The sequence below is a fragment of the Curtobacterium sp. Csp1 genome (assembly GCF_013347185.1).
Genome location: NZ_CP054594.1, coordinates 4105313 through 4190904, shown reverse-complemented (window position 1 = coordinate 4190904; position 85592 = coordinate 4105313). Strand labels below are relative to the sequence as shown.

At 71.8% G+C, this 85592-nt stretch carries 76 protein-coding genes and 8 pseudogenes; 51 read left to right on the top strand and 33 right to left on the bottom strand.

Annotated elements, in window-relative coordinates; translation table 11 throughout:
- Positions 1–5 precede the first annotated feature (5 nt).
- Positions 6–887: a magnesium and cobalt transport protein CorA gene (locus tag HUN58_RS20175; protein WP_254631711.1), complete on the bottom strand. Its 882-nt coding sequence runs from the start codon at positions 885–887 to the stop codon at positions 6–8.
- Between the two features lie 354 nt (positions 888–1241).
- The gene (locus HUN58_RS20170; protein WP_302694684.1) at positions 1242–1730 is read right to left on the bottom strand and encodes a glycerol-3-phosphate responsive antiterminator; all 489 of its coding nucleotides are present in this window, start codon (positions 1728–1730) and stop codon (positions 1242–1244) included.
- Positions 1731–1986: 256 nt separating this feature from the next.
- On the opposite strand from HUN58_RS20170, the gene HUN58_RS20165 reads away from it, so the two are divergent.
- The gene (locus tag HUN58_RS20165) at positions 1987–2382 is read left to right on the top strand and encodes a hypothetical protein (RefSeq protein WP_180225746.1); all 396 of its coding nucleotides are present in this window, start codon (positions 1987–1989) and stop codon (positions 2380–2382) included.
- A gap of 74 nt (positions 2383–2456) precedes the next feature.
- Here HUN58_RS20165 and HUN58_RS21240 read toward each other — a convergent pair whose 3' ends face one another.
- Positions 2457–2594, bottom strand: a complete 138-nt coding sequence (locus HUN58_RS21240) for a hypothetical protein (RefSeq protein WP_368075789.1) — start codon at positions 2592–2594, stop codon at positions 2457–2459.
- A complete protein-coding gene (gene idi / locus HUN58_RS20160; protein ID WP_368075788.1) occupies positions 2591–2920 on the bottom strand; it encodes an isopentenyl-diphosphate Delta-isomerase in 330 nt (109 codons plus the stop codon). The genes HUN58_RS21240 and idi overlap by 4 nt, the downstream gene beginning before the upstream one ends.
- Before the next feature lie 21 nt (positions 2921–2941).
- On the opposite strand from idi, the gene HUN58_RS20155 reads away from it, so the two are divergent.
- The 10 genes and pseudogenes from HUN58_RS20155 to HUN58_RS20110 all read left to right on the top strand — a co-directional run bounded on the left by HUN58_RS20155 (position 2942) and on the right by HUN58_RS20110 (position 11685).
- Positions 2942–4000 carry a polyprenyl synthetase family protein gene (locus tag HUN58_RS20155; RefSeq protein WP_141860120.1) on the top strand — a complete coding sequence of 353 codons (1059 nt, stop codon included), beginning with the start codon at positions 2942–2944 and terminating at the stop codon, positions 3998–4000.
- Complete coding sequence (locus tag HUN58_RS20150) at positions 3997–4914, top strand: phytoene/squalene synthase family protein (RefSeq protein WP_114850333.1); 918 nt, start codon at positions 3997–3999, stop codon at positions 4912–4914. The genes HUN58_RS20155 and HUN58_RS20150 overlap by 4 nt, the downstream gene beginning before the upstream one ends.
- A gap of 53 nt (positions 4915–4967) precedes the next feature.
- Positions 4968–6317, top strand: a pseudogene (crtI, locus tag HUN58_RS20145) (phytoene desaturase family protein); the annotation flags it as partial.
- A 30-nt stretch (positions 6318–6347) separates the two neighbouring features.
- Positions 6348–6689, top strand: a complete 342-nt coding sequence (locus HUN58_RS20140; protein ID WP_180225745.1) for a lycopene cyclase domain-containing protein — start codon at positions 6348–6350, stop codon at positions 6687–6689.
- Positions 6686–7048 carry a lycopene cyclase domain-containing protein gene (locus HUN58_RS20135; RefSeq protein ID WP_114850330.1) on the top strand — a complete coding sequence of 121 codons (363 nt, stop codon included), beginning with the start codon at positions 6686–6688 and terminating at the stop codon, positions 7046–7048. The genes HUN58_RS20140 and HUN58_RS20135 overlap by 4 nt, the downstream gene beginning before the upstream one ends.
- Positions 7045–7929, top strand: coding sequence for a prenyltransferase (locus HUN58_RS20130; protein WP_208745710.1), 885 nt, complete (start codon positions 7045–7047; stop codon positions 7927–7929). Before HUN58_RS20135 ends, HUN58_RS20130 begins: the two co-directional genes overlap by 4 nt.
- Before the next feature lie 220 nt (positions 7930–8149).
- Positions 8150–9193, top strand: coding sequence for a Gfo/Idh/MocA family protein (locus HUN58_RS20125; RefSeq protein WP_114850328.1), 1044 nt, complete (start codon positions 8150–8152; stop codon positions 9191–9193).
- A gap of 142 nt (positions 9194–9335) precedes the next feature.
- The gene (locus HUN58_RS20120) at positions 9336–9857 is read left to right on the top strand and encodes a hypothetical protein (RefSeq protein ID WP_114850327.1); all 522 of its coding nucleotides are present in this window, start codon (positions 9336–9338) and stop codon (positions 9855–9857) included.
- A gap of 4 nt (positions 9858–9861) precedes the next feature.
- A complete protein-coding gene (locus HUN58_RS20115) occupies positions 9862–10920 on the top strand; it encodes a YihY/virulence factor BrkB family protein (protein ID WP_254631580.1) in 1059 nt (352 codons plus the stop codon).
- Between the two features lie 66 nt (positions 10921–10986).
- The gene (locus HUN58_RS20110; protein WP_180225744.1) at positions 10987–11685 is read left to right on the top strand and encodes an SDR family oxidoreductase; all 699 of its coding nucleotides are present in this window, start codon (positions 10987–10989) and stop codon (positions 11683–11685) included.
- A gap of 10 nt (positions 11686–11695) precedes the next feature.
- On the opposite strand, the gene HUN58_RS20105 is transcribed toward HUN58_RS20110, so the two are convergent.
- Positions 11696–13282, bottom strand: coding sequence for an ABC-F family ATP-binding cassette domain-containing protein (locus tag HUN58_RS20105; RefSeq protein ID WP_180225743.1), 1587 nt, complete (start codon positions 13280–13282; stop codon positions 11696–11698).
- A gap of 301 nt (positions 13283–13583) precedes the next feature.
- On the opposite strand from HUN58_RS20105, the gene HUN58_RS20100 reads away from it, so the two are divergent.
- A complete protein-coding gene (locus HUN58_RS20100) occupies positions 13584–14009 on the top strand; it encodes a DUF3151 domain-containing protein (RefSeq protein ID WP_114850325.1) in 426 nt (141 codons plus the stop codon).
- Positions 14010–14206: 197 nt separating this feature from the next.
- On the opposite strand, the pseudogene HUN58_RS20095 reads toward HUN58_RS20100, so the two are convergent.
- The 5 genes and pseudogenes from HUN58_RS20095 to HUN58_RS20865 all read right to left on the bottom strand — a co-directional run bounded on the left by HUN58_RS20095 (position 14207) and on the right by HUN58_RS20865 (position 21302).
- A pseudogene (locus HUN58_RS20095) lies at positions 14207–17080 on the bottom strand (glycoside hydrolase family 2 TIM barrel-domain containing protein).
- Between the two features lie 119 nt (positions 17081–17199).
- Positions 17200–18154, bottom strand: a pseudogene (locus tag HUN58_RS20090) (carbohydrate ABC transporter permease).
- Positions 18151–19254 carry a carbohydrate ABC transporter permease gene (locus HUN58_RS20085; protein ID WP_254631579.1) on the bottom strand — a complete coding sequence of 368 codons (1104 nt, stop codon included), beginning with the start codon at positions 19252–19254 and terminating at the stop codon, positions 18151–18153. The pseudogene HUN58_RS20090 and the gene HUN58_RS20085 overlap by 4 nt, the downstream one beginning before the upstream one ends.
- The gene (locus tag HUN58_RS20080; RefSeq protein ID WP_141860127.1) at positions 19251–20612 is read right to left on the bottom strand and encodes an extracellular solute-binding protein; all 1362 of its coding nucleotides are present in this window, start codon (positions 20610–20612) and stop codon (positions 19251–19253) included. Before HUN58_RS20080 ends, HUN58_RS20085 begins: the two co-directional genes overlap by 4 nt.
- A gap of 333 nt (positions 20613–20945) precedes the next feature.
- Positions 20946–21302 (bottom strand): hypothetical protein, encoded by a 357-nt coding sequence (locus HUN58_RS20865; protein WP_254631578.1) that lies wholly within the window; start codon positions 21300–21302, stop codon positions 20946–20948.
- Between HUN58_RS20865 and HUN58_RS21235 the strand changes: the two are divergent.
- Together HUN58_RS21235 and HUN58_RS20860 are read left to right on the top strand one after the other, a co-directional pair.
- Positions 21198–21407, top strand: a pseudogene (locus tag HUN58_RS21235) (hypothetical protein); the annotation flags it as partial. The gene HUN58_RS20865 and the pseudogene HUN58_RS21235 sit on opposite strands and share 105 nt — an antisense overlap.
- A gap of 286 nt (positions 21408–21693) precedes the next feature.
- Positions 21694–21846: a hypothetical protein gene (locus tag HUN58_RS20860; protein ID WP_254631577.1), complete on the top strand. Its 153-nt coding sequence runs from the start codon at positions 21694–21696 to the stop codon at positions 21844–21846.
- Between the two features lie 128 nt (positions 21847–21974).
- Here the strand turns inward: HUN58_RS20860 and HUN58_RS20855 are convergent, their stop codons facing one another.
- Positions 21975–22727, bottom strand: coding sequence for a hypothetical protein (locus HUN58_RS20855; protein ID WP_141860130.1), 753 nt, complete (start codon positions 22725–22727; stop codon positions 21975–21977).
- A 345-nt stretch (positions 22728–23072) separates the two neighbouring features.
- On the opposite strand from HUN58_RS20855, the gene HUN58_RS20070 reads away from it, so the two are divergent.
- Positions 23073–24236 carry a hypothetical protein gene (locus HUN58_RS20070; protein WP_208745480.1) on the top strand — a complete coding sequence of 388 codons (1164 nt, stop codon included), beginning with the start codon at positions 23073–23075 and terminating at the stop codon, positions 24234–24236.
- Between the two features lie 60 nt (positions 24237–24296).
- Here HUN58_RS20070 and HUN58_RS20065 read toward each other — a convergent pair whose 3' ends face one another.
- Positions 24297–25322 carry an acyltransferase gene (locus HUN58_RS20065; protein ID WP_114850319.1) on the bottom strand — a complete coding sequence of 342 codons (1026 nt, stop codon included), beginning with the start codon at positions 25320–25322 and terminating at the stop codon, positions 24297–24299.
- A gap of 57 nt (positions 25323–25379) precedes the next feature.
- A complete protein-coding gene (locus HUN58_RS20060; protein WP_217488566.1) occupies positions 25380–26564 on the bottom strand; it encodes an MFS transporter in 1185 nt (394 codons plus the stop codon).
- Between the two features lie 88 nt (positions 26565–26652).
- On the opposite strand from HUN58_RS20060, the gene HUN58_RS20055 reads away from it, so the two are divergent.
- Entirely contained in the window at positions 26653–27420 is a 768-nt protein-coding gene (locus tag HUN58_RS20055) for a GntR family transcriptional regulator (RefSeq protein WP_141860138.1), read from the top strand.
- A 156-nt stretch (positions 27421–27576) separates the two neighbouring features.
- Here HUN58_RS20055 and HUN58_RS20050 read toward each other — a convergent pair whose 3' ends face one another.
- Complete coding sequence (locus tag HUN58_RS20050; protein WP_167509982.1) at positions 27577–27729, bottom strand: hypothetical protein; 153 nt, start codon at positions 27727–27729, stop codon at positions 27577–27579.
- Between the two features lie 185 nt (positions 27730–27914).
- Here HUN58_RS20050 and HUN58_RS20045 point away from each other — a divergent pair, with 185 nt between their 5' ends.
- The 8 genes and pseudogenes from HUN58_RS20045 to HUN58_RS20845 all read left to right on the top strand — a co-directional run.
- A complete protein-coding gene (locus HUN58_RS20045; RefSeq protein ID WP_254631576.1) occupies positions 27915–29018 on the top strand; it encodes a LacI family DNA-binding transcriptional regulator in 1104 nt (367 codons plus the stop codon).
- Between the two features lie 538 nt (positions 29019–29556).
- Positions 29557–31238, top strand: a pseudogene (locus HUN58_RS20040) (ABC transporter substrate-binding protein).
- A complete protein-coding gene (locus tag HUN58_RS20035) occupies positions 31235–32215 on the top strand; it encodes an ABC transporter permease (RefSeq protein ID WP_114850316.1) in 981 nt (326 codons plus the stop codon). The pseudogene HUN58_RS20040 and the gene HUN58_RS20035 overlap by 4 nt, the downstream one beginning before the upstream one ends.
- A 58-nt stretch (positions 32216–32273) precedes the next feature.
- Positions 32274–33230, top strand: coding sequence for an ABC transporter permease (locus HUN58_RS20030; RefSeq protein WP_114850315.1), 957 nt, complete (start codon positions 32274–32276; stop codon positions 33228–33230).
- Positions 33227–34966: an ABC transporter ATP-binding protein gene (locus HUN58_RS20025; RefSeq protein ID WP_208745708.1), complete on the top strand. Its 1740-nt coding sequence runs from the start codon at positions 33227–33229 to the stop codon at positions 34964–34966. Before HUN58_RS20030 ends, HUN58_RS20025 begins: the two co-directional genes overlap by 4 nt.
- Positions 34963–35835, top strand: coding sequence for an alpha/beta fold hydrolase (locus tag HUN58_RS20020; protein WP_180225740.1), 873 nt, complete (start codon positions 34963–34965; stop codon positions 35833–35835). Before HUN58_RS20025 ends, HUN58_RS20020 begins: the two co-directional genes overlap by 4 nt.
- Positions 35836–35845: 10 nt before the next feature.
- Positions 35846–36298 (top strand): annotated as a pseudogene (locus tag HUN58_RS20850) (family 1 glycosylhydrolase); the annotation flags it as partial.
- Positions 36299–36560: 262 nt separating this feature from the next.
- Positions 36561–36872: pseudogene (locus tag HUN58_RS20845) on the top strand (family 1 glycosylhydrolase); the annotation flags it as partial.
- A 140-nt stretch (positions 36873–37012) separates the two neighbouring features.
- On the opposite strand, the gene HUN58_RS20010 reads toward HUN58_RS20845, so the two are convergent.
- From HUN58_RS20010 to HUN58_RS19970, 9 genes are all read right to left on the bottom strand, one after another.
- Positions 37013–37741 (bottom strand): ankyrin repeat domain-containing protein, encoded by a 729-nt coding sequence (locus HUN58_RS20010; RefSeq protein WP_208745296.1) that lies wholly within the window; start codon positions 37739–37741, stop codon positions 37013–37015.
- Positions 37738–39645, bottom strand: a complete 1908-nt coding sequence (locus HUN58_RS20005) for a glycosyltransferase (RefSeq protein ID WP_208745707.1) — start codon at positions 39643–39645, stop codon at positions 37738–37740. The genes HUN58_RS20010 and HUN58_RS20005 overlap by 4 nt, the downstream gene beginning before the upstream one ends.
- Positions 39635–39907, bottom strand: a complete 273-nt coding sequence (locus tag HUN58_RS20000; RefSeq protein ID WP_208745706.1) for a hypothetical protein — start codon at positions 39905–39907, stop codon at positions 39635–39637. Before HUN58_RS20000 ends, HUN58_RS20005 begins: the two co-directional genes overlap by 11 nt.
- A complete protein-coding gene (locus HUN58_RS19995) occupies positions 39832–40893 on the bottom strand; it encodes a hypothetical protein (protein ID WP_208745705.1) in 1062 nt (353 codons plus the stop codon). The genes HUN58_RS20000 and HUN58_RS19995 overlap by 76 nt, the downstream gene beginning before the upstream one ends.
- Positions 40890–41357: a hypothetical protein gene (locus HUN58_RS19990; protein WP_208745704.1), complete on the bottom strand. Its 468-nt coding sequence runs from the start codon at positions 41355–41357 to the stop codon at positions 40890–40892. Before HUN58_RS19990 ends, HUN58_RS19995 begins: the two co-directional genes overlap by 4 nt.
- A gap of 733 nt (positions 41358–42090) precedes the next feature.
- Entirely contained in the window at positions 42091–43170 is a 1080-nt protein-coding gene (locus HUN58_RS19985; RefSeq protein WP_180225737.1) for a glycosyltransferase, read from the bottom strand.
- On the bottom strand, positions 43167–44615 hold the full coding sequence (locus tag HUN58_RS19980) for a polysaccharide biosynthesis tyrosine autokinase (RefSeq protein ID WP_180225736.1): 1449 nt from the start codon (positions 44613–44615) through the stop codon (positions 43167–43169). The genes HUN58_RS19985 and HUN58_RS19980 overlap by 4 nt, the downstream gene beginning before the upstream one ends.
- 53 nt (positions 44616–44668) lie before the next feature.
- Entirely contained in the window at positions 44669–45115 is a 447-nt protein-coding gene (locus HUN58_RS19975; protein WP_114850305.1) for a hypothetical protein, read from the bottom strand.
- Positions 45116–45222: 107 nt separating this feature from the next.
- Positions 45223–48042 carry a hypothetical protein gene (locus tag HUN58_RS19970; protein WP_180225735.1) on the bottom strand — a complete coding sequence of 940 codons (2820 nt, stop codon included), beginning with the start codon at positions 48040–48042 and terminating at the stop codon, positions 45223–45225.
- Positions 48043–48393: 351 nt separating this feature from the next.
- Between HUN58_RS19970 and dnaK the strand changes: the two genes are divergently transcribed.
- The 6 genes from dnaK to HUN58_RS19940 all read left to right on the top strand — a co-directional run bounded on the left by dnaK (position 48394) and on the right by HUN58_RS19940 (position 54785).
- Positions 48394–50262 carry a molecular chaperone DnaK gene (gene dnaK, locus HUN58_RS19965; RefSeq protein ID WP_114850303.1) on the top strand — a complete coding sequence of 623 codons (1869 nt, stop codon included), beginning with the start codon at positions 48394–48396 and terminating at the stop codon, positions 50260–50262.
- 2 nt (positions 50263–50264) lie between these two features.
- Positions 50265–50912, top strand: coding sequence for a nucleotide exchange factor GrpE (locus HUN58_RS19960; RefSeq protein WP_114850302.1), 648 nt, complete (start codon positions 50265–50267; stop codon positions 50910–50912).
- 38 nt (positions 50913–50950) lie between these two features.
- On the top strand, positions 50951–51961 hold the full coding sequence (locus HUN58_RS19955) for a DnaJ C-terminal domain-containing protein (protein ID WP_114850301.1): 1011 nt from the start codon (positions 50951–50953) through the stop codon (positions 51959–51961).
- A 183-nt stretch (positions 51962–52144) separates the two neighbouring features.
- Complete coding sequence (locus HUN58_RS19950) at positions 52145–52555, top strand: MerR family transcriptional regulator (RefSeq protein WP_114850433.1); 411 nt, start codon at positions 52145–52147, stop codon at positions 52553–52555.
- Between the two features lie 196 nt (positions 52556–52751).
- Entirely contained in the window at positions 52752–53123 is a 372-nt protein-coding gene (locus tag HUN58_RS19945) for a hypothetical protein (protein ID WP_208745703.1), read from the top strand.
- 513 nt (positions 53124–53636) lie between these two features.
- Positions 53637–54785, top strand: a complete 1149-nt coding sequence (locus tag HUN58_RS19940; protein WP_180225733.1) for a class I SAM-dependent methyltransferase — start codon at positions 53637–53639, stop codon at positions 54783–54785.
- 79 nt (positions 54786–54864) lie between these two features.
- Here HUN58_RS19940 and HUN58_RS19935 read toward each other — a convergent pair whose 3' ends face one another.
- On the bottom strand, positions 54865–55695 hold the full coding sequence (locus tag HUN58_RS19935) for an aldo/keto reductase (protein ID WP_114850297.1): 831 nt from the start codon (positions 55693–55695) through the stop codon (positions 54865–54867).
- 108 nt (positions 55696–55803) lie between these two features.
- Positions 55804–56202, bottom strand: coding sequence for a pilus assembly protein CpaE (locus HUN58_RS19930; protein WP_114850296.1), 399 nt, complete (start codon positions 56200–56202; stop codon positions 55804–55806).
- A 292-nt stretch (positions 56203–56494) separates the two neighbouring features.
- Between HUN58_RS19930 and HUN58_RS19925 the strand changes: the two genes are divergently transcribed.
- From HUN58_RS19925 to HUN58_RS19840, 18 genes are all read left to right on the top strand, one after another.
- On the top strand, positions 56495–59173 hold the full coding sequence (locus tag HUN58_RS19925; RefSeq protein ID WP_208745702.1) for a hypothetical protein: 2679 nt from the start codon (positions 56495–56497) through the stop codon (positions 59171–59173).
- A 101-nt stretch (positions 59174–59274) separates the two neighbouring features.
- Positions 59275–60741: a sugar transferase gene (locus tag HUN58_RS19920; protein WP_217488565.1), complete on the top strand. Its 1467-nt coding sequence runs from the start codon at positions 59275–59277 to the stop codon at positions 60739–60741.
- 237 nt (positions 60742–60978) lie between these two features.
- Positions 60979–61257, top strand: coding sequence for a twin-arginine translocase TatA/TatE family subunit (gene tatA, locus HUN58_RS19915; protein ID WP_058740778.1), 279 nt, complete (start codon positions 60979–60981; stop codon positions 61255–61257).
- Positions 61258–61439: 182 nt separating this feature from the next.
- On the top strand, positions 61440–62834 hold the full coding sequence (locus HUN58_RS19910; protein ID WP_114850294.1) for an MFS transporter: 1395 nt from the start codon (positions 61440–61442) through the stop codon (positions 62832–62834).
- Between the two features lie 53 nt (positions 62835–62887).
- A complete protein-coding gene (locus HUN58_RS19905) occupies positions 62888–65056 on the top strand; it encodes an ATP-dependent Clp protease ATP-binding subunit (RefSeq protein ID WP_114850293.1) in 2169 nt (722 codons plus the stop codon).
- Positions 65057–65141: 85 nt separating this feature from the next.
- Positions 65142–65696, top strand: coding sequence for a DUF2231 domain-containing protein (locus tag HUN58_RS19900; protein ID WP_208745479.1), 555 nt, complete (start codon positions 65142–65144; stop codon positions 65694–65696).
- A 41-nt stretch (positions 65697–65737) separates the two neighbouring features.
- Complete coding sequence (locus HUN58_RS19895; RefSeq protein ID WP_208745701.1) at positions 65738–66334, top strand: response regulator transcription factor; 597 nt, start codon at positions 65738–65740, stop codon at positions 66332–66334.
- A gap of 122 nt (positions 66335–66456) precedes the next feature.
- Entirely contained in the window at positions 66457–67782 is a 1326-nt protein-coding gene (locus HUN58_RS21230) for a histidine kinase dimerization/phospho-acceptor domain-containing protein (RefSeq protein ID WP_368075785.1), read from the top strand.
- Complete coding sequence (locus tag HUN58_RS19885; RefSeq protein WP_208745477.1) at positions 67700–68050, top strand: hypothetical protein; 351 nt, start codon at positions 67700–67702, stop codon at positions 68048–68050. The genes HUN58_RS21230 and HUN58_RS19885 overlap by 83 nt, the downstream gene beginning before the upstream one ends.
- Positions 68051–68100: 50 nt before the next feature.
- Entirely contained in the window at positions 68101–68589 is a 489-nt protein-coding gene (locus HUN58_RS19880) for a hypothetical protein (protein ID WP_208745476.1), read from the top strand.
- On the top strand, positions 68589–69260 hold the full coding sequence (locus tag HUN58_RS19875; protein WP_208745699.1) for a hypothetical protein: 672 nt from the start codon (positions 68589–68591) through the stop codon (positions 69258–69260). Before HUN58_RS19880 ends, HUN58_RS19875 begins: the two co-directional genes overlap by 1 nt.
- A gap of 64 nt (positions 69261–69324) precedes the next feature.
- A complete protein-coding gene (locus HUN58_RS19870) occupies positions 69325–69540 on the top strand; it encodes a hypothetical protein (protein WP_208745698.1) in 216 nt (71 codons plus the stop codon).
- The gene (locus tag HUN58_RS19865) at positions 69537–70304 is read left to right on the top strand and encodes an ABC transporter ATP-binding protein (RefSeq protein WP_141860184.1); all 768 of its coding nucleotides are present in this window, start codon (positions 69537–69539) and stop codon (positions 70302–70304) included. Before HUN58_RS19870 ends, HUN58_RS19865 begins: the two co-directional genes overlap by 4 nt.
- Positions 70301–71488, top strand: a complete 1188-nt coding sequence (locus tag HUN58_RS19860) for an ABC transporter permease (protein WP_180225731.1) — start codon at positions 70301–70303, stop codon at positions 71486–71488. Before HUN58_RS19865 ends, HUN58_RS19860 begins: the two co-directional genes overlap by 4 nt.
- Before the next feature lie 209 nt (positions 71489–71697).
- Positions 71698–72486 carry a DeoR/GlpR family DNA-binding transcription regulator gene (locus HUN58_RS19855; RefSeq protein ID WP_114850284.1) on the top strand — a complete coding sequence of 263 codons (789 nt, stop codon included), beginning with the start codon at positions 71698–71700 and terminating at the stop codon, positions 72484–72486.
- Entirely contained in the window at positions 72483–73493 is a 1011-nt protein-coding gene (locus HUN58_RS19850; RefSeq protein WP_114850283.1) for a 1-phosphofructokinase family hexose kinase, read from the top strand. Before HUN58_RS19855 ends, HUN58_RS19850 begins: the two co-directional genes overlap by 4 nt.
- 85 nt (positions 73494–73578) lie before the next feature.
- Positions 73579–75675, top strand: a complete 2097-nt coding sequence (locus tag HUN58_RS19845) for a fructose-specific PTS transporter subunit EIIC (RefSeq protein WP_180225730.1) — start codon at positions 73579–73581, stop codon at positions 75673–75675.
- A 280-nt stretch (positions 75676–75955) separates the two neighbouring features.
- A complete protein-coding gene (locus HUN58_RS19840; RefSeq protein ID WP_231050024.1) occupies positions 75956–76684 on the top strand; it encodes a DedA family protein in 729 nt (242 codons plus the stop codon).
- Between the two features lie 4 nt (positions 76685–76688).
- Here HUN58_RS19840 and HUN58_RS19835 read toward each other — a convergent pair whose 3' ends face one another.
- Entirely contained in the window at positions 76689–76892 is a 204-nt protein-coding gene (locus tag HUN58_RS19835; RefSeq protein ID WP_180225729.1) for a DUF2945 domain-containing protein, read from the bottom strand.
- A 174-nt stretch (positions 76893–77066) separates the two neighbouring features.
- On the opposite strand from HUN58_RS19835, the gene HUN58_RS19830 reads away from it, so the two are divergent.
- Positions 77067–78146, top strand: coding sequence for a serine/threonine-protein kinase (locus HUN58_RS19830; RefSeq protein WP_180225728.1), 1080 nt, complete (start codon positions 77067–77069; stop codon positions 78144–78146).
- Positions 78147–78186: 40 nt separating this feature from the next.
- On the top strand, positions 78187–78810 hold the full coding sequence (locus HUN58_RS19825) for a phosphoribosylanthranilate isomerase (RefSeq protein ID WP_180225727.1): 624 nt from the start codon (positions 78187–78189) through the stop codon (positions 78808–78810).
- Between the two features lie 126 nt (positions 78811–78936).
- On the opposite strand, the gene HUN58_RS19820 is transcribed toward HUN58_RS19825, so the two are convergent.
- From HUN58_RS19820 to HUN58_RS19810, 3 genes are all read right to left on the bottom strand, one after another.
- Positions 78937–79695 carry an HAD-IIB family hydrolase gene (locus tag HUN58_RS19820; protein WP_180225726.1) on the bottom strand — a complete coding sequence of 253 codons (759 nt, stop codon included), beginning with the start codon at positions 79693–79695 and terminating at the stop codon, positions 78937–78939.
- 48 nt (positions 79696–79743) lie between these two features.
- A complete protein-coding gene (locus HUN58_RS19815; protein WP_175325143.1) occupies positions 79744–80145 on the bottom strand; it encodes an acyl-CoA thioesterase in 402 nt (133 codons plus the stop codon).
- Between the two features lie 222 nt (positions 80146–80367).
- Positions 80368–80961 carry a nitroreductase family protein gene (locus HUN58_RS19810; RefSeq protein ID WP_180225725.1) on the bottom strand — a complete coding sequence of 198 codons (594 nt, stop codon included), beginning with the start codon at positions 80959–80961 and terminating at the stop codon, positions 80368–80370.
- Positions 80962–81064: 103 nt separating this feature from the next.
- Here HUN58_RS19810 and HUN58_RS19805 point away from each other — a divergent pair, with 103 nt between their 5' ends.
- Entirely contained in the window at positions 81065–81988 is a 924-nt protein-coding gene (locus HUN58_RS19805) for an AEC family transporter (RefSeq protein ID WP_180225724.1), read from the top strand.
- Between the two features lie 307 nt (positions 81989–82295).
- Here HUN58_RS19805 and HUN58_RS19800 read toward each other — a convergent pair.
- The 4 genes and pseudogenes from HUN58_RS19800 to HUN58_RS19790 all read right to left on the bottom strand — a co-directional run bounded on the left by HUN58_RS19800 (position 82296) and on the right by HUN58_RS19790 (position 84848).
- Positions 82296–83080, bottom strand: a pseudogene (locus HUN58_RS19800) (exodeoxyribonuclease III).
- Between the two features lie 71 nt (positions 83081–83151).
- Complete coding sequence (locus HUN58_RS20835) at positions 83152–83349, bottom strand: M23 family metallopeptidase (protein WP_254631573.1); 198 nt, start codon at positions 83347–83349, stop codon at positions 83152–83154.
- Positions 83346–84434 (bottom strand): M23 family peptidase, encoded by a 1089-nt coding sequence (locus HUN58_RS20830; protein ID WP_254631572.1) that lies wholly within the window; start codon positions 84432–84434, stop codon positions 83346–83348. The genes HUN58_RS20835 and HUN58_RS20830 overlap by 4 nt, the downstream gene beginning before the upstream one ends.
- Positions 84435–84578: 144 nt before the next feature.
- Positions 84579–84848: a hypothetical protein gene (locus HUN58_RS19790; RefSeq protein WP_208745696.1), complete on the bottom strand. Its 270-nt coding sequence runs from the start codon at positions 84846–84848 to the stop codon at positions 84579–84581.
- Between the last annotated feature and the right edge of the window lie 744 nt (positions 84849–85592).

The window sequence follows — 85592 nt, the reverse complement described above, 5'->3', positions numbered from 1 at the left end:
GCGGGTCAGAGCCAGTTCCGCTTCCGGAACACCACCCACAGGATGCCGGCGAGCGCGAGCATCGCGACGATGGCGGCGGGGTAGCCGTAGCGCCAGTGCAGCTCGGGCATGTGGTCGAAGTTCATGCCGTAGACGCCGGCGATCAGCCCGGGGGCGAACAGGATGGCCGCCCACGACGAGATCTTCTTGACCTCCTCGCCCTGCTTGTGCGCGGCGCGGGCGAGCTGCCGGCTCTCCTCGCCCTGCGCCAGGCTCGCGCTCGTCATCCGGCGCATGGCCTCGTTCTGCTCCTGGCTGACGAGGGTCGCGTGCAGCGTCAGTGCGTTCTCGAGGAGGGCCCGGAACGAGTCCACGCGCTCCGTGACGCGCAGCGCGTGGTCGAGCACGTTCCGCAGGCGGTGCTGCACCTCGTCGTCGACGCCGTACTTGTCAGCGCCGCGCAGGAGCCCCTGGACCATCGCGGGCACCGGGGTCGTGGCGCGCTGGAAGGCGAGGACCTCGCTGAGCAGCTGGTAGATCCGCTTCGAGACACCCGGGTCGACCTGGCCGGCGAACAGCTGGTCCTCGATGGCGTCGACCTGGTCCTGCAGGACCTCGACGACCGGCGCGTAGCCGTCGACGACCAGCCCTTCGCCAGGAACTCCGGGTCGGCCTCGACGCGGCAGCGCAGGGCCGCCAGGTCGGGCGATCACGAAGCGGTCGCCGACGAACAGATGCACCTCCCCGAACTCGACCTCGTTCGTGTCGGTGCGGTGCCAGGCCGGTCGGAGCACCAGGAAGAGCGTGTCGCCGTACCGCTCGAGCTTGGCGCGCTGGTGGCCCTTCCGGTCGTGCAGGTCGAACTCACTCGCGACGGCGGCGAGCTCGGCATCGTCCGGACGGAGCAGTCCGATCCAGGCGAGGTCGCGACGCGACGTCCAGCGACGTAGACGGCGTTGTCGATGAGTGCCATGTCGTGCTCCTCGAGTGTCGGGAGCAGGCCGGCGCGAGACCCGGGCGGGCCGGGACGGGTGTGCACGCGCCCGGGCGTCCCGGGGGAGCGGGGGCGTACGTCAGCGAACGGGCAGGGCGACGACCGCGGCGGTCGTCCGGCCCGATCGAGGATGGTCACCCGACATCGCGCCTCACCTGCCCTTCCGGTTCGTCGTGCTGGTCCGTCCGTGCTGGACGGACCGAGGCCACCCGTCGTGACCGAGGGGCAACGCTACCCCGGTCCGGGCGGGACCACCAGCGCGGGGTGGTCACATGCCCCAGACGTCCCGGTTCGATGAGGCGACCGCGACGGCACCGGCACCGAGGGCCGCGACCACGTCGGCCTTGTCGCACACGAGACCGCCGGCGACGATCGGCACGTCGACGTCGTCGCGCAACCAGGTGAGCACGCGGGGCACGCACCCCGGCAGGATCTCCACCGCGTCCGGCTGCGACTGCGCCACGACCCGGGCGAGCTGGTGGTACGAGAACGAGTCGACGAGGAAGAACCGGTGCACGGCGACCAGCCCGGCCCGCTTCGCCGCCCGCACCAGGTTCGCCTTCGTCGACAGCACCCCGTCGGCGCGGGTGTTCGCCGCGAGCCAGGTGACCACGACCTCCCTGGCGGCGAACCCGTCGAGCAGGTCCACGTCGACGAGCACGGTCTTGCCGGTGGCCTTGCAGCGCTCCGTAGAGCAGGAAGACGACGCCGCGGTCCGACGCGAGCACGGCGTCGAGCGAGCCCGGGTCCTTGACACTCAGCACCGCGGCGCTCGTCGGCGTGTGGGCGGTCGTCATGCGCCCATTGTGCGCACATGCTCCTCGACGTCTTCGGGGAGCAGGTCGCAGCAGCCCGTTGCTGGCATCGTCCCGGACCCGGACCCGGACCCGGACCCGGACCCGGACCCGGACTCGGACCCGGACCCGGGCCTCCGTGCCGCGGTCCGCGCTCTCGGCGGACTGTGCAGCAGCGCAGGCGTTCCGGTTCGGTTCGGTTCGGCGACGGTCGTCTCCGTGCCGCTCGTCGGGACGGACGTGCCGGAGATGACGAAGGTCGCGTTCACGACGTCCGCCGGGCAGACGACCGTCACGGAGATGGTCGCGGCGATGACGTCGATCACGTCGGTGCACTTCGCGCAGTGGCAGGACGGTGCGCTCGTGCAGAACGTTGAACTGCACCGGGGAGAGCAGGGTGCGTCCGCTTCGCCGACCGGGACGCGAGGGCTCGACTGGAACCGGCTGAACACCTGTCTCAAAAGCATCGGGGTGAGTTGGGCGGTGATCGCGGTCCTCGGCCTCGCGTGCGGCGCCGCGTGCGCCACCGCCGTGCTGTGTACGCGGTGCCTGGCCGCCGCAGCGGGCTTCACCACCGGGACCATCGCGAAGTGCGTGTCCGTCGCCTGGGCGTAGCGCGTTCCGCTGCGGGCGCTGTCCCGCTGCGGGCGCCGGGCTCCGGGCACAGGGGGTGCCGGGCGCGCGCCGGGTCAGCGCGTGAACTGCCAGCCGAGCCACGGGCTCCACGCGAAGGGTGCTCCGGCGACGGACTCCCGGAGCGCGTCCTCGGAGACCCATGCCCACTCGGCGACCTCGTCGTCCGCGGGCGCCGGGACGTCGTCGGTCACGGCGCGGAGTACCGGAAGTCGGGCAGCACGAGCTCGACGTCGCGGACGGTGATGCCCAGCTCGCGCGACGCTCGACGGGCGACGGCGTCCTCGAACGCCTCGTCCGGGCCGGGGTGGCCGCAGAACGTGTTGGTCCACACCCCGGGCCAGGTCTTCTTCGAGAGCGCACGACGGGTGACGAGGACGTCGCCGTCGGTGTTCCGCACGTGGCACGAGAACGCCAGGTGGAGGGGAGTGTCGGTCGTGTGCACCGCGAACTTGTCCGCCGTGCCGACCGGGGTACGGTCCTCGGCCAGCAGGACGACGGTTTCCGGGAAAGTGTTCATCTGCCCCGATAGGTTAGGCCAATGAGCGAGGAAGCGGCCACCGTGGCGCAGATCGACCTGGGGTTGGTCGACGACTGCATCGAACGCTTCTTCACCGTGTCCTCGGCCCGGGCCCGTCGCTTCGGCCGCCCGTCGGAGGAACTCTGGCGCGTGCTCCGCAAGGCGAGCATGGGCGGCAAGCGCTTCCGTCCCCGCATGGTCCTCACCGCCTACGGCTTCCTCGGCGGCACCGACCACCACGCGGCCGCGAACGTCGCCGCCGCCTACGAGCTCCTGCACACCGCCCTGGTCGTGCACGACGACGTCATCGATCGCGACTGGTCCCGCCGCGGTGAGCCGAACGTCGCCGGGTCGTTCCGCGACACCGGCACGACGGGCGGCCTCGCACTGCCGACCGCCGAGCACCGTGGCGTGAGCGCGGCCGTCATCGCCGGTGACCTGGCGCTGGTCGCCGCGGCCCGGTTCATCGAGGCCTCGGGCGTCACCGGCGAGCGACGCTCCCGGCTGCTCGAGATCCTCGACGACGCGGTCTTCGCGAGCGCGGCCGGCGAGATGACCGACGTCGACCTGGCGCACGGCGTGATGCCCTCGGTGGACGAGGTCCTCGCGATGGAACGGGCGAAGACGAGCGTCTACTCGTTCGAGGCGCCGCTGCAGTCCGGCGCGGTCCTGGCCGGCGCTCCGGAGTTCGTGGTCGAGGCGCTCGGGGCCTTCGGCCGCGAGATCGGGATCGCCTACCAGATCGTGGACGACCTGCTCGGGGTGTACGGCGACGAGGCCGCGACCGGCAAGTCCGTCCTCGGCGACCTCCGCGAGGGCAAGCGCACCATGCTCGTCGCCTACGCGGCCACCACGGACTGCTGGGACGACATCGCGCCGTACCTCGGCGACCCCGACCTGACCGAGGAGCGTGCCGCCGAACTCCGTGCGACCCTGGAGACCTGCGGCGCCCGCTCGGCTGCCGAGTCCCGGATCGCCGAGCACGCCGCACTCGCCCGAGCCGAGCTCGCGGCGCTGCCGTACGACCTCGCCGACCGACTGGAGGGCCTCGTGACCGAACTGCTGGAGCGCGTGCGGTGACCCAGACCGCACCCCCCCGTCTGCCCCTGTACGACGCGACGGCCGAGGCTGCGTCCGGGGTGGTCATCGAGCGCTACTCGACGTCCTTCGGACTCGCCAGCCGGCTGCTCACGAAGGACACCCGCGAGCACATCCGGAACGTCTACGCCCTGGTCCGCGTCGCCGACGAGGTCGTCGACGGTCCCGCGACCGAGGCCGGGCTCGACCACGACCTCGCCCGCACGGTCCTCGACGAGCTCGAGGCGGACACCGAGCGGGCGATGGCGCTCGGCTTCTCGGTGAACCCCGTCGTGCACGCCTTCGCCCGCACCGCCCGCGTCACCGGGTTCGGCCCGGAGCTCACGAAGCCGTTCTTCGCGTCGATGCGCATGGACCTCGAGCAGACCGAGCACGACCAGGAGTCCTTCGACCGCTACGTGTACGGCTCCGCCGAGGTCGTCGGGCTCATGTGCCTGCGTGCCTTCGTGCACCGCGCGGGCCGGCCGACGTTCGACGACACCGTGCTCGTGGACGGCGCGCGGGCCCTGGGCGCCGCGTTCCAGAAGGTCAACTTCCTCCGCGACCTGCACGCCGACTTCGAGGTCCTCGGCCGCTCGTACTTCCCGGGCGTCGACATCCGCTCGTTCGACGAGACGACGAAGCGCCGCCTGGTCGCCGACGTGCAGGCCGACCTCGACCGTGCCGCGCTGACGGTGCCGCTGCTCCCCGCCGACGCGCGCAAGGCCGTCGGACTCGCGCACGCGCTGTTCCAGGAGCTCAACGACCGCATCGCGGCGACTCCGGCGGACCGGCTGGTCACCAGCCGGGTGCGCGTCCCGAACCCGGTCAAGGCCCGGCTCGCCGCGCAGGTGCTCGCCGGACGCGCGCCGCTCGCGTCCCGGGCCGCGCACCACCGGACGGGAGGCTCGCGGTGACCCCGCCACGCGCCTCCGGTCAGAAGGCGGTCCCGACCACCCCGGGACGCACGGTGCCCGCCCGTCGTGTCGTCGTCGTCGGCGGTGGCATCAGCGGACTCGCGTCCGCCGCACTGCTCGCGCGGGAGGGCTACGCCGTCACGGTGCTCGAGCAGCGCGACCAGCTCGGTGGCCGCGCCGGTTCGTGGGAGCGCGACGGCTTCCGGTTCGACACCGGGCCGTCGTGGTACCTCATGCCCGAGGTGTTCGACCACTTCTTCCAGCTGCTCGGTACCTCCGCGGACGCCGAGATGGAGCTGATCAAGCTCGACCCGGGCTACCGCGTGTACTCCGAGGGGCACGACGAACCGATCGACCTGCTCGCCGACAGAGAGGCCAACATCGCGCTCTTCGAGTCGATCGAGCCCGGTGCCGGCGACCGCATGCGGAAGTACCTCGACTCGGCGGCCGACACGTACGCGATGGCCGTCCGCCGGTTCCTGTACACGACCTTCGAGGACCTCACGAAGCTCGCGGCGCCCGACGTGCTCCGTCGTCTGCCGAAGCTCGCGCGCCTGCTGCTCCAGCCGCTGTCGACCTTCGCGTCGAAGGCCGTCCGGGACCGCCGGCTGTGGCAGGTCCTCGGCTACCCGGCGGTGTTCCTCGGCACGAGCCCGTACGCGGCGCCGAGCATGTACCACCTGATGAGCCACCTCGACCTGGCCGACGGAGTGCTCTACCCGAAGGGCGGCATCACCGAGGTCATCGCCGCCGTCGAGCCGCCGGTCGAGCAGATCCTCGTCGAGGACGGCCACGTCACGGGTGTCGTCCACCGCGACGCGACCGGTGCCCGGCACACCCTGCCGGCCGACCTCGTCGTGAGCGCGTCGGACCTGCACCACACCGAGCTGCACCTGCTGGGCCCCGAGCACCGCACCTACCCCGAGGCGCACTGGCGGAAGCGCGATCCGGGTCCGAGCGCCGTGCTCGCGTACCTCGGCGTCGACGGCCCCGTCCTTCGGCGCGATCTTCGGCAAGGACCGGCACGTGCCGGACCCCGCGTCGATCTACGTGTGCGCGCCCTCGCTCACCGACGACTCCGTCGCGCCCGAGGGCACGAGCAACCTGTTCGTCCTCGTACCGCTGCCGGCCGACCTGTCCATCGGCAAGGGCGGCATCGACGGTGCCGGCGACGCCGAGGTCGAGCGGAGCGCGCCGGTGTCCCCGACCTGCGGGACCGGATCCGGGTGCGCCGGACGATCGGCCCGCAGGACCTCGGGCCGGCGCACACGCTGGCGCAGAGCGCGTTCTTCCGCGAGAAGAACGTCTCGGGCAGGGTCCAGGGGCTCTACTACGCGGGCGCCTCGACGACCCCGGGCATCGGGTTGCCGATGTGCCTGATCAGCGCCGAGGTCCTGCTCGAACCGCTGCCGACCCCGCTGCCCCGCTGGCTGATGCCGGGGCTGTACCTCGCCGGACTGCTCGTGTCGATCACCGGCGTCGCGGTGCTCGACGCCCGCTACCGCCTGTTCTTCTGGCGGGCACCGTGGCGGGCGGCGACCGTGATGGCCGTCGGCATCGTGTTCTTCATGGTGTGGGACGTCGCCGGGGTCGCCCTCGGCATCTTCTTCATCGGTCCGCAGGACCTGCTGACGGGCATCCTGCTCGCACCGGACGTCCCGCTCGAGGAGCTCTTCTTCCTGGTGCTGCTCTGCTGGACGACGATGGACCTGGTCGGGTTCGTCCGACCCGTGCTCGAACGCCGGGCATCGGCCGCGGGACGGTCACGGTCGTGAACGCCACCTACGCGCTCCTCGCGCTGCCGTTCTTCGCCGTGGTCGCCGTCGTCGCGGTCGTGGCGGGGGTCGTCGCGCGGCGTCGGGGACGCGGCGGTGCCGCCGCTCGGGGTTCCCGCCGGGTCGCTGTCGCCACCTCGGTCGTCGCGGGCATCGCCCTGCTCGTCATGACGATCGTGTTCGACAACGTGATCGTCGGCACGGGCGTCGTCGCGTACGACGCATCGCTGATCAGCGGGCTGAAGATCGGTGTGATCCCGGTCGAGGACCTGGCGTACTCGATCGCGGCCGTCGTGCTGCTGCCCAGCCTGTGGGTCCTGTTCGACCGCTCCACCCCCGTACCGGAGGAGACCCCGTGAACGCCACCACTGCCTCCAGGCCGTCGACCCTGCGCGCGCTGTTCGTGTCGTCGCGGCCGATCAGCTGGGTGAACACCGCCTACCCGTTCGGGGCGGCCTACCTGCTCGGCAGCGGGGTCGGCGGCGTCGTGTACTTCCTCGTGCCCTACAACCTGGCGATGTACGGGATCAACGACGTCTTCGACTACGAGTCCGACCTGCGGAACCCGCGGAAGGGCGGCGTCGAGGGCGCCCTGCTCGACAAGAGCGTGCACCGCACGACGCTCTGGGCCGTGGTCGTGACGAACGTCCCGTTCCTCGTGGCGCTCGTCGTGCTCGGGGCGCTGTCCGGCAACGGCCCGTGGTCGTGGCTGGTGCTCGCCATCAGCGTGTTCGCGGTGATCGCGTACTCGGCGCCGGGACTGCGCTTCAAGGAGAAGCCGTTCCTCGACTCGCTCACGTCGTCGACGCACTTCGTGTCGCCGGCGGTCTACGGCCTGGCGCTCGCGGGGCCCGTGTGGACCGGGCAGCTCGTCGCGGTGTGCGTGGCGTTCTTCCTGTGGGGCGTGGCCTCGCACGCGTTCGGAGCGGTGCAGGACGTGCTCGCGGACCGGGCGGGCGGGATCGGCTCCGTGGCGACGGTGATCGGCGCGCGGGCGACTGTGCGCCTGGCGTTCGTGGCGTACCTCGTCGCGGGCGTCGCGCTGCTGTTCTCGGACTTCCCGGGGCCGATCGCGGCGATCGTCGTCGTGCCGTACGCGCTCAACGTCCTGCCGTGGTGGAACGTCACGGACGCCGGGGCCGAGTCGGCGAACGCGGGGTGGAAGCGGTTCCTCTGGATCAACTACCTCGCCGGTTTCATCGTCACGATGGCGCTCATCGCCTACGCGTTCACGCACTGACCGGACCGGCCCGCCCGCCGTTCCGCCGCCGGGCGGTCCGTCGTTCCGACCGTCGATGGAGCAGCAGACGTCGAGTCGGCCCGCGGACACCCGACGTCTTCTGCTCCACCGACGAGACGCAGACGATCCCGCCCGCCTGCGCGCCCCCGCCGCAGCCCCTGACAGACTGGACGCACGCGCCGCGGGAGTCGTGGGGCGCCGGTCACGAAGGAGTGCACGCATGACGGTCCGAATCATCCACGTCGGTCTCGGAGGGTGGGGCGGCAACTGGGCCCGCACCGCCATCCCGCAGGTCACCGAAGTGGAGGTGGTCGGGCTCGTCGACCCGAGTGCGGCCACGCTCGAGGCCGTCCGCACCGACCTCGGCATGCCGGAGAGCAGCGCGTTCGCGTCCCTCACCGAGGCCCTCGCCGCGGTCGAGGCCGACGCCGTCGTCATCACCGCTCCGGCCGTCACCCACGTGCCGCTCGCGCTCGAGGCGCTCGAGGCCGGTAAGCACGTGCTCGTCGAGAAGCCGTTCGCGAACTCCACGGACGAGGCGCTGCAGGCCGTCCGCCGGGCCGAGGAGCTCGGCCTCGTGCTGCAGGTCAGCCAGAACTACCGCTGGTACCCGGCGCCCCGCGTCGTGCAGGAGCTGCTCGAGGCGGACGCCGTCGGGGAGCTCTCGGCGATCGACATCGACTTCCGGCAGTGGGACAACGACGAGCCCGTCGAGACCTACCCGCACTACCGGTTCCCGCACCCGATGATCAACGACATGGCGATCCACCACTTCGACCTGCTCCGGATGGTCACCGGTCGCGAGGCCGTCCGGGTGTACGCCCGCGCCTCGTACCCGTCGTACAGCAAGTACCAGGACGAGGCGATCACCTCGATGGTCATCGAGCTCGAGGGCGGCCTCGTCGTGAGCTACCGCGGCAGCTGGCTGAGCCGGGCGCCGCGCACCGCCTGGGCCGGCGAGTGGAGCATCCAGGGCGAGGACGGCGAGCTCTGGTTCACGAGCCGCGACGGCTCGCCGAGCGAGGTCGCCGGTGACCGCGTCACGCTCCGGAAGGACCAGGACGCGGCGGCAGAACCCGTCGAGCTGCCCTCGATGCAGCACGCCGACCGGCAGGGCGGGCTGCAGGCCTTCGCCCGGTCGGTCGAGGGCGGTCCGGCTCCCGAGACGAGCGGCCGCGACAACCTACGGAGCCTCGCGGTCATGGAGGCGGCGGGGCGCTCGGCGGTCTCCGGCGTCCCCGAGGACGTCGTCCTCCCGGACTGACCCGCGCCGCTCGGCGCAGCAGCGCGCGCCGCACCGGACGGGAGGCACGTGGCGGGCCCGCCACGTGCCTCCCGTCCGCTGTCCGGCTGCGCCGGGCGGCTCCGCTGAGACCACGCCGGTCCCGCACTGGTAGGCACGATGCATGGCCAAGGACAGTCTCCCCGAGCTGGAGCTCGCGAACGTACGCACGCGTGAGCGGCTCACCGACAGCGTCGCCGAGATCCGGCGGCGCTCGGACGTGCCTGCGCGCACCCGGCTCGCCGTCGCGAAGGCGCGCCAGCGCTGGCACCGCGACCCCACCCCGCTCGTGGCGATGGGCATCACGGCCGTCACCGGCATCGCGGCGATCGTCCTCGGGGCGCGCATCGGCCGGACCGACGCCGGGCACCTCGACCGACCGCCGGCGTCGACGGCGTTCACCGCCCTGCTGCCGTTCGGCGCCCGCGGCGAGCCGGACCCGGACCAGGCGAAGGGCGGACGCAAGGGGCGGAAGGCCCGTCGGAAGGCGGCCGAGGATTCGCTCGAACGCGACCCGGTGCACCGGAACCGCGTGAAGCAGCGGGCCGGCATCTCGGCCGTGCAGCGTCGGGCGACGGCGAACCGGAAGCAGGCCGCGAAGCGGTCGAAGGCGGCGGCGAAGGCCCTCGCGAAGACGAAGGGCTGAGCCGATGGCGCGCAAGCAGCACGACCTGGACGACCTGCAGCACAAGCCCGCGCCGGACGACCCCCGGAAGCCGGACAGCCCGGCGGACCTCACGAAGCCGTCCTTCACCTACACGCTCAAGAAGACCCTCCGGGAGTTCTCGAGCGACCAGTGCACGGACCTCGCCGCGAGCCTGACCTACTACACGGTGCTCGCGCTCTTCCCGGGCCTGCTGGCCATCGTGTCGATCCTCGGCCTGGTGTCGAACCCGAAGGACACGATCGAGACCCTGCTCGACGTCGTGCGGAACGTCGGCGGCGGACAGGTCGCCGACCTGCTGCAGAGCCCGATCGAGGGGCTCGTCCGTTCGCCCGCGGCCCCGATCACGTTCATCGTCGGTGTGCTCGGCGCGCTCTGGTCGGCGTCCGGCTTCGTCGGGGCGTTCGGCCGCGCGATGAACCGGATCTACAACGTCCGCGAGGGCCGCCCGATCTGGAAGCTCCGCCCGACCATGCTCGGGGTGACGCTCTTCACGGTCGTGCTGCTCGTCGTCGGCCTGCTCGTGCTCGTCTCCGGGCCCTTGGCGCGAACGTTCGGGGACGTCGTCGGCCTCGGCGACGCGGCCGCGCTCGTGGTCTCGATCGTGCAGTGGCCGATCCTGCTCGCGATCATGATCGTGATCGTCGCAGTCCTGTACTACTGGGCGCCGAACATCCGCCAGTCGAAGTTCAAGTGGGTCAGCGGCGGGGCCATGCTCGCCATCACCATCTGGATCGTGGCGAGCGTCGGGTTCGGCTTCTACGTCGGCAACTTCTCGAACTACAACGCGACGTACGGGTCCCTCGGTGGCGTGATCATCTTCCTGCTGTGGATCTGGATCACGAACAACGCGCTGCTGTTCGGTGCGGAGTTCGACGCCGAGCTCGAGCGCGGGCGGCAGCTGCAGGCGGGCATCCGCGCGGAGGAGGACATCCAGCTCCCGGAGCGGGACACCCGGCAGATCGAGAAGCAGGACGAGCAGCACGCGAAGGACGTGCTCGAGGGCATCCGAATCCGCGAGAGCGCGGGACGCACCAAGGACTGACCGCCTCCGGTCCACGGCCTGGAGGCACGGTGCGGGTCCGCCGCGCACCGTCCGTAGGGTGGTGGGATGACCGACACCGCACCTGCCGCCACCCGTCCCGTCGCCCTCGTCACGGGCGCGACCCGGGGGATCGGCCGCGCGATCGCGCTCGACCTCGGGCGGACGCACCACGTCCTCGTCGGTGGCCGCACCGCCGCCGCGGTCGACGCCCTGGTCGCGGAGCTGCCGAGCGCGGCGCCCTTCGTCGGGGACCTCGGCGCCGGTGACCTGCCCCCGCTGCCCGACCGGCTCGACGTGCTCGTGCACTCCGCCGGGGTCGAGCAGGGCACCCGGATCGCGGACACCCCGCGCGACGTGTGGGAGTCCGTGTTCGCCACGAACGTCTTCGCGGTCGCCGAGCTGACCCGGGTGGCGCTCCCGGCACTCCGGGCGGCGCGGGGCATCGTCGTGCCGGTGAACAGCGGCTCCGGGTTCGTCGCCGGACCGGGCGGGGGCGTGTACGCGGCGTCGAAGTTCGCCCTGCGCGCGTTCGCTGACGCCCTGCGCGACGAGGAACGGGCGAACGGCGTGCGAGTGTCGAGCGTGCACCCCGGTCGGACGGACTCCGACATGCAGCGGGCGCTGACCGAGAAGCTCGGCGAAGACTACGACACCGCGTACTACCTCGCCCCGGAGGACGTCGCCGCCGCGGTCCGCACCGTGGTCGACCTGCCGGAGCGCGGGACGATCGAGTCGCTCGCGATCCGGCCGACCCGGCGGCGCTGACCAGCCCGGGCTACCGCAGCTCGATCCTCGTCGTCAGGTGGAGTCGCTCGAGGAACGTCTCGTCGTGGCTCACCACCACGAGCGCACCGCGGTAGGCCCGCAGGGCGTCCACGAGCTGGTCGACGCTCGTCAGGTCGAGGTCGTTCGTCGGCTCGTCGAGCACGAGCACCTGCGGCGGCGGGTCCGCGAGCACGAGCGCGGCGAGCGCCACCCGGAAGCGCTCCCCGCCGGACAGGGCCCCGGCCGGGCGGTCGACGGTGTCGCCGCGGACCAGGAACCGGGCCAGGCGGTTCCGGACCTCGGCGACCGGGACGTGCGGGGCGTCCCGCCGGACGTTGTCGAGCACCGAAGCGGTGTCGTCGAGCGTGTCCTTCCGCTGCGGCAGGTACGCCACCCGGTCGACGTGCGGGACGGCCGAGGTCTCCGGCAGCGGGTGCTCCCGCGCGTCCGGCACCCCGACGAGCTGGTCGAGGAGCGTGCTCTTGCCGACCCCGTTGTCCCCGACCACGGCGACCCGCTCGGGCCCCTGCACGATCGTCTCCCGGCCCCGCACCGTCACGGTCGCGATGCGCCGCGACGCCGGGACGTCCGGGTCGGGCAGGGTCACGTGCAGGGACTCGTCGTCGCGCAGGCGGGACTCGGCCTCGTGCTTCGCCGACAGGGCCGCGGCCTCGTCCTCGGCGTACCCGGTGCGGAGCTTCCCCGCGGTCTGCTCACCGCGCTTCCGCATCTCGTTCGCGAAGATCTTCGGCATGCCCTCGGCGGCCTTCCGGCCCGAACGGGCGCGGCGGGCGATCTTCGTCTCGGCCTCGATGCGCTGTCGCTGTTCGGCGCGGTGCCGCTGCTCGGCGACCCGGACCTCGCGCTCGACCGCCGCCTGCTGCACGGCGACGTGCGCCTCGTACTGCGCGTAGGTCCCGCCGTACACGGTCGCCGAGCCCTGCCGCAGCTCGACGGTCTCGTCGACGTGCTCCAGGAGCTCGCGGTCGTGGCTGACGACCACGAGGGTCCCGCGCCAGTCGTCGACCAGGTCGAGCAGCAGGCCACGGGCACGGCGGTCGAGGTTGTTCGTCGGCTCGTCGAGGAACGCGATCGGCCGGCCGCGCAGTCGGATGCCGGCGACCGCGGCCAGGACGGCCTGCCCGCCGGACAGCGTCGCGATCGGCCGGTCCAGGACGGCGGCACCCGTCCGGATCGCGGCGAGTCCGATGGCGTCGAGGGCGGCGACGGCCCGCTCCTCGAGGTCCCAGTCGTCCCCGACGGCGTCGAAGTGCTCCGGGGCGGCGTCCCCGTCGAGGATCGCGCGGAGCGCCGTCAGCGCCGGGCGGATGCCGAGCAGGTCCGCGACCGTGTCCTCGGGACGCGTGGCGAGCCGCTGCGGCAGCAGGTCCACGGGACCCGACGTGCGGACGGTGCCCGACGTGGGGTGGAGCTGCCCCGTGACGAGCCGGACCAGCGTGGACTTGCCGGCCCCGTTCCTCCCGACCAGGCCGGTGCGGCCGGACCCGAAGGCGGTGGACAGGTGGTCGAGCGCGACGGTGCCGTCGGGCCAGGTGAAGGTGACGTCGTGCAGGACGACGGAGGGTGTTGCGGGCATGGGGGTGCCTCCCGGATCGTGAGCTGGGCGCACGACACCGGACCCGCGGCGACCCGGAGGGGTCGACGGCGCGGACACGCCCGACGGGGCGCGACGATCACGGTGTCAGCGCGAGGACTGCGCGGTACCGGTGATCGACTGCAAGGCGGCTCTTCCGTCGGGGACCCCCGTGTCCGCCACCCGTGCCGCCGGTCGGTCTCCCGCCCCGGCAGCCCCGCGGTGACGACGAGGTGTCACCCACCGTACGGCTGGACCCGGCCCCAGGCAAGAGATGACAGGCAAGAGGTGACAGGCTGGACGCATGCCGGAGAACCTGCTGCCGAACCCGACCGCGAACCCCGCGACCCTGCTGCCCGAGGAGCCGGAGGTGACCGCCGCGCTCGCCGCCGACGCTCCCGTGTCGAGCGTCGTCGTGTCGCACCCGTCCTCGAGCCTGGCGTGGGCGCTCCTCGCCGACGAGGCCTGGGAGCGCGGCGCGACCCTGGAGTCCTACGCCTACGCCCGCGTCGGGTACCACCGCGGCCTCGACGCCCTGCGGAAGGCGGGCTGGCGTGGCGCCGGACCCGTGCCGTGGTCGCACGAGCCGAACCGCGGGGTGCTCCGGGCGCTGTTCGCCCTGCGGCGCGCGGCCGAGGCGATCGAGGAGCCCGGCGAGCCCGAGCGGCTGACGGACTTCCTCGACCAGAGCGACCCGGAGGCGCTCCGCGCGCTCACCGCGGGCCAGTAGCGCCGGGCTTCGCGCCGGGACGCTGCGCGCCGCTGGAGGCCCGCGTCGCGTCCCGCACAACGGAAAGCACTCCGCACCACGCAATCGCGTGGCACGGAGTGCTTTCCCTTGTGCGCAGGTGCACCGCACCACGCAGGTGCACCGCACCACGCAGGTGCACCGCACCACGCAGGTGCCGCCATCGGCGGCCCGGCGCCCTACCCGAGCACCACGCTCCACGAGAACGCCTGCGGCCACAGCTGGTGCTCCGGCAGCACGTCGAGCCCGCACGCCCGCGACCCCAGCCCGTGCTGCGCCGCGTCGAGGTACAGGTACGTGTGGTCCGGCGTCGGCAGCTCGTACGGGTGCATCGCCTTCCCGATCTGCTGCGCGGTCCACGGCGACAGCGTGAAGCCCGCCCGGTGCGCCCCCACCGTCGTCACCGTGAACGGACCCACCGACAGTGCACGCAGCTCCGGCCGGTGCCCCGTCTCCTGCGGCATCGAGTACTCGACACCGAGCGAGCGCACCGGAGCGCTGAACCGTCCGACGCGTGCGGCGTGCGACGAGTCCGCGTAGGACTCCAGCGGCCCCGTCCCGAACCAGTCGGCGGACCCGTCGAGCAGTCCGGCGGGCAGGTCGAACCGGACGCCGATCCGGGGCCACGTGACGTCCCAGGCGCCGAAGGGCACCGCGTCCGTCTGCAGCAGCAGTCCCGCGTCGGTCAGGGTCCAGCGGTGTGTCACGTCGACGCCCCATCCGCTGTTCGCCGCCGCCACGCGCACGCGCTGCGCCAGCCCGTGGTCGGTCCGGGTCACCGCGACGAGCCGGTGCGTCAGCCGGTCGAGCCCGCGGTCCCGCCAGCGCTCTGCCGAAGCCGGGGCGTCCGGGTCACCGACGCCCGCGGTGAGCACCGGGTCGGCCGTCTCGTACCCGCCCTGCGACGACAGGCTGTCGTTGTCGGTCGGTGCGCGCCACAGCTCCAGGCGCGGCCCCGCCACCTCGTGCCCCTTCCAGGACACCAGGTCGCCTCGGGCGCTGAACGTCCCCTCGCCGAGACGGTCGCCCTCCCACCCCGTCCTGGAGGCCCGTGGCACGTCCGCCGGTCGGCTCGCGACGAGCCGCTGGGCGCGTGCCACGACGTGGCCGGTGTCCGCCCACGCGGTCGGGCCCGCCAGCTCCGCGGTGACGTCGAACCACAGTTCCTCGCCCGCGGCCGGTGCGGCCGTCGCGGCGGCGAGCACCTCGTCCGGCACCGGCACCGTGGCGGACTCCCGCGCGGCGACGACGCCGGGGGCGAAGCGTCCGGAGGCCTCGACGACACCGTTCCGGCTCAGCGTCCAGCAGAACCGCAGTCCCGCGGTCGAGGCCGAGTGGAACCGGTTCTCGACCAGCACGGTCCGCTCGCCGAGCGAGAACCGGATCGGGGCGACCACGGCGGCGAACTCCGCCAGTCCCGGGGTGGGGCTGTCGTCGGGCAGCACGAGACCGTCCATCACGAAGTTGCCGTCGTGCACGACCTCGCCGAAGTCGCCGCCGTACGCGTAGTAGTCCGTGCCGTCGGCGGTCCGGGCGAGCAGCCCGTGGTCCCGCCACTCCCACACGAAGCCGCCGTGCAGCCGGGGGAAGCGGTCGACCAGGGCCTCGTACTCGGCGATCTGCCCGGGGCCGTTCCCCATCGCGTGTACGTACTCGCAGTGCAGGAACGGCTTCGAGCGCTGCCGTGCCGCCTCGGCCGGACCGCACTCCATGAGCGGCGTCGGGGTCCCCCCGCCGATCGACTCGGTCTCCTGCAGCGTCGGGTACATCCGCGAGTAGACGTCGGTGTACTCACCCGTGTAGTCGCCCTCGTAGTGCACGGGCCGCTCGTCGTCGCGGTCGTGCACCCACTGCGACATCGCGGCGAGGTTCCGTCCGGTGCCGGACTCGTTGCCGAGGGACCACATCACGATCGACGCGTGGTTCTTGTCGCGTTCGACCGTGCGGGCGATGCGGTCCAGGAACGCGTCGCGCCAGGCCGGGTCGTCCGAGGGGTTCCCGACCCAGTCGGTGAACAGGAAGCCGTGCGTCTCGAGGTCGCACTCCAACACGACCCAGAACCCGAGCTCGTCGGCCAGGTCGAGCACGCGGGGGTGCGGCGGGTAGTGCGAGGTGCGGATCGCGTTGACGTTGTTCCGCTTCATCAGCGCCATGTCGGCGCGGGCGTGCTCCTCGTCGAAGACCCGCCCGCGCACCGGGTGGGTCTCGTGCCGGTTCACACCGTGGAAGACCACGCGCTCGCCGTTCACCAGGAACCGGTCGCCGACGATCTGCACGCGGTGCGGAAGCCCAGCCGGAGCGCGACCGTCTCACCGCCAGCACGTCCGCCGGCGGCCGTCCCGGTGGACACCGTCGCGTCGTACAGCCGGGCTCGACCGTGATCGGTGCGACGTCCTCCGGGGTGTCCCAGGTGACGTCCACGTCGAGCGACGGCACCGTGAACCGGACGGGGAACGCGGCGTCGAGCGTCGGGAACGTGATGGTCCCCGTCCCGGTCGACGGGCGTCCCGAGGCGGCGGTGCCCGCGGTCGCGGCGTCGCCGAGCGTGGCGGTCCAGCCGGCTCGGACGAACACGTCGTCGACGGGCGCGGTCGGGCGGGCGAGCAGCGTGACGAGCCGGCGCTCCACTGGTGCACGCGGACGAGCAGCTCGTTGTCACCCGCGCGGAGCAGCGGGGTCACGTCGAACTCGGTCGCCAGCCGCGACCCGGTCGACCATCCGACGAGTTCGCCGTTCAGCCACACCCGGAAGTGCGACTCGACGCCGTCGAACCGGAGCAGCACGCGGGCCGCCGCGTCGAACGACGACGGCAGCGAGAACGTGCGTCGGTGGTCGCCGGTGGGGTTCTCCTCCGGCGGGTGCGGCGGGTCGATCGGGAACGGGTACTGCAGGTTCGTGTAGCTCGGCGCACCGTGCCCGTGCAGGACCCAGTGCGACGGGACGGGCAGGCTGCCCCACCCGTCCTCCACCCCCGGGAGCGGGACGTCCGCGACCGGCGACCACCGGAAGTCCCAGTCCCCGTCGAGCGACAGGGAGGGGGCGTCGGTGTGCAACCAGGCCCGCGGCGCGAGCCGGGTGTCCGAGCCCGGTGCCGTCGAGGCGAGCGCGTCGAGTGCGTCGAGCGCATCGGGCGTGGTGCTGGTGGTGATGGAGGACGAGTGAACAGCGTTGGTCAACCCTTGACCGATCCTTCCGTGAGGCCCCCGCGCCAGAAGCGCTGCAGGACGATGATCGCGATCACGAGCGGGATGACCGAGACGAGCACCCCGCCGGTGGTGAGCTGGTAGAACTCTGGCAGACGATCGACCTGCGCACGCCAGTTGTTGAGCCCGAGCGTGATCGGGTACAGCTTCTGGTCCGCCAGCATGATGAGCGGCAGGAAGAAGTTGTTCCAGATGCCGACGACCTGGAACAGGAACACCGTCACGAGCGCCGGCGTCATCTGGCGCAGCACGATCGTGTGGAAGATCCGCAGCTCCCCGGCCCCGTCGATGCGCGCCTGCTCGAGGAGCGCCGTGTCCACCGACGCCGCCGCGTACACCCGGCACAGGAACAGGCCGAACGGCGAGACGAGGCTCGGGATGAGCACGCTCCAGTACGTGTCGGTCAGGCCCATCGTCGAGAACAGCAGGAACAGCGGCAGCGCGGTCGCGGTGCCCGGGACGAGCACGCCGCCGAGGATCGTGCCGAACACGAGCTGTCGGCCGCGGAACTCGTACTTCGCGAGCGCGTACCCACCCGCGGCCGCGAAGTACGTCGCGAGGACCGCACCCACGCCCGAGTACAGGACGCTGTTCGCGATCCAGCGGACGAAGATCCCGCCGTCGTACGAGAACACCTGCTGGATGTTGCTGAACAGGGCGAACTCGCCGCCGAACCAGAACCCGTTCGAGCGGCACCAGGAAGTAGATCGCGACGACGACGAGGATCCCCGTCACGACGATCTGCGACTTCCCGGTCCGGTCCAGCTTGCGACGCTGGTGCGCCGTGATCGACGTGGTGTCGACCGGCTCGGCGGCCCGGTCGGTCACGGGCGCGCTGGAGCTCAGGGCGACGCGCCAGCGGCGCCGCGACGCCAGCGCCGCAGGAGCCTGCGACTGCGGTCCGTCAATGCGTTCACTGGTCATGCTTCCGCCCCCTTGCGGTCAGCCGGGAGGCCCGTGGCGGCTCCGGTGGTCGTGCTGCGGTTCGCGACGCCGGTCGCGGTGCGCGACCCGTCGCCGGTGGTGACACGCGTCTGGAGCGCACGCCGTGCCTCCCGGCCGTCCCGCTTCGCCCGCTTCCGCTGGTCGCGCTCGTGCTTCGGCGGACGGTTCGTCAGCGCCAGGAACGCGAACGACAGGACGAACGCGGCCAACGCGATGATCACGGCCTGCGCGCTCGCGACGCCGTACTCGTTGAACGCGAACGCGTTCGTGTAGGCGGCGTAGTTCGGCGTGTACTCCGTGTCGATCGCCGGGGCGACCGTGGACAGGATCTGCGGCTCCGCGAAGAGCTGCAGCGTGCCGATGATCGAGAAGACCGTCGTCAGGACGAGCGCCGGGGCGATCAGCGGGACCTGGATCCGCCAGGCGACCTGGAAGGGTCCCGCGCCGTCCATCTTCGCGGCCTCGTAGACCTCGCCGGGGATCGACTTCAGCTGCGCCACGATGATGAGCATGTTGTAGCCGGTGTACGTCCACGTGACGATGTTCGCGATCGACCACAGCACGCTGTTCGCGCCGAGGAAGTCCGGCTGCAGCCCGACGGACTGCAGCAGGTCGACGATCGGCGACAGGCCCGGGACGTACAGGAACGACCACAGGATCGTCGCGATGACGCCGGGGACGCCGTACGGCATGAAGTAGACCGCGCGGAAGAACGCGGGCCAGCGGGCGCTCGCCGACTCCAGGAGCAGCGCGAGGATCGTGCACGCGATGATCATGATCGGCACCTGCACGATGCCGAACAGGAGCATGCGGCCGATCGACGCGACGAACCCGGAGTCCTGCAGTGCGATCGCGTAGTTGTCGAAGCCGGCGAAGCGGCCGGTGACGCCGTCCTCGCCGAACAGGCCCTCGCGGTCGACGGTCGTGAAGCTCTGGAAGAGGGCGCTGATGATCGGGATGATGAACGTCAGCAGGAACAGGGCGAGGAACGGGGCGAGCAGGATCCACGGGGCACGCTTCTGCGCGCTCGTGGCCTTCGTGCTCGTGCGGTAGCCGGTTCCCGGCTGGGTGGCGGTCATCGGGCGGTCCTCACGCTCAGGCCCTTGTCCTTGAAGGACTGGACGATCTCCCGCTGGGCGAGCTCGACGGCGTCGGTCAGCTTGAGGCCGCCGGTGAGCTTGCGACGGAACTGGTTCTGCAGGCTGGTGAACGCCGACTGGGTCACGGGCGACCACGACCACTCGATGTTCTGCTCCTTCGCCGCGGGGACGAAGACCTCCTCGTTGTAGTTCTGCCCGGAGAACCACTCGCTCGGCTGCTCACGCTGCGCCCCGATGTAGTCGCGGGCGGGCGACCACCCGATGCCGCAGTACTTGATCATCGCGTCGATGCCCTCCTTCGAGGTGGTCATCCACGTGATGAACTCGAGCGCCTCGGCCGGGTGCTTCGCGTTGGCGAGGACCGCGGCGCTCGAGCCGCCGATCGCGCTCGAGCCGAAGCCGGACGCGTCCCACTTCTGCATCGGCGCGACCTTCCACTTGCCCTCGCCGCCCTGGATGGACTCGATGAGGGCGTCGCCCCAGCTCGCGCTCGTGACCGCAGCGATCCGGCCGTTCGCGCACGCTGCGTACCAGCCGGGGGAGTAGGCGCCGGCGGACGTGTCGACGAGTCCGTCGTCGATGCAGCCGTCGAAGAACTCCGCGACCCGCAGCGTGGCGTCGTCGGTCATGTCGACCACCCACTCGTCGCCGTCGGTCGTGAACCAGCGGGCGCCGGCCTGCTGCGCGTACGCCGCGAACGGCGAGGCGTCGGCGACCGGGAAGACCTCGAGGTAGTTCTGCTTGCCGGTCTTCCGGACCTTGTCGGCGAGCACCTTCCACTCGTCCCACGTCGCCGGGGGTTCGCCGCCGGCCTGCTCCAGGATCGCGGTCTGGTAGTAGAAGCCCATCGGGCCGGTGTCCTGCGGGATGCCGTAGACGCCGTCGACGAACTCGACCTGGGCCCATGCGGCCTCGTCGTACTTCGACTGGTACTGCTTGGCGCCGTAGCGTGCGAGGTCGACCAGGCCGTTCGCGAGCATGAACTCGGGGATCTGTCGGAGCTCGACCTGCCCGATGTCCGGACCGCCGCCGGCCGCGAGCGCGGAGTACATCTTCTGGTACCCGCCGCTGTTGCCGCCCGGGATCCAGTTCGCGGTGACCTGGATGCGGGGGTTCTTCGCGTTCCAGACGTCGCAGACCTTCTGCAGGTCCTTCAACCACGCCCAGTACGTGATCTGCACGGTGTCACCGCCGGCCGCGGGGATCACCGCCGCCTTGTTCACGTTCGTCGAGCCCGGGACCGCGCAGCCGGCGAGCAGGCCCGCCGCGGCTGTCCCGAGCCCGAGGCTCAGCAGGTTTCGTCTCGACAGCTGTCGTCCAGATGGTGATGGCGTCATTGCCTGGTCTCCGGTTCGTCGGCGGATCGGGTCCGCTGCCAGTAGAGCACGAAACTGAGCGCTGCTGTGTTTCCACGAAGCCGTTCACGGTTCTTCACGGCTGCTCGTCACCTGACCCGATGGTGCACCGCGGCCGGGGCGGCTGGGTGTCGGCTCCGAGCCGTGGACGCGTCCGGGCCACCGGGGGGATCGTGGGGCGCACACGACACGTCGGGGTTCGTGACGCCCCGGCGCACCGCCGAGAGGAGCTGTCATGACGACGACGAACGCGACGAGTGAGCTGCGCAGGGTCCTGGGGGAGCGGCTCGAGGGCGGGGGCACGTGGGCGTGGGCCTACGCCGACGTGTCCGGCAACGTCGAGGACCCGCGACGGCAGGCCGCGCTGAAGCTCCGCGCCGTCGAGGAGTCCCTCCGCGCCCAGGGCGCGACCCGGTCGCCCGGTACGTGCTCGTCCACGACGGCGAGCTCGTGCTCAGCGAGGTGCTCCCCGGCCACCTGCACGGTGCCGAGGCGATCGGCGTCGGGGCCGTGCCCGACCTCGTGCCCCTCGTCGCCCACCGTCCGATCGATCTGCCGTTCCTGGTCGTGCAGGTCGGCAAGGACGGCGGCGGCTACCGCGCGTTCCGGCTCGGCCACCCCGCCACGGCCGACGACGAGGAGCGCATCAGCGGCGAGACCTTCGACCAGCACAAGGTCAAGGGCGGGTTCGGTGACTGGAAGCAGCCGCGCTGGCAGCGTCGCACGGAAGAGGTCTGGCGGCAGAACACGGCCGAGGTCGCTGCGGCCGTCGACAGGGCCGTCACCCGACTCGACCCGGCGCTCGTCGTCGTGGCCGGCGACTCGCAGACCCGGCGGTGCCCGGGGGCGGCTTCGACGAGACCGTCCTGGGTGACCACACCCGCGTCGCCCTGGCCCGGGTGCTCGCCACGCACCGGCACGACCTGGAGGACCTGGTCCGGACCCACGTCGGGCGCGGGGACGACCAGGCCGTCACCGGACTCGGGCCCGTCGTCGAACGCTGCTCGCACTCGGGGCGGCACCCTGGATCGCGACCACGCCGGATCGGGCGGCCGGGGCGCCCGTGATCGGTCCCGTGCCGGCGGTGTGTGCGCTCGTCCGGGCCGCCGTGCTCACCGAAGCCGAGCTCGTGCTGGTGAACGCGGCTTCCCTGCCGAGTGGGGCACCGGCGGCGGCGCTGCTCCGCTGGCCGGTCGGGCCGTCCGTGCCGGCCTGAGCCGCGCCGGTACGCCGCCACCGCACGGTGGTCGGTCCACCGACGAACGGGTTCCGTCCGGGCAGCTGGTGCCTGCCCGGACGGAACCCGTCGCGTGTCCGGGGCTGGAAGCCCTCAGGGCGTGGTCGTCACCGGTGCTGGGTGACCGGGACGGTCTGCCAGGCGCCACCGAACGGCGCCCTGACGCTGATCGTGGTGAACTTCCCCTTGCGGCTGTCCGAGAACGTCCCGTCCTGAGCGGTCCGGACGATGCTGCCGATCCACCCCGGCCAGCGGATCGACGCCGACGAGTCGGCCACGGTCGTCCCGGTCACGGTGGTGGTGTCGGTCCGGGCGTCGTAGACCGCTCGAGCGTCGCGCACGGTCGGAGCCTGCGGTGCGCCCGGTGCGGTGAAGCCCGGGTCCACCGCGCCCTGACCCGGCTGCGCGACCACGGGTGCGGTGAAACCGGGATCGGTCTGGCCGGGGTTCGGCTCGGCGACCACCGGCGACGTCGGTTCGCCCTCGACGATGGCGACCGGCTGCCACGCCTCCGAGACCGTCGACCGAACGGAGACCGTGGCGTCGATGGGCAGCCCGGCCTTGCGGGTGTCGGAGAACGACCCGTCAGAGCCGGTCATCGCGATGAAGTTGGCGCCACTCGCCCACCGGATCAGGACGGCCGAGTCAGCGCGACCGATGCCGGTCACCGTCGTGTCGCCCGTGCTGGCGTCGCGGACGGCGACCAGGTCCTTGACCGTGGGCGCCGGCGACTGCGCGCTCGCCGCGTACGGACCGTCCAGGGTGAGCGCCGACGCGGGGCCGGCTCCGGTGAGCAGGCAACCGGCTGCGACCGCTGCGGTCAGGAGCGTCGCGCCGGTGGTCTTGATGTGCTTTCGCATGGAACCTCTTTCGTCTGGGGCTCTGGTCGGAGCCGGACGAATCCTGACGTGATCGGTCGAAGACATCCTGTATGCAATATGTAAAGCTGGTTCATCGCTTGAGGGTGACGCGGCACGGCCCGCCCTGCGCATCCCGCCCGCCCTGGGCTGCCCCGCCCGACTCGATCCATCTCGGTCGATTTTCGTCACATGCGATATATTGGTCAGATGCGTCGAACAGTCAGAGGGATCAGCTCGGTCGCAGCGCGAGCCTGTGCCGCCGGTACGACCGTGCTCCGCCGCGCCGACGACCGCACCAGGACACGAGCGCTCCGGGCGGGAGAGCGTCGGCGTGCACCGGCGTCGGTGCACGCGTACGACGGACTGACCGACCGCAGTCTCGTCCTCGCTGGCATCTCCGCGGACGGCCCCGGGCGGCAGGTCGTCCTCGTGCTCGAGGAGATCGGCCCCGGCGCGGCGTTCGCGGGTGTGCGGACGGCGCTCGCCGTGGCGGCCGGCCTCGCCGCTCGGACCGGCCGGACGCTCCGGATCGTGACGACGGGCACCTCTCCACGCCGAGCATCGACCCGGACGACCGAGCGGTTCCTCGCACAGCGCTTCGCGTCGGTCGTCCCGTCCGGGCTTCCGGCGGTGCGGGTCGTCCGACGCGAGGACCTGGGCGACGCGACGTTCGCCGCCGACACGGTCTGGATCGCGACCTACTGGCGCACGGCGCACGCGCTGGACGTCGCGGCGCGGGCCGGTGTGCTCCACCGCGACCGGGTGGTCTACCTGGTGCAGGACCACGAGCCCGGCTTCCTGCCGTGGTCCACCGCGTCCGCGGTGGCCTCGGCGACCTACCGCGCAGGCTTCGTGCACTGTGTCAACTCGACCCCGGTCGCCGAGGCGCTCGAGCGCCACGAGGGGATCGAGGTCGATCCCCGGTTCGTGTTCGCACCGGAGCTCGATCGTGCCGGGATCGACCGCGCCGAGGCTGTGCGCGGCGCGCGAGACCCCGGAGGCGTCACCCGAGTCCTGTTCTACGGTAGGCCCGGCAAGCCGCGGAACATGTTCCCGCTCGGGGTGGCCGCGCTCCGGGTCGCGGCGCGCGAACTCGCGGGCGACCGTGTCGACCTCGAGTTCCTCTCGGCGGGTGAGCCGCACGCGGACGTCGATCTCGGTGACGGGCACCTCCTCCACTCGGTCGGCACCCTGAGTTGGGACGGGTGGTTCGACCTCCTGGGGACTGCGGACGTGGTGCTCTCCCTGCAGCAGAGCCCGCACCCGAGCCATCCGCCGCTCGACGCGGCGCGTTCAGGGGCCGCCGTGGTGACGAACGAACTCGGCGGCCTGCGGTCCGGGCTGTACCCGGCGCTCGCTGCTGTCGACGCGGACCCGGCGGCTCTCGGGGCCGCCGTCGCCGACGCCGTCCGTACTCGGGTGCGGCGCGCTCCGGGGGGAGCGGTCCCGGGCGCATCCCTCGGCCGGTCGCTCGCGACGGTGCTCGACGAGCTGGCGCGGCGCTGCTGACCGGTCGCTCCCCGACGGATCGTCCGCGGCCGGTGTGCTGGACCCTGCCGTCGCCCGCGTTCAGGCCTGCACGCGGCGTCTGCTCGGCAGGCGGAAGGCGAACGCGACCGGCGTGTTCCGGAGCGGCACGAACGCGACGAGACCGAAGGTCGTCCCCAGGATCGTCAGGCCCGCGACAGTGAGGGTCGGGTGTGCGACGAGCAGCGGCATCGCCCCGGACCACAGCGCCGCGGCGAGGGTCACGGCGATGATCGCCGTGTGCGTCAGGTAGGGCACCACGGACCAGCGACCGAGTGCACTGATCGGCGTCGCCCATGCGTACCGTGTCGCGGTCCTGGCGGCGAGCAGGACGGCGACGGTACCGACCATCGTCTGGACGACCCCCACCGCGGGCTGGGCCACGCCGCCGAGGCGTGCGTGCAGCTCGCCGAGGACGGCCCAGAGGACCAGCGCGCACACGGATGTGGTCGGCCCGGTGCGTTCGACACGGGCGACGATCGGGGACGCCGCCCGGGCGCCCACGACCGTGAAGAACAGGTAGAGCGGCAGCCCCTGCAGTCCGGGTCCGAGGACGTGCCACGTGTCGTCACCGAGTGCGGTGCGGCCCCAGCCGATCAGAGCCGCGCACATCACGAAGGTCGGGATGAGGACCGCGGCGGTCGGGAGGCGTCTGGTGGCCCAGATGACGACGAGGTGCAGCGCGAGTGCCCACAGGTACCAGATCTCTCCGTTCGGACGGATCGGTGATGCGGCCACGCGGAGGAGTTCACCGACGAGGTCGACCGACGTCCCCGCCGTCACGTCGCGGAGGACGCGGTACCCGAGGACCACGGGCTGCCACAGCGTGTAGAGGTAGCAGAGCGGGAGCACTCGGGCCGCCAGTGTCCGGACCGTCGCGGCCGGATCGGTGAGGGAGCGACCGGAAACGATCCCGGAGACGAGGAAGAACACGGGGAGGGAAGCGAGGAAGCGCTGCAGGAGCCAGGTCGCCTCGGGCGAGGGCGAGGGGCTCCAGGACGTCGCGTGGATCAGCACGATCCCGGCGATCGCCAGGCCCTTCGCCGTGTCCAACCATCCAACGCGCATGCTGCTGATGTTACATATGTAGGATGTCAGATCGGTGTGAATCTGCTGCAGTCGGCCTCAGTCGTGCGAGCGGTCCGTCCGTGGCACGAGCGGCAGCGCCAGCAGGGGCAGCACCGCCACGAGTCCGAACGACGCCGCGAAGCCGAGCGTCCCGACGAGCGCCCCGACCCCGGGGCCGACGGCGCTCGCCGCGAGGAACTGCCCGGTGTTCTGCGTGCCGAGTGCCCGGCCGGACCAGGACGGTCCCGCGGCCTCGGCCACCGACGTGTACGCCAGCCCGTTGTCCGCGACCGTGACGCTCGTCGCGACGAGGAGGAACACCGCTGCTGCCGCCCAGTGCGACACGTCGACGAGCGCCATCACGCCCATCACCGCCGCGGCCGACACCGCCACCACGCGCAGCGGCCCCACGCGGGACCGGGCACGGTCGCTCCATGCCCCGACGAGGATCCGTCCGACGGCGCCGACGAACTGGGACACCCCGACGAGCAGGCCGGCGGCCGGGGTCGACCAGCCGAGCCCCACGAGCCACACCAGTCCGTAGGTCGACAGCGTGAACTGCGGCACCACGAGCAGCACCGACACCGCGTGCACCCGCCACAGGAAGCCGGACGAGCGGTACGGGTTCGCGGCCGTCGTCGAGGCAGCGCCCGGGGCCGGAGCCGTCCGGGCCGGTCGCGGCGGATCGACGATGCCGGCGGCGCACAGCACGGTGAGCACGGCGCTCAGGACGAACGGCAGCACCAGGGCGGCGCGGATGCCGGACCCCTCGGCCAGCTGCGGGACCGTGACCGCCGCGAGCGTCACGCCGAGCGGCTGCGACATCTGCCGGATGCCCATCGCCAGGCCGCGCCGCTCCTTCGGGAACCACCCGACCACGACCCGCCCGCTCGCGGCGTTGGTCGACGCGCTCGTCATGCCCGCCGCCAGGAACGCCACGCCGAGCAGCACCGGGTTCCCCGCGGACAGCCACGCCGCGACCACCGTCACCGTGGTGAGCGCCAGCCCGCCCGCGATCACCACGCGCTCGCCGACCCGGTCGGTCACCGCACCCCAGGCGATGAGCGTGAGGACGAGACCGATCGTGGGTGCGGCGGCGAACAACCCGGCCGACGCGAGCGGCATGCCCTGCGCGACCAGGTGTGGGATGAGCAGGGCCGGCGCTGAGACCACCAGGGTGCCGGCGGCCTGGGCGGCGACGCCGAGGGCGAGCATCGTCCACGCGCGGCGGGGTGTGGTCATCGGTGCAGCCTGTCGTTCTGGATCGGTACCAATTGGTATACCATCACGGTATACCAACCGGGGCCGATCCGCACTAGGCTGGTCCGCCGTGACCGGAACGACGACCGACGACGCGACGACCGACGCCGCCCCGGTGTCGCAGACGAGCCAGCTCTACGACAACCTGCGCGAGGCGATCCTGACCCTCGACATCGCGCCGGGCGAGCGCATCTCGGAGCGCGGACTCGAGAGTCGCTTCCACGCCTCGCGGACGCCCGTGCGCGCGGCGCTGTCCCGCCTCGAGCGCGAGGGCCTCATCCTGCACGAGGGGCGCTCGTGGACGGTCACGCCCATCGACCTCGACGAGATCGCGTCGCTCGCCGAACTGCGCGGGGTCCTCGAGCCCGCTGCTGCTCGGCTCGCCGTCGGCCGGGCCTCCGTCGAACAGCTCGACGAGGTCCGGGCGCACCTGGACGACCTCCGGGGCGCTCCCGACCGCGAAGCCGGCATCCGGATGGGATCGACCTTCCACCTCGACCTCGCCGCGCTCGGCGGCAACCGGTTCATCACCGACACCGTGGCCGACGCCCTCACCCGGCTCGAGCGCACGCGCTGGATCGAGGTGCGCACCGCCGAGGCGCGCGACGCCGCGTGGGCCGAGCACAGTGCCATCCTCGACGCGGTCCGCGACGGCGACGCCGACCGAGCAGCTGACCTGCTCGCCGCGCACGTCGCGGGGACGAACGACCGGCTGCTCAGCTGGATCGCGCAGGAGCGTCGTCGGCTCCGCGGTGCGGGCGTGACGATCGTCGGCTCGGCGGCCGTCCTCGACGAGACCGAGTACCAGCACGCTGACGTCCAGGCCGACGCGAGCTGACCTCACGCGCCAGCCCGACGTGACCCCACGGCAGACCTGCCCGACGTGTCCACCCGGTGGAGGTGACGGCCGCGGACGACCCGCATCGTGCCTCCTGTCCGGGCGTCGCCGCGGCGAACGTCTCGAGTCGCTGGCCCGAGCCTGCCGGGGCCCGCGTCAGGGACGCGCTGCGTCCTCCGACCCCTCGAGCGGATCGGTGACCGATGAGGCGCCGTGCTCGGTGCGGTCGAGCAGCGCGTCGCGCACCTCGGCCTCGTCGGTGGTGAGTCGGATGGCGTGCTTGCTGCCGGACCGGGTCGACTGTGACATGGCGTTCCTCCTGTGTGCGTGGGCATCGGGTGGTGGTACTGAGGTCGGATCAGTGTGCCGCCGCCTGTCCGCGGAGCGCAAGCGATTCCGGCAACCTGTGGAGAAGTCGCGTCGTGCGCCGTGCCTAGGATGGTCCGGCCGCGCCGAGCGCGGCACTGACACGGACACCGGACGGGAGGCACGGCGTGGGTCCGCAGCGCACCGCACCCCCCACGGTCTACGACGTCGCGTCCGAGGCCGGCGTCTCCATCGCGACGGTCTCGCGCGTGCTCCGCACGCCCGACGCGGTCCGCGAGGGAACCCGCCACAGGGTGCAGGCGGCGATCCGGAGCCTCGGCTACGTGCCCTCGGGCACCGCGCGCGCACTGGCAGGACGCCGGACCGGCGTGGTCGGGCTCCTGCTGCCCGGGTTCGACGTCGTACCGGACGAGCGTCCCGACCTCGTCACCGACGGCGGCGTCCGGGTGGTCGACGACCGACGGCACGTGACACAGCCGTTCTCGTCGAACCTGTACTTCGACGAGGTCCTGCGCGGCGCCGAGACCGAGGCGTGGCAGCGCAGCCTGGCGCTCATGGTGGCGGCGGGGCGGGGGTCCTCCCGGGACGTGCTCGTCAACGACGTCGCCGGCCGGGTCGACGGGCTCGCGGTCCTCGCCCAGACCGTGCCGGACGACCTGCTCGAGCACGTCGCCCGCCGTGTCCCGGTGGTGGTGCTCGCGGACGACCGGCGGTCGCACGGGTTCGACTCGGTGAGCGTGGACAACGCGGCGGGGATGCGGACCCTCGCGTCGCACGTGATCGGCCGGCTCGGGATCCGGTCGCTCGTGTACCTGGCCGGGCCGATCGACTCCCCGGACGACATGGAGCGCTCGGCGGGGTTCCGGCAGGCGCTCGACGACCACGACGTGCCGGCCCGGTCCGTGCGGGTCGTGCACGGTGACTTCGGCCGGGCCCGAGCGCGGGAGCTCGCGGCGGGGCTGCTCGACGGTGCCGAGGTGCCGCGGGCGATCGTCTGCTCGAACGACCAGTCCGCGCTCGGGGTGCTCGACGCGGCGGGGGCCCGCGGGCTCCGGGTGCCGGACGACCTGGTGGTGACGGGGTTCGACGGCATCGACGCCGGACGGTTCTCGAGCCCGCGGTTGACGACCGTGCACCAGCCGATGGGGGAGCTCGGGCGTGCCGCGGTCCGGGCGATCGTCGACCGGCTCGAGCGGCGGGAGGGGCCGCCGCGGGCGTTGCGCCTGCCGGTCGAGGTGCTGCTGCGCGAGAGCTGCCCGCCCGCGCTGTAGCGGCGGAGTGCCCCGGGCACCCGCCCCCTCCTCTCCGCCGCGACCAGCCCCGGCCCTCGAGGTGCCGAGATCCTGGACTCTCGATGCTCCGGGCGGCATCGAGTGGCACCCCGACGAGCAGCACGCGGCGAGTCGTGGCACCTCGGCGGGGTGTTGATGCGCGTGTCGGGAGATGAGCGCGCCACATCCGGCGCGCTCGACCCTCGCCGCCGACGATCTGTACCCGCGCCGCGAACGCGAGCGGCACGTCGTGCACACTCGGCGGCCGACGATCGATGAGTCGGGTGGTGTGACGAGCGCGCCACATCCGGCGCGCTCGACCCTCTCCGCCGACGATCTGTGCACCCGCCGCGCACGCGAGCGGCACGTCGTGCACACTCGGCGCCATTCGCCGCGCACTCGAGCGGCACGTCGTGCACGCTCGAGGCCCCGCGTTCGAACGGCGTCCCACCCCGGGAAACAACACGGCCGGTTGCATCCCGTGATGTAAGCGCATACATTGTCCGGGTACCCACTCGACACGGAGGTCGACCGAGCAATGACGCTTCCCCCACAGCGCACGCCGGAGCGCGCCGCGCCGCGCACCCGCGCCCCCGAGCGGTCGCGGCGCCGCGGCCGCCTTGCCGCCGCGCTCGCCGGCATCGCCGTCGTGGCCCTCGCCGCCACCGGCTGCAGCATCCAGGTCCGCTCCCAGCCGGACCCGAGCATCGGCAAGGACACGATGCTCATCAACGCGGACCGCGGCAACCCGCTGTTCGACCGCAACTTCAACCCGTACATCTCGAACGCCCGCACCGCGAGCAAGTGGATGTACGAGCCCCTCATCGAGATCAACCCCCTCGACGGCAAGGGCACCCCGTGGCTGGCGAGCTCGTGGAGCCAGCCGGACGCGAAGACCATCGACATGACGATCCGGAAGGGCGTCGAGTGGTCCGACGGCAGGCAGTTCAGTGCGGAGGACGTCGTCTTCACGTTCGACCTGCTCCAGAAGTTCCCCACGTCGTCTTCCACCTGAAGAGCGACGACGTGCCGAGCCTCAACATCATCGGTGCGACGTACATCCTCCCCGAGCACCACTACGGCAAGATCAAGGACCCCACCACCTGGCGTGACCCGGACCCCGTCGGCACCGGCCCGTTCGTGCTCGGCAACTACTCCGACCAGCAGTACTCGATGGACAAGAACCCGCGGTACTGGCAGGCGGACAAGATCGCCATCAAGCACCTGATCCTGCCGGCGACGAACACGCAGCTCGACACCGTCACGCGCGGCTACGACTGGGCGTACTCGTTCATCTCCGACGTCGAGGGCACCTGGGGTGCGGCGTCCCCCGACAACAAGTGGTGGTTCCCGGCCGGCGGTGTGATCGGCCTCATCCCGAACCTCACGAAGGCGCCGTACAGCGACGTCAATGTCCGCAAGGGCATCTCGTACGCGCTGAACCGCGACGACATCGCCGAGACCGCGTCCGAGGGCAACCTCAGCGCCGCGGGACAGACCGGCCTGATCCTGCCGAACCAGGAGCAGTACCTCGACCCGTCGATCCCCGACAAGGGCATGATCACGCAGGACACCGACCGGGCCCTCGCTGAGTTCGCCAAGTCCGGGTACACCCAGCAGGGCGGCAAGCTCGTCAAGGACGGCAAGCAGCTCGAGATCAGGCTCATGACCGCGAACGGCTACTCGGACTGGCTCCGCGCCGCGCAGCAGGTCCAGCGCGACCTCGGGAAGATCGGCATCAAGGTCGACATCCAGGCGCCGCAGCCCGCGGGGTACCAGCAGAACATCAACAACGGCCAGTTCGACATGGCGATGGGCGGCATGGGGAACGGCGACGTCTTCCAGGCCTACAACTCGCTGCTGTCGAGCGACTTCTACCAGCCGGTCGGCAAGTCGACCGTGAACAACTTCGAGCGGTACCGGAACGCCGACACGCAGCAGCTCCTCGACGCGTACAAGGCGACGACCGACAAGGCCGAGCAGCAGCGGATCCTGAACCAGCTGCAGGGGATCGTGTACGACGACCTGCCCGTGATCGGCATGTACTACGGCGGGCTCTGGGGCCTGTTCAACACCGGCAAGTTCGTCGGCTGGCCGAGCGCGGAGGACCCGTACATGGCACCGCAGAACTACGACTCGGCACCGCTGCTCATCTTCACGAAGCTGCGACTCAGAGACAGTGAAGCGGGCCGGAAGATCATGGAGGAGCAGGCCAAGTGAAGTACATCCTGCAGAAACTCGTCCTCTTCGTCCTCACCCTCTGGGCCGCGGTCACGCTGAACTTCGTGCTCCCGCGCCTCATGCCCGGCAGCCCGTCCGACGCGGCGCTGGCGAAGCTCAGCCAGAACGGCCCCGTCACGGACGCGACCAAGAAGGCCATCGAGGCGCAGCTCGGCGTCCCCTCCGGCAACCTGTGGGACCAGTACGTCAGCTACCTGCACCAGGTCGTCACCCTCGACTTCGGCACGAGCTACACGTTCTACCCGCAGCCCGTCGGTGACCTGGTCGGCCGGGCCTTGCCCTACACGCTCGTGCTCGTCGGCACGGTCACGGTCCTCGCGTTCGTGATCGGCACGCTCATCGGCGTCGCGGCGGCGTGGAAGCGCGGCACCTGGCTCGACTCGCTCCCGACCCTGTCCGGCAGCTTCATGTCGACGTTCCCGTACTTCTGGACGGCGCTCCTGCTGCTGTTCTTCCTCGGCTACGTCCTGCACTGGTTCCCGACCACCGGGGCGTCCTCGGCGACGAGCGTCCCCGGCTGGAACGGCGAGTACGTCGGCGACGTGCTCCTGCACGCGATCCTGCCGGCGGTAACGATCCTCGTGACGAGTCTGGGCGGCTGGATCATCGGCATGCGGAACGCCATGATCAACACCCTCGGCGACGACTACGTCACCTTCGCCGAGGCGAACGGCCTCCGCGGCCGCACGGTCGCCGTCCGGTACGCCGCACGCAACGCGATCCTGCCGAACCTGACCGGCTTCGGCCTGGCCCTCGGCGGTGTCGTCGGCGGCTCGGTCCTGGTCGAGCAGGTGTTCGGCTACCCGGGCATCGGCTACCTGCTGTTCAACGCCGTGATCGGGCAGGACTACCCGCTCATGCAGGCCCTCTTCCTGATGATCACCGTGTCGGTGCTCATCGCCAATTTCATCGTGGACGTCCTCTACGGCGTCCTGGACCCGAGGACGCGCCGATGACGACCAACTCGCGATGGGCGGCGTGCTCTGCCCACAACCACCACCCGAGGACGCGCCGATGACGAACATCAAGGCACCCGACGCAACCGTCGCAGTACGAACGCAAGACACGCAGCACGACCAGCAGGCCCCCTCCAAGCTCCGGTCAGCAGGACGACAGTTCGGCGTCGTCTGGAGCAACACCAAGGCCCGCGTCGGCATCTGCATCCTCGCCTTCTTCGTCCTCGTGGCGATCGCCGCCCCGCTCCTCGCCCCGTACGGCGCCAGCCAGAACGGCTTCGCGCGGAACGCCGACGCCACCTGGGCGCACTGGATGGGCACGACCGCCGCCGGCGAGGACGTCCTCTCCCAACTGATCTACGGCGCCCGGGTCTCCGTGCTCGTCGGCGCGGTCGCGGGCTTCCTGTCCACGCTCGTCGCCGTCGCGATCGGTCTGAGCTGGGGCTACATCCGCGGCTGGGTCGCCGAGGTCATCGGGTTCATCGTCAACCTGTTCCTCGTCATCCCGGGTCTGCCGCTCATGATCGTCATCGCGGCCTACCTGCAGAACGGCGGCATCGCGGTCATCATCGCCGTGATCGTCGTGACCGGTTGGGCCTGGGGCGCGCGCGTGCTCCGCTCCCAGACGCAGTCCCTCCGGAGCCGCGACTTCGTCACGGCGGCGCAGTTCTCCGGTGACGGTGCGACCCGCATCGTGTTCCGCGAGATCCTGCCGAACATGACGTCCCTGATCGTCGGCAGCTTCTTCGGTGCGGCGACGAGCGCGATCCTCGCCGAGGCGGGCCTGGAGTTCCTGGGGCTCGGCGACTCGTCGATCGTCAGCTGGGGCACGATCCTCTACTGGGCGCAGAACTCGAACGCGCTGCTCACCGGCCAGTGGATCCTGCTGTTCGCCCCCGGTCTCTGCATCGCCCTCCTGGCGATGAGCCTCACCCTCATCAACTTCGGCGTCGACGCCGTGTCCAACCCGCGGCTGCGCGAGGGCGCGCGCCGCAAGAAGGAGGCAGCAGCATGAGCGGCCAGACACCCGACGTGACCAGCGACGGCCTGGAGGCCCGTGGCGGCGCCGCCACGCGCCTCCCGTCCGACGCCACGCACGCGACGCAGGACGTCCTGCTCGACGTCCGCGACCTGTCGGTCGTCTACGAGTCGGCCGGCCAGACGGCCGTCCAGGCCGTCGACCACGTGTCGTTCAGCCTGCGCAAGGGCGAGTTCGTCGGCCTGGTCGGCGAGTCCGGCTCGGGCAAGTCGACCCTCGGCTACGCGCTCACCCGGCTGCAGAAGCCGCCGGCGCGGACCAACGGCGGCAGCATCGTCTTCGCCGGGAGCGACATCCGCGACCTCGACGACGAGGCGCTGCGCCAGCAGCGGCAGGGCGGATTCGCGATGGTGCTGCAGTCCGGCATGAACGCGCTCAACCCGGTGCGGACCGTCCGCAACCACTTCGTCGACGTGTTCAAGGCCCACGGCCACGTGCCGCGCGAGCGCTGGGACGCGCGGATGCGGGAGCTCGTCAGCAAGGTGAAGCTGCCCGAGACGATGCTCGCGCGGTACCCCGGGGAGCTCTCCGGCGGCATGCGCCAGCGCGTCTCGATCGCCCTCGCGCTGTCGCTCGAGCCGCAGCTCATGGTGTTCGACGAGCCGACGACGGCCCTCGACGTGCTCGTGCAGCACGCCGTGATGGACACGATCATCGAGCTGCAGCGCTCCGAGGGCTTCACGGCGATCCTGATCAGCCACGACCTCGGCATCGTGCTCGAGGCGACCGAGCGCGTGCTCGTCATGCACGAGGGGCGGATCGTCGAGGACGGTCGCTCGCTCGGGGTCCTCCGCGACCCGCAGGACGACTACACGAAGATGCTGCTGTCGCACTACGCGGACCCGCGCGCCGCGGTGGTCTCGCTGCCCGGCTTCCCCGACCGGTCGCTCCGTTCGTCCGAGGGGGCGACGCGACGACAGACGACCTCGTCGTTCAGCACCGTCGGGTCCCGCGAACGCAGCGCCGCCCGCAACCCGATCGTCGTCGACCACCTCGTGAAGACGTACCCGGCGCCCCGCCGCGGCGAACAGCCCGTGCAGGCCGTCCGCGACGTGTCGTTCACGCTCGAGCCCGGGCAGTCGCTCGCCCTCGTCGGCCAGTCCGGCTCGGGCAAGTCGACGATCGCGAAGATGCTCACCGGTGTCGAGCAGCCGACGAGCGGCACGGTGCGCTTCGGCGACACGGACGTGGCTCGTCTGGGCAGGAGGGGCCTGAAGGACCTGCGCTCCGAGGTGCAGATGGTGTTCCAGGACCCCATCGCGAACTACACGAGACTCCGCGGCCGCGATGCCCGTCGCCGGATGCTCGAGATCCTCGAGACCGTGGGCCTGACGCCCGTCGAGCAGTTCGCGCAGAAGCTCCCGCACCAGCTCTCCGGCGGGCAGCGGCAGCGCGTGGTGATCGCTCGGGCGCTCGCGAGCGACCCGCAGGTGATCATCGCCGACGAGCCCGTCTCGATGCTCGACGTGACGCTGCGCGCGGGCGTGCTCGCGCTGCTCGAGGACCTGCGCGAGCAGTGGGGCGTCTCACTCCTCTACATCACGCACGACCTGCTGAGCGCCCGACTCATCACCGACGACATCATGGTGCTGCACGACGGCGCCGTGGTGGAGCTGGGTCGCACGGCCGAGGTGCTGCAGCACCCGCAGGACGACTACACGGTCGCGCTGCTGGACGCGGTGCCGAACCCGCGGCGGACACTGCTCGCATGAGCACCCTCCACGAGTTCCCCGTCGTCGCGCCGTTCGGCCACCTGCCCACCCCCGAGGGAGTCGACACCGTCGGCATCGACCTGCCCGTCGGGCGGCTCACCGCCTACCGCGTGGTCCCGGACGGGCCGTCGAAGGGCGTCGTGCTCGTCGTCCCCGGGTACACCGGCTCGAAGGAGGACTGGCGCACCTTCATGCCGCTCCTGCGCGAGGCCGGCTGGACCGCGGTCGCGATCAGCCGCCGCGGCCAGGCCGACTCCGCGGCGCCGACGAGCCCGTCGGACTACTCGCTCGAGGAAGAAGCGGCCGACGTCGTCCGGGTCGCCGCCCTGCTCGACGACGGCGCCCCCGTGCACCTGATCGGCCACTCGCTCGGGGGTGTGATCGCACGCGCCGCGGCCATCGCGTCCCCGCAGTCGTTCCGGAGCGTCGTGCAGTTCTGCTCCGGGCCGTACGGCTGGCCCTACCGCAAGGTCGCCGAGCTGACGATCCTGCACGACACCGGCGGGAACCTCCGTCAGCTGTTCGACTCGACGAACCCGCTGTGGGCCGGGCGTCCGGACGACGAGCTCCCCGACGACGCCCGGATGGTCCGCGACCGCTTCGACGCGACGAGCCCCCTGAGCGTCGTCGCCGGCGGGCACATCCTCGAGGACCACACCGACTCCTCCGCCGAGCTCCGCGCGACCGGGCTGCCGGTCCTCGTGGCGCACGGCGAGTGGGACGGTGCCTGGCCGATCCCGTGGCAGCGGCAGATGGCGGAGGACACCGGCGCCCGGTACGAGGTCGTCCCCACGAGCTACCACGGCCCCCACGTCGAGAACCCCGGCGCGACCATCGCGCTGTTCGACGACTTCCTGTCGGCGCACTGACGCCGGCGCACTGAAAGGACCCATCATCACCACGCTGCAGTTCCCCGACGGCTTCCTCTGGGGTGCCGCCACCGCCGCCCACCAGATCGAGGGCAACAACGTGAACTCGAACTGGTGGGTGCACGAGCACGAACCGGACACCACCATCGTCGAGCCCTCCGGCGACGCCGCGGACAGCTACCACCGCTACCGCGAGGACATCCGCATCGCCGCCGACCTCGGCCTGAACTCCTACCGGTTCAGCATCGAGTGGGCGCGCATCGAGCCCGAGCGCGGGTTCGTCTCCCGCGCCGAGGTCGACCACTACCGCCGGATGGTCGAGGCCTGCCACGACGCCGGCATCGAACCGATCGTCACCCTCATGCACTTCACCGTGCCGCGCTGGTTCGAGCGCGACGGCTTCTGGCGCGCCGACGACGCCGCGGACCTGTTCGCCCGCTACACCGAGGCCGCGCTGCCCGTCGTGCAGGACGGGGTCCGCTTCGTCTGCACGATCAACGAGCCGAACATCGCCGCGATGCTCGCCGGCGGCGAGGACGCCGCGAACCTCGTCGCGTACGGCCTGCCGAACCCCGACCTGCACGTGGCGGACCAGCTGCTCGCGTCGCACCGGCGCTCCCGCGAGGTCCTGTCGCAGGTCCCCGGCATCCAGTCCGGCTGGACCATCGCCACGCAGGCGTTCCGCGCGAACGCTCGAGCAGGCCGCCGGCGACGACTTCCTCGGTGTGCAGGCCTACACCCGCACCTTCATCGGTGCCTCGGGCCCGGTGCCGGTCGCGGACGACGTCGAGACGACCCTGACCGGGTGGGAGTTCTACCCCGAGGCCTCGGCCGACGGACTCCGCAGCGCGTGGGAGCTTTCCGGTCACGTCCCGCTGATGATCACCGAGAACGGGATCGCCACGGCCGACGACTCCCGCCGGGTCGCCTACACGCAGGGCGCCCTCGAGGGCATCCACCGCTGCATCGAGGACGGCATCCAGGTGCTCGGCTACCAGCACTGGTCCCTGCTCGACAACTACGAGTGGGCCTCCGGCTACCGGCCGACCTTCGGGCTCGTGGCGTGGGACCGGGAGACGTTCGCGCGGAGCAGGCGAACGCGCTCGAGACGCGTCGCTGACGCGACCCCACGACGGACTGGAGGCGCGGTGCCAGCTGGCACCGCGCCTCCAGCTCATCAGGTGGTCGCGTCCGGAGCGGGCCGGTCGAACCAGGCGAGCAGCGCCTCCTCGGCCTTGCGCGAGCCGCGCTCGCGCGCGATGTCCAGGGCGGTCCGGCCCGCTGCATCCGGCAGCGTGACGTCCGCACCGCGCTCGAGGAGCGCCTCCGTCGTGCCGCGACGGTCGAACCAGGCCGCGGCGTGCAGCGGGGCGAAGCCCCATCGGGTGTCGACCTCGTCGATGTCGGCCGGGTCCGCCCCGAAGCCGTCGAGTTCGAGTGACAGCCCGCCGACGTCTCCGTGGCCCGCAGCCCGCACCGCGGGGGCGGCCCACTCGAGCCAGCCGTCCGGCACCGGGCCGTGCCAGCCGTGGACCGGACGCTCCTCGAGGGCGGCCCACTCGAACTCCGCGACCGGCCGGACCTCGATCACCACGTCGCGGAAGTGCACCGCGAGCTCGCCGGTGGGGGAGAGCAACAGCCGGAGCTCCCACACGTCGGCGTCCACGTGCGCGATCTCGCCTCGGGACACCTGCACGTCCCCCGCGAGGACCGCCAGCGCTGTCGTGTCCGCCGGCTCGAGGACCGCACGGTGGAACTCGAGCGTCACGCGGGCGTGGTTCCACCGGCGCCACAGGCCGTCCGGGGTGTCGAGGACCTCGTCGGTCCGGACCACGACGGCCGCGCGCACGGAGCTCGTGGGGGCCTCGTCGATGCCCGCGGTGTCGCCGCCCGGTGTCTCGGTCACCTGCCATTCGGCGATCCTGGACTCGTTCCAGGAGACCGAGGCGAGTGCGGCGACGGACGGCGGGGCATCGGTGACCAGGCGCGCGAGGTGTTCGGCGTAGCCCTCGACGTCTTCGAGGGACACGTACCCGACCCCGGGCCAGCCCACTCGACTCCATCGCACGGTCTCGACGTTACCGGTGTTCCTGCGGCACCGGGCGTGCGTACTCGCGGACCGGCCGGCCCGACCACGCTGCCACGACCCCGATCCCGCGGAGCAGGGTGCGCAGCGCCGCGGCACCGCGCTGCTGGCGGTTGACCAGCGGCGCAGTGACCAGCCGGCCGGAGCCGACGACGATGCGCGCGAGACCGCCGAGCAGGACCGCGAAGCGCGCCGGGGGAGTGCCACGAGGGCTTCGGTGTTGCCGCTGCGGACGGCCCGCCGGAGGATCCCTCGTGGACGACGGCACCCTCGCACCAGACGATCCGTCCGCCCCTGCTGGTGAGCTGCCGGGTCAGCATGATGTCCGACCCGCCGGTCGTCCCCAGGCGGAGGTCGAACCGGAGGTCGCGAGCACGCAACGCGTCGACGGACAGCAGCAGGTTGTTCGTCGCCGCAGTCGGGCACGGAGCGCCGTCGGCGAAGTCCGGACGGATGAAGAAGTTGCCGAGGAGCGCCCACCGTGGCGGGTCCACCGCGAACGAGAACTCGACGGGTCCGGTCACACCGTCGGCGTCGGAGCGCCGCCGCACGTCCGTCAACCGCAGCAACCAGCCCGGATCGACTTCCTCGTCGTCGTCGACGAAGCAGACCCAGCGGTACGTGTCGGCGGCGCGGAGCGCAGCGTTGCGCGCGGCGGCGATGCCCGGCGCGGGTTCCGCGACGAGCCGCACCGGGAAGCCCAGCTCGCCGCGGACACCGTCGACCGCAGGTGTGGCACTGTGCCGCGGGTCGTTGTCCACGACGAGCACGTCGAACGGCGGAGCGTCCACCATCCGCTCGAGCGACCGGAGGAGTGCGACGAGACCGTCCGGCCGCCGGAAGGTCGCGACGGTGACCAGGATCCCGGCGCGCTGCACGGCGGTCACCGGGCGCCCCACTTGGCCGGTGCTGCGACGGCGGCGAACAGCCTCCGGTAGGTCAACGCTCGCGACACGTCGAGTGGGGCGATCGCCCGCAGCCGATGCAGGTCCGCGATGCGACGACCAGCGGGTGGCGCCGACGGCCTGGTCGACGTGCAGCCGGTACTCGATCACGGGGCCGTCGTCGAGCACCAGCGCACCCGCCGCCGCGGCACACAGCGAGTACCAGCGGTCGTGCAACCACCCGGTCGGGACGGACGGTGCCGTCCGGACCAGCGCTCCGCTGACCGCCATCGCCGCGCCGGTCGCGACCGGTGTCCGGATCACGGCGTGCAGCTGCGCGTCACGGGTGCGGTCCGCGAAGCGGTCCGGCCGCGGGTAGAGGTCGCTGAGCAATCCGGGCAGCGGGTCGCCGGAACCATCGATGAGTCGCGCGTCCGAGGCCACTGCCAGGGCATCGTTGCGGACGACCTGCGCAACCTGTCGCTCGATGCGGTCAGGGAGCCACACGTCGTCCTGGTCCGCGAAGAGCACGACGTCGGACGCGCCGATCCGTGCGTGCCGAAGGGCTGCGGCGAAGTTCTGTCCGATCCGGGCGAGCAGGGCGTCTCCCGGGACGCCGGGGGTGCTCGCGGCGACGACCCGGACGGGGAGACGGTCCGCGGCGGCCGCGATGACCTGCCGCGTGGCGGCCGAGGAACCGTCGTCGAGGACGACCAGCTCGTCCAGCGACACGGTCTGTTCCGCCATCGACTCGAGCTGACGGCGCAGGAGATCACCACCGTCGCGGGTCGCGAGGACGCACACCACACGGCGGGTGTCGTGGGAGAGGTCAGCGTGCACGGACGGTCCTCCTGGATCGGTGGCGGACGGGGCGGTCGTCGGCGAGGGCGGCCGGCGCGGTGGCGTCCGGCGCGGTGGGAGCCGTGGTCGTCGGTGCCCCGGGGGTCAGCAGGGAGAGCATCAGGACGAGCGGCACCGTGGCGCGGAACGCGTCGAACGAGCAGAAGACGACGACGACGATGACGCTCAGCGCGCGGACGGTCCGGTCGCCGTTCCGGAACCAGGTCGCCAGGAGTGCGACGAGGGCGACGAGCCCGAGCACACCCTGTGTGGCGAGCGCAGCTCACGGAGTGCGAGCTCGGAGCCGTACCCCGAACCGAACAGTGACTGGACGACCGGGCGGCCGAGGAGTGCCGGCGCGGAGTCGATCGACTCCGCGCGGTTCGTGTAGGAACCCGAGTCCAGCAGGACGGCGACGGCCTGGGCGATGTCATCGCTGCCGACCGCGGCCACCACCGCGGCGACCACGGCGAGCAGGAGCACCCGTTCGGTGCGGCTGCGCTGGGCCGTCATCGTGAGCCACACCACCGCGGCGCTGAGCGCGAGGACCACGCTCCGCGAACCGGTGACGACCAGGGTGAGGAGCAGGAGCGCCAGGACGAGGGCCTTCGTCCAACCCGAGAGCCGCTCGTCCATCAGCACGAGGACGGCGCCGAACGCGATGAGGAGTCCGAGCAGGAGCGGGTGCACCACCGAGCCGGCGGCGCGCAGGAACTCGCCCCCGAGCAGGAAGTTCGGGGACGGCGTCTCGGCGCCGTACTCCCAGACGCCAGGTCTTCCGAGCACGAACACGAAGAAGAGCGCGAGGACCGACTCGATCACCGCGAACCACACCACTGCACGCCGGACGAACCGGACGTCGCGTGGCGTGCAGCGAGCGGCCGCGAGCACGGTGCTCAGGGCGACGCCGGCGAACTGCGGGATCTCGACAGCGGCGCTCGGGCGGAGTCCGCCCAGGAAGACGAGCGCCAGGGTGATCGTCACGTGGGCGACCCACAGACCGATCGTCAAGCTCGTCGGGACAGAGGCTCGGAACGACCCGGGGACGAGTGCGGCCGCCGTCGAGAGGACGACCGCAGCTGCGATCACCGGACCGGTGATCTCGACCGGGATGCCGAACCCGCCGGCGGCGAGGACGAGCCCGATCGCAGCACTGATCAGGAACCCGCGCACGACCTGCGGCGGGCACAACTGCCGGATGAACACGGCGGCGACCGCTGCGGCGAAGGCTGCGAGGGCGATGGTCATCGGGTTCCTCCACGCGGCCAGCGGCGTGCGCAGCGGGCGAACTGCACGCCGCCCGCCGCCGCTTCGGCCACCACCAGGGCCGCCATGGTGCCGACGGCCCCGGAGGACGGTGTCAGGAACGCGATGCTCGGTAGGGCGACCGCGGCCGCGACCACGGCGGCGATCGCGATCCAGCTGGCCTCTCCCAGTGCGACGAGCGTCAGCCCCCCGCCCCGGTTGCAGCAGACGAGCAGCGCCAGCGCTGCCGCCCACCCGACGACCGCGCTGTCGGCGATGACTTCCCCGCTGAAGAGCACCGGCACCGCCACCGGCATGGCGACGAGCACGGCGGCGGCACTGGCCACCCCGAGCGTGACGTTGACCAGGAGCGCGGAACGGAGACGAGCAGACCGCTGCGACTCCAGCGCAGCACCCACCCAACTCTGCAGCCGCGTCGGCACCGCGGTCGCGACCCCCAGCCCCATGCGCAGGGGGCGGTCGACCGCGGCGTAGACCGGGACTGCACACGGTGACGGCGCGACCGGCCACCAGGACGCGCTGGTCGAGGACGACTCGCAGGGATGCGCGGAAGTCGGCACCGCTCGGCCAGTGGGGGAGCCCCGGAACGGTGCCGGCGAGGACGACCGTGGTCACCGCCGCGATGAACAGGCCACAGCCGTAGGCCTCGAGCGGTCCACCACCGGCGACGAGCAGTGCGCCGCCGAGCACGCAGACGGCGCGGGGGAGGCTGTCGACCAACAGGATCAGCTCCGGTCGGTTCACGCCGACGAGGTACCAGCTCGGCGTGAGGGTCGCGAGCACGAGTGCCACCGCGCACAGTGACGCCGCGACGGGCGCAGTCTGCGCGAGCACCGCGGCCGCGAGGGCCGCGAGCGGGGCGATCACGGCCACGGCCACCAGGCGAGACGCCAGCGACCGGCTGTACAGCGTGCGACGACCAGCGGGATCGCCCGCGACGCGTTGCGGACCGATGACGCCCCAGCCGAGCTCTGCGAAGACGGCACCGGTCCCGCCGGCTGCCAGGCCGATCGCGACGTCACTCCACCCCGCGGCACCGTACTGGTCCGCGATCGCGGGGAGCGCCACGAGCGGGGAGACCGCGGACACGACCGGCACGAGGACGAAGCTCGCAGAGCGCGAGATCTCACGGAGAGCAGCGTTCGAAGGCACGACCAAAACCTAGCATGTGAAATACTATTAGGTCAATCTGGCCCAGAACTCGTCGAAGCGCCGCTCGACGTACGCCTCGAGGCGGTCGTCCACGGGGACCTCGTCCGGCGTCGGGTGGACCGTTTCGATGGCCTCGGCCAGTCGTACCGGGTCGCCAGCGGGGACCTCGACGAGGCGGGCACCGACGATGTCGCGGATCTCCGCGAGTGCCGTCGATCGGCGGGTGATCACGACGCGACCGGATGCGAGACCCTGCCACACCTTGTTCGGGATCACGGAAGCGGCCTTCGACGACGTGCCGAAGACACCGAGGACGACGTCGTGCCGCGCGATCTCGGTCGCGAGGAGGTCGGTCGACACCGGGTCGACGAAGCGCACGCGGTCCTGCAGACCAACGTCGACGACCGCCCGCTCCGTCGCCGGACGGGCGGCACCGGCGCCGACGAAGGTGGCGACGACGTCGCGCCGCGACACGGCCCGCCCCAGGGCGCGGACGATGACCGGGACTCCGTGCAACGGGATGTAGTTGCCGTAGTACAGGACCCGCAACGGCTCGGCGGCGGTCCGCGGTGGCGTGTGCGCAGCCCAGCGCGGTGCGCCGACCGGCAGGGTCGCGACGGTCGTCCGGGGTGCTGTGCGGCGGACCGCCGTGGCTCGGACGTCGGTGTCGACGAGGTAGACGTCGGCGACCCGACGGGCGAAGGCGTCCTGCAGTCGGTACCGCAGCGCGCGCGGCGACCCGGGGGCCGTGACCTGCCAGTCCTCGACGTGGGTCTCGTGCAGACCGATGAAGCCGTCCACCACGAGCCGGGCCCCGCGGATCCGAGCGACGGCTGCGGTCACCGGCGTGAACTTGAGCTGCATCTCGGCGAGCAGCAGGACGTCCCCACGACGCGTTGCCCGCACGAGGCGGACGGCGTCGACGAGCGCCTGTCGCAGGACGCCACCAGTCGTCGACGGCGGGACCACCTCGACGTCTGCTCCGCGCCGACGGAGGTCCGCGATGATCCGCTGCGAACGGGGGTACTGCGGGTCGACCGCTCGGTGCACGACGATGCGCGGCCGGATGCTCCTCGGGCCGTGGGCCGCGTCTCGGCGACGGGTCATGCGGGCGACGGTCCCGATGTCTCCGACCGCGACCGGCGAGCGGTCGGGCGGTTCGGGAGCGGCGCGGCGCTCGCGGTGGTCCCGTAGTACGCGGCGTAGGCGCCGTAGCTGCCGTAGCCCTGCACTTCTTGTGACGGCACGAGGGTCGCCACGAGCCCGAGGACACGGCTCCCGATCGTCTCGAGGAGCTCGATCGCCTCGGCGAACTGAGCGCGCGTGGCCCGCTTCGATCCACTGACGACGATGACGCCTCGGGTCGAGCGACTGATCACGGCGGCGTCGGTCACCGGGAGCAGCGGCGGTGCATCCACGAGGACGACGTCGAAGCGCCCGGTGAGCTCGGCGAGGAGCGCCTGCATGCCGACGGAGCCGAGGAGCTCGCTCGGGTTGGGCGGGATGGCGCCGGCGGGCAGTACCTGGAGTCCGTTGTTCCCCCACGGCTGGAGCAGGTCGTCGAGTTCTGCGGCACCGATGAGGACGTCGGTCAGCCCCGCTGCTCCCTCGATCCCCATGAGTTCCGCGCCCCGCGGTCGCCGCAGATCGCCGTCCACGAGCACGACGGACGCGCCGGTCTCGGCGATCGCGACGGCGAGGTTGGCCGCCGTCGTGGACTTGCCCTCGCTGGGGACGGCGCTCGTGATGACGAAGCTCCGCTCGCTCGCGCCGATGTCGACGAACTGCAGGTTCGTGCGGAGCGTCCGGAAGGACTCGGCGATCGGGCCCTTCGGCTTGCTGTGCACGACGAGCGGGTGCCGGTCGATGTCCGGTGCGAGACCGATCGTGCCGATGACCGGCACGTCGGTGATCGCCTCGAGGTCGGCCTTCGAGTGGATCCGCGTGTCGAGCGCGCGTCGAGCGAGCAGCAGGCCGAGCCCCGCCGCGGAGCCGAGCACGACCGAGAGCCCGAGGGTGACCGCGAGCTTCGGGTCCGACGGGGCGGTGGGGACGGTGGCCGGCTCGAGGACGTCGATCGACACGGGGCTCGAGCCCCCCGTGGTCGGGGCCTCGATGCCGTTCGAGATCACCGAGGCGAAGTTCTTCGAGATGGAGTTCGCGATCTGCGCGGCACGGCTCGGATCGGTGTCGGCGACCACGAGGTCGATCAGGACGGTGTTCGTCGGTGTGGATGCCTTGACGTGACCTGCCAGGGCCGCGGGCGAGGTCTTCAGGTCGAGGTCGTCGATCACGGGCGTGAGGACACGCGAACTCGTGATGACCCCGACGTAGGACTTGACCTTGAGTTGCGCGGCGCTGCTGCCCTGCACGACCTCGACCGCGCTGCCCTCGTCGACGGACTTCACGGCGACGAACAACTGCGCCTTCGCCTCGTACACCGGGGTGGTGGTGAGGAAGGCGACTGCCCCGACTGCGACGCCGACGAGGGTCGTCGCGAGGAGCGTGACCCAACCCCGGCGAACGAGGCGGAGGAGTTCGGGGAACTGCATGGTGATCGGTCCTGTCGGTCGGTGGAGCGAGCGCGGTCGGGTCGCGGTGCGGGTCAGCGCGCGGTGTACGTGGTCGTGTCGGATCCGTTGACCTTCTCCGGCGCTGAGCCGCGGAACTCGACGGTGTTGCCGCTGTTGGTGGCGAGGCTCTTGCCGACGGTCTTCGCCCGGATGGTGTTGTCAGCGCCCTCGATGATCAGCATGTCGACGTCGAAGTCGATCGTGACCTGAGCGCCGTTGGTCAGCAGGGCGACGGTGTCGCACGGATCGTCGAGTGTCAGGGCGTTGTCCGTGAGGTCCTCGGCGATCACGGTCAGCTGCCCGTTGTCGCAGACGCCGGTCTTCGGGGGAGCCGATCCCTCGGAGAGCGCCGCGGGCGCTTCGGACTTCGTGGGCGTCGGGCTGGAGCCGTCGGTGTGATCGGCGCCGGAACACCCGGTGAGGGTACCGAGCAGGGCGATTGCAGCGATGGTGGTGATGATGGAACGAGTACGGATCATGGTTTCCTCCTATACACAGGATATCAGTATTTCATCGCAGTTGCGAGTCGAAATGCCGGAGGGCCCTCGCTGGGAGCGAGGGCCCTCCGGGTGGGGTGGGACGAGCGTCAGGCGGGGTCGGTCGTGAAGTTGTAGTCGGTGACCTCTTCCTTGGTGGGGGTCGTCTGGTAGATCTTGGTCATGTAGGCGTTGCCGGGCGCAAGGTAGGTACCGTCGATCGCGACCTTGCCGAGGTCGTCAGCGGTGCCGGAGCCGATCTTGCGAGCCCAGGTGGCGGTCTTCGGGCCGGTCCAGATCTCGACGGTCGCGCCGGGGGTCGCACGGAGGGTCCAGTCCGTGACGGAGCCGTTCTGGTCGCGTTCGATCTGGTCGACGGCGTGGAAGCTCTCGGTCTGCAGGTCGCCGAGTTCGGTGACGGTGGTCTTGCCGTTCAGGGCGATCTGTTCGGCCTTGAGCTTGTAGGTCGTGTCGGCGGCGAGGGAGCCGGGCTTGGTCTTCCAGTTGCCGAAGCCGTCGGCCTTGGCCGTGGCGACCAGGCGACCTCGGGGGTTGATCCAGGTCCAGATCTCGACGGTCGCGCCGGGGGTGGCGGTCCCGGCGAAGACCACGCCGGGGTCCGTGCCGCCGAGGATCACGTCCTGGGCGGTGGGGCTGGTGATGACGGTGTCCTGGAACGCGACGGTCGAGAAGGCGAACATGCGGATGTCGTCGACGTAGCCGCCGATCGCGGTCTCCTTGCCGGCGAGTTCGTAGTAGCTCGAGGCGAGCTCGCCGGTGGCGGACCAGTTGCCGTTCTCGTCAGCGTAGGTGGTGAACAGGATGCGGCCGATCTCGGGCCAGGTGCGCAGCTGGACGGTGGAGAACGGCGTCGCGGTGCCGGTGAAGGTGACCTTTCCTGCGGTGATCCGGTCGGCCTTCGCGTCGTCCTGGGTGGGGCTGGTGATCACGAGGGGCCGGTTGCTGACATTGATGTCGAGCTCAGCTGCGACGGTGGTCTCCAGGGCACCCTTCGACTGCGCGGTGACCGTGACCCGGTTGGTGTCGGGGCGGAAGTTGCCCTGGATGCTCCAGTTGCCGTCTGCATCGGTGGTGGTCGTGTGGGTCGTGCCGGTGTCGTCCCGCAGGGTGATCGTCGCGCCGGGCTCGCCGCGGCCGGTGACCGTCGCGAGGGTGGAGTCGACGGTGGCGGTGGGGGCGTTGGCGGTGACGGCGGCACCGAAGTCGGCCGTCGCGCTCGTGGTCTGGGTGCCCTCGATGCCGGTCTGCTCGATCGTCAGCTCGTGGGAGCCAGGTCCGATCGGGTCGATCTGGGTGGACCAGGTGCCGTCATCGCCGACCGTCGCGCTGGCGATGGGGTCGGTGCCGTTCTTGATCGTGATCACGGCACCCTTCGCCCCGGTGCCCGAGACGGTGGCCTTCTTCGTCACGTCCTGGTCGAACGTCACGGTCGCCGTCGGAGTCGTGACGGCCGGCGCCTCGATCGTGGTCGCGGTGAACGAGTTCAGCGACACCGGCCCGAGGCTCGTGGAGCCGTTGATGGAGTAGTTCATGGAGCCGTTGCCTGCAGCCGCATCGCTGTCAGCGATCACCTTCGCGATCCAGCGGAGACCCATGCCGGCGTTCTGACCGAACCCGCTGGAGTTCGCGCTGTCGAAGGTTCCCGTCAGGCTCTTCCCATCCGATGACACGCTGACATCGGTCAGGTTCAGGCTCGACGCGCCCTGCCAGTCCTCATCGACGTAGTGGAACTGGCCGGCAACCGTCTGGTCCGCCGCGAAGGTGCTGTGGCTGGGAGCCGCCAGGGTCACCTCGAACTTGGCTGCGCTGTACTGGTTGGTGGACTTCACTGCGAACGGGACGTCGGTCGCAGTGCCTCGCTCGAGTCGGACGCCGCTGGACACATCGCTCACGACGCCGCCACCGGCGAGACCGGGAACGGTCGTCGGGCTCGTGCTGTCGACCGACACGGTGCCAGCAGCGGTGCTGCCGGTGATCTTGTACCCCATCGAGCCTTCGCCGGCGAGGGTGTCGTTCGATGCGATCACCTTCGGCAGCCATCGCATCCCGTAGCCGTCGAACTGCGCGAAGTCGGGCACGTTCTTGAACGTGCCCGTCAACGTCTTGCCATCGGTCGACACGGTCACGTCGGACAACGTCAAGCCGACTGAGTCCAGCCACGTGGTGCTGCCGCTGCGATGGTACTGACCGGGAACCGTCTGATTCGCGTCGAACCTCGCCCCTGCCGGGGCGGTCAGTCGGATGTTGAGGTTGGCTGTGTTGTACCAGGCAACGGACCGGACCGCGAACGGCACCGGTGTCGGCTGGTTGCGCACGAGCGACGTCGTGGGGGAGGAATCGGCTTGGATGCCGCCGTTCGCCGCAGGGGGAACCGGCGACGCCGGATCGATCGGCATGGTGTCGAAGCGGTAGGCGCTCGTGTCCCGGAGCCAGAACTGCGTGCGATGGCCCTGGTCCTCGCGGTCCCAGGACATGTACTTGTTGAACTTCGGGCTGTAGAAGTTGTTGTCCTTGAAGGTCCAGGCGAAGACGCCTGACGGGGAATCGAGGCAGCTGTCACCCTGGCTGCTGTAGAGCGACGGGGTCGGGGCGAGGTTGTTGGCCAGCAGGCAGGTGTTCCCGGCACCGCGAATGGCGAACGTCCCGCTGGCGTACTTGTACGCCGTCCACGTCCCTGCGCCGGACTTGGCGGCCGCTTCGGACGAGAACGACCCGTACTGCCCGTTCTGCTTGACGGCCACCCACTGGCTCGCGCTCATCTTGTGGATGAGCTGGAACGTGGCTCCCGTCTGGGGGGCCGTGGTGGCCGAAGCGGAAGCGGCCCCGAACGAGAGTCCGGAGGCGAGCGTCGCGATGGCGAGCGCCGAGGCGCTGACCGCCCGCCCGACCCGTGACTTCTTGCTGGTCATGCGTCATGCCCTTTCGGTAGTGGTCCCGTGCATGGCACCAGCACGGGACGGAGAGATATAAACATATCAAATGTACAGTGATGGTGGCGAAGTCGGCGGCGCTCGCGTGCCCCGTCGCCCTCGTCGAGCGTCCGGGGTTGCCCTGCTCGCGGTCCCGTCGCGGCCTTCGTGATGTGCGTCCCCGGTGCTCCCTCCTGCTCGGGACATCGCCATGACTGCGAGGGGGACGGGCTCGACGGAAGTGTCGCTGCTCGGCCTTGCGTCCACAGGACTCAGGTGTAGAGTTGAGTCCATCGGACGCAAGTCCGCAGACTTCCGCAACCACGCACCCGACAGAAGGAGCACCACACCATGGGACGTGCAGTAGGCATCGACCTCGGAACCACCAACTCGGTCGTCAGCGTGCTCGAGGGCGGTGAGCCCACGGTCATCGCGAACGCCGAGGGGCTCCGCACCACGCCGTCGATCGTCGCCTTCACCAAGGACGGCGAGGTGCTGGTCGGCGAGACCGCCAAGCGTCAGGCCGTCACGAACGTCGACCGCACCATCGCGAGCGTCAAGCGCCACATCGGTACCGACTGGAAGGTCGACATCGACGGCAAGAGCTACACGCCGCAGGAGATCTCGGCCCGCACGCTCGGCAAGCTTAAGCGCGACGCCGAGCAGTACCTCGGTGAAGACGTCACGGACGCGGTGATCACCGTCCCGGCGTACTTCAACGACGCCGAGCGTCAGGCCACGAAGGACGCCGGTGAGATCGCCGGGCTCAACGTCCTGCGCATCATCAACGAGCCGACCGCGGCCGCGCTGGCCTACGGCCTCGACAAGGGCAAGGAAGACGAGCTCATCCTGGTCTTCGACCTCGGTGGCGGCACGTTCGACGTCTCCCTGCTCGAGGTGGGCAAGGACGACGACTTCTCCACGATCCAGGTCCGCGCGACCTCGGGCGACAACCGCCTGGGCGGTGACGACTGGGACCAGCGCATCGTCGACCACCTGGTCAAGAAGTTCAAGGACGAGCACGGCGTCGACCTGTCCACGGACAAGATCGCCAAGCAGCGTCTGAAGGAAGCCGCCGAGCAGGCGAAGAAGGAACTGTCGTCGCAGATGTCGGCGAACATCCAGCTCCCGTACCTGACGCTGACGGCCGACGGCCCGCTCAACCTCGACGAGACCATCTCGCGCGCCCAGTTCGAGCAGATGACCTCCGACCTGCTCGACCGCACGAAGAAGCCCTTCAACGACGTCATCAAGGAAGCGGGCGTGTCGGTCAACGACATCGCGCACGTGGTGCTGGTCGGCGGCTCGACCCGCATGCCCGCCGTGGCCGAGGTCGTCAAGTCGCTGACCGGTGGCAAGCAGCCGAACCAGGGCGTCAACCCGGACGAGGTGGTCGCCGTCGGCGCCGCACTGCAGGCCGGTGTGCTGAAGGGTGAGCGCAAGGACGTCCTGCTCATCGACGTCACGCCGCTGTCGCTCGGCATCGAGACCAAGGGCGGCCTGATGACGAAGCTCATCGACCGCAACACCGCGATCCCGACCAAGCGCAGCGAGACCTTCACGACCGCTGACGACAACCAGCCCTCCGTCGCGATCCAGGTCTTCCAGGGCGAGCGCGAGTTCACCCGGGACAACAAGCCGCTCGGCACGTTCGAACTGACCGGCATCGCGCCGGCTCCCCGTGGCGTCCCGCAGGTCGAGGTCACGTTCGACATCGACGCCAACGGCATCGTGCACGTGTCCGCGAAGGACAAGGGCACCGGCAAGGAGCAGTCGATGGTCATCTCCGGCGGCTCGTCGCTGCCGAAGGAGGACATCGAGCGCATGGTCCGCGAGGCCGAGGAGCACGCGGCCGAGGACAAGGCCCGCCGTGAGGCCAACGAGCGTCGCAACCAGGCGGAGCAGCTCGTCTACTCGATCGAGAAGCTCATCAAGGAGAACGACGAGAAGCTCCCCGCGGACGTCAAGTCCGAGGTGCAGGCCGACGTCGACGCGCTGAAGTCCGCCCTCGCGGGTGAGGACGACGACGCGGTCAAGACCGCCTACGACAAGCTCAACGAGTCGCAGGGCAAGCTCGGCCAGGCCATCTACAGCCAGCAGGACGCGGGTGCCGCGGCCGGTGGCGAGCAGCCGACCGCCGACGGCCAGGCGCAGCAGGACGACGAGGACATCGTCGACGCCGAGGTCGTGGACGACGAGGACGACAAGGACAAGAAGTAACGATGACGGATCCCAAGGACAACGTGCCCGAGGACGCCGAGCCCCAGGTCGAGGGCGACGCCACCAACGCGCAGGAGCCCGAGGACCTCATCGAGGCGGAGGGGCCGGACGTGGAAGTGCCCACCGACGGCCCCGCCGCTGGCGGCCCCCAGTCGGACCTCTCCCCGGAGGACCAGGCGCTCCTGGACGACGCCGCGCGCGGCATCGAAGAGGACAAGCTCTCCCAGGCGGACCGCGACCTCGTCGCCGACATGCGTGCCGACATGCTCCGCGCACAGGCCGAGCTGGTGAACTTCCGGAAGCGCGTCGAGCGCGACCGCGAGGCGAACCGCGACGCCGTCATCGCCGAGGTCGTCCGCGCCCTGCTCCCGGCCCTGGACGACCTGACCCGTGCCGAGGCGCACGGGGACCTCGCGGACGGTCCGATGCAGGTCATCGGGCAGAAGATCCGCGGCGGTTTCGACAAGTTCGGGCTCGTGCAGATCGGCGAGAAGGGCGAGACCTTCGACCCGAAGGTGCACGAGGCGATCGTGCAGCTGCCCACGCCGGGTGCGACCGACCAGACCGTCGCGGACGTCGTGGAGCCGGGCTACAAGCTCGGCGACCGCGTCCTGCGTGCGGCCAAGGTCGCCGTCGCGGTCCCGGCCTGAGCAGGCTCGTCACGACCAGGAACGGAAGGTAGGGCTCGATGGCCAGTCAGGACTGGTTCGACAAGGACTTCTACAAGGTCCTCGGCGTCGACAAGACGGCGAGCGACGCTGAGCTGAAGAAGACCTACCGCAAGCTCGCCCGGCAGTACCACCCGGACTCCAACCCGGGGGACGCCGCGGCCGAGTCCCGCTTCAAGGAGATCAGCGAGGCGTACTCGGTGCTCTCCGACAAGGAACAGCGCGCCGAGTACGACCAGGTCCGCGCCATGGGCTCGGGCGCCCGCTTCACGGCGGGTGGCCCGGGCGCCCAGGGCGGGTTCGAGGACGTCTTCGGCGGCATGTTCGGCCAACAGGGCGGGCAGCGCGTGCGCTTCGGTCAGGGCGGAGGTCGCGGTGGTGCCGGTGGCTTCGAGGACATCCTCGGTGGGATGTTCGGCGGCGGCGGCGGCGGGGGCTTCGGGCAGTCGTCCGGCGGCTTCCGCGGCTTCGGCGGTCCGACCAAGGGCCGGGACGTCACCGCGTCGACGACGCTCGACTTCACCACTGCGATCGCCGGTGACACCGTCAAGCTCTCGCAGGGCAACGGCAAGCCGGTGAACGTCCGGATCCCCGCCGGCGTCGCCGACGGACAGAAGATCCGCCTGCGCGGCCGCGGCGAGCCGAGTCCGGACGGGGGTGACGACGGCGACCTGGTCGTCAGCGTCTCCGTCCGGAAGCACCCGGTCTTCGAGCGCGACGGGCTCAACCTGCGGGTCGACGTGCCGGTGACGTTCGCCGAGGCGGCGCTCGGCGCGACGATCCAGGTCCCGACGCTCGGCGGCGAGCCCGTCAAGCTCCGCGTCGCGCCCGGCACGCCCTCTGGTCGTGTCCTGCGCGTCAAGGGACGCGGGGTCGCGACGAAGAGCGGGACCGGTGACCTGCTCGCGACCGTGCAGGTCGCGGTGCCGTCGCACCTGTCGGACAAGCAGCGCGAGGCCGTCGAGGCCCTCCGCGCGGCACTACCCGACGAGGACCCTCGCGAGGACCTCCTCGCCAAGGCGCGCAGCTGACGCTGCGCGACCACAGCAACGAACCGGCCGGGGCCCACGCTGCCGGTGCCGGCCCGTCGCGAAGCGGCGGGTCGGCCGTGCCGGTGGGGAGAGGCCCGGTGCGGCTCCGTCAGGAAGCCGCACCGGGCCTCCAGGCTGGTCCTGCACCACGCGGACGACGGAGAGGAAGAGGCCGTGACCGACATGGACGAGAACTCGCCCGTCTTCGCGATCGCGACGGCGGCGGAACTCGCCGAGATGCACCCGCAGACGCTGCGGCAGTACGACCGGCTCGGCCTGGTCGTGCCCGGCCGGACCCGCGGCGGATCGCGCCGCTACTCGATGCGGGACGTCGTGCAGCTGCGGGAGATCGCACGCCTGGGGTCCGAGGGCGTCTCGCTCGAGGGCATCCGCCGCGTGCTCGAGTTGGAGAACGAGAACAAGGCGCTGCGGGAGCGCGTCCGTGAGCTCGAGACGGCCCTCGCGGATCAGCTCATCAACCGCCCGGGCGCGCGCGTGTTCGCCGCGACGACCACGGGGGCCGCGGTGTCACTCCGCGCCGGGGCGCGACCGCAGCGGAACACGCAGATCGTGCTCTGGCGCCCGATGTCGTGATCTTCCGTACGGAGAGTATCAGTGTGAGCGATCTGTTCACGCTGATCGGAACGGAGGCCATCCGCTTGCGCGGACGTGGTTCGGTGGTTCGGGAAGGGATCGCGCTCGTCGCGGCATCGATGGTCGTCCTCGGAGTGGGCGGCTGCGCGGCGTCGACTGCTCGGACCGGACCGGTCCTCACGGCACTGGTCGGGACGTGGTCCTGCGACGTGAGTGGGACGGGTGGGAAGCGCGTCGCTCGGTCGACGACGGCGTGGACCCCGCACTGTCCTACTACGGCGGTGACCGGTACCGCATCGAGATCGAACGCGGCGCCTGGAGGCTGAGCGGTGAGCGTCAGGGGACGGCTGTGTCGGCATCCGGACGATGGGGGAAGGAGCCGCTCCTGTGGGCTCCAGCCGGGCAGTCGATCGAGTACCAGTTCACTGCGGACGGCGGCCCGGCGGTGTCCTTCTCGCCCGGCACGCGCCTGGCGCAGCGACCCGAGCGCATCGAGGCGGATGCCTACGGGGACGAGCCGGAGTTCCACGCGGACTTCCCGACGCACACGGTCACCAGCACGCGATGACCCTGGTGTCCAAGTCGGTGCAGGCGCCGAGTGCGTGGACATGGCGGTGACGTCCGGCGCGAGTGCGTCCTCACCCAGGCGCGTGGTCGGGATCGGGGCGCAGGGGCATCGATCGGAGGGCTCGCTCCGCAAGCCGACCGTCGCCGCCCTCGACCGCGAGCTGCAGTGCGACGATCCGTTCCCACGGCAGTGCGATCGGCAAGTCCTCGTGGCGGAGTCGGAAGGTCAGGGCGTCGACGGACCCTCGGAGCCGTGAGCAGAGCACGGGGTTCGTGCACGACGCGATGGAACTGCGGTGGACCGGGGCAGCCGCATCGGTCACGGCATCCCACTCGCCGAGCCGGACGGTGTCGAGCAGTGCTCCGACGCGACTCCCGAGCGCGGACCGCACGGTGCCGTCGAGCGGGGTGCAGGGCGCGATCGCGCGGGCGGGGGGCGAGGGCCAGCCGTGGACATCTCAGGTACGAAAGCGTCGGCGTGCCGGTCGCAGGCGTCGCTCAGTACGCTGACCGGATGCGCGTGTCTGACTTCGCCGACCAGTTCCGGCGAGACCCCGGCGACGGGGGACCGGACCTGGTGACCATCGACGGCACCGACCGGTTCCTGCTCGACGAGGCGCCGCACGTGCACGGCGACGCGGTCCGGCAGCCCGGCGAGGTCGCCGTCGTGGACGACCGGGCCGGGGTGCTCACCCTCGGGCTGATCACACTGCACGGTGCCTCGGACGTCCGGGTCGTGCAGGACTCCCTCGCCGGGGTCCGGGCGCTCCAGGCCGCCGCCGGCACGTTCGGGCTGCGCGGCTTCCGGCACGCCGAGACCGCCGAGCAGGCCTTCCGTGACGTCCGGCTCGTGCTGCTCCGGCTCTCGAAGTCGAACGACCGACTGGACGAGCTCGCCCGTGCCGTCGCACGCTGGGCCGCCCCGGACGTGGTGCTGCTGTGCGGCGGGGTCACGAAGCACATGACGCTGTCCCAGAACGACGTCCTCCGCCGGTACTTCGGCGAGGTCACCCCGTCACGTGGGCGGGGGAAGTCCCGGCTCCTCGTCGCACAGGATCCCCTGCGCGCCGCCGCCGTGCGGGCGGACACGACGAACCCGTGGCCGCGCGCGGTGCACGTGGACGAGCTCGGCATGACGCTCGTCGCACACGGCGGGGTCTTCGCGGGCACGTCGCTCGACCAGGGCACCCGGGTGCTGCTCGACGTCGCCGACCAGGCGGTCCCGACGGCGCGGACGGTGGTCGACCTGGGCTGCGGCAACGGCGTCATCGCGACCGCGATCGCGCGGCGCCGGCCGCGGGTCCGCGTGGTCGCGACGGACGTCTCGTCGATCGCGGTCGCGTCGACGCGGGCGACGGCGGCGGCGAACGGCGTGGCCGACCGGGTCGCGGTCGTGCGGTCGGATGCGGGCGACGAGCTCGACGAGGGCGCGGCGCAGCTCGTGCTCTGCAACCCGCCCTTCCACGAGGGCACGACGGTGAGCACCGACGCGGCCGAGGCGATGTTCCGGAACGCGGCCACGATCCTCCAGTCCGGCGGTGAACTGTGGTGCGTCTGGAACTCGCACCTGCGGTACCGGCCGCTCCTGGAGCGGTCGGTCGGGCCGACGCGGCAGGTCGTGCGGACCGCCAAGTTCACGGTCACCGCCTCACGGCGGTCCTGACGCGCGACGGGAGGCCGGTGGCTGCGTGCGCCACGGGCCTCCCGTCGTCGTGTGGGTCGCCCTGGGCGACCGGCGGCCGTCAGGCCGGGACGTAGTCGAACGTGTCCGGGTCCGGCCCGGTGCGGTGTCCCTTGTCGAGCGAGGTGATCGCCGTCATGTCGTCGTCGGAGAGCTCGAAGTCGAAGATCGCGAAGTTCTCCTCGACGCGCGAGCGGGTGACCGACTTCGGGAAGACGATGTCACCGCGCTGGATGTGCCAGCGGAGGACGACCTGCGCCGGGGTCTTGCCGGTGTTGCCGGCGATCCGGGTGATGGTCTCGTCGTCGAGCACGAGGCCCTGGGCGATCGGGGACCAGGCCTCGGTCGCGATGCCGTGCTCGCGGCCGTACGCGCGGAGCTCGTCCTGGACGAGGTACGGGTGCACCTCGATCTGGTTCACGGCCGGGGTGATCGTGGTCTCGGAGGCGAGACGGTTGAGGTGGTGGGTCTGGAAGTTCGAGACACCGATCGAGCGGGCGGTGCCGCCGCGGTAGAGCTCCTCCATCGCCTGCCAGGTCGGCACGAAGTCCGACACCGTGGGCAGCGGCCAGTGGATGAGGAACAGGTCGGTGTAGCCGCCGAGCAGGTCGGCCGACTTCTTGCCGTTCTCGAGCGCCGCATCCGGGTCGTGGAACCCGTTGTTGAGCTTCGAGGTGACGAAGATCTCCGAGCGGTCGATACCGGACTCGGCGATGGCCTCGCCGACCTCCTTCTCGTTGCCGTACATCTCGGCGGTGTCGATGTGGCGGTAGCCGACCTCGAGGGCGGTGAGGGTGGCTTCCTTGGTGTTCTCCGGCTCGATCTGGAACACCCCGAAGCCGAGCTGGGGGATGGTCTTTCCGTCGTTGAGCGTGATGTTCGGAACGGTCATGACGACATGCAACCAAACGGCCCCCAGCGCGCTTCCCGGGAACGTCCAGACGGGCGCGTCCCCCGACCGGGGGCGCCCCGCCAGCGAGGCCGCGACGGGGCGACCCGGCTAGGCGAGCGACGCGGTGATGTAGGCGAGCAGCGCCTCCGCGTAGGCCCGTGCCGCGTCCGGAGCGGGGAACTCCCGGTCGGCGCCGTCGATCGTCGCCGTCACCGCGAAGCCCGCGCTGAGCGAGACGAAGGCCGGGCCGAGGAGCTCGCGGAGCTGGTCCTCGCGCGGCAGCCAGAGCGACTCGGACGCCTCGACCGAGTCGAGCGCCCACTCGGTCGTGCCGTTGAAGCCGAGCACGGTGCCGCTCGGGTAGTCGTGCCGCTCGACGGTCATCTCGGACACCGTGTAGACGTCGTCGTCGACGCCCGGCTTGTCGATGACGAAGCGGTCTCCGGTGGTCGGGTGCCAGCGGAGTCCGGCGTCGCGGAGGGACCGGGCGAGCTCGACGGTGATCACCGGTCCACCCTGCCACGGAGCCGGTGTCACGCGCCCGGCGACGCGGAATCCGTCCCCACCCCTGGGGCGCACCGAGTCGGGCGTACTAGCATCGCGGAGCACCCCTGCGCACGCGGTCGTCACGACGCCCGCGTGCGCAGATGCGACGACGCCTGGGCGACCGGTGTCGTGCCTCCCGTCCGGTCCCACCGGCCACGGGCACGACCGCCGGCCGGTGTCAGGACCACCGTGGCGGCACGAGCCGCGCCCGGTCCCGTCAGCCCCGACCCAGTCCGCCCAGAGAAGGACCCGCATGACCCTCGAGCGCGAGGAACTCCGTGACGACTGGACCGTGGCGATCGCGGGGGACCAGGTGCCGAGCGGGGCACCCGCCGACCTCGTCGGTCGCGCGCTCCCGGCGACTGTCCCCGGGCAGGTGCACACCGACCTCGAGCGCGAGGGCGTGATCGCCGACCCGACGTTCGACCGCAACGAGGACGCCTCCGCCTGGGTCGGCCGCGCCGACTGGGCCTACCGGCGGCACGTCGACGTCGACCCGCGTGGGTTCGAGCGCGTCGACCTGGTGTGCGACGGCCTGGACACCGTCGCCGAGCTGAGCCTGGACGGTGTCGTCCTCGGCACCACGCGGAACATGCACCGGCGCTACCGCTTCGACCTCAACGACGTCCCCGGTCCGACGGGGCGGCGCGAGCTCGAGCTGCTGTTCGAGTCGGCCTACCGCGAGGCCGGCCGCGTCGCCGCGCGCGCCGGTGCGATGCCCGGCCCGTACGACGAGCCGTTCCCGTACGTCCGCAAGCAGGCGTCGAACTTCGGCTGGGACTGGGGGCTCACCGCCGTCACGAGCGGGCCGTGGCGCCCGGTCGCGATCGAGCGGTGGTCGACGGCCCGACTGGCCGAGGTCCAGCCCCTCGTCGACGTCGAGGCGGGGGAGGGGGTCCTCGACGCGCACGTCCGGGTCGAGCGCTCGGGGATGAACGACCTCGACCAGGACGGCGAGGACGACGACCTGGTGCTCGTGGTCACGGTCGCCGGCCCCACGGTCGACGGCGGGACGACCCGACAGCGGTCCCGGGCGCAGCTGACCCCGAAGGACGACGAGACCGTGGTGACCGTGCGGGTGCCGGACGCGCTCCGCTGGTGGCCGAGGGGGTACGGCGCGCAACCGCGGTACGACGTCACCGTCGAGCTGCAGACGGTCGACGGCGAGGTCCTGGACCGGCACACGGCGAAGACCGGCTTCCGTTCGGCGCGCATCGACACCACCGACGACGCCGTGGGCAAGCCGTTCGACGTGGTCGTGAACGGCGCCGTGGTCGACGTCGGTAGACCGTGTCCGGGTGTCCGAGCGGCTGCGCGTCGCGGCGGACCTCGGCGTGAACCTCGTCCGCGTCTGGGGCGGCGGGGTCTACGAGTCCGACGAGTTCTACGACGTGTGCGACGAACTCGGGCTGCTCGTGTGGCAGGACTTCGCGTTCGCCTGCGCGGCGTACCCGGAGATCGAGCCGATCCGCAGCGAGGTCGTCGCCGAGGCACGGGACAACGTCGCGCGGCTCTCCGGTCACCCGTCGCTCGTGCTCTGGAACGGCAACAACGAGAACATCTGGCTGCACGACGTCGACGGCTGGGCCGACGTACTCGGCGACCGCGGCTGGGGGCTCGACTACTACCTCGACCTGCTGCCGACGATCGTCGACGCGGTCGACCCGTCGCGCTTCTACACGGTCGCGTCGCCGTGGTCCGGGTCCGAGAGCCTGTTCGCGAACGACGTCGACCACGCTACCGCGACTCGGTGCCGCGCTTCGTGTCGGAGTTCGGCTGGCAGGCGCCGCCCGCGTGGCGCACCCTGCGGGACGCCGTCACCGACGAGCCGCTCCGCGTCGACGCGCCGGGCGTCGTGCACCACCAGAAGGCCGACGACGGGATGGCGAAGCTCGCCCGCGGGATCGCGCCGCGGTTCGGCTCCGTGGACCCGTCGGAGTTCGACCGCTGGCACTACCTGACGCAGCTGCAACAGGCGCGGGCGGTCGCGACGGGCGTCGAGCACTGGCGCACGCACTGGCCGCGCAACACAGGTGTCGTGCTGTGGCAGCTCAACGACCTGTGGCCGGTGTCGTCGTGGTCGGCGGTCGACTCGGCGGGGCGGCTGAAGCCGCTCGCGCACGAGCTGCGTCGCCTGTACGACGACGTCCTGCTGACGATCCGGCCGGTGACCCGCGGGTCCGTGGCGGCTGGTGCCGCTGCGCCCGGCGACGTCGGGGTCGTCGGCGGGCCCGATCAGGCCGACGGGTCTGATCAAGCCGACGCGTCGGGTCCGACCGACGGGTCACGTCCGGCTCCTGACGACCAGCCTGGAGGCGCGGAACACGACGTCCCGTCGGCTGCCGCCGGTGGGACGGCCGAGTTGGTCACCCTGTCCGACACGCTGTCCCTCGGGGTGTCACCAGGCGCCTTCGGGCAGTCGCCCGTCGAGGTCGCCGTGCGGTCGGCACGCGCCGGCCGGGACAGCGTCGTGCGCGTCCGCCGGGTGACGGTCGCGGGCACGATCCTCGCCGAGGTGACGCTCCCCGTCCGCCTGTCCGAGGCCGGGGTCGCGGTCGTCGCCCTGCCCGAGTCGGTCGGTGTCCTCGACGACCCGACGCGCGAGCTCGTCGTGGCGGACATGGACTGGCGGCGCGCGGTGTGGACGGCCACCCCGGACAAGGACGTGCGCTGGGAGCCGGCGCGGTACCGGACCACGGTGACGCCGGCGGCGGACGGGGACGGCCACGACCTGGTCGTCGAGGCGGACTCCCTCGTGCGGGACCTGCTCGTCCAGCCCGACCGGCTCGCCCCGACCGGCACCGTCGACCGCGGGTTCATGACGCTGCTGCCGGGGGAGCGGGTCGACTTCCGGCTCCGCGGGCTGACCGACGCCGACGTCCGGCGGCTCGGCGAGCCCTTCGTGCTGAGCTCACTCGACGAACACCTCTGAAATACTGCACACTGCTCTGATATACTGATCCCGCGTTCCGTCGGCCGACGGGCGCGGGATCGGCTCCCGACCGGTCCCTCCCCGGAACCGGAAGGCCGTCGATGTCGCTCGCAGTGCGCCAGATCCACTCGACGGAGGCCGCGTCTCCCGCGCCTCGACGCCCTGCGGCCGGCCTCTCGGTCGTGCTCGCGACACTCGACCTCGTCCTGCTCACCGTCGCCTTCACGACGGCGCACCTGCTCCGCTTCCCCTGGGAGGTGCCACCGGTGCACACCGCGCCGGGGTGGACCGAGTTCCTCGTCGCGCCCTGCATCGTCGTGCTCTGGATGACGATGCTGTCGGTCTTCCGCACGCGGCACCCGCGGATCGTCGGGGTCGGCGGTGACGAGTACCGCCGGCTCCTCACGGCGAGCCTGCTCACCGGCGCCGCGGTCGCGATCGTCGCGTACGCCGTCCGACTCGACCTCGCCCGCGGCTACGTCGCGATCGCGTTCCCCGTCGGTCTCGTGCTGCTCGCACTCGGACGGAAGGCCGTCCGCACCGTGCTCGCGGGGCAGCGTGCCCGGGGTCGGCGGCTGCAGGACGTCCTGCTCGTCGGCGACCTGGACGACGTCCGCTACGTCGGGCGACGGATCGTCGTGACGCCGGCAGCCGGGTACCGCGTCGGTGGGGTCGTCACGGACTGCCCGGCCCCGGACGGCCTCGTCGACCTCGACGGGGTCCGGCTGCCCGTGCTCGGCGGGCTCGACCGGGTGCTCGACCTCGCGGCGTCGACCGGCGTCGCGGCCGTGGTCGTCGCGGGTGCCGTGCGGGGTGGTCACGAGCGGCTCCGGCGGCTCGGGTGGGAGCTCGAGGAGCGCGGGGTCGAGCTCGTGGTGTCGTCGCCGCTCGCGGACATCGCCGCCGGCCGGGTGCACGAGCGCCCCGTGGACGGTCTGCCGCTCATGCACGTCGAACTCCCGGACTACCGGCGCCGCGCGGGCAAGCGGGTCCTCGACGTCGTCGCGGCGACGCTCGGACTCGTGCTCCTCGCGCCGGTGTTCGCCGTCGTCGCGGCGGCGATCCGGCTCGACGACGGCGGGCCGGTGCTGTTCCGGCAGGCGCGCGTGGGCCGCGGCGGGCAGGAGTTCCCGATCCTGAAGTTCCGGACGATGTGCGTCGACGCCGAATCGCGCGTCGCCGACCTCGCGCAGTACAACCAGGGCGCAGGTCCCCTGTTCAAGATGCAGGCCGACCCGCGGGTGACCCGCGTCGGCGCGTTCCTCCGCCGGACGTCGCTCGACGAGCTCCCGCAGCTCTGGAACGTCCTGACCGGCACGATGAGCCTGGTGGGGCCACGTCCGGCGCTCCCGCGCGAGGTCGCCGTCTACCGGGACTTCGCGGATCGCCGCCTGCTCGTGACCCCGGGCATCACCGGGCTCTGGCAGGTCAGCGGTCGCTCCGACCTGGACTGGGCCGAGGGCGTCCGGCTCGACCTGCACTACGTCGAGAACTGGTCGTTCCTGCACGACGTCGTCATCCTCGCGCGGACGATCCCGTCCGTGCTGCGTTCCCGCGGCGCCTACTAGCCGCCCACCGACCCCGGCCGTGCCTTGACCCGCGACCGGAACGGCGCACCCCCGGAGAGCAACGGCCTCCGGGGGTGCTGCCGTGCGGCGTCTGCCTGTGCGAACGGTGACGGTTCCGGCGCTCGCCTGTGCTTCCGGGAGCGTGCGGGTTAGCATGGACGCACCACGGACTTCCGCCCGACGTGTCGACGGCGACTCGGAACCAGCGGCGACCAGAACTCGATCCAAGGAGTCACCATGTTGCAAGGCCTCGGCGGGGTGCACCTGCTGATCATCCTCGGCATCATCATCCTGCTGTTCGGTGCGACCAAGCTCCCGGCACTCGCCAAGGGCCTCGGTCAGTCGATCAACATCTTCAAGAAGGAGATGGGTGACGACAAGAAGGGCAAGGACGACACGACGGTCACCACCGTCGCGCCGGACACCACCACGGGCACGGCGCAGTCGGCCGCTCCCGCACAGCCAGTGGTCAACCCCGGCCCCTCGGTGCAGCCGAACTCGGACAGCCGGCAGTAACGCACCGCCGGTTCCCCCACGGATCCAGGACCCAGCCCCGTCCTGTCGGCAGCCCCCGCGACCACCGGTCGCGGGGGCTTCGGCGTTGCCGGGGTCCGTCCGGCTGCGGCGCGGGACAGCTCGCGTCGCGCGCCTTGGAGCCGGTCGGAGCGCCCGCATCGCCGGCGGAGGATGATGGGCCGATGAGCGCCCCGGCCGCCACGGCACCCCTGCGGGACGACCGGCGCACCGTGCTCGTCGTCGCGATCCTCGCCTCGTTCGTGGTGGGTCTCGACACGAGCGTCGTGAACGTGGCGCTCCCCGTGATCCGCCAGGACCTCGGCGGCGGGCTCGTCGTGCAGCAGTGGGTCGTCGACGCCTACTTGGTGACGCTCGGGTCGTTGATCCTCGTCGCGGGGTCGCTCTCCGACGCGTTCGGACGGGTCCGCATCGTCAGGTGGGGACTCGTCGTCTTCGGGGTCGCATCGGTGGTGTGCGCCGTCGCCCCCACCGGGGCGGTGCTCATCGTCGCCCGCGCGCTGCAGGGCGTCGGCGGCGCCCTCGTCACCCCGAGCTCGCTCGCGCTCATCGTCGCGGCGTTCCGGGGGTCGGCGCAGACGAAGGCGATCGGGACGTGGACCGGCTGGTCGAGCGCGGCGATGATCCTCGGTCCGCTGGTCGGCGGGCTCATCGTCGACGGGATCGGCTGGCGGTGGATCTTCGTGCTCACAACGGCGCCGATCGTCGTCACGATCGTGCTCGTGACCCGGATCACCGGCGACGTGCACCCGGCACACCGGCCGCGGATCGACGTCACGGGTGCGGTGCTCGCGGTGCTCGGCGTCGGCGGGGCGGTGCTCGGGCTGATCGAGCAGGAGCGCCTCGGCTGGACCGCCCCCGTGGTCGTCGTGGCCCTGGTGGTCGGTGCCGCGTCCCTGCTGGCGTTCGTCCCGTGGGAGCGACACGTCACCCGGGCCGGTCGGGTGCCGCTCGTGCCGCTCGAACTCTTCCGGGCGCGGAACTTCTCGGTCGGCAACGCGGCGACGCTGTCCGTCTACGGCGCGCTCGGCATGGTCGGCTTCGTCGTGACGCTCTTCGTCCAGGAGGTCTGGGGCTTCCCGGCCTGGCTCGCCGGCCTCGCGACGCTGCCCCCGACCCTGCTGCTCCTGCTGCTGTCCTCCACCGTCGGAGTCCTGGCCGGACGCTACGGCCCGCGGTGGTTCATGGCGGCCGGCCCCGCGGTCGCCGCCGTCGGTGCGCTCCTCATGATCGCCGCCGGTCAGGACCCGCGGGCGTACTGGTGGTCGGTGCTCCCGGGCCTGGTGCTCGTGGGGGTCGGGATCGCCACGATGGTGACGCCCCTGACCAGTGCGGTGCTCGGGTCGGTCCCGGAGTCCGGGGCCGGCGTCGGGTCGGCCGTGAACAACGCCCTCGCGCGGATCGCCAGCCTGGTGACGGTGGCGCTCGCCGGGGTCGTCCTCGGTGGTGGGATGAACACCGCCGGGTTCCACCGCGCCGCGGTCGTGATGGCGTGCCTGCTCGCCGCCGGCGCCGTCGTCAGCGCGGTCGGGATCCGGAATGATCCCGCGCGCACATGAGTTGAGTCGAGTAGGCTCAAGTACAACTCCACGGCACGGAAAGGACGGACCGCATGGCGAACCTCCAGGGCGCTCCCGACTCGCAGGAACGGCAGAAGACCGCCCTCGAGCAGTACGGCGTCGACCTCACCGCGATCGCCCGGAGCGGCAAGCTCGACCCGGTCGTCGGCCGGGACGCCGAGATCCGCCGGGTGTCGCAGGTGCTCACCCGCCGCACGAAGAACAACCCGGTGCTCATCGGTGAGCCCGGTGTCGGCAAGACCGCCGTCGTCGAGGGGCTCGCACAGCGCATCGTCGCCGGGGACGTCGCCGACTCGCTCAAGGACAAGCGCCTCGTCTCGCTCGACATGTCCGCGCTCATCGCCGGTGCCAAGTACCGGGGTGAGTTCGAGGAGCGGCTCAAGGCCGTCCTCAAGGAGATCGACGAGTCGGACGGGCAGGTCATCACCTTCATCGACGAGCTGCACACCCTGATGGGCGCCGGCGGCGGTGAGGGATCGGTCGCGGCGTCGAACATGCTCAAGCCGATGCTCGCGCGCGGTGAGCTCCGGCTCATCGGCGCGACGACGCTCGACGAGTACCGCGAGTACATCGAGAAGGACGCCGCGCTCGAGCGCCGCTTCCAGCAGGTCTTCGTGGGGGAGCCCACGGTCGAGGACACCGTTGCGATCCTGCGCGGACTCAAGGAGCGGTACGAGGCGCACCACAAGGTGACGATCAACGACTCCGCGCTGGTGGCCGCGGCGAGCCTGTCGAACCGGTACATCTCCGGCCGTCAGCTGCCCGACAAGGCCATCGACCTGATCGACGAGGCCGCGAGCCGACTCCGCATGGAGATCGACTCCAGCCCGGTCGAGATCGACGAGCTCAAGCGCACCGTCGACCGGCTGCGCGTCGAGGAGTTCGCGCTGAAGCAGGAGAAGGACGACGCCTCGAAGGCGCGCCTCGAGACGCTGCGCGCCGAGCTCGCCGGACGGCAGACGCTGCTCGACGAGCTCGAGCAGCGCTGGCAGGCCGAGCGGGCCAGCCTGAACCGGATCGGTGAGCTGAAGCAGCAGCTCGACGAGCTGAACATGCGCAGCCAGCGGGCGCAGCGCGAGGCCGACTACGAGACGGTGTCCCGGCTCGAGTACGGCGAGAAGCCGCGCATCGAGGCCGAGCTCGCCGCCGCCGAGCAGGCCGAGAGTGCCGAGCGCATGGTCAACGACAGCGTCACCGACGAGGACATCGCCGCCGTGATCGCGCAGTGGACGGGCATCCCGATGGGGCGTCTGCTGCAGGGCGAGACCGAGAAGCTGCTGCACCTGGAGACCGAGCTCGGCCGCCGGATCATCGGGCAGCGGAGCGCGGTCGGCACCGTGTCCGAGGCCGTCCGGCGGACCCGCGCAGGCATCTCCGACCCGGACCGTCCGACGGGCTCGTTCCTGTTCCTCGGTCCCACCGGTGTCGGCAAGACCGAGCTCGCGAAGGCGCTCGCCGAGTTCCTGTTCGACGACGAGAAGGCCCTCGTCCGGATCGACATGAGCGAGTACGGCGAGAAGCACTCGGTCGCGCGGCTCATCGGCGCCCCGCCCGGGTACGTCGGCTACGAGGCCGGCGGGCAGCTCACCGAGACCGTCCGGCGTCGGCCCTACTCCGTCGTGCTGCTCGACGAGGTCGAGAAGGCGCACCCGGAGGTCTTCGACGTCCTGCTCCAGGTGCTCGACGACGGACGACTGACCGACGGGCAGGGTCGGACGGTCGACTTCCGGAACACTATCCTCATCCTGACGTCGAACCTCGGCTCGCAGTTCATGACGGATCTGTCCCTGTCGGACGCGCAGCGCGAGGAGGCGGTCCGCGAGCTCGTGCAGCAGGCGTTCCGTCCCGAGTTCGTGAACCGGCTCGACGACATCGTCGTGTTCCAGGCGCTCACGAGCGACGACCTCGGTCAGATCGTCTCGCTGTACGTCGACCGGCTCGCCCGCCGCCTGTCCGACCGGCGGCTCGAGCTCGCGGTCACGCCGCAGGCACGTGGCTGGCTCGCCGAGCGCGGGTACGACCCGGTGTACGGGGCGCGCCCGCTCCGCCGGTTGATGCAGCGGCAGATCGACGACCAGCTCGCGCGCGGCATCCTGTCGGGGGCCGTGCGCGACGGCGACACGGTGCGGGTGGACGTCGCCGACGGCGGCGACGCGCTCGTCGTCGAACCGTTCGAACTGGCGGAGATCGTCGAGGAGTGATGCGGCGGGTGCACGGCATCTGGCCTGGAGGCGCGGTGCCGGTCCCTGGGACCGGCACCGCGCCTCCAGGCCTACCGTGCAACGCATGCCTGAGCTGCGCGTGTTCCGTCGCCTGACCGAGACCATCGAGGGGGCCGGCGTCCTCGACAAGGCCGTCGACCTCGACCGCGCGGTGGTCCGCGCCACGGCGCGTCCCCGAGCCCTGCGGCAGCTGCTGCACGGCGTCCCGCTCGGGCACCCCGTCCACCCGCTGATGGTGCAGGTCCCGCTCGGCGCCTGGATCTCTGCGGCGGTGCTCGACCTGCTGGGCGGTCGTGGCAACGCCCGGGCCGCGAAGACCCTGGTCGGTGTCGGACTGGTCTCCGCGAGCGGCGCGAGCGTCGCCGGCTACGTGGACTGGGCGGAGCTCGACCGTGAGCAGTTGCGTACCGGCTGGGTGCACCAGGCCGTCAACTGGATCGGCATCTCGCTGTACGGCCTGTCGTGGATGCAGCGCCGGGCCGGGAACCACGGTGTCGGCAAGCTCACCGGGTTCGCCGGACTGCTCGTCGTGAGCGTCGGCGGCTACCTCGGAGGGCACCTGGCGTACCGCCAGCGTGCCGGTGTGAGCGACCACGGCGAGGTACCGTTCGACCGCTGAGTTCCCAGCCGGTCCACTGGAACATCAGATGTGATCGCTACATGCGCATCCTGGTGGTGGACGACGAGACAGCACTGGCCGACCTGATCGCCAGGGGCCTCGCACGGCAGGGCATGGTGGCGGACGTCGCGTACCGCGGGGACGACGCTGACGAGCTCCTCGCCGTGAACGACTACGACGTGGTCGTGCTCGACCGTGACGTGCCGGGTCTGCACGGCGACGTGGTGGCCCGCCGACTCGCGGCGCGTGGCGCGCTCACCCGCATCCTGATGCTCACCGCGGCGACGACCCTCGCCGACCGGGTGCACGGCCTGGAACTCGGCGCGGACGACTACCTGGCGAAGCCGTTCGAGTACCCGGAACTGGTGGCCAGGGTGCGGGCGCTCGGCCCGAACCGCCGCACGGTGACCCGGGACGGGCGTCCGCTCGACCTGACGTCGAAGGAGCTCGGCGTCCTCGAGGTGCTGCTGCGGGCGGACGGTCGGTACGTCTCGGCCGAGGAGCTGCTCGAGAAGGTCTGGGACGTGCACACCGACCCGTTCACGTCGGCGGTGCGGGTGACGATGTCGAAGCTGCGCAGGAAGCTCGGCGCCCCCGACCCGATCCGCACGGTGCCGGGTCAGGGGTACGCACTGTGAGCAGGCGACCGCGACCACGTGCCGGATCGCGGTCGCGGTCGCGGTGGCGCTGGCGGTCGCGGTGGCGCTGGCGGTCGCTGAGTCTCCGGGCGCGGACGGCTCTGACGTTCGCGCTGGCGGCGATGGCGCTCGTCGCGGCATCACTCGCGTTCGTCAACCTGGCGTCCCAGTGGTCCCTCGCAGCCATCGAGGGGGTGGTGTCCACGGAAGCGTCGCGGCGCGGACGGGCTGAGCTCCTGCCGGACGATCGTGGTCCGCAGGGTGCCGACGTGGCCGACGCGGACCGCGAGGTGGCGCTGATCGCGGTCGTCGCCGAGCAGCAGTGGCAGTGGTCCACGTCGGCGGTCGTGGTGGCCGGCGGCCTGGCGGGTGGGATCGGCTGGTTCGTCAGTCGACGGATGCTCTCGCCGATCGACCGGATCACCGCCACCGCGAACCGGATCTCGGCGACGACGCTCGACGAACGGATCGCGCTCGACGGTCCGGACGACGAACTCCGCCGCCTCTCCCGCACCATCGACGCGCTGCTCGACCGGCTCGAGGCCGCGTTCGAGGCCCAGCGCCGGTTCGTGTCGCACGCGGCGCACGAGCTGCGGACGCCGCTGGCCGTCCAGCGTGCGACGCTCCAGATCGGACTGCCGGACGACGCCACACCACCCGACGTGGTCGCTGCGCGGACGGAGATGCTCGAGCAGAACCGGCGGACCGAGCACCTGGTCGAGTCGCTCCTGGTCCTCGCCGAGGCCGAACGCGGTCTGGAGGGCAGCTCGGTCCTGGTCGACCTCGGATCGTGCGTCGCGGCTGCGGTGGGCGGTGTCCGCGCCGCTGCTGCGGTGACGGGAGTCTCCCTGTCGGTCGAGGGGACCGCGCCCGACGGGGTGGTCGGAGAACCCGTCCTCGTCCAGCAGCTGCTGGGCAACCTGCTCGACAACGCCGTCGAGTACAACGTCCCCGGCGGCGTCGTCCGGGTCGAGCTGCACGCGGGGAGATCGCCGCGCTGTCGCAGCCCTTCCGTCGTGGCGCACAGACCGGCTCGCACCGGCACAGCGGTCTCGGGCTGTCGATCATCACCGCGATCGTCACCGCGCACGGCTGGAGCCTCGTCCTGGCGCCCGGCGAGCGAGGCGGCCTCCGGGTCGCGGTCGGTGTTTCGTCGGTGGGACCCGCCGGGTGACGCTGGCGCAACACGGTACCTGCTGAACTCGGAACATGACACACACGACATGGCAGAAGATGGTCCGCTGCACCGTGGTCGCAGCCCTCATCGTCGCAGCGCCGCTGTCGCTCGCTGCATGCACGTCCTCACCGGCGTCGTCCGACTCCACGTCCTCCGCCAGCGGAGTCGGCGCTCGGTGGGGTGCGTGCATGCGGGACGCCGGACTGGACGTCGAGGACCCGGACGACGAGTCGGTCCGCACCGGTACCTACCCGGCACCGGACGGCGGTGACGGACAGGCGTTCACCCGACAGGCCCAGGAGTGCTCGGAGCAGGTCGGTGTCGAACGCGCCGATGCCGCGCAGCAGCAGCAGTGGGAGCGGCAGTACGCCAAGGTCGCCGACTGCATCCGCGACCGCGGCTTCGACGACCTGCCCGAACAACAGCCGGGCGTCCTCGACTTCAACGACTACCCCCGCGCGGACGAACCCGGGTTCGCCGACGCCGCATCGGCGTGCCTGGCCGAGTTCGCGCCCGACACCCAGGCGGTCGACCGCTGATGCGTCCGTCCACCTCCGCCCCTCACCAGAACCGCACCAGGAAGACCCCCGTGATCACCACGAAGACCGTCCTCGGCGTCGTCGCCGCCGCACTGCTCGCACCCGCGCTCCTGGCCGGGTGCTCGTCGAGCGGGACCACCACGAAGCCGAGCAGTCAGAGCTCGGCGAACAGCAAGGCTGCCGAGGACGCCGCGTTCGGCGACTGCATCCGATCGAAGGGCTTCGAGTGGGACGACAGCGGGGACACGGGTGACAGCACGACCGCAACCCTGCCGGACGGCGCTTCGCCAGAGGCGTTCGACGAGGCGATCACGGCGTGCTCGAAGCAGGTCAGCCCGGACGGACAGGCAGGCGCCGCCGAACTCCCGCATGACCCGAAGGCGGACCGCGCGCTGGGCGAGTGCGTCCGACGGCAGGGCTTCGAGGACTACCCCGACGACGCCCAGGGACAGGCTGCGTACGAGCCGGAGGACGCCACGGCGTTCGGTCCGGTCGAGAAGGCGTGTCTGGCCGAGGCCTACGACGTCGAGGTGCACTGATGGCGGCATCGCGCGCACGTCACGTCGTGGTGTCGACGTGCTTCGTGGCCGCGGTCCTGGGCGCCGGGGTCGCCGCCTGGAGCGTCGTCACACCGGCGGACTCCGCGCCGGCGTCGGCACGGCAGACCCCCGCACCCGCGACGACGACCATCACCAAGGGCGACCTGACCGACACGAAGGTGTTCTCCGGCAGCCTCGGCTTCGACCGACCGGTGCCGTTGCCGGGGAGCGCGACGGGCACGGTCACGTGGTTGCCCGAACCGGGAAAGGTGATCGCCCGGGACCAGCCGCTGTACGCCGTGGACGAGCATCCCGTCCGGGCCATGTACGGCAGTGTCCCGCTCTGGCGCGACCTGACACGCGGCGCGGAGGGCGCCGACGTGCACCAGCTGAACGAGAACCTCGCCGCGCTCGGCTACGGCGTCTCGGTGGACGACGTCCTGACCGTCGACGGCTCCCTGGGCGCCGACGACATCGCGTTCGTCCCGGGCGAGGTCCGGGTCGCGTCGCGGACGGCGCAGCTCGGCGCACCGGTCAACGGCGACGTCCTGCAGCTCACGGGGACCACCCCGGTGGCACTCGTCACCGTGCAGCCCGCCGACGAGCAGCGGCTCGCGGTCGGGACGACGGTCAGCATGCGGCGACACCCGGCAGGACGAGGACCAGGGTGACGGCACCGTCGAGGTCACGATCGCGTTCGACCCGGGCGACCGGGACGTCCCACAAGGCGGCTCGGTGCAGGTGACGGCGTCCGGGCAGTCCGCACACGACGTGCTCTCCGTCCCGGTCGCGGCCCTCGTCGCCGGCGACGGGAAGGCGTTCGCGCTCGACGTCGTCCGGTCGTCCGGGGCGACCGAGCGGGTCCCGGTGACCGTGTCGTTCGTTGCCGAGGGCCGTGCCGCCATCGACGGCGCCGTGCGCCAGGGCGATCGCGTGGTGGTGCCCTCGTGAGCACGGACGACGGCGCCCGCACGGCCGAGGGCGGCGCTGCGCCGGTCCTCGCACTCCGGGACGTCAGCAAGGTCTACGGCGACGTCCGCGCGCTCGACCGCGTGTCGTTGGACGTCGCCACCGGCGAACTCGTCGGGGTCGTCGGGCCGTCGGGGTCGGGCAAGTCGACGATGCTCAACATCGTCGGCACGCTCGACCGGCCGACCTCGGGCACCCTGCACATCGCGGGGAACGACGTCGGCGCGATGCGGGACGACGACCTGTCGGCGCTGCGTGCCGAGCACATCGGCTTCGTCTTCCAACACTTCCACCTGCAGTCCGGGGCGACCGCTTGCGAGAACGTCGCGGACGGCCTGCTCTACACCGGCACCCCGCGTCGCGAACGTCTCCGCCGTGCCGTCCGTGCGCTCGGTCAGGTCGGACTGGGACACCGGGTCGACCACCGTCCGAACGAGCTGTCCGGCGGGGAGAAGCAGCGGGTCGCGATCGCCCGTGCGATCGTCGGCTCGCCCACGATCCTGCTCGCGGACGAGCCGACGGGGGCACTCGACAGCGCCTCGGGCAGCGCGATCGTCGAGTTGCTCCGCGAGCTCAACGCGGGCGGCACCACCGTGCTCGTCATCACCCACGACCTGGACCTGGCGGCATCGCTGCCCCGAGCCGTCCGGATGCGTGACGGGCGGGTCCAGGCCGATTCGGGCACCGACGTGTCCGCGGTCCGCGGCATCGCCGACGGCGTCCGGGCGACGGCGGGTGCCGCATGAGCCGCCGAGCTGCGCTGGCCCCCGTCGACCTGCTCCGACTCGGGGTCTTCGGGCTCCGGACACGTCCCGGGCGGGTGGTCCTGTCGGCGCTCGGCATCGCCATCGGCATCGCGGCGATGATCGCCGTCGTCGGGATCTCGTCCTCGAGCAAGGCGGCCCTCGACCAGGTCCTGGACCGGCTCGGCACGAACGTGTTGACCGTGACCGAGGCGCAGGGGTTCGGTGAGACCCCACCGCTGCCGTCCACGGCGGTCGACTCGATCGCCCGGCAGGACGCGGTCGAGCTCGTCTCGGGTGTCGGGACCGTTCCCGACGCCCGGGTGTACCGCAACAGCCTGGTGCCGGCCGCGCAGTCCAAGGGCCTGGGTGTCATGGCGGCGTGGGGCGACCTGCCGCGGGTGCTGGGCGGCGAGGTGGCCTTGGGACGATGGCTCGACCCCCACGCCGACGCACCCGCCCAGGTGGTGCTCGGATCGTTCGCCGCCGAGGCCCTGGGCATCCAGGAGGTGCGCCCCGACAGCCGCGTCTGGATCGGCGGGCAGTGGGTCCAGGTCGTCGGGGTGCTGGCACCGATGGAGCTCGCACCGGACCTCGACGGTCAGGTCTACGTGCCGCGCGGGTTCGCAGCGGATGCCGGGTTCGACGGGCACCCGACCGCCGTGTACACGCGTGTCGACGGCGAGCGGGTGGCCGAGGTGCGCTCCCGGCTCGCCCGTGCGATCAGTCCGCTGAGCCCGCAGGACGTCGCCGTCACCCGGCCGTCCGACGCGCTCGCCGCGAAGAACGCCACCGACGACTCCTTCACTGGGCTGCTCATCGGCATCGGCGGTGTCGCACTGCTGGTCGGGGGCATCGGTGTCGCGAACACCATGGTGATCACCGTGCTGGAACGCCGTGCCGAGGTCGGTGTGCGACGGGCGCTCGGTGCCCGGCGTCGCACCATCCGCGACCAGTTCCTGGTCGAGTCGTTGCTGCTGTCCTTCATCGGTGGGCTCGCCGGCGTCATGATCGGACTCGGGGTGACGGTCGTCTTCGCGCTCGTTCAGGGCTGGCCGATCGCGGTACCCCTCTGGGCCGTCGGCGGTGGGCTGGGCGCCACCGTGGTGATCGGCGGCGTCTCCGGGATCTACCCGGCGGCACGAGCAGCGCGGATACCCCCGACTTCGGCGCTCGCAGCGGTCTGAGGGCGGTCGCGTCGGAGCGTCATCGGGTCCGCCCGGTGTCGCTCCGACGCGGGCCGGGACGGGACCCCGCACCCGCGGCGCCGGTACGCCGCACAGGCAGCCGAACCGGGCACATCCACCCGCCTGTTTGTTCTGCGTTGGAACAGTTGCGTTCCTGTGGTTCAGCGTCGTATCGTTCTCGAAACCAACGGGAACGAAGGAGTTCGGACATGTACGCAACGGAGCGCCACGACGCGATCGCCGCGCAGCTGCAGCGTGCCGGCCGGGTCTCCGTCGCCGACCTCGCCGACCACTTCGACGTCACCACCGAGACCGTCCGCCGCGACCTGGACCTGCTCGAGACCGCGGGCGTCCTGCGCCGGGTGCACGGGGGAGCGGTCCCGGTCGGACGCTCCAGCGTGGTCGAGCTCACCGTCGCCGAGCGCGAGGGGCAGCACGGCCCCGCCAAGTCGGCGATCGCCCGCGCCGCGATGCGCCTGGTGCCCGCGACGTTCACCGGCTCGATCGCCCTCGACGCGGGGACGACCTGTGCAGCCGTCGCGTCCGAACTCGCCCGGTGGGAGCCCGCGACCCCCGGCGCCACGCTGACGGTCGTCACGAACTCCGTCCCGATCGCCGCCACCCTGCAGCACAGCCCGCACGTCGAGCTGCACCTGCTCGGCGGCCGGGTCCGCGGGGTCACGAGCGCTGCCGTCGGCACCGCCACCGTCGAGCAGATCGCCGGCCTGCGCCCCGACGTCGCCTTCGTCGGCACGAACGGCCTGTCCGCCGGCTTCGGCCTGAGCACGCCCGACGAGTACGAGGCCGGCGTCAAGGGCGCCTACGTGCTCGCCGCCCGCCGGAGCGTCGTCCTCGCCGACGCCGCCAAGCACGGCGTCGAGGCGCTCATGCGCTTCGCCCGCCTCGACGAGATCGACACGCTCGTCACCGACCAGGAGCCCCCGGCCGACCTCGCCGGTGCGCTCGCCGACGCCGACGTGGAGGTCGTGGTCGCATGAACGGCACCGCCAGCACCCGCATCGTCACCGTGACGCCCAACCCGTCCCTCGACCGGACCATCGAGCTCGCCGGCGAGCTGCACCGCGGCGCCGTCCAGCGCGCCGTGCACACGACGGCCGAGCCCGGCGGCAAGGGCGTCAACGTCTCGCGGGTCGTCGTCGCCAGCGGCGGGGACACCCTGGCCGTCCTGCCCGGCGACGAGCTCGACCCCGTCCTGCTCGGCCTCGCGACCCGCGGCATCCCGACCGCGGCGCTCCCGATCGGCGCCCCGCTGCGCTCGAACGTCACCGTGACCGAGCCGACCGGCACGACGACGAAGCTCAACGAACCCGGCCCCTCGCTCGCCGGCCGCCTGGACGACCTCGCCGCGCTCGTGGCCGACGCCGCCGGACCGACCGCGACCGGGCCCGCCGCTCGCTGGGTCGTGTTCGCCGGCTCCCTGCCGCCCGGGCTGCCCGACGACGCGCTCGCCGTGCTCGTCCGCGCCGTGCGCCAGCGCCACGGGGACACCGTCCGGATCGCCGTCGACTCGTCCGGTCTGCCCTTCACCGCGCTGCTGCAGTCCGGTGAGCGCATCGACCTGGTGAAGCCGAACGCCGAGGAGCTCGCCGAGGTCGTCGGCGGGGAGCCGGACGCGTACGAGCAGGACCCGGACGCCGCCGCGGTGGCCGCCCAGCGCCTGCGCGACAAGCACGTCGACGCCGTCCTGCTCACGCTCGGCAGCGCCGGAGCCGTGCTCGTCTCGGACGAGGGCGCCTTCGCCGCCGCCGCACCGCGCATCGTCGCGCGCTCGACGGTCGGCGCGGGGGACTCCTCGCTCGCCGGCTACCTGCTCGCCGAGGTCGCCGGTGCGACCCCCGCCGAGCGGCTCGCCCAGGCCGTCGCCACGGGGGCTGCCGCCGCGGCGCTCCCCGGCAGCGACGTGCCGGCCCTCGACCACACCGACCCCGGCAGCGTGACCGTCCGGACCCTGCACCCGACGCAGGTCCCGGCACCGATCGCCTGACCGACCCCCACCGCACCACCACTTCGCAGCACCACCCCCGAACAGCAATGCCCGCGCCTCGGCGCCACTGCAAAGGAGCAACCCCATGTCCGCAGACACGACGCAGCGCCTCATCAGCGCGGAGCTCGTCGGCCTCGACGAGGACCTCGGCGGAACGTCCTCCGACGTCATCCGCGTGCTCGCCGACCGCGTCGCCGCCACCGGCCGTGCCGCCGACGGCAGCGCCCTCGCCGAGGACGCGATCAAGCGCGAGGCGAGCGTCGGCACCGGTGTGCCCGGCGGCATCGCGATCCCGCACGCGCGGTCCGCCTCGGTCTCGAGCCCGACGCTCGCGTTCTCCCGCCTGGCGCGGAAGGTGCCGTTCGGTGCGCCGGACGGCGACGCGGACATCGTCTTCATGATCGCGGTGCCCGAGGGTGCGGACAAGGACCACCTGACGGTCCTGTCGACCCTGGCGCGTGCCCTCATCCGCGACGACTTCACCGCGGCGCTCCGCGCGGCCGCGACCCCGCAGGACGTCGTGGACCTGGTGCAGCGCGAGGTCGGCGGCGAGGTCGCCGAGGCCGGTGTCGGCGCCCCGGCGCCCGCTGCCGCCGCCCCGGCCCCCACCACCACGGGCTCGGGTGCCCGCAAGGTCATCGTCGGCGTCACCGCGTGCCCGACCGGCATCGCGCACACCTACATGGCCGCCGACGCCCTGGTCGCCGCCGCCGAGCGCGCCGGTGCCGAGATGCACGTCGAGACGCAGGGCTCCTCGCAGGTCGAGCCGCTCGACCCCGCCCTGATCGCCCGCGCCGACGCCGTCGTGTTCGCGGTCGACGTGGACGTCCGCGACCGCAACCGCTTCGCCGGCAAGCCGCTGGTGTCCGGACCGGTCAAGCGCGGTGTCGACGAGCCGGACAAGATGATCGCCGAGGCCCTCCGCGCCGCGGACGACCCGCACGCCGCACGCGTGCAGGGCGGGGCTGCGACGACCGCCGAGTCGAACAAGGCCGACGAGCACTTCGGGCAGGCGCTCAAGCGCTGGCTGCTCACCGGCGTCAGCTACATGATCCCGTTCGTCGCGGGCGGCGGTCTGCTCATCGCGCTCGGCTTCCTGCTCGCGGGCTACGCCATCGCGCTGCCGCACGGGGACTCCGGGCAGAACAACGCGGTGTACACGCTGACGAACTACACGCTGCTCAACCTGCCGCCGGAGGGCCTCGGCTACTACCTCGGCGCCGCCGCGTTCCAGATCGGCGGGGTGTCCCTCGGGTTCCTCGTCGCCGCACTCGCCGGGTACATCGCCTACGCGATCGCCGACCGCCCCGGCATCGCGCCGGGCTTCGTCGCCGGGTCGATCGCCGTCTTCATGAACGCCGGCTTCCTCGGCGGGCTCGTCGGTGGTCTCATCGCCGGTGCCGCCGCGTACTGGATCGGGCGCATCCCGACCTGGCGCTGGCTCCGCGGCCTGATGCCCGTCGTGATCATCCCGCTCTTCGCGTCGATCATCGCCTCCGGCCTGATGCTCCTCGTGCTCGGCGGCCCGATCGCCTGGCTCATGACGCAGCTGACGAACTGGCTCAACTCGCTCAACGGCGCCTCGGCGATCCTGCTCGGCGTGATCCTCGGCCTGATGATGGCGTTCGACCTCGGTGGCCCGGTCAACAAGGTCGCGTACTCGTTCGCCGTCGCCGGGCTCGGTGCCGGGACCGCCACGAACGTCGTCCCGTTCGAGATCATGGCCGCCGTCATGGCCGCGGGCATGGTCCCGCCGCTGGCCCTGGCGCTCGCCTCGACCGTCCTGTACCGCAAGGGCTTCACGAAGCCGGAGCGCGAGAACGGCAAGGCCGCGTGGCTGCTCGGTGCGTCGTTCATCTCCGAGGGCGCGATCCCGTTCGCCGCAGCCGACCCGCTGCGCGTCATCCCGGCGTCGATGATCGGTGCCGCGGTCACGGGTGCGATCTCGATGGCGGCCGGCGTGACCTCCCGCGCACCCCACGGCGGCATCTTCGTGTTCTTCGCCATCGGGGACGTCGCGATGTTCATCGTCGCGATCGTGGCCGGCACGGTCGTGTCCGCGCTGGTCCTGGTCGGCCTGAAGAAGTGGGTGCGCAAGGCACCCGCCGCCGAGGCGGCGGCCGCCGACCAGGCGGCCGTGGCCGGCGAGACGATCGGCCAGCGCGCGCCCGCTGCGGTCTGACGCGACGCCCTGACGGACGGGAGGCACGGTGCCAGCTGGCACCGTGCCTCCCGTCCGTCTGCCGCACCCCCGTTCCCGCCCTGCCCGCCCTGTGCGTCGAGGTGCCGGAATTCCGGTACCTCGCGGTCCGGAGCGGCCGTCCGTCGCACCCGGGCGCCCACGCAGCGGCGAGTCGTGGCACCTCGGCGACACGTCGCCGAGCGCGTCGGCACCACGCCCACTCGGCTCGCGCTCAGGTGGCGTGCTGACTCCTGGCAGGACGCTCAGACAGAGTGGACCCATGACGACCGCCCTCACGCTGCCGCCGACCCTGCCCGCCTCGACCAGGAGTGCGGGTCAGGAGGCGGGCACCGAGGACCTCGGTGGCCTCTCCGGCTTCGTGCTGCAGGTCATCGACGCGCTCGGCGAGTGGGGCGTCGCGATCATGCTCTTCGTCGAGACGGTGTTCCCGCCCATCCCGTCCGAGGTGATCCTGCCGCTCGCGGGGTTCCTGGCGGGAGCCGGGCGGATGAACCTCGTGCTCGTGCTGCTGCTCGCGACGCTCGGGTCGTACCTCGGCGCGCTCGTGCTCTACTGGCTCGGCGCGGTGATCGGGTTCGAACGGACCGTGCGCTGGCTCGGGAAGCTGCCGCTCGTCGACGAGGACGACTTCCGCAAGGCCGCGGACTGGTTCCACCGGCACGGCAGGAGCGCGGTGTTCTTCGGCCGGTTCGTGCCGATCGTGCGGAGCCTGATCTCGCTGCCGGCGGGCGCCGACCGGATGCACCTCGGCACGTTCTCGGTGTTCACGATCATCGCGAGCGGCATCTGGAACAGCGGCCTGGTGCTGCTCGGAGCGGCGTTCGGGACCCAGTACGACAAGGTCGAGCAGTACACCGAGTGGATCGACCGGGTGCTCTACGTCGCGATCGCCGTCGTCGTGGTGACGTTCGTGGTGCGACGGGTCCGGCGTGCCCGGGCGGAACGCGCCGATCGCGGGCGCCGACGTGCGGCACCCGCGAACGACTGAGCGGTCACTTCTTCGTGAGGGCCGACTCCTTGTGCGCGGCCTTGTTGCCGGACTTCTCCGACTCGACGATCCAGTACGGGTCGTCGTCCGTCGGCTTGCAGTCCTGCCCGTCGAACGTGAAGTCCTTCGTCTTCTTCTCGACCAGCTTGCCGGTCGTCTTGCCCTGCGAGGTGTTCCAGTGCACCTCGTCGCCCTTCGACAGCGCCACGATGTCCTCCTTGCGTAGTCCCGGGCTCTCCGGGAACCCGGACGCTACCCCCGCAGTTCCGCGGATCCACGGGGATCTGTCCCCCATCACGATGTCGTAACGGCACCGCGGATCCGAGGTGGGACGCGTACCGTTGACCGTGAGTCACCTTGCCGGCGTCTGCCGCGGAACCCGATGACTCCCGACGGATCGAAGTACAGCATGACCCTGGTCGACAGCGCGCGGGCCGACACGGTCCTGGCGGGCCGCTACCGGCTCGTCAAGCTCATCGGCACGGGCGGCATGGGGTCGGTCTACGAAGCTCGCGACGAACACACGTACCGTGCGGTCGCGGTCAAGCTCTTCGCGACGCCGGACTCGATGACGACGGCCGACCGGGTCCGCCAGGAGCGCGAGATCCGGCTGCTCAGCATGCTGTCGCACCCGGGTCTCGTGCCGCTGTACGACGCCGGCACCCACGAGTTCGGGGACGGCCCGCACCGCTTCATCGTGATGGAGCTCATCGCCGACACGACGCTCCTCCGCCGGCTCGCGGGCGGCCCGCTGCACAACTACGAGGTCGCCGACCTCGGGGCGCAGCTCGCCGACGCCCTGGCGTACGTGCACTCGCGCGGCATCGTGCACCGCGACGTGAAGCCGGCGAACATCCTCATCAACGACGAGGGCGCCTCCGGCTTCGCCCGTGCCGTGAAGCTCACCGACTTCGGCGTCGCGCACTTCGTCGACGGCTCCCGCTTGACGAACGACGGCACGATCATCGGCACCGCGGCGTACCTCAGCCCGGAGCAGGTCGCGGGGGAGCCGATCGGCTTCGCGACCGACGTGTACTCGCTCGGCCTGGTGCTCCTCGAGTCGCTGACCGGCAAGCAGGAGTACTCGGGCACCCTGATCGAGGCTGCCCTCGCCCGGCTGCGGCACGACCCCGAGGTCCCGGACTCGGTCGGTCCGGACTGGCACGACCTGCTCGCCAAGATGACCCACCGCGACCCTGCCCGCCGTCCGACGGCGGTCGCCGTCGCGAACGCGCTCCGTGGCGGGTCGACGCAGATCACCGGCCCGGTGCCCCTCGGCCCGGAGCGGACGAAGCACAAGCGCGACCACAAGATGCACCGCGCCGCCCACCGGCACGCACGGCGCGGCACGTTCGCGGCGGTCCGGCGCTGGCGTCGTCGGAACGTCCTGGTCGGGTCGTTCGCGGCCTTCGGGGTGCTCGCCGCGTGCACCGCGGCGTACATCGCGGGCACCCTGCACTGACCCGGCCTCCGACGACCCAGGTCCCTGGCAGGATGGGTCCATGAGCGACCAGCGCTGGATCAAGATCTGCGGTCTGTCGACGCCCGAGACCGTCGACGCCGCCGTGGACGCGGGTGCCGACGCGGTCGGGTTCGTCTTCGCCGCCGGCAGCCCCCGCACCGTAACGGCTGACCTCGTGAAGGAGCTCGTCGAGCGGGTGCCGGAGGGCATCGATGCCGTCGGGGTGTTCCGTGACCAGCAGATCGACGAGATCGTCGGCATCGCGTCCGAGGTCGGGCTCACCACCCTGCAGCTGCACGGGGGCGAGTCGGCGAGTGACTTCGCCCGTGCGCGGGACGCCGGGTTCTTCACCATCCGGGCCGTCGCCGCCGACGACTTCCTGCGCGAGACGCCCGAGCAGCGCGCGGCCTTCGACCACGACCTGCTGCTCCTCGACGCCGCCGTGCCGGGTAGCGGGCGGCTCGTCGACCCCGCGACGATCGCGGGGAAGGTGGACGAGGCGTGGATCCTCGCCGGAGGGCTCACCCCGGCGAACGTGGCCGCCGCGGTCCAGGCCCTGGACCCCGACGGCGTGGACGTGTCGAGCGGTGTGGAGTCGGAGCGCGGGGTCAAGGACGTCGCGCGGATCCGCTCCTTCGTCGAGGCGGTCCGCAGCATCCCCTGAGCGGACCCAGCCGGGCCTGGCGTCGTCGGATCGAGCCGCGTCGCGGACGTGACCGGATGACGGACGGGAGGCACGTGGCGGGCCCGCCACGTGCCTCCCGTCCGTCCGGTGCGCGTCAGCGCACGCTCAGCGCAGCGTCGGGATCAGCTCCGTCAGGAACGCGTCGGTGTCCTCCCAGCCCTCCACCGCGTGGCAGGGGACGCCGAGCGCCTTGACCGGGTAGTCGTTGCCCTCGGGGTCGAGGCGGTCCCCGACGAACAGCACGTCGTCGAGGGCGATGCCGGTGAGCTCGGCGAGGCGTCGCATGCCGTAGGCCTTGTCGATGCCCTTCCGGGTGATGTCCACGCTCGTCGAGCCGCCGGAGCGGACCTCGAGGTCGGGCAGCTCGGCCTGCACGAGCCGGCGGAGGTGGTCCTTCTTCTCGCCGGTCGGGTCCCACCGCTTCTTCACGTCCACCGGGGCCGACTGGCCGAGGGCCGAGAACGTGATCTGCGACCCGCGGTCCTCGAGGATCGGACCCCAGGTCTCCGACTCCCAGAACCCGGCGGCCTTCGCCTGCGTCTCGACCGCGGCGAGGGCACGGGACTTCTCGTCGTCGGTGAGGTCCTCGGCGTACTGCAGCGCCCAGTCCGACCCGGACCAGCGGTAGTAGGCGGTGCCGCAGGTCGGGAGCAGGTGGAGGTCGTCGAGGACGAGTCCGTCGCGGGCACTCAGGGGCGTCACGAGCTGCTGCTCGAACTGCTGGAAGTTCCCGCCGGAGATGACCGCGACCGGGACCGTGGCGAGCAGCGACGCGAAGGTCTCGAGCATGCGCGGGTCGAGCGGGGACTTCGACGGCGCGAGGGTGTCGTCGAGGTCGAAGGCGACGAGGCGGGGCGTGGTCATGCCCTCGATCCTGCCAGATCCGTCGTGCTCCGCCGGTGCGGGCGGTCGTCAGGCCCGGTGCGTCGCGGGCACCCGGTCGCGCGCGTAGGTGATGTCGGTGTACCCGTGCGGGGCGGGCTTGCCGTCCTCGCCGAGGTTCACGAAGACGACCTCGTCGATGGTCAAGATGCTCCGGTGCGTGAAGAGGTTCCGGGCCTCGGCGCGCATCGTGAGCGAGGTGCGGCCGAACCGGGTCGCGACGAGGCCGATCTCGACGATGTCGCCCTCCCTCGCCGAGGACACGAAGACGATCTCCGACATGTACTTCGTGACGACCTTGCCGTTGCCGAGCTGGATGATCGCGTACACCGCGGCCTCTTCGTCGATCCAGCGCAGCAGGCTGCCGCCGAACAGGGTGCCGTTGGCGTTGAGGTCCTCGGGGCGGACCCACTTGCGGGTGTAGAAGTTCATCTCCGGGGCCGGCTCGGCGGGGTCCTGGCCAGGGGCCGGTGTCGAGTCCTGCGCGGGGTCCGGTGTCGAGTCCTGCGTGGGGTCCGGTGTCGTGTCCTGCGTGGGGTCCGGTGTCGAGTCCTGCGTGGGGTCCGGTGTCGTGTCCTGATCCATGTCCGGACATGGTACGCCCCCGTGGCGCTGGAGCGCTCCACGGGGGCGGACTGGTCCGACGCTCGTCGACTACTCCTTGACGAGGACGACCTCGTCGAGGGGGAGCCGCGTGCGCGGCGCGACCTCGCGCTCCGCGGCCTGGTCGCCGAGCTGCGCGGGGTCCGCCACGGTGCCGATCGCCGTCACGGTGTACGGCCGGAAGCGCTCCGGCAGGTCGAACGCGGCCCGGAGACCCTCGGCGTCGATGCCCGCCATCTGGTGGACGTGCAGGCCCTCGGCGTGCGCCTGGACCGTGAGCGCGGCGAGGGACTGGCCGAGGTCGTACTGCGCGAACGGACGCTCGTCGCCGTCCTCGGTCACGGTCTCGAGGACACCGACGACGAGGGCGCTCGCGCGGAACGCCCACGCGGCGTTGAAGCCGAGCAGGTTGTCGTTGATCTTCCGGAACGTGTCCGTGCCACGGCGGCCGGCGACGAAGCGGCGCGGCTGGTGGTTCATCGCGGACGGGGCCCAGCGGGCGGCCTCGAGCAGCGCGTCGAGCTGCGCGTCGGTGACGGTGGCGGTCTCGTCGTAGGAGCGGGGACTCCAACGCTCCTCGAGGAGCGGCACGAGCGGCTGGCTGGAGTCGGTCGAACGGGTGAGCGTGTCGGGCGTCGAGGTCATGGTGCGTGCAACGGTACCGATGCGTCGCGCATTTCCCGTCCGAGCGCGTCTGTGAGCAGTCACATGGTCGTCCGTCCGGGACCGGGCTGACAGGATGGAGGCGATGGGTGGCGTCTTGACCGGGTTCGCGATCATCGGCGCGATCATCGCCGCCGGGTACGTCGTCGGTCGCGCCGGGCTGCTCGGCCCGCACGCCCAGTTCGTGATGAGCCGGCTCGCCTTCTTCGTCCTGATGCCCTGCCTGCTCTTCCACACCATCGCGACGGCGCACATCGAGACGCTGGTGTCGCCGATGCTCTGGGTCTCGCTGATCAGCGCCGTCACGGTGGCGCTCGTCGCCGTGCTGGTCTTCCGCCTGGTGCTCCGGCGCTCGGTCGCGACGACGACGGTGGGGGCGCTGGCCTCCGGCTACGTGAACGCGAACAACATCGGGCTGCCGGTCGCCGTCTACGTCCTGGGCCAGGCCACCGCGGTCGTCCCGGTGATCCTGCTGCAGCTCGTCGTGCTCGCACCCCTGGCGCTCACCGTCCTCGACGCGGCGACGGCCACCGGGGGCACCTGGCGGAGCCGGGTCGCCGGACCCTTCCGCAACCCGATCATCATCGCGTCGCTGCTCGGTCTGGTGTGCTCCGCGCTCCGGATCGAGATCCCGACGCCGGTCCTCGAGCCGTTCGCCCTCGTCGGGGCCGCCGCGGTGCCCGTGGTGCTCCTGTCCTTCGGCATGAGCCTGCACGGGGCGACCCCGCTGCGGGACCCCGCGATCCGGGCGGACGTGCTCGTGGCCGCCGGGCTGAAGCTCGTGGTGATGCCGCTCGTGGCGTTCGTGGTCGCCCGGCTCGTGTTCCGGCTCGACGAGCAGGACGTGTTCGTGCTCACGACGCTCGGTGCCCTGCCGGCGGCGCAGAACGTCTTCAACTACGCGCAGCGGTACCAGGCGGCGGTCCCGGTCGCGCGGGACGTCGTGCTCGTCTCGACGATCGGTGCGGTGCCGGTGCTCGTCGTGGTCGCGGCGGTGCTGCACCCGTAGCGTGCGCGCCCGGGCGGCGGCGCCGAGTGGGCCAGATGTGGGCCGCTCAGCGGCCCGTGGCGGCGTGTTGCGCCCGCCGGGCGCGACACGGGCGGCGTGTCCTGCCCGCTCGCGGTGGCGGGTGGGGACTGTCGGACTGGAGGCGCGGGGCGGGCTGGCACCGTGCCTCCCGTCCGTCGCGAGGTCGCGAAGGTGCCACATCTGGGCCGCTCGGCGGCCCGTGGCGGCGTGTTGCGCCCGCGGGGCGCGACGCGGGCGGCGTGTCCTGCCCGCTCGCGGTGGGAGCAGGTGGGCGAGAGGGGACGCGTCAGAAGATCATCGGGCGGTCGTCGTCGAGCGAGGTCTCCAGGTCCAGGTCGACCGACACGGGGACGTGGTCGCTCGGGGCGTCGCCCTTCCGCTCGTCGCGGTGGATGGTCGCGCCGACCGTGACGTCGGCAACCGGAGCGACTTGTAGTCCCAGTACGTGTAGCCCTCGGGGACGATCGGGCGGACGACGTCCTGCAGGCCGCGGGACTCGAACGCGCGGAACGCCGCACGCTCCGGTTCGCTGACGTGCGTCGCGCCCTCGAACACGGCCACGTCCCAGACGTCCCGGTCGAGCGGCGCGACGTTCCAGTCGCCCATCAGCGCGAGGGGTGTCTCCGGCTCGGCCTCGAGCCACTCGGACGTCCGGTCGGCCAGCTGCTCGAGCCAGTCGAGCTTGTACGTGTAGTGCGGGTCGCCGAGCTCGCGGCCGTTCGGGACGTAGAGGCTCCACAGCCGGACGCCGTCGACGGTGACGCCCATCGCGCGGGCCTCGACGGGCAGGTCCGGTCCCTCGTGGCCCTTCAGGAACCCGGGCTGGCCGGGGAAGTCACGGGTGACGTCCTCCATCGGCAGCCGGCTGGCGAACGCGACGCCGTTCCACTGGTTCAGGCCGTGCGCCTCGACCTGGTAGCCGGCGGCCTCGAACGCCTCCACCGGGAACTGCTCGGGCTTGCACTTGATCTCCTGCATGCCGAGGACGTCGACGTCCTCGCGGACCAGCCAGTCGACGATCCGGCCCACTCGGGTGCGGACGGAGTTGACGTTCCAGGTCGCGACGCGCATGGGATCGAACCTACCGGTGCCGCCGGAGCGCGGGCCGATCGACCGCGTGCTCGAAGCCGACGAACCGCGGGCTAGAAGCCGACGCCCCGTGCCGCCATGAACGGCGCGGGGTCGGTCGTGGCGCCGTTGATGTGGACCTCGTAGTGCAGGTGGCACCCGGTCGAGTTGCCGGTCGAGCCGACGAGGGCGATGAGCTGCCCGGCCGAGACCTGCTGGCCAGGCGAGACCCGGAAGCCGCCGTTGACGATGTGCCCGTACGCGGTCTTCACGCCACCGCCGTGGTTGATCCGGACGTAGTTGCCGTACCCGCCGTACCAGCCGACGTCAGGTCGAGCCCGTCGTGCTTGGTGACCCGCCCGGTGATCGGGTGCACGCGGTAGCCGTAGGGGCTGATGACGTAGCCGCCGGCGGGACGGACCCAACCGGTGCCGGAGCCGGAACCCACACTGCCGCCGCCGCCACCGCTCGGCGCGGGAGCACCGCCGCCACCGCCGCCGCTGTTCGCGGCAGCTGCCGCGGCTGCTGCTTCGCGCGCGCGGGCCGCTGCTGCCTCGCGCGCGGCCTTCTCGATCGCGGCCTTGCGCTCGGCCTCGCCCTTGGCGAACTCGGCCTCGGTCCGGACCCGCCCCGAGGTCAGCGTCGCGAGCTGGGCGTCGAGCCGGGCCTTGTTGTCCTGCTGCTCGGTGTAGGCCGACTGGACCTTGTCGGCCGCGGCCTGGGCGGCGTCCATCCGCTCCTGCGCGGCGGCGGCGAGCCGGTCGAGCTCCGCCGAGGCCCGGTCGGCCTGCGCAGTGAGGGAGCGGGCGACGGCGGCGTCCGCGGTCGCTGCGGCCTCGACCCGCTCGGACTGCTCGGAGAGCTTGCTCAGCGCACCGAGGTCGTAGAGGAGGTCGCGCGCGGACTCGCCGCCGGACAGCACGGAGGCCGTGACGTCGGCGCCACCGTGTCGGGCCATCTGCGCGGCGAGCTGCCCGGCCTGGGCGGCACTCTGCTCGGCGACCTTCGCGTGCTCCTCGGCGTCGGCACGGAGCTTCTGTTCCTTCTCGGCGGCGTCCTGCGCGTCGCTCTGCGCGGCGTAGAACTCGTCGCCGAGCCGCTGTGCCTCGGCCTCGGCTTCCTGCACCTGGGTCGCGAGGCCGTCGATGATGCCCCGGATCGTGGTGATCTGCTCCTGCTTCGCGGACTCCTGCCCGCGGGCGGCCATCACGTCGTCCCACGAGGGGTACTTCGCGGCACTCGCACTCGGCGCGTCCAGCAGGACCGTCCCGAGCAGGCCGGCGAGCGCCAGTCCGGTCGCGGCGAGGCGGAACCGGAGGGACGTGCGGGGGATGCGGCCGTTGGTGGGACGAGTCACGGAGTCGAGCCTATACATCCGTTCAGGCATCCCGGTCCGACGGCGCGCCGCTGTGGACAAGTCCGATGGACGAACGACACACGACGGACGGCACGCGCCGCACGGCACGCGCCGCACGCCGACGCGCGGACGCCAGCCGCCCGCTCAGAACCCCCGCTCGCGCCGGATCACGTCGGCGCTCCCCACCACGTCCCGCCGCAGCACCGCCGCGCCGGCGGTCCCGGCGTAGTCGTACACGTCGTACCCGGTGCAGTGGATGATCGACGCGGGGGAGCCGAGCGAGTCCTCGACCGCGGTGGTCCAGACGTCGTTCGCCCCGATCACGACGAACGTCGGCCGGGCGTCCCGGTAGGCCCCGAGGTCGACGAGCCACGGGTAGGCGTCGAACGTGTCCCGCACCTGCAGGAGCTGCACGTCGGACGCGGCGTAGGCGGCGAGCGGTCGGACGGTCCCACGAGACCGAGCCGTACCGGGCGTGCGCGACGGCCGAGACGGTGCCGGGCGCGGTCGCGACCCCGGCGAGGAGCACCGCGGCGGCCGCGACCGCCAGGGTCAGCCGGAGCCCGCGGCGGGGCCGGTGCACGCGGGTCGTCCGGACGGCGGTGCGGGTGAGCTCGGCGACCGCCACGAGCGCGAGGAGCGGGGCCGTGACGATCGGCTCGAGGTACCGCGGGGTGTCCGACCCGGCGACGACGACCCCGACCGACACCGCGACGACCGTGACGAGCGGCAGCGCGGTCGCGACGAGCACGGTGCGCGACGTCCGGACCCGCCAGGCCCAGACCGTCCCGCCCGCGGCGAGCAGCACGCCCGCGAACAGGAGCAGCAGGCCCCAGCGTCCCGCCTGCGTGCTCGGGGTGCACGTACGTCGACGGGTCCAGGGAGACGAACGGCCGGAGCGGGATCCGCAGCAGGTACCCGACGACCGACCCCGCGACGAGCGCCCCGGACAACCGGGCGACCGGGCGCCACGGCAGCCGTCGTGCAGCGGCGAGCAGCACGAGCGTGACGACGACCGGCGCCGCGGACCACGGCACGTACAGCGGGTTCGACGCCGTCGTGCACGCCGCGACGAGCACGAGCACCACGAGCCCGGTCACGGACGCCCGACCGGTCCGGACGGCACGGAGCACGAGCACCGCGGTGCCGAGCATCGCG

Coding starts and splice junctions, on each gene's coding strand:
- idi (WP_368075788.1), bottom strand. CDS start 2,920: ATGAACACTTTCCCGGAAACCGTCGTCCTGCTGGCCGAGGACCGTACC.
- HUN58_RS20155 (WP_141860120.1), top strand. CDS start 2,942: ATGAGCGAGGAAGCGGCCACCGTGGCGCAGATCGACCTGGGGTTGGTC.
- HUN58_RS20140 (WP_180225745.1), top strand. CDS start 6,348: ATGCCGGGGCTGTACCTCGCCGGACTGCTCGTGTCGATCACCGGCGTC.
- HUN58_RS20125 (WP_114850328.1), top strand. CDS start 8,150: ATGACGGTCCGAATCATCCACGTCGGTCTCGGAGGGTGGGGCGGCAAC.
- HUN58_RS20120 (WP_114850327.1), top strand. CDS start 9,336: ATGGCCAAGGACAGTCTCCCCGAGCTGGAGCTCGCGAACGTACGCACG.
- HUN58_RS20115 (WP_254631580.1), top strand. CDS start 9,862: ATGGCGCGCAAGCAGCACGACCTGGACGACCTGCAGCACAAGCCCGCG.
- HUN58_RS20110 (WP_180225744.1), top strand. CDS start 10,987: ATGACCGACACCGCACCTGCCGCCACCCGTCCCGTCGCCCTCGTCACG.
- HUN58_RS20105 (WP_180225743.1), bottom strand. CDS start 13,282: ATGCCCGCAACACCCTCCGTCGTCCTGCACGACGTCACCTTCACCTGG.
- HUN58_RS20100 (WP_114850325.1), top strand. CDS start 13,584: ATGCCGGAGAACCTGCTGCCGAACCCGACCGCGAACCCCGCGACCCTG.
- HUN58_RS20085 (WP_254631579.1), bottom strand. CDS start 19,254: ATGACCGCCACCCAGCCGGGAACCGGCTACCGCACGAGCACGAAGGCC.
- HUN58_RS20080 (WP_141860127.1), bottom strand. CDS start 20,612: ATGACGCCATCACCATCTGGACGACAGCTGTCGAGACGAAACCTGCTG.
- HUN58_RS20855 (WP_141860130.1), bottom strand. CDS start 22,727: ATGCGAAAGCACATCAAGACCACCGGCGCGACGCTCCTGACCGCAGCG.
- HUN58_RS20065 (WP_114850319.1), bottom strand. CDS start 25,322: ATGCGCGTTGGATGGTTGGACACGGCGAAGGGCCTGGCGATCGCCGGG.
- HUN58_RS20060 (WP_217488566.1), bottom strand. CDS start 26,564: ATGACCACACCCCGCCGCGCGTGGACGATGCTCGCCCTCGGCGTCGCC.
- HUN58_RS20050 (WP_167509982.1), bottom strand. CDS start 27,729: ATGTCACAGTCGACCCGGTCCGGCAGCAAGCACGCCATCCGACTCACC.
- HUN58_RS20030 (WP_114850315.1), top strand. CDS start 32,274: ATGACGAACATCAAGGCACCCGACGCAACCGTCGCAGTACGAACGCAA.
- HUN58_RS20025 (WP_208745708.1), top strand. CDS start 33,227: ATGAGCGGCCAGACACCCGACGTGACCAGCGACGGCCTGGAGGCCCGT.
- HUN58_RS20020 (WP_180225740.1), top strand. CDS start 34,963: ATGAGCACCCTCCACGAGTTCCCCGTCGTCGCGCCGTTCGGCCACCTG.
- HUN58_RS19995 (WP_208745705.1), bottom strand. CDS start 40,893: ATGACCATCGCCCTCGCAGCCTTCGCCGCAGCGGTCGCCGCCGTGTTC.
- HUN58_RS19990 (WP_208745704.1), bottom strand. CDS start 41,357: ATGGGGCTGGGGGTCGCGACCGCGGTGCCGACGCGGCTGCAGAGTTGG.
- HUN58_RS19985 (WP_180225737.1), bottom strand. CDS start 43,170: ATGACCCGTCGCCGAGACGCGGCCCACGGCCCGAGGAGCATCCGGCCG.
- HUN58_RS19980 (WP_180225736.1), bottom strand. CDS start 44,615: ATGCAGTTCCCCGAACTCCTCCGCCTCGTTCGCCGGGGTTGGGTCACG.
- HUN58_RS19975 (WP_114850305.1), bottom strand. CDS start 45,115: ATGATCCGTACTCGTTCCATCATCACCACCATCGCTGCAATCGCCCTG.
- HUN58_RS19970 (WP_180225735.1), bottom strand. CDS start 48,042: ATGACCAGCAAGAAGTCACGGGTCGGGCGGGCGGTCAGCGCCTCGGCG.
- dnaK (WP_114850303.1), top strand. CDS start 48,394: ATGGGACGTGCAGTAGGCATCGACCTCGGAACCACCAACTCGGTCGTC.
- HUN58_RS19960 (WP_114850302.1), top strand. CDS start 50,265: ATGACGGATCCCAAGGACAACGTGCCCGAGGACGCCGAGCCCCAGGTC.
- HUN58_RS19955 (WP_114850301.1), top strand. CDS start 50,951: ATGGCCAGTCAGGACTGGTTCGACAAGGACTTCTACAAGGTCCTCGGC.
- HUN58_RS19950 (WP_114850433.1), top strand. CDS start 52,145: ATGGACGAGAACTCGCCCGTCTTCGCGATCGCGACGGCGGCGGAACTC.
- HUN58_RS19940 (WP_180225733.1), top strand. CDS start 53,637: ATGCGCGTGTCTGACTTCGCCGACCAGTTCCGGCGAGACCCCGGCGAC.
- HUN58_RS19935 (WP_114850297.1), bottom strand. CDS start 55,695: ATGACCGTTCCGAACATCACGCTCAACGACGGAAAGACCATCCCCCAG.
- HUN58_RS19925 (WP_208745702.1), top strand. CDS start 56,495: ATGACCCTCGAGCGCGAGGAACTCCGTGACGACTGGACCGTGGCGATC.
- HUN58_RS19920 (WP_217488565.1), top strand. CDS start 59,275: ATGTCGCTCGCAGTGCGCCAGATCCACTCGACGGAGGCCGCGTCTCCC.
- tatA (WP_058740778.1), top strand. CDS start 60,979: ATGTTGCAAGGCCTCGGCGGGGTGCACCTGCTGATCATCCTCGGCATC.
- HUN58_RS19910 (WP_114850294.1), top strand. CDS start 61,440: ATGAGCGCCCCGGCCGCCACGGCACCCCTGCGGGACGACCGGCGCACC.
- HUN58_RS19905 (WP_114850293.1), top strand. CDS start 62,888: ATGGCGAACCTCCAGGGCGCTCCCGACTCGCAGGAACGGCAGAAGACC.
- HUN58_RS19900 (WP_208745479.1), top strand. CDS start 65,142: ATGCCTGAGCTGCGCGTGTTCCGTCGCCTGACCGAGACCATCGAGGGG.
- HUN58_RS19895 (WP_208745701.1), top strand. CDS start 65,738: ATGCGCATCCTGGTGGTGGACGACGAGACAGCACTGGCCGACCTGATC.
- HUN58_RS21230 (WP_368075785.1), top strand. CDS start 66,457: ATGGCGCTCGTCGCGGCATCACTCGCGTTCGTCAACCTGGCGTCCCAG.
- HUN58_RS19885 (WP_208745477.1), top strand. CDS start 67,700: ATGCGGGACGCCGGACTGGACGTCGAGGACCCGGACGACGAGTCGGTC.
- HUN58_RS19875 (WP_208745699.1), top strand. CDS start 68,589: ATGGCGGCATCGCGCGCACGTCACGTCGTGGTGTCGACGTGCTTCGTG.
- HUN58_RS19860 (WP_180225731.1), top strand. CDS start 70,301: ATGAGCCGCCGAGCTGCGCTGGCCCCCGTCGACCTGCTCCGACTCGGG.
- HUN58_RS19855 (WP_114850284.1), top strand. CDS start 71,698: ATGTACGCAACGGAGCGCCACGACGCGATCGCCGCGCAGCTGCAGCGT.
- HUN58_RS19850 (WP_114850283.1), top strand. CDS start 72,483: ATGAACGGCACCGCCAGCACCCGCATCGTCACCGTGACGCCCAACCCG.
- HUN58_RS19845 (WP_180225730.1), top strand. CDS start 73,579: ATGTCCGCAGACACGACGCAGCGCCTCATCAGCGCGGAGCTCGTCGGC.
- HUN58_RS19840 (WP_231050024.1), top strand. CDS start 75,956: ATGACGACCGCCCTCACGCTGCCGCCGACCCTGCCCGCCTCGACCAGG.
- HUN58_RS19830 (WP_180225728.1), top strand. CDS start 77,067: ATGACTCCCGACGGATCGAAGTACAGCATGACCCTGGTCGACAGCGCG.
- HUN58_RS19825 (WP_180225727.1), top strand. CDS start 78,187: ATGAGCGACCAGCGCTGGATCAAGATCTGCGGTCTGTCGACGCCCGAG.
- HUN58_RS19820 (WP_180225726.1), bottom strand. CDS start 79,695: ATGACCACGCCCCGCCTCGTCGCCTTCGACCTCGACGACACCCTCGCG.
- HUN58_RS19815 (WP_175325143.1), bottom strand. CDS start 80,145: ATGAACTTCTACACCCGCAAGTGGGTCCGCCCCGAGGACCTCAACGCC.
- HUN58_RS19810 (WP_180225725.1), bottom strand. CDS start 80,961: ATGACCTCGACGCCCGACACGCTCACCCGTTCGACCGACTCCAGCCAG.
- HUN58_RS19805 (WP_180225724.1), top strand. CDS start 81,065: ATGGGTGGCGTCTTGACCGGGTTCGCGATCATCGGCGCGATCATCGCC.